The 115,343-nt window shown below is 58.0% G+C and carries 102 protein-coding genes and 1 pseudogene (1 of these 103 running past the window's edge); 57 read left to right on the top strand and 46 right to left on the bottom strand.

Annotated features, from left to right (window positions below; all coding sequences use genetic code 11):
• Nucleotides 1–90 precede the first annotated feature (90 nt).
• On the bottom strand, nucleotides 91–585 hold the full coding sequence (gene lrp, locus NWP14_RS11445; protein ID WP_000228469.1) for a leucine-responsive transcriptional regulator Lrp: 495 nt from the start codon (nucleotides 583–585) through the stop codon (nucleotides 91–93).
• Between the two features lie 531 nt (nucleotides 586–1,116).
• Between lrp and trxB the strand changes: the two genes are divergently transcribed.
• The 5 genes from trxB (at nucleotide 1,117) to infA (ending at nucleotide 7,303) form a co-directional block, all read left to right on the top strand.
• Nucleotides 1,117–2,085: a thioredoxin-disulfide reductase gene (gene trxB, locus NWP14_RS11440; RefSeq protein WP_095095615.1), complete on the top strand. Its 969-nt coding sequence runs from the start codon at nucleotides 1,117–1,119 to the stop codon at nucleotides 2,083–2,085.
• A 113-nt stretch (nucleotides 2,086–2,198) separates the two neighbouring features.
• The gene (gene cydD / locus NWP14_RS11435; protein ID WP_375215338.1) at nucleotides 2,199–3,965 is read left to right on the top strand and encodes a cysteine/glutathione ABC transporter permease/ATP-binding protein CydD; all 1,767 of its coding nucleotides are present in this window, start codon (nucleotides 2,199–2,201) and stop codon (nucleotides 3,963–3,965) included.
• On the top strand, nucleotides 3,966–5,687 hold the full coding sequence (cydC, locus tag NWP14_RS11430; protein ID WP_095095609.1) for a cysteine/glutathione ABC transporter ATP-binding protein/permease CydC: 1,722 nt from the start codon (nucleotides 3,966–3,968) through the stop codon (nucleotides 5,685–5,687).
• A gap of 180 nt (nucleotides 5,688–5,867) precedes the next feature.
• Nucleotides 5,868–6,572 (top strand): leucyl/phenylalanyl-tRNA--protein transferase, encoded by a 705-nt coding sequence (gene aat / locus NWP14_RS11425; RefSeq protein WP_375215417.1) that lies wholly within the window; start codon nucleotides 5,868–5,870, stop codon nucleotides 6,570–6,572.
• 512 nt (nucleotides 6,573–7,084) lie between these two features.
• Complete coding sequence (infA, locus tag NWP14_RS11420; protein WP_002211347.1) at nucleotides 7,085–7,303, top strand: translation initiation factor IF-1; 219 nt, start codon at nucleotides 7,085–7,087, stop codon at nucleotides 7,301–7,303.
• A gap of 136 nt (nucleotides 7,304–7,439) precedes the next feature.
• Here the strand turns inward: infA and clpA are convergent, their stop codons facing one another.
• Together clpA and clpS are read right to left on the bottom strand one after the other, a co-directional pair.
• Nucleotides 7,440–9,719: an ATP-dependent Clp protease ATP-binding subunit ClpA gene (gene clpA / locus NWP14_RS11415; protein WP_076945049.1), complete on the bottom strand. Its 2,280-nt coding sequence runs from the start codon at nucleotides 9,717–9,719 to the stop codon at nucleotides 7,440–7,442.
• Between the two features lie 30 nt (nucleotides 9,720–9,749).
• Nucleotides 9,750–10,067 (bottom strand): ATP-dependent Clp protease adapter ClpS, encoded by a 318-nt coding sequence (gene clpS, locus NWP14_RS11410; protein ID WP_095095606.1) that lies wholly within the window; start codon nucleotides 10,065–10,067, stop codon nucleotides 9,750–9,752.
• 325 nt (nucleotides 10,068–10,392) lie between these two features.
• Between clpS and cspD the strand changes: the two genes are divergently transcribed.
• A complete protein-coding gene (gene cspD / locus NWP14_RS11405) occupies nucleotides 10,393–10,614 on the top strand; it encodes a cold shock-like protein CspD (protein WP_375215337.1) in 222 nt (73 codons plus the stop codon).
• Between the two features lie 68 nt (nucleotides 10,615–10,682).
• Here the strand turns inward: cspD and macB are convergent, their stop codons facing one another.
• The 3 genes from macB to NWP14_RS11390 all read right to left on the bottom strand — a co-directional run bounded on the left by macB (nucleotide 10,683) and on the right by NWP14_RS11390 (nucleotide 15,501).
• Nucleotides 10,683–12,629 carry a macrolide ABC transporter ATP-binding protein/permease MacB gene (gene macB, locus NWP14_RS11400; protein WP_375215336.1) on the bottom strand — a complete coding sequence of 649 codons (1,947 nt, stop codon included), beginning with the start codon at nucleotides 12,627–12,629 and terminating at the stop codon, nucleotides 10,683–10,685.
• Nucleotides 12,626–13,741 (bottom strand): macrolide transporter subunit MacA, encoded by a 1,116-nt coding sequence (gene macA, locus NWP14_RS11395; protein WP_375215335.1) that lies wholly within the window; start codon nucleotides 13,739–13,741, stop codon nucleotides 12,626–12,628. Before macA ends, macB begins: the two co-directional genes overlap by 4 nt.
• A 101-nt stretch (nucleotides 13,742–13,842) precedes the next feature.
• Nucleotides 13,843–15,501, bottom strand: coding sequence for an ATP-dependent endonuclease (locus NWP14_RS11390; protein ID WP_346431817.1), 1,659 nt, complete (start codon nucleotides 15,499–15,501; stop codon nucleotides 13,843–13,845).
• 391 nt (nucleotides 15,502–15,892) lie between these two features.
• Between NWP14_RS11390 and aqpZ the strand changes: the two genes are divergently transcribed.
• From aqpZ to hcr, 4 genes are all read left to right on the top strand, one after another.
• A complete protein-coding gene (aqpZ, locus tag NWP14_RS11385; RefSeq protein ID WP_041144770.1) occupies nucleotides 15,893–16,588 on the top strand; it encodes an aquaporin Z in 696 nt (231 codons plus the stop codon).
• Between the two features lie 127 nt (nucleotides 16,589–16,715).
• Entirely contained in the window at nucleotides 16,716–17,615 is a 900-nt protein-coding gene (locus NWP14_RS11380) for a lysine exporter LysO family protein (protein WP_095095594.1), read from the top strand.
• Between the two features lie 145 nt (nucleotides 17,616–17,760).
• Nucleotides 17,761–19,413: a hydroxylamine reductase gene (gene hcp / locus NWP14_RS11375; RefSeq protein ID WP_095095591.1), complete on the top strand. Its 1,653-nt coding sequence runs from the start codon at nucleotides 17,761–17,763 to the stop codon at nucleotides 19,411–19,413.
• A gap of 11 nt (nucleotides 19,414–19,424) precedes the next feature.
• Nucleotides 19,425–20,393, top strand: coding sequence for an NADH oxidoreductase (gene hcr, locus NWP14_RS11370; RefSeq protein WP_331835688.1), 969 nt, complete (start codon nucleotides 19,425–19,427; stop codon nucleotides 20,391–20,393).
• 46 nt (nucleotides 20,394–20,439) lie between these two features.
• On the opposite strand, the gene NWP14_RS11365 is transcribed toward hcr, so the two are convergent.
• Complete coding sequence (locus NWP14_RS11365; RefSeq protein ID WP_331835689.1) at nucleotides 20,440–20,874, bottom strand: DoxX family protein; 435 nt, start codon at nucleotides 20,872–20,874, stop codon at nucleotides 20,440–20,442.
• A gap of 151 nt (nucleotides 20,875–21,025) precedes the next feature.
• On the opposite strand from NWP14_RS11365, the gene poxB reads away from it, so the two are divergent.
• From poxB to NWP14_RS11345, 4 genes are all read left to right on the top strand, one after another.
• On the top strand, nucleotides 21,026–22,744 hold the full coding sequence (poxB, locus tag NWP14_RS11360; RefSeq protein WP_375215334.1) for a ubiquinone-dependent pyruvate dehydrogenase: 1,719 nt from the start codon (nucleotides 21,026–21,028) through the stop codon (nucleotides 22,742–22,744).
• A 118-nt stretch (nucleotides 22,745–22,862) separates the two neighbouring features.
• Nucleotides 22,863–23,864, top strand: a complete 1,002-nt coding sequence (gene ltaE, locus NWP14_RS11355) for a low-specificity L-threonine aldolase (protein ID WP_095095580.1) — start codon at nucleotides 22,863–22,865, stop codon at nucleotides 23,862–23,864.
• 10 nt (nucleotides 23,865–23,874) lie between these two features.
• Nucleotides 23,875–25,308, top strand: a complete 1,434-nt coding sequence (locus tag NWP14_RS11350) for a DUF2867 domain-containing protein (protein ID WP_375215333.1) — start codon at nucleotides 23,875–23,877, stop codon at nucleotides 25,306–25,308.
• Between the two features lie 96 nt (nucleotides 25,309–25,404).
• Nucleotides 25,405–26,418 carry an NAD(P)-dependent oxidoreductase gene (locus NWP14_RS11345; protein ID WP_095095573.1) on the top strand — a complete coding sequence of 338 codons (1,014 nt, stop codon included), beginning with the start codon at nucleotides 25,405–25,407 and terminating at the stop codon, nucleotides 26,416–26,418.
• Nucleotides 26,419–26,425: 7 nt separating this feature from the next.
• Here the strand turns inward: NWP14_RS11345 and NWP14_RS11340 are convergent, their stop codons facing one another.
• Both NWP14_RS11340 and NWP14_RS11335 read right to left on the bottom strand, forming a co-directional pair.
• Nucleotides 26,426–27,256: an N-acetylmuramoyl-L-alanine amidase gene (locus NWP14_RS11340; RefSeq protein WP_375215332.1), complete on the bottom strand. Its 831-nt coding sequence runs from the start codon at nucleotides 27,254–27,256 to the stop codon at nucleotides 26,426–26,428.
• A 2-nt stretch (nucleotides 27,257–27,258) separates the two neighbouring features.
• A complete protein-coding gene (locus tag NWP14_RS11335) occupies nucleotides 27,259–27,579 on the bottom strand; it encodes a heavy metal-binding domain-containing protein (RefSeq protein ID WP_095098017.1) in 321 nt (106 codons plus the stop codon).
• 117 nt (nucleotides 27,580–27,696) lie between these two features.
• Here NWP14_RS11335 and NWP14_RS11330 point away from each other — a divergent pair, with 117 nt between their 5' ends.
• The 6 genes from NWP14_RS11330 (at nucleotide 27,697) to artJ (ending at nucleotide 32,223) form a co-directional block, all read left to right on the top strand.
• Nucleotides 27,697–28,215, top strand: a complete 519-nt coding sequence (locus NWP14_RS11330) for a lipoprotein (protein ID WP_375215331.1) — start codon at nucleotides 27,697–27,699, stop codon at nucleotides 28,213–28,215.
• A gap of 223 nt (nucleotides 28,216–28,438) precedes the next feature.
• A complete protein-coding gene (artP, locus tag NWP14_RS11325) occupies nucleotides 28,439–29,167 on the top strand; it encodes an arginine ABC transporter ATP-binding protein ArtP (protein ID WP_095095563.1) in 729 nt (242 codons plus the stop codon).
• Between the two features lie 20 nt (nucleotides 29,168–29,187).
• Entirely contained in the window at nucleotides 29,188–29,919 is a 732-nt protein-coding gene (gene artI, locus NWP14_RS11320) for an arginine ABC transporter substrate-binding protein ArtI (protein WP_095098014.1), read from the top strand.
• Nucleotides 29,920–29,925: 6 nt separating this feature from the next.
• Nucleotides 29,926–30,642 carry an arginine ABC transporter permease ArtQ gene (gene artQ, locus NWP14_RS11315; protein WP_095095560.1) on the top strand — a complete coding sequence of 239 codons (717 nt, stop codon included), beginning with the start codon at nucleotides 29,926–29,928 and terminating at the stop codon, nucleotides 30,640–30,642.
• Nucleotides 30,642–31,310 (top strand): arginine ABC transporter permease ArtM, encoded by a 669-nt coding sequence (gene artM / locus NWP14_RS11310; protein ID WP_095095557.1) that lies wholly within the window; start codon nucleotides 30,642–30,644, stop codon nucleotides 31,308–31,310. Before artQ ends, artM begins: the two co-directional genes overlap by 1 nt.
• A 181-nt stretch (nucleotides 31,311–31,491) precedes the next feature.
• Entirely contained in the window at nucleotides 31,492–32,223 is a 732-nt protein-coding gene (gene artJ, locus NWP14_RS11305) for an arginine ABC transporter substrate-binding protein ArtJ (RefSeq protein ID WP_331835693.1), read from the top strand.
• 89 nt (nucleotides 32,224–32,312) lie between these two features.
• Here artJ and NWP14_RS11300 read toward each other — a convergent pair whose 3' ends face one another.
• From NWP14_RS11300 to NWP14_RS11245, 12 genes and pseudogenes are all read right to left on the bottom strand, one after another.
• Nucleotides 32,313–33,785: an ATP-binding protein gene (locus tag NWP14_RS11300; RefSeq protein WP_331835694.1), complete on the bottom strand. Its 1,473-nt coding sequence runs from the start codon at nucleotides 33,783–33,785 to the stop codon at nucleotides 32,313–32,315.
• Nucleotides 33,782–34,498: a response regulator transcription factor gene (locus NWP14_RS11295; protein ID WP_095095548.1), complete on the bottom strand. Its 717-nt coding sequence runs from the start codon at nucleotides 34,496–34,498 to the stop codon at nucleotides 33,782–33,784. Before NWP14_RS11295 ends, NWP14_RS11300 begins: the two co-directional genes overlap by 4 nt.
• A 78-nt stretch (nucleotides 34,499–34,576) precedes the next feature.
• Entirely contained in the window at nucleotides 34,577–35,707 is a 1,131-nt protein-coding gene (gene rlmC / locus NWP14_RS11290; RefSeq protein WP_095095545.1) for a 23S rRNA (uracil(747)-C(5))-methyltransferase RlmC, read from the bottom strand.
• A 42-nt stretch (nucleotides 35,708–35,749) separates the two neighbouring features.
• Nucleotides 35,750–36,239: pseudogene (locus NWP14_RS11285) on the bottom strand (YbjO family protein).
• A gap of 60 nt (nucleotides 36,240–36,299) precedes the next feature.
• A complete protein-coding gene (potI, locus tag NWP14_RS11280) occupies nucleotides 36,300–37,145 on the bottom strand; it encodes a putrescine ABC transporter permease PotI (RefSeq protein WP_095095539.1) in 846 nt (281 codons plus the stop codon).
• Complete coding sequence (gene potH, locus NWP14_RS11275) at nucleotides 37,142–38,095, bottom strand: putrescine ABC transporter permease PotH (RefSeq protein WP_331835696.1); 954 nt, start codon at nucleotides 38,093–38,095, stop codon at nucleotides 37,142–37,144. Before potH ends, potI begins: the two co-directional genes overlap by 4 nt.
• Before the next feature lie 10 nt (nucleotides 38,096–38,105).
• Nucleotides 38,106–39,239: a putrescine ABC transporter ATP-binding subunit PotG gene (potG, locus tag NWP14_RS11270; protein WP_095095533.1), complete on the bottom strand. Its 1,134-nt coding sequence runs from the start codon at nucleotides 39,237–39,239 to the stop codon at nucleotides 38,106–38,108.
• Between the two features lie 163 nt (nucleotides 39,240–39,402).
• Nucleotides 39,403–40,515: a spermidine/putrescine ABC transporter substrate-binding protein PotF gene (gene potF / locus NWP14_RS11265; protein WP_095095530.1), complete on the bottom strand. Its 1,113-nt coding sequence runs from the start codon at nucleotides 40,513–40,515 to the stop codon at nucleotides 39,403–39,405.
• Between the two features lie 347 nt (nucleotides 40,516–40,862).
• Nucleotides 40,863–41,345 (bottom strand): YbjN domain-containing protein, encoded by a 483-nt coding sequence (locus NWP14_RS11260; protein ID WP_095095526.1) that lies wholly within the window; start codon nucleotides 41,343–41,345, stop codon nucleotides 40,863–40,865.
• Nucleotides 41,346–41,433: 88 nt separating this feature from the next.
• Entirely contained in the window at nucleotides 41,434–42,336 is a 903-nt protein-coding gene (gene rimK / locus NWP14_RS11255; protein ID WP_375215330.1) for a 30S ribosomal protein S6--L-glutamate ligase, read from the bottom strand.
• 116 nt (nucleotides 42,337–42,452) lie between these two features.
• Nucleotides 42,453–43,175, bottom strand: a complete 723-nt coding sequence (gene nfsA / locus NWP14_RS11250; RefSeq protein ID WP_375215329.1) for a nitroreductase NfsA — start codon at nucleotides 43,173–43,175, stop codon at nucleotides 42,453–42,455.
• Entirely contained in the window at nucleotides 43,159–43,449 is a 291-nt protein-coding gene (locus NWP14_RS11245) for a YbjC family protein (RefSeq protein WP_095095517.1), read from the bottom strand. Before NWP14_RS11245 ends, nfsA begins: the two co-directional genes overlap by 17 nt.
• A 205-nt stretch (nucleotides 43,450–43,654) precedes the next feature.
• Between NWP14_RS11245 and NWP14_RS11240 the strand changes: the two genes are divergently transcribed.
• A complete protein-coding gene (locus NWP14_RS11240) occupies nucleotides 43,655–43,918 on the top strand; it encodes a GrxA family glutaredoxin (protein ID WP_004859945.1) in 264 nt (87 codons plus the stop codon).
• Between the two features lie 6 nt (nucleotides 43,919–43,924).
• Here the strand turns inward: NWP14_RS11240 and ybjM are convergent, their stop codons facing one another.
• The gene (gene ybjM, locus NWP14_RS11235; RefSeq protein WP_095095515.1) at nucleotides 43,925–44,308 is read right to left on the bottom strand and encodes an inner membrane protein YbjM; all 384 of its coding nucleotides are present in this window, start codon (nucleotides 44,306–44,308) and stop codon (nucleotides 43,925–43,927) included.
• 269 nt (nucleotides 44,309–44,577) lie between these two features.
• Between ybjM and NWP14_RS11230 the strand changes: the two genes are divergently transcribed.
• Nucleotides 44,578–46,263: an aspartate:alanine antiporter gene (locus NWP14_RS11230; protein ID WP_095095512.1), complete on the top strand. Its 1,686-nt coding sequence runs from the start codon at nucleotides 44,578–44,580 to the stop codon at nucleotides 46,261–46,263.
• A 288-nt stretch (nucleotides 46,264–46,551) separates the two neighbouring features.
• On the opposite strand, the gene NWP14_RS11225 is transcribed toward NWP14_RS11230, so the two are convergent.
• Complete coding sequence (locus NWP14_RS11225) at nucleotides 46,552–47,097, bottom strand: TetR/AcrR family transcriptional regulator (RefSeq protein WP_375215328.1); 546 nt, start codon at nucleotides 47,095–47,097, stop codon at nucleotides 46,552–46,554.
• A gap of 151 nt (nucleotides 47,098–47,248) precedes the next feature.
• Between NWP14_RS11225 and NWP14_RS11220 the strand changes: the two genes are divergently transcribed.
• Together NWP14_RS11220 and NWP14_RS11215 are read left to right on the top strand one after the other, a co-directional pair.
• Entirely contained in the window at nucleotides 47,249–48,451 is a 1,203-nt protein-coding gene (locus NWP14_RS11220; RefSeq protein WP_095095484.1) for an MFS transporter, read from the top strand.
• On the top strand, nucleotides 48,451–49,263 hold the full coding sequence (locus NWP14_RS11215) for a Cof-type HAD-IIB family hydrolase (RefSeq protein WP_375215327.1): 813 nt from the start codon (nucleotides 48,451–48,453) through the stop codon (nucleotides 49,261–49,263). The genes NWP14_RS11220 and NWP14_RS11215 overlap by 1 nt, the downstream gene beginning before the upstream one ends.
• A gap of 49 nt (nucleotides 49,264–49,312) precedes the next feature.
• Here the strand turns inward: NWP14_RS11215 and NWP14_RS11210 are convergent, their stop codons facing one another.
• Nucleotides 49,313–50,548, bottom strand: a complete 1,236-nt coding sequence (locus NWP14_RS11210; RefSeq protein ID WP_095095480.1) for an MFS transporter — start codon at nucleotides 50,546–50,548, stop codon at nucleotides 49,313–49,315.
• 315 nt (nucleotides 50,549–50,863) lie between these two features.
• Between NWP14_RS11210 and ybjG the strand changes: the two genes are divergently transcribed.
• The gene (gene ybjG / locus NWP14_RS11205) at nucleotides 50,864–51,457 is read left to right on the top strand and encodes an undecaprenyl-diphosphate phosphatase (RefSeq protein WP_375215326.1); all 594 of its coding nucleotides are present in this window, start codon (nucleotides 50,864–50,866) and stop codon (nucleotides 51,455–51,457) included.
• 120 nt (nucleotides 51,458–51,577) lie between these two features.
• Nucleotides 51,578–52,336, top strand: a complete 759-nt coding sequence (deoR, locus tag NWP14_RS11200; protein WP_095095474.1) for a DNA-binding transcriptional repressor DeoR — start codon at nucleotides 51,578–51,580, stop codon at nucleotides 52,334–52,336.
• A 28-nt stretch (nucleotides 52,337–52,364) separates the two neighbouring features.
• Here the strand turns inward: deoR and dacC are convergent, their stop codons facing one another.
• Nucleotides 52,365–53,567: a serine-type D-Ala-D-Ala carboxypeptidase gene (dacC, locus tag NWP14_RS11195; protein ID WP_095095471.1), complete on the bottom strand. Its 1,203-nt coding sequence runs from the start codon at nucleotides 53,565–53,567 to the stop codon at nucleotides 52,365–52,367.
• Nucleotides 53,568–53,823: 256 nt separating this feature from the next.
• Here dacC and NWP14_RS11190 point away from each other — a divergent pair, with 256 nt between their 5' ends.
• The gene (locus NWP14_RS11190; RefSeq protein WP_375215325.1) at nucleotides 53,824–54,444 is read left to right on the top strand and encodes a glutathione S-transferase family protein; all 621 of its coding nucleotides are present in this window, start codon (nucleotides 53,824–53,826) and stop codon (nucleotides 54,442–54,444) included.
• 2 nt (nucleotides 54,445–54,446) lie between these two features.
• Here NWP14_RS11190 and NWP14_RS11185 read toward each other — a convergent pair whose 3' ends face one another.
• Together NWP14_RS11185 and bssR are read right to left on the bottom strand one after the other, a co-directional pair.
• Complete coding sequence (locus tag NWP14_RS11185; protein WP_375215324.1) at nucleotides 54,447–55,559, bottom strand: PQQ-dependent sugar dehydrogenase; 1,113 nt, start codon at nucleotides 55,557–55,559, stop codon at nucleotides 54,447–54,449.
• Nucleotides 55,560–55,661: 102 nt separating this feature from the next.
• A complete protein-coding gene (gene bssR / locus NWP14_RS11180; RefSeq protein WP_095098005.1) occupies nucleotides 55,662–56,045 on the bottom strand; it encodes a biofilm formation regulator BssR in 384 nt (127 codons plus the stop codon).
• 1,211 nt (nucleotides 56,046–57,256) lie between these two features.
• Here bssR and NWP14_RS11175 point away from each other — a divergent pair.
• Entirely contained in the window at nucleotides 57,257–57,535 is a 279-nt protein-coding gene (locus NWP14_RS11175) for a hypothetical protein (RefSeq protein WP_095095458.1), read from the top strand.
• A gap of 317 nt (nucleotides 57,536–57,852) precedes the next feature.
• On the opposite strand, the gene NWP14_RS11170 is transcribed toward NWP14_RS11175, so the two are convergent.
• Nucleotides 57,853–58,332 (bottom strand): hypothetical protein, encoded by a 480-nt coding sequence (locus tag NWP14_RS11170; RefSeq protein WP_346432109.1) that lies wholly within the window; start codon nucleotides 58,330–58,332, stop codon nucleotides 57,853–57,855.
• 305 nt (nucleotides 58,333–58,637) lie between these two features.
• Here NWP14_RS11170 and rimO point away from each other — a divergent pair, with 305 nt between their 5' ends.
• A complete protein-coding gene (gene rimO, locus NWP14_RS11165) occupies nucleotides 58,638–59,963 on the top strand; it encodes a 30S ribosomal protein S12 methylthiotransferase RimO (protein ID WP_375215323.1) in 1,326 nt (441 codons plus the stop codon).
• A gap of 87 nt (nucleotides 59,964–60,050) precedes the next feature.
• Here rimO and gsiD read toward each other — a convergent pair whose 3' ends face one another.
• The 5 genes from gsiD to iaaA all read right to left on the bottom strand — a co-directional run bounded on the left by gsiD (nucleotide 60,051) and on the right by iaaA (nucleotide 66,374).
• Nucleotides 60,051–60,962 carry a glutathione ABC transporter permease GsiD gene (gene gsiD / locus NWP14_RS11160; RefSeq protein ID WP_331835706.1) on the bottom strand — a complete coding sequence of 304 codons (912 nt, stop codon included), beginning with the start codon at nucleotides 60,960–60,962 and terminating at the stop codon, nucleotides 60,051–60,053.
• Nucleotide 60,963: 1 nt separating this feature from the next.
• Nucleotides 60,964–61,884, bottom strand: coding sequence for a glutathione ABC transporter permease GsiC (gene gsiC, locus NWP14_RS11155; protein ID WP_095095446.1), 921 nt, complete (start codon nucleotides 61,882–61,884; stop codon nucleotides 60,964–60,966).
• A gap of 99 nt (nucleotides 61,885–61,983) precedes the next feature.
• Entirely contained in the window at nucleotides 61,984–63,525 is a 1,542-nt protein-coding gene (gene gsiB, locus NWP14_RS11150; protein ID WP_346431832.1) for a glutathione ABC transporter substrate-binding protein GsiB, read from the bottom strand.
• 37 nt (nucleotides 63,526–63,562) lie between these two features.
• Nucleotides 63,563–65,419 (bottom strand): glutathione ABC transporter ATP-binding protein GsiA, encoded by a 1,857-nt coding sequence (gene gsiA, locus NWP14_RS11145; RefSeq protein ID WP_375215322.1) that lies wholly within the window; start codon nucleotides 65,417–65,419, stop codon nucleotides 63,563–63,565.
• 13 nt (nucleotides 65,420–65,432) lie between these two features.
• Nucleotides 65,433–66,374 (bottom strand): beta-aspartyl-peptidase, encoded by a 942-nt coding sequence (iaaA, locus tag NWP14_RS11140; RefSeq protein WP_095095440.1) that lies wholly within the window; start codon nucleotides 66,372–66,374, stop codon nucleotides 65,433–65,435.
• A gap of 254 nt (nucleotides 66,375–66,628) precedes the next feature.
• On the opposite strand from iaaA, the gene moeA reads away from it, so the two are divergent.
• The 6 genes from moeA (at nucleotide 66,629) to NWP14_RS11110 (ending at nucleotide 74,526) form a co-directional block, all read left to right on the top strand.
• Nucleotides 66,629–67,864, top strand: a complete 1,236-nt coding sequence (gene moeA, locus NWP14_RS11135; RefSeq protein ID WP_375215321.1) for a molybdopterin molybdotransferase MoeA — start codon at nucleotides 66,629–66,631, stop codon at nucleotides 67,862–67,864.
• Nucleotides 67,864–68,619, top strand: coding sequence for a molybdopterin-synthase adenylyltransferase MoeB (moeB, locus tag NWP14_RS11130; protein WP_375215320.1), 756 nt, complete (start codon nucleotides 67,864–67,866; stop codon nucleotides 68,617–68,619). The genes moeA and moeB overlap by 1 nt, the downstream gene beginning before the upstream one ends.
• A gap of 156 nt (nucleotides 68,620–68,775) precedes the next feature.
• Nucleotides 68,776–69,675: a glycyl-radical enzyme activating protein gene (locus NWP14_RS11125; RefSeq protein ID WP_331850527.1), complete on the top strand. Its 900-nt coding sequence runs from the start codon at nucleotides 68,776–68,778 to the stop codon at nucleotides 69,673–69,675.
• 4 nt (nucleotides 69,676–69,679) lie between these two features.
• Nucleotides 69,680–72,112: a formate C-acetyltransferase/glycerol dehydratase family glycyl radical enzyme gene (locus tag NWP14_RS11120; RefSeq protein ID WP_375215319.1), complete on the top strand. Its 2,433-nt coding sequence runs from the start codon at nucleotides 69,680–69,682 to the stop codon at nucleotides 72,110–72,112.
• A gap of 192 nt (nucleotides 72,113–72,304) precedes the next feature.
• Nucleotides 72,305–73,120, top strand: a complete 816-nt coding sequence (locus NWP14_RS11115; RefSeq protein WP_095095428.1) for a Cof-type HAD-IIB family hydrolase — start codon at nucleotides 72,305–72,307, stop codon at nucleotides 73,118–73,120.
• 140 nt (nucleotides 73,121–73,260) lie between these two features.
• The gene (locus NWP14_RS11110) at nucleotides 73,261–74,526 is read left to right on the top strand and encodes a DUF1479 domain-containing protein (RefSeq protein WP_095095425.1); all 1,266 of its coding nucleotides are present in this window, start codon (nucleotides 73,261–73,263) and stop codon (nucleotides 74,524–74,526) included.
• Here the strand turns inward: NWP14_RS11110 and NWP14_RS11105 are convergent.
• Complete coding sequence (locus NWP14_RS11105; RefSeq protein ID WP_331835713.1) at nucleotides 74,523–75,596, bottom strand: LacI family DNA-binding transcriptional regulator; 1,074 nt, start codon at nucleotides 75,594–75,596, stop codon at nucleotides 74,523–74,525. The genes NWP14_RS11110 and NWP14_RS11105 overlap by 4 nt on opposite strands.
• 301 nt (nucleotides 75,597–75,897) lie before the next feature.
• On the opposite strand from NWP14_RS11105, the gene NWP14_RS11100 reads away from it, so the two are divergent.
• Together NWP14_RS11100 and NWP14_RS11095 are read left to right on the top strand one after the other, a co-directional pair.
• Nucleotides 75,898–77,199, top strand: a complete 1,302-nt coding sequence (locus NWP14_RS11100; protein WP_095095422.1) for an MFS transporter — start codon at nucleotides 75,898–75,900, stop codon at nucleotides 77,197–77,199.
• A gap of 14 nt (nucleotides 77,200–77,213) precedes the next feature.
• On the top strand, nucleotides 77,214–79,580 hold the full coding sequence (locus NWP14_RS11095) for a TIM-barrel domain-containing protein (RefSeq protein WP_375215318.1): 2,367 nt from the start codon (nucleotides 77,214–77,216) through the stop codon (nucleotides 79,578–79,580).
• Nucleotides 79,581–79,658: 78 nt separating this feature from the next.
• On the opposite strand, the gene NWP14_RS11090 is transcribed toward NWP14_RS11095, so the two are convergent.
• Nucleotides 79,659–81,254, bottom strand: coding sequence for an ABC-F family ATPase (locus NWP14_RS11090; protein ID WP_045854579.1), 1,596 nt, complete (start codon nucleotides 81,252–81,254; stop codon nucleotides 79,659–79,661).
• A gap of 368 nt (nucleotides 81,255–81,622) precedes the next feature.
• On the opposite strand from NWP14_RS11090, the gene ldtB reads away from it, so the two are divergent.
• A complete protein-coding gene (gene ldtB / locus NWP14_RS11085) occupies nucleotides 81,623–82,543 on the top strand; it encodes a L,D-transpeptidase (protein ID WP_045855429.1) in 921 nt (306 codons plus the stop codon).
• A 63-nt stretch (nucleotides 82,544–82,606) separates the two neighbouring features.
• Here ldtB and NWP14_RS11080 read toward each other — a convergent pair whose 3' ends face one another.
• The 6 genes from NWP14_RS11080 to mntR form a co-directional block, all read right to left on the bottom strand.
• Nucleotides 82,607–83,320 carry a GntR family transcriptional regulator gene (locus tag NWP14_RS11080; protein WP_076945013.1) on the bottom strand — a complete coding sequence of 238 codons (714 nt, stop codon included), beginning with the start codon at nucleotides 83,318–83,320 and terminating at the stop codon, nucleotides 82,607–82,609.
• Nucleotides 83,321–83,332: 12 nt separating this feature from the next.
• On the bottom strand, nucleotides 83,333–84,652 hold the full coding sequence (locus tag NWP14_RS11075) for a PTS transporter subunit EIIC (RefSeq protein WP_331835715.1): 1,320 nt from the start codon (nucleotides 84,650–84,652) through the stop codon (nucleotides 83,333–83,335).
• Nucleotides 84,653–84,764: 112 nt separating this feature from the next.
• On the bottom strand, nucleotides 84,765–86,141 hold the full coding sequence (locus tag NWP14_RS11070) for a glycoside hydrolase family 1 protein (protein ID WP_095095409.1): 1,377 nt from the start codon (nucleotides 86,139–86,141) through the stop codon (nucleotides 84,765–84,767).
• A 158-nt stretch (nucleotides 86,142–86,299) separates the two neighbouring features.
• Nucleotides 86,300–87,337, bottom strand: a complete 1,038-nt coding sequence (locus tag NWP14_RS11065; RefSeq protein WP_375215317.1) for an aldo/keto reductase — start codon at nucleotides 87,335–87,337, stop codon at nucleotides 86,300–86,302.
• Nucleotides 87,338–87,444: 107 nt separating this feature from the next.
• Nucleotides 87,445–88,557 (bottom strand): anion transporter, encoded by a 1,113-nt coding sequence (locus NWP14_RS11060; RefSeq protein WP_095095403.1) that lies wholly within the window; start codon nucleotides 88,555–88,557, stop codon nucleotides 87,445–87,447.
• Nucleotides 88,554–89,027 carry a manganese-binding transcriptional regulator MntR gene (mntR, locus tag NWP14_RS11055; RefSeq protein WP_095095400.1) on the bottom strand — a complete coding sequence of 158 codons (474 nt, stop codon included), beginning with the start codon at nucleotides 89,025–89,027 and terminating at the stop codon, nucleotides 88,554–88,556. Before mntR ends, NWP14_RS11060 begins: the two co-directional genes overlap by 4 nt.
• 183 nt (nucleotides 89,028–89,210) lie before the next feature.
• Between mntR and mntS the strand changes: the two genes are divergently transcribed.
• Nucleotides 89,211–89,336 (top strand): manganase accumulation protein MntS, encoded by a 126-nt coding sequence (mntS, locus tag NWP14_RS11050; RefSeq protein WP_095095397.1) that lies wholly within the window; start codon nucleotides 89,211–89,213, stop codon nucleotides 89,334–89,336.
• Between the two features lie 268 nt (nucleotides 89,337–89,604).
• Nucleotides 89,605–91,182: a phosphoethanolamine transferase gene (locus tag NWP14_RS11045; RefSeq protein WP_095095394.1), complete on the top strand. Its 1,578-nt coding sequence runs from the start codon at nucleotides 89,605–89,607 to the stop codon at nucleotides 91,180–91,182.
• 104 nt (nucleotides 91,183–91,286) lie between these two features.
• On the opposite strand, the gene ompX is transcribed toward NWP14_RS11045, so the two are convergent.
• A complete protein-coding gene (gene ompX, locus NWP14_RS11040) occupies nucleotides 91,287–91,796 on the bottom strand; it encodes an outer membrane protein OmpX (RefSeq protein ID WP_045854570.1) in 510 nt (169 codons plus the stop codon).
• A gap of 353 nt (nucleotides 91,797–92,149) precedes the next feature.
• Here ompX and rhtA point away from each other — a divergent pair, with 353 nt between their 5' ends.
• The 6 genes from rhtA (at nucleotide 92,150) to ybiO (ending at nucleotide 98,807) form a co-directional block, all read left to right on the top strand.
• Nucleotides 92,150–93,037: a threonine/homoserine exporter RhtA gene (gene rhtA, locus NWP14_RS11035; RefSeq protein ID WP_375215316.1), complete on the top strand. Its 888-nt coding sequence runs from the start codon at nucleotides 92,150–92,152 to the stop codon at nucleotides 93,035–93,037.
• A gap of 244 nt (nucleotides 93,038–93,281) precedes the next feature.
• Nucleotides 93,282–93,785 carry a DNA starvation/stationary phase protection protein Dps gene (gene dps / locus NWP14_RS11030; protein WP_095095388.1) on the top strand — a complete coding sequence of 168 codons (504 nt, stop codon included), beginning with the start codon at nucleotides 93,282–93,284 and terminating at the stop codon, nucleotides 93,783–93,785.
• A 402-nt stretch (nucleotides 93,786–94,187) separates the two neighbouring features.
• On the top strand, nucleotides 94,188–94,934 hold the full coding sequence (glnH, locus tag NWP14_RS11025; RefSeq protein ID WP_095095384.1) for a glutamine ABC transporter substrate-binding protein GlnH: 747 nt from the start codon (nucleotides 94,188–94,190) through the stop codon (nucleotides 94,932–94,934).
• 168 nt (nucleotides 94,935–95,102) lie between these two features.
• On the top strand, nucleotides 95,103–95,762 hold the full coding sequence (glnP, locus tag NWP14_RS11020; RefSeq protein ID WP_095095381.1) for a glutamine ABC transporter permease GlnP: 660 nt from the start codon (nucleotides 95,103–95,105) through the stop codon (nucleotides 95,760–95,762).
• Entirely contained in the window at nucleotides 95,759–96,481 is a 723-nt protein-coding gene (gene glnQ, locus NWP14_RS11015) for a glutamine ABC transporter ATP-binding protein GlnQ (RefSeq protein WP_045854565.1), read from the top strand. The genes glnP and glnQ overlap by 4 nt, the downstream gene beginning before the upstream one ends.
• Nucleotides 96,482–96,590: 109 nt before the next feature.
• Nucleotides 96,591–98,807: a mechanosensitive channel protein gene (gene ybiO, locus NWP14_RS11010; protein WP_375215416.1), complete on the top strand. Its 2,217-nt coding sequence runs from the start codon at nucleotides 96,591–96,593 to the stop codon at nucleotides 98,805–98,807.
• A 58-nt stretch (nucleotides 98,808–98,865) separates the two neighbouring features.
• On the opposite strand, the gene rlmF is transcribed toward ybiO, so the two are convergent.
• A complete protein-coding gene (rlmF, locus tag NWP14_RS11005) occupies nucleotides 98,866–99,780 on the bottom strand; it encodes a 23S rRNA (adenine(1618)-N(6))-methyltransferase RlmF (protein WP_346431846.1) in 915 nt (304 codons plus the stop codon).
• A 95-nt stretch (nucleotides 99,781–99,875) separates the two neighbouring features.
• Between rlmF and NWP14_RS11000 the strand changes: the two genes are divergently transcribed.
• From NWP14_RS11000 to ybiJ, 6 genes are all read left to right on the top strand, one after another.
• Nucleotides 99,876–100,490 carry a flavin reductase family protein gene (locus tag NWP14_RS11000; RefSeq protein ID WP_375215315.1) on the top strand — a complete coding sequence of 205 codons (615 nt, stop codon included), beginning with the start codon at nucleotides 99,876–99,878 and terminating at the stop codon, nucleotides 100,488–100,490.
• Between the two features lie 167 nt (nucleotides 100,491–100,657).
• Nucleotides 100,658–100,921: a DUF1471 domain-containing protein gene (locus NWP14_RS10995; protein WP_331835721.1), complete on the top strand. Its 264-nt coding sequence runs from the start codon at nucleotides 100,658–100,660 to the stop codon at nucleotides 100,919–100,921.
• A gap of 289 nt (nucleotides 100,922–101,210) precedes the next feature.
• Entirely contained in the window at nucleotides 101,211–103,499 is a 2,289-nt protein-coding gene (locus tag NWP14_RS10990; protein WP_375215314.1) for a catecholate siderophore receptor Fiu, read from the top strand.
• A gap of 45 nt (nucleotides 103,500–103,544) precedes the next feature.
• A complete protein-coding gene (gene ybiX, locus NWP14_RS10985) occupies nucleotides 103,545–104,222 on the top strand; it encodes a PKHD-type hydroxylase YbiX (protein WP_331835723.1) in 678 nt (225 codons plus the stop codon).
• 193 nt (nucleotides 104,223–104,415) lie between these two features.
• Nucleotides 104,416–104,682, top strand: coding sequence for a DksA/TraR family C4-type zinc finger protein (locus NWP14_RS10980; protein WP_095095343.1), 267 nt, complete (start codon nucleotides 104,416–104,418; stop codon nucleotides 104,680–104,682).
• Between the two features lie 285 nt (nucleotides 104,683–104,967).
• Nucleotides 104,968–105,228, top strand: a complete 261-nt coding sequence (gene ybiJ, locus NWP14_RS10975; protein WP_095095340.1) for a DUF1471 family protein YbiJ — start codon at nucleotides 104,968–104,970, stop codon at nucleotides 105,226–105,228.
• A 250-nt stretch (nucleotides 105,229–105,478) separates the two neighbouring features.
• Here the strand turns inward: ybiJ and ybiB are convergent, their stop codons facing one another.
• The 3 genes from ybiB to rhlE all read right to left on the bottom strand — a co-directional run bounded on the left by ybiB (nucleotide 105,479) and on the right by rhlE (nucleotide 110,295).
• On the bottom strand, nucleotides 105,479–106,447 hold the full coding sequence (gene ybiB, locus NWP14_RS10970; protein WP_095095338.1) for a DNA-binding protein YbiB: 969 nt from the start codon (nucleotides 106,445–106,447) through the stop codon (nucleotides 105,479–105,481).
• Nucleotides 106,448–106,572: 125 nt separating this feature from the next.
• Nucleotides 106,573–108,717 (bottom strand): ATP-dependent DNA helicase DinG, encoded by a 2,145-nt coding sequence (gene dinG / locus NWP14_RS10965; RefSeq protein WP_346431849.1) that lies wholly within the window; start codon nucleotides 108,715–108,717, stop codon nucleotides 106,573–106,575.
• A gap of 207 nt (nucleotides 108,718–108,924) precedes the next feature.
• Entirely contained in the window at nucleotides 108,925–110,295 is a 1,371-nt protein-coding gene (rhlE, locus tag NWP14_RS10960; RefSeq protein WP_375215313.1) for an ATP-dependent RNA helicase RhlE, read from the bottom strand.
• A 258-nt stretch (nucleotides 110,296–110,553) separates the two neighbouring features.
• On the opposite strand from rhlE, the gene cecR reads away from it, so the two are divergent.
• The 5 genes from cecR to NWP14_RS10935 form a co-directional block, all read left to right on the top strand.
• Nucleotides 110,554–111,231, top strand: coding sequence for a transcriptional regulator CecR (gene cecR, locus NWP14_RS10955; RefSeq protein ID WP_375215312.1), 678 nt, complete (start codon nucleotides 110,554–110,556; stop codon nucleotides 111,229–111,231).
• Nucleotides 111,228–112,223 (top strand): secretion protein HlyD, encoded by a 996-nt coding sequence (hlyD, locus tag NWP14_RS10950; protein ID WP_375215311.1) that lies wholly within the window; start codon nucleotides 111,228–111,230, stop codon nucleotides 112,221–112,223. The genes cecR and hlyD overlap by 4 nt, the downstream gene beginning before the upstream one ends.
• Nucleotides 112,216–113,955 carry an ATP-binding cassette domain-containing protein gene (locus NWP14_RS10945; RefSeq protein ID WP_331835727.1) on the top strand — a complete coding sequence of 580 codons (1,740 nt, stop codon included), beginning with the start codon at nucleotides 112,216–112,218 and terminating at the stop codon, nucleotides 113,953–113,955. Before hlyD ends, NWP14_RS10945 begins: the two co-directional genes overlap by 8 nt.
• A 1-nt stretch (nucleotide 113,956) precedes the next feature.
• Nucleotides 113,957–115,078, top strand: a complete 1,122-nt coding sequence (locus NWP14_RS10940; RefSeq protein WP_375215415.1) for an ABC transporter permease — start codon at nucleotides 113,957–113,959, stop codon at nucleotides 115,076–115,078.
• An 82-nt stretch (nucleotides 115,079–115,160) separates the two neighbouring features.
• Nucleotides 115,161–115,343 carry the 5' end (the start) of an ABC transporter permease gene (locus NWP14_RS10935; protein WP_095095314.1) on the top strand. The gene runs 924 nt beyond the window's last position, so 183 of the gene's 1,107 nt are visible here — the first part of the coding sequence; its start codon is at nucleotides 115,161–115,163; its stop codon lies off the right edge, out of view.

The raw sequence follows: 115,343 nt of genomic DNA, 5'->3' as shown, positions 1-115,343 counted from the left end.
CGGACAACAGTGCCGGGTCACCCCGGCACTGTTGCTGTATGGATTAACAGGAGTGTAATCAAACTACGTCGATTTTGCACCTGTTCCGTGTTAGCGCGTCTTAATTACCAGACGATTGCTCTGCTTGACCTCTTCCATTACCACGTAGGTACGGGTGTCGTTAACGCCCGGCAGGCGCAGCAGGGTTTCGCCCAGTAGTTTACGATACGCTGACATATCCGGTACGCGAGTTTTCAACAGGTAGTCGAAATCGCCGGATACCAGATGACACTCTTGAATTTCTTCAAGTTTTTGCACAGCGGCGTTAAATTGCTCAAACACATCCGGCGCGCCACGATTCAGAGTAATCTCAACAAATACCAGAAGTGATGCATCCAGATAATGCGGGTTAAGCAGCGCCGTATAGCCCTGAATAAAACCCTGTCTTTCCAGTCGACGCACGCGCTCAAGGCAAGGCGTCGGAGAAAGTCCCACCCGTTTAGAAAGTTCGACGTTAGAAATACGTCCGTCTTTTTGTAACTCATTCAGAATGTTACGATCGATGCGGTCGAGATCTTTGCCAGGGCGCTTCTTGCTATCTACCATTATTATTGTCTCTCTGTATTCCTTCCCTACTCCTGTTCTGACTCTGAGCCTTCACTGCCAGAGCCCATCCTGTTCTTACCCGTACGACTTGAGTAACCCAGGGGTACGTGAGAAGCCCGTTGCCTGACGGCAGCCACCGACATCACGCATGGCGTCTGTCCACACCATGCGTAGATTTCGCTAACCCGGATAAAAATGGCATTTGCATGCATGAAAATTCGCCACACGCAAAACGCTGCTTTTCTTCTTCCATGAATGTTTTCGCAAAAGCACAGGGGATTGTCAAAGCAAAACATCGATTTTTAGTACAAGATGCCAGATATTCATTATCCCCCCCCGTTGATTCTCATGTTTTCCTCTTATAATTGTGCTGCTGACAGTAGAATTAGTTATATTCTCCGTTCGTTAAATCGCCAGTTCATCGGCGGGTGCTATTGCACATATCGTTAACAAAATCGCTATGCTCTTTTTTTACGACAACAAATTCCCTACAATCCAGCCCAATGTATGCCAATAAATTATGGGGTTCTCATGGGCACGGCCAAACACAGTAAGCTGCTAATTCTTGGTTCTGGACCTGCGGGATACACCGCTGCGGTCTATGCCGCACGTGCAAACCTGCATCCGGTGCTGATTACCGGGATGGAAAAAGGGGGTCAGCTGACCACCACCACCGAAGTGGAAAACTGGCCCGGGGATCCGAACGATCTGACCGGGCCGCTGCTGATGGAACGTATGCACGAGCATGCGGCTAAGTTCGAAACCGAAATTCTTTTCGATCACATCAGCAGCGTCGATCTGCAAAACCGTCCGTTCCGCCTGGTCGGCGACAGCGGCGAATACACCTGTGACGCACTGATCATTGCCACCGGCGCTTCCGCACGCTATCTCGGCCTGCCGTCTGAAGAAGCCTTTAAGGGCCGCGGCGTTTCCGCCTGCGCCACCTGCGACGGTTTCTTCTACCGTAACCAAAAGGTCGCGGTTATCGGCGGCGGCAACACCGCGGTTGAAGAAGCGCTGTACCTGTCCAACATCGCGGCTGAAGTACACCTGATCCACCGTCGCGACTCCTTCCGCGCTGAAAAAATTCTCATCAAGCGCCTGATGGACAAAGTGGAAAGCGGCAACATCGTGCTGCATACCCACCGTACCCTGGAAGAAGTGACCGGCGACCAGATGGGCGTGAGCGGCCTGCGCCTGCGCGATACGCAGAATGCCGATAATGTCGAATCGCTGGAGGTTGCGGGCCTGTTTGTCGCTATCGGCCACAGCCCGAACACGGCGATTTTTGAAGGTCAGCTGGAGCTGGAAAACGGCTATATCAAAGTTCAGTCCGGCATTCACGGCAACGCGACCCAGACCAGCGTTGCTGGCGTCTTCGCCGCCGGCGACGTGATGGACCACATCTACCGTCAGGCCATTACCTCTGCCGGCACCGGCTGTATGGCCGCGCTGGACGCCGAGCGCTATCTTGACGGCCTGGCTGACGCTTGCAAATAATCTTTACAAGTCAGTAACAAAGGTAAAGAAGGCGACGAAAAGTCGCCTTTATTTTTTCCGCGTTGTAACATTGCCGTGCCCAAAAACTTATAACTCCACCTGCTAAGTGCGCAATGAATAAAACCCGTCAACAAGAGTTAACCCGCTGGTTAAAAGAACAGAGCATTCTCTCCCGTCGCTGGTTGATGATTTCCCGCACGCTGGGCGTCATTAGCGGCCTGCTGATTGTCGCTCAGGCCTGGCTGCTGGCGCGGATCCTTCACCGCATGATAATGGAGAATATTCCGGCGACGGCGCTGTTGCTGCCGTTTACCGTGCTGGTGCTGATTTTCGTCCTCCGGGCGTGGGTGGTATGGCTGCGCGAGCGGGTAGGATTTTATGCCGGGCAGCATATCCGCTATGAGATCCGTCGCCAGGTGCTCGATCGTCTGCAGGAGGCCGGGCCGGCATGGATACAGGGCAAACCTGCGGGCAGCTGGGCGACGCTTATCCTCGAGCAAATCGACGATATGCACGATTACTATGCGCGCTATCTGCCGCAGATGACGCTGGCCGCGTGCGTACCGCTGCTCATCGTTATCACTATTTTCCCGATTAACTGGGCGGCAGCGCTGATTCTTCTCGGCACCGCGCCGCTGATCCCGATGTTTATGGCGCTGGTCGGCATGGGCGCCGCGGATGCAAACCGCCGCAACTTCCAGGCCCTGGCGCGGCTGAGCGGCCACTTCCTCGACCGCCTGCGCGGCATGGAAACGCTGCGAATTTTCGATCGCGGCGCCGCGGAAACCAACAATATCCGCGAGGCTTCGCAGGATTTCCGCCAGCGAACGATGGACGTCCTGCGTCTCGCCTTTCTCTCCTCCGGGGTACTGGAATTTTTCACTTCCCTCTCCATCGCGCTGGTGGCGGTCTATTTCGGTTTCTCCTACCTGGGCGAGCTTAATTTTGGTCATTACGGCGCGGGCGTCACCCTGATGGCCGGCTTTCTGACCCTGATCCTCGCGCCGGAGTTTTTCCAGCCCCTGCGCGATCTGGGCACCTTTTACCACGCGAAAGCGCAGGCTATCGGCGCGGCGGACAGCCTGAAAGCCTTTATGGAAACGCCGCTGGCGCAGGCCGAGCGCGGCGAGAAGGTGCTTAGCGATAACGAGCTGGTGAGTCTTGAAGCGCGCGATCTGCGGATCAAGTCACCGGAGGGTAAAGTGCTGGCAGGACCGCTGAACTTCACCCTCCCCGCCGGTAAGCGCGTGGTGCTGGTTGGGCAAAGCGGATCCGGCAAAAGCTCGCTGCTGAATACGCTGGCGGGTTTTCTGCCCTATGACGGGTCGCTGATGGTCAACGGCGTCGAGCTGCGCGATCTTGATAGCCAGCGCTGGCATCACATGCTGAGCTGGGTTGGACAAAACCCGCAGCTGCCTGCGGCCACGCTGCGTGAAAACGTGCTTCTGGCGTGGCCTGAGGCGACCGAAGCGCAGCTTCAGCTTGCGCTGGATAAGGCCTGGGTAAGCGAATTTATCTCGCAGCTGCCGCAGGGCATTAATACGCCCGTTGGCGATCAGGCGACCCGCGTATCGGTTGGGCAGGCGCAGCGTATCGCCGTCGCGCGCGCGCTGCTGGTTCCCTGCCGTCTGCTGCTGCTTGATGAGCCTGCAGCCAGCCTTGACGCCCACAGCGAACAGCGGGTGATGCAGGCCCTGTCAAACGCCTCTTCGCAGCAAACAACGCTGATGGTCACTCACCAGCTCGAGGGTATAGCCGGCTGGGACGCTATCTGGGTGATGCAAAACGGACAGATTGTCGAGCAGGGCGAATATTCGCAGCTTGCCGCCGCCGAAGGGCCCTTCGCGACCCTGCTGGCTCATCGTCAGGAGGAGATTTAAATGCGCGCATTATTACCTTATCTGGCGTTGTACAAGCGGCACCTGTGGCTGCTGATGCTCGGCGTGGTGCTGGCGATCGTCACCCTGCTGGCCAGTATCGGACTGCTAACGCTGTCAGGCTGGTTCCTGTCGGCATCGGCCGTCGTCGGCGTCGCTGGTATCTACAGCTTTAACTACATGCTGCCCGCCGCCGGCGTACGCGGCGCGGCGATTATTCGTACCGCCGGACGCTACTTTGAGCGGCTGGTGAGCCACGACGCGACTTTCCGCGTTCTGCAGCATCTGCGCGTTTTCACGTTCAGCAAGCTGCTGCCGCTCTCCCCTGCCGGGCTGGCGCGTTTTCGCCAGGGCGAACTGCTTAACCGCATCGTTGCCGACGTCGATACCCTGGATCATCTCTATCTGCGGGTCATTTCGCCGCTGGTAGGGGCGCTGGTGGTCATTCTGGTGGTCACCGCCGGCCTAAGTATTCTGGACGTCACGCTGGCCCTGACGCTTGGCGGTATTATGCTGCTGACCGTGCTGATACTGCCGCCGCTGTTTTATCGGGCCGGCAAACCGGCCGGCGAGTGCATAACCCAAATGCGCGGCCAGTACCGCCAGCAGCTCACGGCCTGGCTGCAGGGACAGGCGGAGCTGATGCTGTTTAACGCCAGCGATCGCTACCGCGAGCAGCTGGAGAAAACCGAACAGCGCTGGCAAGATGCCCAGCGACGTCAGGCCGAACTCACCGCGCTTTCCCAGGCGCTGATGCTGCTGATTGGCGGCGTTGCGGTGATTGCGATGCTGTGGCTGACGTCCGCCGGCGTCGGCGGCGATAGCCAGCCGGGCGCGCTGATCGCGCTCTTCGTTTTCTGCGCGCTGGCGGCGTTTGAGGCGCTGGCGCCGGTCACCGGCGCGTTCCAGCATCTCGGGCAGGTCATCGCCTCCGCGCGGCGGATTACGCAAATCACCGAGCAGCCGCCGGAAGTCTCCTTTGCGCAGAGCGCTAACCAGGCCTTCTCACGCGTGACGCTCACGCTGAATCAGGTCACCTTTAGCTATCCGCAGCAGCCCACCGCGGCGCTGGAGAATATCTCTTTACAGATTGCCGCCGGCGAGCATATCGCTATTCTCGGACGCACCGGCTGCGGAAAATCGACCCTTCTGCAGCTGCTTACCCGCGCCTGGGATCCGGCCCAGGGAGAGATTTTACTCAACGACCAGCCGCTTACGCAGCTCAACGAAACGACCCTACGCCGGGCAATGAGCGTGGTTCCTCAGCGCGTGCATCTGTTTAGCGCAACGCTGCGCGACAACCTGCTGCTGGCGGCCCCGCAGGCGAGCGATGCGCATCTGGCGAACACCCTCGAACGGGTCGGGCTGGGCAAATTGCTCGACGATAGCGGCCTCAACAGCTGGCTGGGAGAAGGCGGCCGTCAGCTTTCCGGCGGCGAGCTGCGCCGGCTGGCGATTGCCCGCGCCCTGCTTCACGACGCGCCGCTGATGCTGCTCGATGAGCCGACCGAAGGCCTGGACGCCACAACGGAAAGCCAAATCCTTGATTTATTAGCCGAAGTGATGAAAGAAAAAACCGTGCTGATGGTCACCCACCGCCTGCGCGGGCTGGCGCGTTTTAATCAGATAATTATCATGGACAACGGGAAGATTATTGAGCAAGGTAGTCACGCAGAACTGCTGGCTCAACAAGGGCGCTACTACCAGTTTAAGCAGCGCCTGTAGGCCAATCGTTATCGGGCTATCGCCGCCGGGCATCCCGAATGATTTTGTGTATATACTCAATGAGTTTCAGGCACGCGCAGCATGCGAGCCCCTGGCCGCTGGTCACGGGCGCAGATAGTACGCCGGCACCTGAAAGACAGCGAATATACTGGACAATTGCTGGTGCGTATTGAGGTTAAAATGCGTCTGGTTCAGCTCTCCCGTCAGTCCATTGCCTTCCCCGCTCCGGAAGGCGCCCTGCGTGAACCGAATGGCCTGCTGGCGCTGGGGGGCGATCTTAGCCCGGCGCGCCTGCTGATGGCCTATCAGCAGGGCATCTTTCCGTGGTTTTCGCCGGGGGACCCCATTTTATGGTGGTCTCCCGATCCCCGCGCGGTTCTGTGGCCCGGGCAGTTTCATCTCAGCCGCAGCATGAAGCGCTTCCACCAGCGCTCTCCCTATCGCGTGACGCTGAACCATGCTTTTGGCGAGGTGATTGAGGGCTGCGCCGCCAATCGCGATGAGGGCACCTGGATAACCGCCAGCATCGTCAAGGCCTACCACCAGCTGCACGAGCTGGGCCACGCGCACTCAATCGAGGTGTGGCGTGACGAGACGCTGGTTGGCGGGATGTACGGCGTGGCTCAGGGGGCGCTATTTTGCGGCGAGTCGATGTTCAGTCATGCGGAAAACGCGTCTAAAACAGCCTTGCTGGTATTCTGCCAGGCGTTTATGCGCGACGGTGGCCAGTTAATTGACTGCCAGGTGCTAAATAATCATACCGCGTCGCTGGGCGCCGTCGAAATTCCCCGCCGCGACTATCTCGATCGTCTGGCGCAATTGCGCAGCCAGCGTTTACCGGAAAGATTTTGGGTGCCGAGGGTGCTATTTACCGGCAATGTGTAAATGTTTTCAGCACATTCTTCGCCGGGATGGTATAATTGCGCGGTAGAGTAGCTTCTGCCCGTTGCCCCGCCGCCGTTTGGGAATAATAAGAGTCAGATAACGCCCATCGTTCTGTCACTCCCCCCCTTTACGTTTGCGCCTGTCGTGCGGTTTATCCGCGTGCATTCCGGGCAATGCGCCAAAACTACTTCAGTGATTTAAACCCAAACTTATTCATGATGCGCCGGGACGACAAACCAAACGCCAGGCAGCATCAATAACTATGTGACCGTGAGAACTAAGGCAGCCGGCAAGATAAAGTATATAGACTCGCAATAAGTCGGGTTGCAGGCGGGCGGCAAGTGAACGAATCCCCAGCGCTTACTGAAACAGGTAGCCGGGATCGATGAACGCAGCCAGCGTGGATGCAACGCGGAGTGTGACGGGTATAAACGTAAAACTTTACTTACTCGCTGAACTTCGGCATTATCTTGCCGGTTCAAAACTACGGTAGTGATACCCCAGAGGACTAGATGGCCAAAGAAGACAATATTGAAATGCAGGGCACCGTACTTGACACGTTGCCTAACACAATGTTCCGCGTAGAACTGGAAAACGGTCACGTGGTAACTGCGCATATTTCCGGTAAAATGCGTAAGAACTACATCCGCATTCTGACGGGCGACAAAGTGACTGTTGAGCTGACCCCGTACGACCTGAGCAAAGGCCGCATTGTCTTCCGTAGTCGCTGATAGTTTTCCGCCCTCGTGGCGTTAGATGCGAAAGGCCGGGATAATTCCCGGCCTTTTTACATCCCTTCTCCGCTAAGCGACTGCGGATATAAAAAAACCGGCCCACAGGCCGGTTTTTGACGTTTCAGAGGGAGAATTAATGCGCCGTTTCCGGTTTGTGCTTCTGCGCACTTTGGAAATCATAGGTCAGCGAACTCTTCTCTTTATCCAGCGCGACGGTGACCTGTCCGCCGTCAACTAACGAACCAAACAGCAGCTCGTTGGCCAGCGGTTTCTTCAGGTTATCCTGAATCACCCGCGCCATTGGACGCGCGCCCATCGCCCGGTCATAGCCTTTTTCTGCCAGCCAGTCTCGCGCTTCCTGACTCACTTCCAGCGACACGCCTTTCTGATCCAGCTGAACCTGCAGCTCGACGATAAACTTATCCACCACCTGATGGATCACCGTCGTTGACAGATGATCGAACCAGATAATGTTGTCGAGACGGTTACGAAACTCCGGCGTAAAGATCTTCTTGATCTCATCCATCGCATCGGGACTGTTATCCTGATGAATAAGGCCAATCGACTTACGCTCGGTTTCACGCACGCCGGCGTTGGTGGTCATCACCAGCACCACGTTGCGGAAGTCCGCCTTGCGGCCGTTGTTGTCGGTCAGCGTACCGTTGTCCATCACCTGCAGCAGCAGGTTAAAGACGTCCGGATGCGCTTTTTCAATCTCATCAAGCAGCAGCACCGCGTGCGGATGTTTAATGACCGCATCGGTCAGCAGCCCGCCCTGATCGAAACCAACGTAGCCCGGAGGCGCACCGATCAAACGGCTGACGGTGTGACGCTCCATATACTCAGACATGTCAAAGCGCAGCAGCTCGATACCCAGTGCCTTGGCCAGCTGTACGGTGACCTCGGTTTTCCCGACGCCGGTAGGCCCGGCGAACAGGAAGGAACCCACCGGCTTATGCTCGTGGCCCAGTCCGGCACGCGCCATCTTGATGGCTTCGGTTAAAGCCTCGATCGCCTTACCCTGACCAAAGACCAGCATTTTCAGCCGATCGCCAAGATTTCTAAGCGTATCGCGGTCGCTTTGGGAGACGCTCTTCTCAGGGATGCGGGCAATGCGCGCCACCACCGATTCGATATCCGCCACGTTAACCGTTTTCTTACGCTTGCTGGCCGGCATCAGCCGCGCCCGCGCGCCCGCTTCGTCGATAACATCAATCGCCTTATCCGGCAGATGACGATCGTTAATATATTTCACCGCCAGTTCGACCGCCGCACGCACCGCTTTCGCCGTATAACGCACGTCGTGGTGCGCTTCGTACTTCGGCTTCAGGCCGTTAATAATCTGCACCGTCTCTTCTACCGAAGGTTCAGTAATGTCTATCTTCTGGAAGCGCCGGGCTAACGCGCGGTCTTTTTCGAAGATATTGCTGAACTCCTGGTAGGTCGTAGACCCCATCACCCGAATCTTGCCGCTGGAGAGCAGCGGTTTAATCAGGTTGGCGGCATCGACCTGGCCGCCGGAAGCGGCGCCCGCGCCGATGATGGTGTGAATTTCATCGATGAACAGAATACTGTTGGTATCCTGCTCCAGCTGTTTCAGCAGCGCTTTGAAACGTTTTTCAAAATCACCGCGGTATTTTGTTCCTGCCAGCAGGGAGCCGATATCCAGCGAATAGATCGTGCAATCGGCCATAATTTCCGGCACGTCGCCCTGCACAATTCGCCAGGCCAGCCCTTCGGCAATCGCGGTTTTACCCACGCCGGACTCACCCACCAGCAGCGGGTTGTTCTTACGACGGCGGCACAGAACCTGAATGGCGCGCTCCAGCTCTTTTTCGCGGCCAATCAGCGGATCGATTCCGCCAACGCGAGCAAGCTGATTGAGGTTGGTGGTGAAGTTTTCCATACGATCCTCCCCGCCTGCTTGCTCTTCATTGCTGGGCTGGCTTCCGCTGTTTTCGGAAGGCTGGCTCGGCTCGTCTTTACGCGTACCGTGAGAGATGAAGTTCACCACGTCAAGACGGCTGACTTCATGTTTACGCAGCAGATAGGCCGCCTGCGACTCCTGCTCGCTAAAAATAGCGACCAAAACGTTGGCGCCGGTCACTTCGCTGCGGCCAGAGGATTGTACGTGGAAGACTGCACGCTGCAGTACGCGCTGGAAGCTCAGCGTCGGCTGAGTGTCGCGCTCTTCTTCCGTGGCGGGTAGAACAGGCGTGGTCTGTTCGATGAAGGCTTCAAGTTCCTGACGCAGCGCCACCAGGTCCACGGAACACGCTTCCAGCGCTTCGCGGGCCGAAGGGTTGCTGAGCAGCGCCAGCAGCAAGTGCTCGACGGTCATGAACTCATGACGGTGCTCGCGCGCTCTGGCGAAAGCCATGTTTAAACTGAGTTCCAGTTCTTGATTGAGCATTGGCACCTCCCCCAATTTTCATGCCTGTCTTCAGGCTTTCTCTAGCGTACACAGCAATGGATGCTCGTTCTCCTTCGCATACTGGCTCACCATCGCGACTTTGGTTTCCGCAACCTCTGCGGTAAATACACCACAAATCGCTTTACCTTGATAGTGAACCGTCAGCATCAGTTGCGTCGCACGTTCTACATCATAAGAAAAGAATTTTTGTAACACGTCAATAACAAACTCCATTGGAGTGTAGTCATCATTGAGCAATATCACTTTATACATCGATGGTGGTTTAAGCTCATCGCGCACTTCGTCTTCAAGTAGCTGATCGAAGTCCAGCCAATCTTTCTTACTCATCGTCAGTATTCATCATCGGTTGCTGTTGCCAACAGGCGGTGGCCTGTCGATGATCAAAAGTTATGCCCATCACAAATCTACAATAGATCATAGATAACTATCATCTATTACTTCCATCCGCGATGTCTGTCACATTCCCCGGCAATAGCGTTAACTGCTTCAAATTTTGACGCATTTTTCGCCTTCCCCTACCGTCAATCGCTTGACGCATTTTCGTATTTCTCTAAATTGTACTGGCGAGAGTTGGCGAGCATTTGAACAACTCGTCACTCCACTACCGGTTCATTCCATCTTACTTATAAAGAATTACGAAGGATGTCGAAGTATGGAAATGGGTACTGTTAAGTGGTTCAACAATGCCAAAGGGTTTGGTTTTATTTGCCCTGAGGGCGGAGGCGAAGACATTTTCGCCCATTACTCCACCATCCAGATGGATGGTTACAGAACGCTAAAAGCCGGACAAGCCGTTCGGTTTGATGTCCACCAGGGACCGAAAGGTAATCACGCCAGCGTGATTGTTCCTGTAGAAACGGAAGCGGCTGCATAACTCTTTCGCTTCATTGTGTACATCCTGCCAGTAAAATGCCAGTCCTTCTGACTGGCATTTTTTTGCTCCTACTCGCGAGCCAGCGCATCCACCGGATCGAGACGGGCGGCGTTTCGCGCAGGAAGCCAGCCAAACAGCACGCCGGTTAGCGTCGAACACAAAAACGCCGTCAGCAGCGCCAGCGGTGAAAAACCAATCTCCCAGCCGGGCAAAAACAGCTGCAGGATGAAGGCTATCATCAGCGATAGCGTCACCCCCAGCGCACCGCCCACCAGGCAGACTAACACCGCCTCAATCAGGAACTGCTGCAGCACGTCGCTGGCCCGCGCCCCGACCGCCATTCGGATACCAATCTCGCGGGTCCGTTCGGTTACCGATACCAGCATGATATTCATCACCCCGATGCCGCCAACCACCAGCGCGATAACCGCCACCAAAGTCAGAAACAGCTGTAGTGTATGTGTGGTCCGTTCTGCGGTTTTCAAGATGCTGTCCATATTCCAGGTGAAAACATCTTTTTTGCCATGCCGCAGTTCGAACAAACGCAGCAGCTGCTGTTCGGCGATTGAGCTATCGTATCCTTCGCGCACCCGCACGGTGATTGAGTTCAGCCACGACTGCCCCATCACTCTTCCGGCCATAGTGGTATAAGGCAACCAGACGCGGAGGATTTTGCTGCTGCCGAACATCGACTGCTTCTCATCCGCCACGCCAATCACCGTCGCGGGCATATTGCCAACCAGAATAACTTCGCCCACCACCCGCGCCTTGTGCGGAAAGAGCTGGCGTCGGGCATTGCTGTCCAGCACCACCACCTGCGCCCGGCTGCTTAGCTGCAGCTCATTAAAGGTATTGCCTTCGCTAAAGGTCATTCCGTAGACGTTGAAATACTGCGCCCCGACGCCCTCGGCGCTGGCGGCAACGTCGATATTATCGGCGCGCAGGCGCAGGCTTTTCGAAACCGCAGGCGTCGCCGAGCTTACCCAGGGCTGCTTCTGAATAGCCAGCAGGTCGTCATACTTCAGCGCCTGCTGATAGCGGGGGTCGTCATCGCCGAAATCCTTCCCGGGATAGACATCGATCGTATTGGTGCCGATGGCGCGAATGTCAGCCAGCACCATCTGCTTCGCCGCATCCCCCACCACCACAATCGACACCACCGAGGCGATGCCGATAATAATGCCGAGCATGGTGAGCAGAGTGCGCATTTTATTGGCGGTCATTGCCCGCCAGGCCATCACCAGCGCTTCACGAAAGCCGCTGCTGAACTGACGCCAGGCAGAAGATTCGGCCGCGGAGCCCTGGCGAATGACGCCGGCGCTGCCTGCCGCCTGCGCTGGCGGGTTACGCACGATCTCGCCATCGTGGATCTCAATGATGCGTTCTGCCTGCGCCGCGACCAGCGGATCGTGGGTGACGATAATCACCGTATGTCCCTGCGATTTAAGCTGGTGCAGAATCGCCATCACCTCTTCGCCGGAACGGCTATCCAGCGCGCCGGTTGGCTCATCCGCCAGAATAACTTCCCCACCGTTCATTAACGCACGGGCAATGCTGACCCGCTGCTGCTGGCCGCCGGAGAGCTGCGAAGGCTGATACTCCGCCCGGTCGCCAAGCCCCAGCCGCACCAGCAGTTCCCGCGCGCGCTCCAGGCGAGCCCGTCGTTCGGTTCCGGCGTAAACCGCCGGCACTTCGACGTTCTGTACCGCCGTCAGGTGCGACAGCAGATGGTAGCGCTGGAAGATAAAGCCAAAATGCTCTCGCCGCAGCCGCGCCAGCTCGTCGCCGTTGAGCCGCGACACGTCCGTTCCCGCCACCCGATAGGTGCCGCTGCTCGGCTTATCGAGACAGCCGAGGATGTTCATCAGGGTCGATTTACCGGAGCCGGAAGCGCCGACAATGGCTACCATCTCTCCAGCGTTGATGCTCAGCGAGACTCCCTTCAGGACATCAACGCTCCCGTCGCCGGAAAGATAGCTGCGGCGTATATCACGCAGTTCGAGCAGCGCCGTCATTTAGCCGTCCCGGGCACACTTTCCCCGACGATAACCTCATCGCCTTCGTCTAATCCCTTAACTATTGCCACATCGATATCGTTGCGCGCGCCGATAGTGACCTCGCGCTCTTTAACCTCACCGGCGCGCAGCAGCCGCACGTGATAGCGGTTTTCACCGATAGCGTCCCCCAGCGCGCTCAGCGGAATAGCGATCACGTTTTTCACTTCCGCCATCTGGATATGGACCTGGGCCGTCATCTCGAGACGCAGGATCCCCTGCGGGTTCGGGACCTCAAAGCGGGCATAGTAGAAGATAGCGTCGTTCACCTTTTCCGGCGTGGGTAAAATATCCTTCAGGGTCCCTTCGTAGCGGGTAAGCGGGTCGCCAAGCACGGTGAACCACGCCTTTTGCCCGGCGCGAAGGTGGATAACGTCCGCTTCAGAGACCTGCGCCTTCACCAGCATGGTGCTGAGATCGGCGAGGGTCAGAATATTCGGCGCCTGCTGGGCGGCAATAACCGTCTGCCCCTGCAGGGTGGTGATTTGCGTTACTTCCCCGGACATCGGGGCCAAAATTTTAGTGTAATCGAGGTTAGTTTTCGCGGTATCCAGCGTGGCCTGGTTGCGTTTGACCTGCGCCTCGATGGTGCCAATCTGCGCCTCTTTGACCGCTAAATCGGTGGCCGCGGTATCCAGATCCTGGCGCGAAACCAGCTGACGCTGCGCCAGCTGCTGCTGACGCGCTAAGGTCACGGCGGCCAGCTGACGTTCGGCGCGGGCCTGATTCAGCTGCGCGCGCAGCTCCATCAGCGTCGCTTCGACTTCTTTAATTTGGTTCTCCGCCTGCTCGGGATCGATAACCCCCAGCAGCTGATCCTTCTGTACCTTGTCGCCGATACTCACGCGCAGCGTTTTCAGCTGCCCGCTCACCTGCGCCCCAACGTCGACTTTACGTACCGCATCCAGCTTACCGGTGGCCAGCACGCTCTGCTGGAGATCGCCTTTACGCACCACCAGAGTCTGATAGTGCGGCAGCGGCGCATTCAGCACCCGCCATCCCCAGATGGCCAGAGCCAGTACGACAATGGCCAGTAGCCACCAGACTTTCCTGCGTTTTCCATTGAGCTTCATAAAAATTCCTGATGTTTTAAACCGCAGCGCAAGCCGGTGATTCTATCCGGAGATCGCGAAAACATAACCCTGAATTTGATGCATCCTTACCGTTAGCGCACTTAATCCGCCCGGCCACGCGCCAGCCACAGCACGCGGGAGAACATTTTTTTCAGCAGCGCCGGCACGGATTCAACCCCGCGCCTCCCGGCTTCCATCGCCACTTCAATCGCCAGATCCGGTTTTGATGAACGATGGATAGCTTTGGTGATCACCCGCCGCATGTTCATCGGCACGTTTGGCGGCAGCTGCGCCACCCGATGATAGACATCATTAAAGCCCTGGCGATACATAAAGTGTTCCATGTCCAGAGCCGGTAGCGTCGTCAGATGGTCGCGCTCCAGATCGCGATCGTCGTTAAGCAGGCTGCGCACCGTCGCGGCGTATTTCTTCCCCGCTTCGTCGCCATCGACCAGAACGTGCCATTGAATTCCCATCCGCCGGGCGAATTTAATCAACGGTTTTAATCCCGACTGGGCAAACTCGATGACCTTCACCCCTTCCGCATCGAAGTGATGCCCGCACTGTCTGGCCAGTTCGTTGATTACCCAGGTCTCGGTCTCCCCTTCCACCAGCAGCCAGCAGCGGGCAAACAGCGACGACGCGCGATTGAAGCGAATGTGAAAAGCGATGCGCCGGCTGTCTTCGGCATTCATTCCCCCCGGCCCAAGCCGCCAGGCCGAGACTCGCGACGATTCGCGCACCAGCCGGCAGACGTGCTCAACGGGTGTCAGCGACAGCAGCTCGCCGGAGTTGGTGGTAGTCACGCGCTGCAGCGGCAGCAGATTGAGCAGATGCCAGGCGACGGAGAGCATAATCGGGTGCAGCCGCGTTTCCGGGTCTTCAATCAGCAGCAGCGGCCGCGCGTCGCGGTCGAGCCGGACCGTGCCCTTGGCCTGCAGCAGAGTAGAAAACAGCCCCAGTAAGATTACCCGGTGGCTCCGCCCGCCCGGCTTATCAATCATCCGGTTGATGATATCCAGATAGCGCCAGCTGCGCTGCTCATCGTGCGAATGCCGACGCATCAGGCGATTACGGGACTGCGCGCTGCTCTGCTCGGCAAAATAGTGCTCAAGGAGCTGCACCATGGCCGACAGCCCCTGACGGATCTGGCCGTCGGTTAAGTTTTGCGGATGGCTCACCAGCTCGCGGGAGAGATAATCAAGCTGGCGGGCGGTGACCTCAATTTGCGGAGAGTGCGGCACGCTGTCGTTATGAATGCGCCGCATAAAGCGGGCATCGCGCAGGCGCAGGACCGGCATCAGGCGCACCAGATGGCGCACGATCTCGTCAATATCCTCCAGCTCCAGCGCTTCCCCTTTGCCGTCGATAAAGGTGCGCAGCGTCATCACGCTGCCATCATCGGCCAGCTCACCCTCCAGACGATAGAAAATTCGCTGATAGCCGTCATCACAGGGTACCCAGCTGCTGCTGAGCGGGCGAAAGCGCCGCACCCGATGGTGCCCAGGCTCGCTCTCGCGGAAGGTGAGAATGATGTGCAGATGGTGTTCGCGTCCCTGCACGTCGCCGGGCGGGAACCAGAAATCATCCCGGACAAAATGATAAAGTTCGAACTCTGGCGACAAGAGCAGCGTCAGGGCATCCAGAAGGCTGGATTTTCCCCACGCATTCTCGCCGATCAGCACGTTATTTTGCTCCAGCATCAATGATAAACGATTGATACCGCGAAAACCGACGATCTCCACGCGTTCAAGAAGCATATCCCCTCCGCTCAGTAACCACTTTCTCCTTCAGTTATCAGCAGTATAGCGACACATGCTGGAACATGACACTGCCGCAAACGCCAATATCAACAGGGGCGAATAAAAACGTTTTCTATATGGTTATTGATAAGGGTATTTGTTTAAAAAATAATTCATTCGGCGCAGTGGTTAGAACTATTATTTTTGTACTACTCTTTTCTTGCACAATGAATGGTATAAGGATTAACATCACCTTGCCCTAAATCAAATTACATCTATTTATTTAACTGGTTACAGGATGACGATCGTCCATAAAATAGCGGCGCTTTATTTTTATCTTCATCCTTTAGTTGATAAATAAAGATCGGCACGTTAACCGTGCTCATTAACATTATTATTTGAGGTGGTTATGTTTAGAAAATTAGCAGCGGAATGTTTTGGTACATTCTGGCTTGTGTTCGGTGGCTGCGGTAGCGCGGTTCTTGCAGCAGCATTCCCTGAGCTGGGAATAGGTTTTGCCGGGGTCGCTCTGGCCTTTGGTTTAACCGTATTAACGATGGCGTTTGCCGTGGGCCATATTTCCGGCGGGCACTTTAACCCGGCGGTGACCTTAGGCCTGTGGGCCGGCGGCCGTTTCCCGGCAAAAGACGTAATCGGTTATATTATCGCCCAGGTGGTTGGCGGTATTATTGCTGCCGGCGTTCTGTACGTGGTTGCCAGCGGTAAAGCGGGCTTTGACGCAGCGGCCAGCGGCTTTGCGTCTAACGGCTTTGGCGAACACTCACCGGGCGGCTACTCAATGCTTTCGGCGATTGTCATCGAAATTGTTCTGACCTGCGGTTTCCTGCTGGTTATTCACGGCGCAACGGATAAAAACGCTCCGGCGGGCTTTGCACCGATCGCCATTGGCCTGGCGCTGACCTTAATCCACCTCATCAGCATTCCGGTGACCAATACCTCCGTCAACCCGGCGCGTAGCACCGCGGTCGCTATCTTCCAGGGCGGCTGGGCGCTGCAGCAGCTGTGGCTGTTCTGGGTTATGCCGATCATCGGCGGGATCCTCGGCGGCGTGCTGTACCGCACGCTGCTGGAAAAACGCAGCTAGTCTCCCCAGGAAATCGTGCTCAGGCCCGGCTATGCCGGGCCTTTCTTTTTGGCGACGGCTTTACTCGGTTCAATGATTTGGGTAGTGTCAGTGGCGCTATTTTCATTCTGCAAGGACCAGGACGTTCATGTTTTCGGGATTATTAATCATTCTGTTGCCGTTGGTTATCGGCTATATCATTCCACTCCGTCAGCCGGTAGCCCTTAAAGTTATCACGCGGCTTTTGAGCTGGATTGTCTACGTTATCCTCTTTTTCATGGGGATTAGCCTCGCCTTCCTCGACAATTTAGCCAGCAACCTGCTTGCCATTCTTCATTATGCTGCGGTCAGCGTCGTCATTATTATGCTGTGTAATATTGCGGCATTAATGTGGCTCGAGCAGAAGATGCCGTGGCGCAGCCAGCATCGGCAGGAAAAATTACCTTCGCGCGTGGCGATGGCAATGGAATCGCTGCAGCTGTGCGGCGTCGTACTTATTGGTTTCCTGATTGGTTTAAGCGGTTTGTCATTTCTGCAGCACGCCACCGAAGCCAGCGAATATACGCTGATCTTCCTGCTGTTCCTGATTGGTATTCAGCTGCGCAATAACGGAATGACCCTGCGGCAAATAGTGCTTAATCGTCGGGGAATGATTGTTGCGGTCGTCGTCATGGTCAGCTCATTACTCGGCGGGATGATCAACGCCTTTATTCTTGACCTGCCGCTAAAGACCGGCCTGGCAATGGCTTCAGGTTTTGGCTGGTATTCGCTATCAGGGATCCTGCTGACCGAATCCTACGGGCCGGTTATTGGCAGCGCCGCGTTCTTTAACGATCTTGCCCGTGAGCTGCTGGCGATTATGCTTATTCCCGGCCTGGTTCGCCGCAGCCGCTCAACGGCATTAGGCCTCTGCGGTGCGACCTCGATGGACTTTACGCTTCCGGTATTACAGCGCTCCGGCGGCGTCGAAATCGTGCCGGCGGCTATTGTTCATGGCTTTATCCTGAGCCTGCTGGTGCCCGTGCTGATGGCCTTTTTCTCCGCTTAATACCCCCGTGGCGGTAGTCATCTACCGCCAAAATTGCGCTAAATCAATCTCCCTGTAAATTGTGCCAGAAATACCTTTAATCCCCGCGCGCTCGGGCATAACCTTAAACATGTATCTAAAATATAACTTTAAAAAAGGTGTGACCATGTTTTGTGTGCAATGTGAACAAACCATCCGTACCCCGGCGGGGAACGGCTGCTCTTACGCGCAGGGTATGTGCGGTAAAACGGCCGAAACCTCCGATCTGCAGGATCTGCTGATTGCCTCCCTGCAAGGTCTGTCCGCCTGGGCCGTTAAAGCCCGTGAATATGGCATCATTGATCATGAAATTGATAACTTTGCGCCGCGTGCTTTCTTCTCCACGCTGACCAACGTTAACTTCGACTCCCCGCGTATCGTTGGCTACGCGCGTGAAGCCATCGCGATGCGCGATGCGCTGAAGGCCCGGTGTCTGAACATTGACGCCAGCGCGGCGGTGGACAACCCGATGGCCAGCCTGCAGCTGGTTAGCGACGATTTGGGCGACCTGCAGCGCCAGGCGGCAGAATTTACCCCGAATAAAGACAAACCGGACATCGGCGAAAACATTCTCGGCCTGCGTCTGCTGTGCCTGTACGGCCTGAAAGGCGCCGCGGCCTATATGGAGCACGCTCACGTTCTGGGCCAGTACGACAACGCTATCTACGCTCAGTACCACAAAATTATGGCGTGGCTGGGCACCTGGCCTGCCGACCTGAACGCTCTGCTGGAGTGCTCAATGGAAATCGGCCAGATGAACTTTAAGGTCATGAGCATTCTGGACGCCGGTGAAACCACCAAATACGGCCACCCGACTCCGACTCAGGTCAACGTGAAATCGGTTGAAGGTAAGTGCATCCTGATCTCCGGCCACGACCTGAAAGATCTGTATAACCTGCTGGAACAAACCGAAGGAACCGGCGTTAATGTCTATACCCACGGCGAAATGCTGCCGGCGCACGGCTACCCTGAACTGCGTAAATTCAAACACCTGGTCGGTAACTACGGCAGCGGCTGGCAGAATCAGCAGGTTGAATTTGCCCGTTTCCCTGGCCCTATCGTGATGACCTCTAACTGCATCATCGATCCTACCGTTGGCGCCTATGACGATCGTATCTGGACCCGCAGCATCGTCGGCTGGCCGGGCGTGAGCCACCTGGAAGGCGAAAACTTTGCTCCGGCGATCGCTCAGGCGCAGCAGATGGCGGGCTTCCCGTATAGCGAAATTCCGCATCTGATCACCGTTGGTTTCGGCCGCCAGACCCTGCTGGGCGCTGCGGATACGCTGATCGACCTGGTCAGCCGCGAAAAACTGCGCCATATCTTCCTCGTCGGCGGCTGTGACGGCGCGCGCGGCGAGCGTAACTACTTCACCGACTTTGCCACCAGCGTTCCGGATGACTGCCTGATCCTGACCCTGGCCTGCGGTAAATATCGCTTCAATAAGCTGGACTTCGGTGATATCGAAGGCCTGCCGCGCCTGGTGGATGCCGGTCAATGCAACGATGCCTACTCGGCGATTATTCTGGCCGTCACCCTGGCTGAAAAACTGGGCTGCGGCGTGAACGACCTGCCGCTGTCGCTGGTGCTCTCCTGGTTCGAACAGAAAGCGATCGTGATCCTGCTGACCCTGCTCTCCCTCGGCGTGAAAAACATCGTCACCGGCCCAACAGCACCGGGCTTCTTCACCCCGGACCTGCTGGCTATTCTCAATGAGAAATTTGGCCTGCGCTCTGTGACTACCGTTGAACAAGACATGCAGCAACTGTTGAGCGCGTAAGGAGCGAACGAATGACTATGCCAACCAATCAGTGCCCGTGGCGGATGCAGGTACACCACATCCATCAGGAAACCCCGGACGTCTGGACGGTATCGTTGCTGTGCCACGATTACTATCCCTATCAGGCCGGGCAGTATGCACTGGTCAGCGTACGCAATTCGGCGGATACGCTGCGTGCCTACACGATCTCCTCTACGCCGGGCGTCAGCGAGTACATTACGCTGACCGTGCGCCGTATTGATGACGGTGCCGGCTCTCAGTGGTTAACCCGTGACGTCAAGCGCGGTGACTACATCTGGCTGTCCGACGCCATGGGGGATTTTACCTGTGAAGATAAACCGGCGGACCGTTTCCTGATGCTAGCCGCCGGCTGCGGCGTGACGCCGATTATGTCGATGCGTCGCTGGTTGGCGAAGTACCGTCCCGAGGCGGATGTGCAGGTTATTTTCAACGTACGTTCGCCGCAGGATGTGATTTTCGCCGAAGAGTGGCGCCAGTATGCGGTAACCCTGGTGGCGGAAAACAACGCCACCCACGGTTTTGTCGCCGGTCGCCTGACCGCCGATCTGCTGAAAAGCGTACCAGATCTGGCCTCGCGTACCGTGATGACCTGCGGGCCTGCGCCTTATATGGAAATGGTTGAGCGGGAAGTCAGCGCGCTGGGCGTGACGCGCTTCTTTAAAGAGAAGTTCTTTACTCCGGTCGCCCAGGCGGCGACCAGCGGACTTAAATTTACCAGGCTGCAGCCGGCAAAAGAGTTTTATGCGCCGGTAGGCGCCACCCTGCTGGAGGCGCTGGAAAGTAACAAGGTGCCGGTTACCGTCGCCTGCCGCGCCGGCGTCTGCGGCTGCTGCAAAACCAAAGTGGTCGCCGGCGACTATACGGTCAGCAGCACCATGACGCTGACCGGGCAGGAGATCGCCGATGGCTACGTGCTGGCCTGCTCCTGCCACCCGCAGGGCGATCTGGTTCTGGCTTAGCGAGGAACAATCCTTAACGGCAAGCCCCGCCTCGGCGGGGCTTTTTTTATTTCCACGCCGGGTCTTTTACCAGCGAGTAGCGACCGGCGCCCATAAAGGCAATCGCCAGCGCGCCAACAAAGAAATAGACCAGACTCTCAATCGCCCACGCGCCGGTTTTATCCAGCTGCCAGGTTTCTCCCATACCGACCATCAGCCACGCCACAATCATGGTAAATGCCAGCACCAGCGCCGCCGGACGGGTGAGGATCCCCAGAATCAACAGGCACGGCGCCAGCACTTCCCCCACCAGCACGCCATAGGCAATAAACTCCGGCAATCCCTTCGCCACCAGCATCCCGCCGATCCCCGCCACGCCGTCAAACAGCTTATGCAGCCCGTGGAACAGCATCAGCCCGCCCACGGCAAGTCGTAACAAGAGTTTGCCAAAATCGTCGTGATTTAGCATTTTATTAACAGCATTTAACAGAGATTTAACCATTTGAAATGATTCCTGTTTACTCTTTTAGTGGTAACAGATTATGCGGAATTTTCGCGCAATAATACCAGCTGAAAATAGGAGGGGAATGCGGGCGTAACGATGAGTTTCATCTAAGCTTGTAAGCGTTATCACATAAAGGAGATGGAGAACCATGAAACAAACCGTGGCCGCATACGTAGCGAAAACTCTTGAACAGGCCGGCGTGAAGCGCATCTGGGGCGTCACCGGCGATTCACTCAACGGATTGAGCGACAGCCTGAACCGCATGGGTACGATTGCCTGGATGCCAACGCGTCACGAAGAAGTTGCCGCGTTTGCCGCGGGCGCCGAAGCCCAGCTTACCGGTGAACTGGCGGTATGCGCAGGCTCCTGCGGCCCGGGCAACCTCCATCTGATCAACGGCCTTTTTGACTGTCACCGCAACCACGTTCCCGTTCTTGCCATTGCCGCCCATATCCCCTCCAGCGAAATCGGCAGCGGCTATTTTCAGGAAACCCATCCGCAGGAGCTGTTCCGCGAATGCAGCCACTATTGTGAGCTGGTCTCCACGCCGGAACAGATCCCGCAGGTGCTGGCCATCGCCATGCGTAAAGCGGTCCTCAACCGCGGCGTTTCGGTCGTGGTACTGCCGGGAGACGTGGCGCTGAAAGCCGCCCCGGAAGGCGCCAGCAGCCACTGGTACTCCGCCCCGCTGCCGGAGGTGACGCCACCGGCGGAAGAAATAGCTCGTCTGGCGCAGCTGCTGCGCTATTCCAGCAACATTGCCCTGATGTGCGGCAGCGGCTGTGCCGGAGCCCATGCGGAGCTGGTGGAGTTCGCCGCCAAGCTCAAGGCACCCATCGTCCACGCCCTGCGCGGCAAGGAGCACGTTGAGTACGACAACCCTTATGACGTCGGGATGACCGGGCTGATCGGCTTCTCGTCCGGCTTCCACACGATGATGAACGCCGATACCCTGGTGCTTCTCGGCACCCAGTTCCCCTACCGGCCTTTCTACCCCAGCAGCGCAAAAATCATTCAGATTGATATCAATCCCGGCAGCATCGGCGCGCACAGCAAAGTCGATATGGCGCTGATCGGCGATATCAAATCGACCTTAAAAGCGCTGCTGCCGCATCTGGAAGAGAAGACGGATCGTCGCTTCCTCGACAAAGCGCTTGAGCACTACCGCGAGGCGCGTAAAGGGCTCGACGATCTGGCTAAGCCGAGCGATAAGGCCATTCATCCCCAGTACCTGGCGCAGCAGATTAGCCGCTTCGCCGCTGACGACGCCATTTTCACCTGCGACGTCGGCACGCCAACCGTCTGGGCCGCACGCTATCTGAAAATGAACGGCAGGCGCCGGCTGATCGGCTCGTTTAACCACGGCTCAATGGCCAACGCTATGCCGCAGGCGATTGGCGCCAAGGCAACGGCGCCTGAGCGGCAGGTCGTCGCGATGTGCGGCGACGGCGGCTTCAGCATGCTGATGGGCGACTTCCTCTCGCTGGCGCAGATGAAGCTGCCGGTAAAAATCGTGATTTTTAACAACAGCGTGCTGGGATTTGTGGCGATGGAGATGAAGGCCGGAGGCTATCTGACCGACGGTACGGAGCTGCACGACACTAACTTCGCCCGCATCGCCGAAGCCTGCGGCATTAAGGGCATTCGCGTCGAAAAAGCCTCTGAGGTCGACGACGCGCTGCAAACCGCGTTTAGCACCGACGGCCCGGTGCTGGTCGACGTGGTGGTCGCTAAGGAAGAGCTGGCGATCCCGCCGCAAATTAAGCTGGATCAGGCTAAGGGTTTCAGCCTGTATATGCTGCGCGCCATCATCAGCGGACGCGGGGATGAAGTTATCGAACTGGCGAAAACCAACTGGCTCAGGTAAAACATCCTTTTAAGCCCACACATACCATCATTCATGATGCATCGAAGGCCCCGCAGAGGTGGTTCACGCGGCTAACGCGGATACAGCGTGAAGGATGAAACATTAACAAGGAAATGCCGTGATAGATCTCCGCAGTGATACCGTAACCCGCCCGGGGCGCGCCATGCTGGATGCCATGATGTCAGCCCCGGTCGGCGACGACGTTTATGGCGATGACCCGACCGTTAACGAGCTCCAGCGCTACGCCGCAGAGCTGGCCGGGAAAGAGGCGGCGCTGTTCCTACCGACCGGCACCCAGGCGAATCTGGTGGGCCTGCTGAGCCACTGCCAGCGCGGTGAAGAGTATATCGTCGGCCAGGGCGCGCATAACTATCTGTATGAAGCCGGCGGGGCGGCGGTGCTCGGCAGCATTCAGCCGCAGCCCATCGACGCGGCGGCGGATGGCACCCTGCCGCTGGATAAGGTCGCGGCAAAGATTAAGCCTGACGATATCCATTTTGCCCCCACTCGCCTGCTGAGCCTCGAAAATACCCATAACGGCAAGGTGCTGCCGCGCGAATACCTCAAAGAGGCGTGGGAGTTTACCCGCGAACGCGGCCTGGCGCTGCACGTTGACGGCGCGCGCATCTTTAATGCGGTGGTGGATTACGGCTGCGAGCTGCGCGATATCGCCCAATACTGCGACACCTTCACTATCTGCCTCTCGAAGGGGCTGGGAACCCCGGTGGGCTCGCTGCTGGTCGGCAGCCACGACTACATTCGCCGCGCCACCCGCTGGCGTAAAATGGTCGGCGGCGGCATGCGCCAGGCCGGAATTCTGGCGGCTGCGGGCCTGTACGCTTTGCAAAATAACGTCGCGCGCCTGCAGGAAGATCATGACAACGCCGCATGGATGGCCGGACAGCTGCGCGCCATCGGCGCTGACGTTACCCGCCACGATACCAACATGCTGTTCGTGCGCGTTGGCGATGAGCAGGCCCGGGCGCTGGGGGCGTTTATGCAGCAGCGCGGCGTACTGATCAACGCCTCGCCGGTTGTGCGTCTGGTCACCCACCTCGACGTCAACCGTCAGCAGCTGGCGGAAGTCGTTGGCTACTGGCAGGAATTTTTGAACCGCTAAGGAGTCAGGCGTGTCGCAACCTATTCTGGTGCTCGGCGCCAGCGGCTATATCGGCCAGCATCTGGTGCAGGCATTGAGCGATCGGGGCTATTCCGTGCTGGCGGCGGCGCGCCACGTTGAGCGGCTAAAGAAACGCAATCTCCCGGGGGTAAGCTGTCATCCCATCGACCTGACCCGGCCCCAGGGGCTCTCTGACCTGCTGGCGCAGGCGGATACCGTTTACTATCTGGTGCACGGAATGGGCGAAGGCGGTGACTTTATTCGGCACGAACGCGAGGTGGCCCAAAAAGTGCGCGACGCGCTGCGCGCTGCGCCGGTAAAGCAGCTGATATTCCTCAGCTCGCTGCAGGTACCGGCGGCGGAACAGTCTGACCATCTGCGCGCCAGGCAGGTTACCGCCGACGTTCTGCGCGAATCCGGCGTGCCGGTCACCGAGCTGCGGGCGGGTATCATCGTGGGCGCCGGCTCCGCTGCGTTCGAGGTGATGCGCGATATGGTCTACAACCTGCCGGTTTTAACCCCTCCGCGCTGGGTGCGCTCGCGCACCACGCCGATCGATCTCGAAAATCTGCTCTATTATCTGGTGCAGCTGCTCAACCACCCGGCCAGCGAACATCGCGTCTTCGAAGCCGCCGGACCGGAAGTGTTAAGCTATCAGCAGCAGTTCACCCGCTTTATGGCGGTCAGCGGCAAGCATCGCCTGCTGATCCCGATCCCTTTTCCCACCCGCTGGATTTCGGTGTGGTTCCTCAACGTGATTACTTCGGTTCCGCCCACCATCGCGAAGGCGCTGATTCAGGGGCTGAAGCACGATCTGATCGCCGACGATCGCGCGCTGCGGGCGCTGATCCCCCAGGCGCTAATCTCATTTGACGAAGCCGTGCGCCGCACGCTTAAAGAAGAGGAGCAGTTAGTTAACTCCAGCGACTGGGGCTACGACGCACAGGCCTTCGCCCGCTGGCGGCCGGAATATGGCTATTACCCTAAGCAGGCCGGCTGTACGGTCAGCACGTCCGCCAGCGCGGCGGCAATCTGGCAGGTCGTCAACCAAATCGGCGGCAAAGAGGGCTACTTCTTCGGCAACGCGTTGTGGAAGATCCGCGGCGCTATGGACCTGCTGGTGGGCCATCGTCTGGCAAAAGGCCGACCGTCGCGTGACCTCCTGCAAACCGGCGATGCGGTAGACAGCTGGAAGGTGATCATTGTCGAACCGGAAAAGCAGCTCACCTTGCTCTTCGGCATGAAGGCACCCGGCCTGGGGCGCCTGAGCTTTACCTTGAGCGATAAAGGCGATCGCCGCGAGCTTGACGTCCGGGCCTGGTGGCATCCTCACGGTATGCCCGGGCTGTTCTACTGGCTGCTGATGATCCCCGCCCATCTGTTTATCTTTCGCGGCATGGCGCGGCGCATTGCCCGGCAGGCAGAGCAAATCACAGGCAAATAGGAAGCATATACGTCATTCTGCTATCATTCTCATTGCATCGTGAGGAGAATCACGGAAAAATGCGCACGAAATTCTTTTCTGGGACAGTAGGTTGATATGAAGGTACTGGTTACCGGTGCGACCAGCGGGTTAGGCCGCAACGCGGTGGAATATCTGCGTAACAAAGGCATCAGCGTAAGAGCGACCGGGCGAAACGAAGCGATGGGCAAGCTTCTGAGCAAAATGGGCGCCGAGTTTGTACCCGCAGATTTAACCGAACTGGTTTCATCCCAGGCCAAGGTGATGCTCGCCGGTATCGATACCCTATGGCACTGTTCAAGCTTTACCTCGCCGTGGGGCACGCAGCAGGCCTTCGATTTAGCCAACGTCCGCGCCACCCGTCGCCTTGGCGAATGGGCCGTGGCCTGGGGCGTACGCAACTTCGTTCATATCTCCTCTCCTTCGCTCTATTTTGATTATCACCACCATCGCGACGTGCGGGAAGATTTCCGCCCGCACCGCTTTGCCAACGAGTTTGCCCGCAGCAAGGCGGCGAGCGAAGAGGTGATTAATCTGCTGGCACAGGCGAACCCAAATACCCGCTTTGCCATCCTGCGCCCGCAGAGTCTGTTCGGCGCCCATGACAAAGTGTTCATCCCCCGCCTTGCGCAGATGATGCAGCACTACGGCAGCGTGATGCTGCCCCGCGGCGGCAGCGCGCTGGTTGATATGACCTACTATGAAAACGCGGTGCACGCGATGTGGCTCGCCAGCCAGCCGCAGTGCGACCACCTACCTTCCGCGCGGGCGTGGAATATCACCAACGGCGAACCGCGCACCCTGCGCAGCATTGTGCAAAAGCTGATTGATGAGCTGGGAATAAAGTGCCGTATCCGCTCGGTCCCCTATCCGATGCTGGATATCATCGCCCGCAGCATGGAGCATTTTGGCAATAAGTCAGCCAAGGAGCCGGCCTTTACCCACTACGGCGTCTCCAAGCTGAACTTTGATTTTACCCTCGATATTTCCCGCGCTGAGGAAGAGCTAGGCTACCGGCCGGTGGTGACGCTGGATGAGGGGATTATCCGCACCGCCGCCTGGCTGAAAGATCACGGTAAGCTGCACCGCTAGCGTCGAATTAACCCTGGCCGTATTTCTCCAGCAGCGCCTCGGCGATGGCCTGGGTTTCAGCATCGGCGACGCCATCCCAGCGCGCCGGCCGGAAATGCATCTGAAAGGCCATAATCACCCGTTTCTGCTGCGCTGGCGTCATCTCCGGCGTCACCTGATAGCCGTAGCGGGCGAGTATATCCAGCAGCTCTGCGCTATCGACCGGCTGCCAGGTCGGGCGACCGTTAAGATAAAAGGCGACCCGGTCGCCATCCGGCCATGCGCCAATGCCCTGCTCAGCCAGCTGGCGCCAGGGGAACAGCGGCCCAGGGTCGTCCTTGCGCTGCGGGGCAATATCGGCATGGGCAACCACGTTTTGCGCCGCAATGTGGTAGCGGGCGATAATATCCTTCGCCAGGGGAATCAAGGCATTAATCTGCGCCGGACTAAACGGCGTAAAGCTTTTCACCCCCGCCTCTTTCTGCCAGCCGCGGTTCTCCAGCTCAATGCCGATTGAGGTGTCGTTAATACGCGTACTGCCGCGCCAGAAGCTAATACCCGCATGCCAGGCCAGATCCTCTTCCGGCACCAGCTGCCAGATGCGCGGCTTACCGCGGTGCAGCGGCGGCTGTTCAGGGATCAGGTAGTGGGAGCTCACCTGATTGTCGGTCAAGGTCGCCAGCGATACGTCAAAATCATCGGCGGTATAGTGAATGACCAATACCTTCACCCGCGGGTAGGCGGCCTGCGCCGGATGGCGGGTATCCAGCTGGTAGCCGTCGCGATCGATAATCCCCTTTTCCGCCGAGCAGCCCACCAGCAGCAGCGCCAGCATCGCCGAGATCGGGCCAGGGCGCATCCTCACCGGGTCTGCACCGCCGTGCCGCTGACGGTGACCATCAGCATACTGCCATCCTTGCCCACCGTCTCATAATCGATATCAATACCGACTACCGCGTTGGCGCCCAGCGCCTTTGCCTGCTCGCCCATTTCTCCGAACGCTATCTCCCGCGCCTTGCGCAGCTCTTTTTCATAGGACCCCGCGCGGCCACCGACGATATCGCGGATGCTGGCGAAGAAGTCGCGAAACACGTTCGCGCCGAGGATCGCCTCCCCCGTCACAACGCCGCAGTATTTCACGATAGGCTGCCCTTCGAGGGTTGGGGTGGTGGAAAATTGCATCATAAAGCTCCTTCTTTAGCGTTCAAGGTGTTAGCTCTGAGAGTCAAGCACATTCCCGTATCGATACGCTATGCTTGAATGGATATTTTAACGTAGTGAGCTTATAAGGAAATCATTATGCGCTACAAAATCATGGCCTTTATTATCCCCTGCGCGCTGGTACTTAGCGCCTGTACCACCGTCACGCCGGCCTATAAAGATAACGGCACCCGCAGCGGTCCCTGCATCGAAGGCGGCCCGGATGCGGTTGCGCAAAAATTTTATGATTATCAGATCCAGCACCGCAATAACGACCTGACGGCACTGCGTCCCTACCTGAGCGACGATCTGGCTAAACTGCTCAACGACGCGCGTCAGGACCCGTCACGCAGCGCTGTGCTGCAGTCCAACCCGTTCTCCAGTTCGGCCACCCCGGCTGATAGCGCGGAAGTCGCCAGCGCATCCACCATCCCGAACCGCGATGCGCGCAATATTCCGCTGCGCGTTGAGTTCAGCCAGGGCAGCCAAAGCTGGAAAGATGAAGTGCTGATGATTCAGGAAGGCCAGTGCTGGGCGGTAGATGATGTTCGCTACCTCGGGATTAACACCCATGCGCCGGCGGGTTCACTGCAACAGAGTCTCGAAAAACGCGGATAAGGGCGCTGAACCTGCTCTACTGAAACGATACCCCCGGTAAAATGTCGGTATTTCCTTAGGTAATGCCGACATTTGCTCCCGCCGCCCCCACGAACCCATATTTTGTGCTAAGTTTAGAGGTAAATGCGGGTTACATTTAACTTTTAACGCATAAATATTGCATAACTATTCTGTCAAAGGTAGTATTTGCGGCCTCAATAGCTATTCGTATCAGACAGCCCAGATGAGTATTAAACTAAACGGCATTAACTGCTTCTACGGCGCGCACCAGGCGCTGTTCGACATCACGCTGGATTGCCCGCAGGGGGAAACGCTGGTGCTGCTCGGCCCGAGCGGCGCCGGGAAAAGCTCGCTGCTTCGCGTACTCAACCTGCTGGAGATGCCGCGTTCCGGCACGCTACATATCGCCGGTAACCACTTCGACTTCACCAAAGCGCCGTCTGACAAAGCCATCCGTGAGCTGCGCCAGAACGTCGGTATGGTTTTCCAGCAGTACAATCTGTGGCCGCACCTGACCGTGCAGCAAAACCTGATTGAAGCCCCCTGCCGCGTGCTGGGTCTGAGCAAAGAGAGTGCTCTGGCCCGCGCCGAGAAGCTGCTGGAACGTTTACGCCTGAAACCCTACAGCGACCGCTATCCTCTGCACCTCTCCGGCGGTCAGCAGCAGCGCGTCGCCATTGCGCGCGCGCTGATGATGGAGCCGCAGGTGCTGCTGTTTGATGAGCCAACGGCGGCGCTCGATCCGGAAATTACCGCCCAGATCGTCAGCATTATCCGCGAGCTGGCGGGCACCGGCATTACGCAGGTCATCGTCACCCACGAAGTGGAAGTGGCGCGTAAAACGGCCAGCCGCGTGGTGTATATGGAAAATGGCCATATCGTTGAACAAGGGAATGCTGACTGCTTCGCGCATCCGCAGACCGACGCGTTTAAAAACTATCTTTCACATTGATGTTTTTCGGGGAAATGACGATGAAAAAAGTACTGATTGCCGCGCTTCTGGCCAGCATGAGCCTTTCTGCTACCGCAGCCCAGACCATCCGTTTTGCCACCGAGGCGTCCTATCCTCCGTTTGAAACGACCGACGCTAACAACAAAATCGTCGGTTTTGACGTCGATCTGGCTAACGCGCTGTGCAAAGAGATCGATGCCACCTGTACCTTTACCAACCAGGCTTTTGACAGCCTGATCCCTGGCCTGAAATTCCGTCGCTTCGACGCGGTGATGGCCGGGATGGACATTACGCCTGAGCGCGAAAAGCAGGTGCTGTTCAGCACGCCTTACTATGAAAACTCCGCGCTGTTCGTTGGCCAGCAGGGCAAATTTACCAGCATCGAACAGCTGAAGGGCAAAAAGGTCGGCGTCCAGAACGGCACCACCCACCAGAAGTTCATTAACGACAAGCATCCGGAAATCACCACCGTTCCGTACGACAGCTACCAGAATGCGAAGCTGGATCTGCAAAACGGCCGCATTGATGCCGTATTTGGCGACAACGCCGTGGTCACCGAATGGCTGAAGAGCAATCCGAAGCTGGCGGCAGTGGGCGATAAAGTGACGGATAAAGACTACTTCGGTACCGGCCTTGGCATTGCGCTTCGTCAGGGCAATACCGAGCTGCAGCAGAAATTTAACGCTGCGCTGGAAAAAGTGAAAAAAGATGGGACTTACCAGACCATCTATAGCAAATGGTTTCAGAAGTAGCCCTCAATGAACGAAATTTTTCCATTAGCAAGCGCCGCCGGGATGACCGTCGGCCTTGCCGTCTGCGCGCTCATTATCGGCCTCGCCCTGGCGATGCTTTTTGCCGTGCTGGAGTCAGTCAAATGGCGCCCGCTGGCGTGGCTGACCACCGCCGTGGTGACGATTCTGCGCGGGCTACCGGAAATTCTGGTGGTCCTGTTTATCTATTTCGGATCTTCGCAGCTGCTGCTTACGCTCTCTGACGGCTTCACCATCAATCTGGGCTTTGCGCAGATCCCGGTGCAGATGCAGATTGAAAACTTCGACGTCAGCCCGTTCCTGTGCGGCGCGGTCGCGCTGTCTCTGCTTTACGCCGCCTACGCTTCGCAAACCCTGCGCGGCGCGCTAAAAGCGGTGCCGCAGGGACAGTGGGAGTCGGGTCAGGCGCTGGGGCTGTCGAAAAGCGCGATTTTCTTCCGCCTGGTGATGCCGCAAATGTGGCGCCACGCCCTGCCGGGGCTCGGCAACCAGTGGCTGGTGCTGCTAAAAGATACCGCCCTGGTCAGCTTAATCAGCGTTAACGATCTGATGCTGCAAACCAAGAGCATTGCCACCCGCACCCAGGAGCCGTTTAACTGGTACATCATCGCGGCGGCAATCTACCTGGTTATCACTCTGCTCAGTCAGTACATCCTCAAACGTATTGACCAGCGTGCGACGCGCTTCGAACGGAGACCTGGCTGATGCTCGACTACTTACCAGAACTGCTCAAAGGGCTGCATACCAGCCTGACGCTGACGGCGGCTTCGATCGTCGTCGCGCTGATTCTGTCGCTGATCTTTACCATCATCCTGACGCTGAAAACGCCGGGGCTGGTATGGATTGTGCGGGCGTATATCACGCTCTTTACCGGTACGCCGCTGCTGGTGCAGATCTTCCTGATTTACTACGGTCCGGGGCAGTTTCCGACACTGCAGGAGTATCCTGTGCTGTGGCATCTGATTTCTGAGCCGTGGCTGTGCGCCCTGATTGCCCTGTCGCTAAACAGCGCCGCCTATACTACGCAGCTGTTTTATGGCGCGATCCGCGCCATTCCTGAGGGCCAGTGGCAGTCCTGCGGCGCGCTGGGGATGAGCAAAAAGGACACGCTGGCGATCCTGCTGCCGTATGCCTTTAAGCGCGCCCTCTCCTCCTACTCCAACGAAGTGGTGCTGGTCTTCAAGAGTACCTCGCTGGCTTATACCATCACTCTGATGGAGGTGATGGGCCACAGCCAGCTGCTGTACGGGCGGACCTACGACGTTATGGTCTTCGGCGCGGCCGGTATTGTGTACCTGATCGTCAACGGCCTGCTGACGCTGTTAATGCGTCTGGTGGAGCACAGAGCGCTGGCGTTTGAGCGCCGAAGCTAACGTTCATAAATGCATAATTAGTAAATAGCAAGACGGGTAAGGATGATGACTTACCCGTCTTTTTTTATGCCAATAAAAATACTTATACATCATTATTGAATATAAATTCATTTAATGGCATTGTAAAACCCGACCGCAAACACGGCACAACATCATAAGATTGACCGACGGGAGTTCGACGATGAAAAAGTTAGTTCTGGCTGCACTGCTTACCTCTTTCGCTTTTGGCGCCGCTGGCGCAGAAAAAATCAGCTTTGGCGTTTCCGCAACCTATCCTCCGTTTGAATCCATGGATGCTAATAATCAGATCGTTGGCTTCGATCTCGACCTGGCGAAAGCGCTGTGCAAGCAGATGCAGGCGGAGTGTACTTTTACCAACCATGCCTTCGACAGCCTGATCCCGGCGCTAAAATTTAAAAAATATGATGCGGTGATTTCCGGCATGGATATTACCCCGGAGCGCAGCAAGCAGGTGTCGTTCACCGAACCGTACTACGCCAACTCCGCGCTGGTTATCGCCAAAAAAGATGCCTTCCACTCATTTGCCGATCTGAAAGGCAAACGTATCGGGATGGAAAACGGCACCACCCATCAGAAATACCTGCAGGATAAGCATCCTGAAGTGAAAACCGTCGCCTATGACAGCTACCAGAATGCGTTTATCGACCTGAAAAATGGCCGTATTGATGGCGTATTCGGCGACACCGCGGTGGTCAACGAGTGGCTGAAAACCAACCCGCAGCTGGGCGTCGCCACGCCGAAAGTGACCGATGCGCAATACTTCGGTACCGGCCTCGGGATCGCGGTACGCCCGGATAACAAAGCGCTGCTGGAGAAGCTGAACGGCGCGCTGAAAGCAATTAAAGCAGACGGCACCTATCAGAAAATCAGCAGCCAGTGGTTCCCTGAGTAAGAGCAGGCCATTCCCGGCCTGCGCGGTAAATGCCTGAGGCGGGCGAGAGAAAACCATCGCCCGCTACGCGCAGCGCCACCGGAGGCATCTTACAGCGGCAGGGTAAAGCGGAAGCTGGCCCCTGCCGCGGCGTCCTGCAGGCGAATATCGCCGCCGTGCAGCTGCAGCATGCGGCGCACGATCATCAGCCCCAATCCCCCCGTCGATTCCCGGCGCTGGCCAGGCTCAAGCACCGAAGGACGTTCAAACAGGGTTGCCCGCAGCTCGCTGGCGACGCCAGGGCCGCTGTCCGCCACCTCGACGACAATCTGCGACGCCTGCTGGCGCGCCGTCAGGCGAATCAGCCCTCCTTCCGGCGTGTGGCGAATGGCGTTATCGAGTAAATTCGTCAGCACCCGCTCGATCATCGATAAATCGGCCACCACCGGCGGCAATCCCTCGGCCAGCGACAGCTGTAAACCGATACCGCGGGTAGCAATGGCTAAATCGAATTTCTGCGCGACGTCCTGAACCAGCTCAGCGAAGATGAACTTCTCCGGCTGCGGTTTGATGCCGCCATGTTCGAGCCGGGCCAGCTCAAACAGCTGCTGCGACAAATGGCGAACCTTATTGCCCTGGCGCAGCGCGATATTCAGATACTGCTGGCGATCCTCGGCATTAAGCCGGTCGGCCTTCAGCGTCAGCGTCTCCAGATAGCCAAGCAGCGAGGTCAGCGGAGTGCGCAGATCGTGGGAAATATTGGCGATAAACTCGCGCCGCTGGCGGTCGCTATCGGCCAGACGATCCCACTGATCGGCAATCTGCCGGGCCAACTCAATAAAGCGATTATGCAGGATCGCCACCTCATTCCCGGGATGCGGGTCGGGCGTCTGCGCCGCCAGCGCTTTGATCGCCACCATGCTGTCCGGACCGGGTATCGCCACCTGGGCGGTGAGCTGACGCACCGGCCTCGTGACCCAGTACCACGCCAGCCCTCCCGCCAGCAGGCCAAACAGCGCCACCAGCAGCAGCGTCCACAGCAGCAGGCTCCACAGCGTCTGCTGCCAGGCGGTTGCCGCCAGTTCGTTAAAGGTTTCTCCCTGCAGAATGATATAGAGATAGCCGCGCAGCTGGCCCTCGAGGCGCAGCGGCGCAACGCTAAAGACTTTCTGCTGTTCGAGGCTGCGGGGATCGTCGCCGTAAACCGGCCACGTGCCGCCAGAGAGGAACGCCTGCACCGGCGCCAGATCGATGCGCTGGCGTTTGATATGGCCCGGCGGCGCGGCATCGGCTAACAGCTCGCCGTCAGGAGAAACCAGATAGAGCTCAACGCTGGGATTAAAAATCATCAGCCGGTCGAACAGCGGCTTCAGCGCCTGGCGATCGACCTGCCCCTGCGCATCCAGCAGCGGCTCGCGGGCGACAATCTGCTGCGCCAGCCCGGCAGAAAGACGCTGCACCATCGCGTTACCGTACTGCGCGCTGATATAGAGCTGAACGAGGCACACCGCCGCCGCGCACAGCAGCAGCAGCGAGGTGAAGACCAGCGCCAGGCGCTGGCTCAGGCTGAGACGGCGCATCATTGCCCCACCTCTTTGCGCTCTACGGCAAACTTATAGCCCTTTCCCCACACGGTGAGGATAATTTCAGGCTCCGTCGGCTCGTGCTCGATTTTGCTGCGCAGGCGGTTGATATGGGTATTGACCGTATGTTCGTAGCCTTCGTGCTGGTAGCCCCAGACGCTGTCGAGCAGGGCCAGGCGCGAAAAAACCTCTCCCGGATGACGGGCGAAGTAGTACAGCAGATCGAACTCGCGCGGGGTCAAATCGACCAGTTCGCCGCGCAGTCTGACCTCGCGCGACAGCGGATCGATATTGAGGCCGTGGCAGGCGATGCGCCCGGCATCCATCAGCAGATTTAGCCCCATCGCCTCCTGGCGGCGGAACACCGCTTTGACGCGCGCAATGAGTTCCAGAACGGAGAAGGGTTTAGCCAGATAATCATCCGCCCCCATCTCCAGCCCCTGCACGCGCTGGATTTCGCTGGATCGGGCGCTGATGATGATCACCGGCAGATAGCGGGTCATCTGACGGATGCGCCGGCAGATCTCCAGGCCGTCAACGTTCGGCAGCATCAGGTCGAGGATCACCGCATCCCAGGGGCTTTTTTCCAGCAGCGCCAGGGCCTGCGCGCCGTCCGCTACGTGGACAATCTGATACCCCTCGTCCTGCAAATTCAGGCGCAACAGGGCGGCAATATCATCGTCATCTTCAACTAACAGGATTTTCTTCGCCACCGGTGTCGCTCCGCTAATATCATGCTCTTATTAACGAAGCTTACCCGATTTTGGCCAGCAGAAGAGTTCACATTTTGTTTAAACTTCGCGTACCAGCAGCGTCAGCACTTCATAGTGCGCGGTGTGGGGGAACATGTCGAACAGCTGCACCCGCTCGGTTCGATAGCCCGCCAGCTGGGCGATATCTTTGGCCATCGTGCGGGCGTTGCAGCTGGAGTAGATAATATAGGGCGGAGCCATGCGGCTTAAGTAGTCGCACAGCTCGCTGCCAATCCCGCGGCGCGGCGGGTTCACCAGCACCAGCTGCGGAATTTCGCCCTCGCCGGTGGCAAAGCGGGTGGAGTCCAGCGCCTGGAAGTGGATGTTGCTGAGGCCCAGCCCGGCGGCGGACTGCCGCGCGCAGGCAATGGCCTCCGGCGCAATCTCGATGCCGGTCAGCCGCATCTGCGGAGTGGCGCAGTGCAGGCCAAAACCGCCGACGCCGCAGAACAGGTCCCACATGTGATCCACCGGCAGCTGGCGCACCCAGTCCCGGGCGGTGGCGTACAGCCGGCTGGCTACCTCAGGATTCGTTTGAAAGAAGCTTTGCGGGCGGATCCACAGCGGTACGCCGTTAAAGCTCTCCGCCAGCGCCTGCTGCGGGGTGAGGAAAATCTCCTGCTCCCCTTCCATAATCGCCATGTGCACCGGCTGAATATTGGCGGTAATCACCTTCAGCTGCGGCAGCTGCGCCTGCAGCCACGGCAGCGCGGCGCGCAGCTGGGCGAGCTTCGTCTCAGAGCGCAGCACAAAGCGCAGCATCATGCCGCCGTCGAGCCGGCTTTCGGTGAGCAGCAGATACTTCAGCTCCCCGCGTCGGCGGGCCACCTGATAAGGGGTGAGGCCGGCGCGGGCGATAAACGGCTTCAGCAGCGCGAAGACCGGCGCAAAGCTTGCCGGGTACAGCGGACAATCGGTCAGGTCTTCAGGATTGCCATCGCGGTGCAGCATGCCGAGCAGCGGACGCTCAACGCTGCCGCTGACCACCATTTTGGCCTTATTGCGAAAGCCGGCTTCCGGACCGGAGACCGGTTCGCACCACGTCGTCACCGGGCGTTCTGCCAGCAGCGACCGCAGATCGGCCATTTTATCGGCGAGCTGTTGTTCCAACGGCAGTTCCAGCCACTGACAGGAGCGACAGCGGCCCGCGTCATAGAGTGCGCAGTGCATAAAAAGACCTTCAAAAAATCAGGGGCGGGGATTGTATCACCGTTATTGCAGTCGGAAAAACCGTCGGCACGATGCCGGGACAAACAGCAGCATCAGCACCAGCAGGTCGGGCAGTTTCTGCATCACCAGCGAACGGAAAATTTCCCGCTTCGATTCACCGGCAATGCTAAACAGTTCCGGGTAGCCGTAGCCCAGCGAGGCGGCCCACAGATAGCCGCTGACGATAATTTGCGTCAGCAGATAGATCCAGCGCGCCCGGTTACGCCCTTTCACCAATGAAAACGCGCACCAGATTTCAACAAATACCAGCAGCAGGCTTGAGAAGAAGACCAGCGTCAGGGGCCACGTCTGCACGCTGCGATGGATAAACTCACCGACCCCCCGCACGCCAAGCTGATTGAGGATCATCAGCAGGTCGAGGGCGCGGATTAAAATAATGGCGAACGCCGCCACCTGCACCAGCGCAGGGACGTTCAGGCGAGCATGAGAGGAACGAGTTTTTGTAAACAATCCCAACGGTTAAGTCTTCCATGAAAACGGCGTCGCGCAATCGCGACGCCGGCACCAGGTCTTGCTATCGATTTTAGGGGCTTCAGCCGCGTCTTGCACGCTGGATATCGCGTACTCGCTGCTTTTCTGCGCGGGCCATCAAATACCAGGCGATAAAACCAACAATCCCGACCACGCCGAGGATAAGCGTCGCCAGGGCGTTGATTTCCGGATTGACGCCCATGCGCACGCTGGAGAAAACCAGCATCGGCAGCGTGGTGGCGCCAGGGCCGGAAACAAAGCTGGCAATCACCAGATCGTCCAGCGACAGGGTGAACGCCAGCAGCCAGCCGGAAATCACCGCCGGCATGATCATCGGCAGCGTGATGATGAAAAACACCTTCAGCGGCGCGGCGCCCAGATCCATCGCCGCCTCCTCGATGGAGTGATCCAGCTCGCGCAGCCGCGACGAAATCACCACCGCGACGTAGGCGGTACAGAAGGTCACGTGCGCCAGCCAGATGGTCAGCATACCGCGATCCGACGGCCAGCCAATCGCGTGTCCCAGCGCGACGAAAAGCAGCAGCAGCGACAGGCCGGTAATGACATCCGGCATCACCAGCGGCGCGGTGATCATAAACGCAAAGCCGTTCGATCCGCGAAAGCGGCCGAAGCGCACCAGCACCACCGCGGCGATAGTCCCGAGGATCGCCGCCGCCGTTGCCGCGCAGGTGGCGATAGTCAGGCTAAGACCCACGGCGCTCATCATCGCATCGTCGTGGAACAGCACGCTATACCAGCGCGTTGACCAGCCGGCCCACACGGTCACCAGCTTCGAGCTGTTGAACGAGTAGATCACCAGCATCAGCATCGGCGCATACAGGAAGGTAAACCCAATCACGAGGATCAAAATTCGCCACGGCGAACGTACTACCGGCAAATCACTCATCCGTGTTCCCCTATCTGTTTTTGCTGATGCTTGTGGAACCACATAATTGGTACGATCAGCAGCAGCAGCATCACAATGGCCACCGCCGAAGCCACCGGCCAGTCGCGGTTGTTAAAGAACTCCTGCCACAGCACGCGGCCGATCATGATGCTGTCCGGGCCGCCGAGCAGTTCCGGAATAACAAACTCGCCCACGGCCGGAATAAAGACCAGCATCGAACCGGCGATAATCCCGCCTTTGGTCAACGGCACGATCACCTGGAAGAACGTTTTCAACGGGCGGGCGCCCAGATCCAGCGACGCTTCCACCAGCGAGTAGTCGATCCGCGTCAGCGCGGTATAAATGGGCAGCACCATAAACGGCAGGTAGGCGTAAACAATGCCGATATAGACCGCCAGGTTGGTGTGCAGAATCTCCAGCGGCTGGTCGATGACCCCCAGCCACAGCAGAAAGTTATTCAGCACGCCGTTACTTTTCAGCAGCCCCATCCACGCATATACGCGGATTAAGAACGAGGTCCACGACGGCAGGATCACCAGCAGCAGCAGGATATTGCGCGTTGACGGCTTGCTGTGCGCCACCGCCCACGCCAGCGGATAGCCCAGCAGCAGGCAGCAGAACGTTGAGATCCCGGCCACCTGCAGCGACTGCAGATAAGCCTCAAAGTAGAGCGGATCGTCGGTTAGCTGCAGGAAGTTCGCCAGATTAAGGGTGACCGTCAGCTGACCGTCGGCCCACTCCAGCAGGTCGGTATAGGGCGGTATAGCCCGCGCCATCTCTGCGAGGCTGATTTTAAAGACGATCAGGAACGGCAGCAGAAACAGCAGCGTCATCCACAGATACGGCAGCGCAATCACCAGCTTGCGGCCGTGGGCCATTTGCAGGCGCGTCAGCCACGGCGTCACGCCGCCCGGCTTTTTCGCCCCTGCCGGTGGTTCTAATATACTCATCGCCCTCTCCTTACACCGTCAGAACGACGCAGCTGTCCGCGTCCCAGCATAAACGGACTTCATCACCCCAGGTTGGCGAGCCTTTGCGATGACGATGTTCATTCTGCAGCTGGGCGCTGAGCATCTGCCCGCTTTGCAGGCGCACGTGGTAGATAGACAGATCGCCGAGGTAGGCAATGTGGATCACCTCACCGACGGCAAAGTTATAGCCATCCGCCGGCGGCTCGTCGCAGAGCATGATTTTCTCCGGACGCAGGGCGACCCAGACCGGCACGTTATCGACGATGGAAGCATCAGGGTCGACCTTGAGCGGATGCACCAGCCCCGGCGAGTTGAGCACCAGACCATCTTCCAGCCGCTCCTGCACCAGCCCTTCGAAGACGTTGACCGAGCCGATAAACTCCGCGCTGTAGCGGGTCGTCGGGTGCTCGTAGATCTCCTCCGGTTCGCCGATTTGCACGAACTTACCGCGATTCATGATCGCAATACGCCCGGCCATAGTCATCGCCTCTTCCTGATCGTGGGTCACCATCACGCAGGTCGCCCCCACGCGTTCGAGGATGTCCACCACCTCCAGCTGCATCCGGTCGCGCAGCTTTTTATCCAGCGCGCCCATCGGCTCGTCGAGCAGCAGCAGCTTCGGCCGTTTTGCCAGGCTACGGGCCAGAGCCACGCGCTGGCGCTGGCCGCCGGACAGCTGGTGCGGCTTGCGTTTCGCAAACTCCTGCATATGCACCAGCGCCAGCATCTCCTGCACCCGGCTGGTGATTTCGGCCTTCGGCAGCTTGTCCTGCTTCAGGCCAAAGGCGATGTTCTGCTCCACCGTCATATGGGGGAACAGCGCGTAGGACTGAAACATCATGTTGATCGGCCGCTGGTACGGCGGGACGCGCGACAGGTCGACGCCATCCAGCACAATCTGCCCGGCGGTAGGCTGCTCGAAGCCAGCCAGCATGCGCAGCAGCGTTGATTTCCCGCAGCCGGATGCGCCCAGCAGAGCGAAGATTTCGCCTTTATAAATAGTGAGATTGACGTCATCGACGGCGTGCTGCCCATCGAACGATTTGGTCAGGTTACGGATTTCCAGCAGCGGGGTCAGCGCCTTAGGGGTTTTCATTTGTGGGCGGGAAATTAGGTCATTCACTTAGCTGCTCTCCGGCAAAAAACTCACCACCGTATGGCCCGGTTGCCATACATCATTCTTTTCGTGCAGTCGCACCATCCTGGTGCGTTTTTTTAGCCGGGCATACTGCAATACTCCGGCTACTCGTCACCTGGTCAGGCCCGGCGAACCGGGCCATCAGATTTTATTTCCCGCTTTTTACCTTGGTCCACGCGCGGGTGCGCACGCGGTCGATTTTCGGCTCCTGAACCTTCAGGGTGAACAGCTTGGCGAACACGTCGGCCGGCGGATAAATCGCCGGATTACTGCGGATGGCTTCGCTGACCAGCGGCGTTGAGGCCTTGTTGCCGTTGGCGTAGTACACCTGATCGCTAATCTTAGCGATGACTTCAGGGCGCATCAGATAGTTAAGGAACTGATAAGCCTCATCTTTATTCTTAGCATCTGCCGGCATCGCAAAGACATCGAAGAACGCCATCGCCCCCTCTTTCGGAATAAAGTAGGAGACGTTCACGCCATTTTTCGCCTCTTTTGCCCGGTTTGCGGCCTGCCATACGTCGCCCGCCCAGCCGATCGCGACGCAGATATCGCCGTTGGCCAGGTCGTTGATGTACTGCGAGGAGTGGAAGTAGCGGATGTTCGGCCGCAGCTTGAGCAGCAGGTCGGTCGCCGGACCGGTATAGTCATCGGCCTTCATGCTGTTCGGATCTTTGCCGAGGTAGTTGAGCACGGTTGCAAAAATCTCTTCCGGCGCATCGAGGAAGGAGACGCCGCAGCTTTTCAGTTTTTCGAGGTTTTCCGGCTTCAGCACCAGATCCCAGCTATCCAGCGGCGCGTCTTTACCCAGGATGGCTTTCACTTTATCGACGTTATAGCCAATACCGGTGGTAGCCCACAGATACGGCATCGCATATTTGTTATCCGGGTCGTGCTTCGCCACCAGCTTTAAGACTTCCGGATCGAGGTTTTTCCAGTTAGGCAGCTTGCTTTTATCCAGCGGCTGGAACACGCCCGCCGCCAGCTGGCGCTCAAGGAAGCTGGCTGACGGTACCACCAGGTCAAAACCGGTGCTGCCCGCCATCAGTTTGCCTTCCAGCACTTCGTTGGAATCAAAAACGTCGTACACCACTTTAATGCCGGTCTCTTTTTCAAAATCGGCCACCGTGTCCGGGGCAATATAGTCAGACCAGTTGTAAACGTGCAGGGTTTTCTGTTCAGCGGCGAGCGAACCGGCAGAGACGGCCATCAGCGCGCCAGTCACCAAACCTGTTAACCATTTTTTACCAAAGGCGGTCATATCTCTTATTCCTTCTCAATGCCCGTTAACAACGGACTTAATATACGCAATTATCCGCATGCAAAAATCATGCATATTTTTTCATTGTCTAAGAAAAGGAGAGAGGACCTCTCCCGGAATGGTTGCCCGCAACTGGAAGCAGCGTCAGAATAACTGTAGCCAGAATAAGAGGCTATAGCCCAGGTAAAATAACGCCTTTTATCAATTTTTTATGCAATATGGGTCTATGTGATAAGCCGAAAGCGGCAGAATGGCGGTGAAAAATTCTTTAACGGCGGGTTAAAAGCAGAATAAAAGCGTGTAATACGCAGCCGCTCTGGCAGTGGCTGCGCTATTCATCGACGGGGCTAGTGAAGAAAATGGTGCTGAACCTCCTGCACCGCGAGATCCTCTTCCTCATCGGCTTTATACAGCAGCTGATTGGCCGCGGCTTCGAGGATAATCATAGAGATCTGCTCTTCGCCCAGGCGGAAGAACCAGCCGAACTGATCGACGGTAATGCCGACGCCAACGGGCAGCGCCTGACAAACCACCAGCTTGGGCAGATTATCGTCCTGGATATCGAGGAAGGCTTTGGCGGTCAGCGAGCTGGCGTTAATCGCCGAGAGATCCGCCGCGAGCGGCAGCAGCGCCGACGGCTTCACCTCCGCCAGCGCGGAAAAGAGCACCACGTTATCCACCAGATCGAGCTTGGCGTCAAAAATGCCGTCGAAGTTCTGCATGTGCGGCAGGTGCAATGCCTGGCAGGAATCACACTCAAAAAAGCTGATGCCTAATTCGTCGAGCCAGTGACGTAACGTATCAAGACCCGGAACGACCAGTGAATCCATATGACCTGTAACCTCTTGCTGTGGAAAAACGACGTCATAGCTTACGCAAAAAACGCGGCGCATACCATGAAAGTGTCATCAATGCGCGCTATCCGCCCATTTTCAGACAGAATTCCGGCGTCGCCTGCCGCTCAATCCAGGCCACCATATGCCCGGCGATATCAACGCCGGTAGTCGTTTCGATGCCCTCAAGACCCGGCGAGGCGTTAACTTCCATCACCAGCGGCCCGCGGTCGGCGCGCAGGATATCGACCCCGGCAACGTCCAGACCGAGCGTTTTCGCCGCCTTAATGGCGATCGCTCTCTCCTGCTCGCTAATCGTCGCCACCGTTGCAACGCCGCCGCGGTGCAGGTTGGAGCGGAAATCGCCCTCTTTCGCCCGCCGCTCAATCGCCGCCACGACCTCATCCCCCACCACCAGACAGCGAATATCCCGCCCTTTCGCCTCGGCGATATACTCCTGCACCAGAATATGGGCGTTCAGCACGCGGAAGGCGTCAATCACGCTCTCCGCCGCCTGACGGGTCTCTGCCAGCACCACGCCGATTCCCTGCGTGCCTTCGACCAGCTTGACCACCAGCGGCGCGCCGCCGACCATAGCGATCAGGTCGCTGGTGTCATCCGGGGAGTGGGCAATACCGGTCAGCGGCAGGTCGATCCCCTGACGCGCCAGCAGCTGCAGCGAACGCAGCTTGTCGCGCGCGCGGGTAATGGCGACAGATTCATTCAGCGGATAGCTGCCCAGCAGCTCGAACTGACGCAGCGCGGCGGTGCCGTAATAGGTAATTGCCGAGCCGATGCGCGGGATCACGGCATCGAAATGCGGCAGCTGGCGGCCTTTATAGTGAATCGATGAGGCTACCGGGCTGACGTTCATATAGCAGGAGAGCGGATCGAGGATTTCGACCTGGTGGCCGCATTTTTGCGCGGCTTCACTCAGGCGACGACATGAGTACAGCGTCCCGTCCCGGGATAATATGGCAATTTTCACCCTGCACCTCGGCAAAAAGACCCGTTCAGGCGGGCCGTTGATAGCTGACAAGTCGCAACATTAGCGCTGGCCTGGCGGAACACCCGGATGCCAGACCGGGTGCAGTTTACACGCAATCAGCGCGTTGCCCATCCCTGCTTATGCAGATAGTCGAGAATAAACGGCCGGCTTTCTTTGATGATGGTGCGGCGGATATGGTCGCTCCAGGTATCCCGGCGCGCGTTGCTGCCGCGCGACAGGTAGTACTGCGCCATCTGCTCGTCATACTGTGCCAGCACGTCGTCATCGACCGGCTGATAGCCGTTTTCATGGACCAGCATCGCCGCCGGCATGCGCGGCTTGACGTCAGGATTATCGGCCGGCCAGCCGAGGCACAGCCCAAACAGCGGCAGGACGTGCTGCGGCAGCTGCAGCAGCTCGGTCACCGCCTCAATGCTGTTGCGGATGCCGCCGATATAGACGCCGCCAAGGCCCAGCGACTCCGCGGCCACCAGCGCGTTCTGCGCCAGCATCGCGGTATCGACGGCGCCGAGCAGGAGCTGCTCCGCCAGGCCCAGCTGGGCATCCGGGCAAATTTGCAGCAGACGGTTAAAGTCGGCGCAGAATAGCCAAAACTCCGCCGCCTGCGCGACGTGCTGCTGGCCGCCGCTCATCGCCGCCAGCTGCTCGCGCAGGCGCGGGTCGGTAATACGAATAATCGAAGTACATTGTAAAAAGCTGGAGCTGGAAGCTCCCTGCGCGCTGGCAATAATCGCCGCGCGCTGTTCGTCGCTAATGGGTTCGTCGGTAAAGTGGCGAATGGAGCGGTGGCTACGCAGCAGCTCAATGGTCGGCGTCATCTCGTTTTTCTCTGTCTGACAATGAAGAAGGTGTTTTTTTGCTTTCGGTTAGCTGGGGCGCAACGATCTTCGCCATCCGCCACACCAGCGCTATCGCGGCCGGGATCATCAGCAGCACGCCGACAAAAATCATGATCAGCGCCGCGGTTGGGCTGGCAAAAGGCGCCGGCAGATGCAGGTACTGATTAAGCGAGAGCCAGGCCAGCGTCAGCAGCACGATGCCGACGATCTCTACCAGCAGAACGCTTTTGGGTAACGCAGCGGGCGATCGCATAACTCTCCTCCGGTCCGTGGGTTTCGCGCGGCGAAGCAAAAAATCGTTGCACAACAGGGTCAGTATAACGGTTCAAAAGCAAAGTCATTTATCAAACATAGCCTTAAACCATCAAAGCAAAAGGCAGAACCTTCTTTTACTCACCGGCAGAACGCGGCATCATAGGCCCCATTCGCCATCCGGCTGAGATTTAAGGAGAGAAATAATGTTTACCGTAATTTTTGGTCGTCCAGGTTGCCCATATTGCGTACGTGCCAAAGAGCTGGCAGAAAAACTGACCAACGAGCGCGACGATTTTAACTATCGCTACGTTGATATTCACGCTGAGGGCATCAGCAAAAGCGATCTGGAAAAGACCGTAGGTAAACCGGTTGAGACCGTGCCGCAGATTTTCGTCGATCAGAAGCATATCGGCGGCTGCACCGACTTTGAAGCCTGGGCCAAAGAGAACCTCGGCCTGTTTGCCTGAGCCGGTTCATTGCTCTGATGAGTTGCTGCGTCTGGTATCGAGCCAGACGCAGATAAACAAAGAGCACAGCGCGCCGAGCGCACACCAGAATACCGCGCTAAACAGCCACGCCAGCTCCTGCCAGAACGTCCGCTGAGTAACGAAAAAAATCCGCATTATCGCCAGGCAAACCGGCGCCGCCAGAATTGCGCCGACCAGCGGCTGTAGCACGCGCCGTCCCGGAGAGAGACAGCTCGCCAGCGCGCCGGGCAGCAAAAAAAGCAGCAGCCCGAGCTCAGGGTTACCGCCAGCCCGAAAGGCGCCTTTCATATGTAATAACAGCGATAAACAGACCACGATAAACAGAAAGAACCCGCAGGCGACACCCGCCCAAGCACGCTCAGCTTTCACAACATCCTCCTGATTCTGCCTCTAACCCACTTCCAATTAGCCCAGTCAGATAAAGCATTCTGGCAATCCATGCCAATAAAGGCTCCCGATGGCGTAAATACGATTGTGACTAGCCGCAGCATCCAGGAAGGATTAAACTGTCGACTATATTTTTGCCGGTTATAACGGGATGCCAGAATAGGGTTCGGGACAACGCGAACACTGAAGCAACCTTAGACCAAATAACCATTTCCTTCAACAACTTACTAGTAAATGAGAAGTTGGTTTTCGTGAATATAAACGTCGCAGATTTGTTAAACGGGAATTACATCCTGTTATTATTCGTTGTCCTTGCACTCGGTCTCTGTCTCGGGAAACTGCGTCTCGGGTCAGTACAACTTGGTAATTCCATTGGCGTTTTAGTAGTTTCCTTATTATTAGGCCAGCAGCATTTCAGTATTAACACTGATGCGCTGAATCTGGGCTTTATGTTGTTTATTTTTTGCGTCGGCGTCGAAGCCGGCCCCAACTTTTTTTCTATTTTTTTCCGCGACGGGAAAAACTATTTGATGCTCGCCCTGGTGATGGTTGGCAGCGCGATGCTGCTGGCCTTAGGGCTGGGTAAACTCTTCGGCTGGGATATCGGCCTGACCGCCGGGATGCTCGCCGGCGCAATGACCTCAACGCCGGTGCTGGTCGGCGCGGGCGATACGCTGCGCCACTTTGGTCTACCGGCCGACCAGCTGGCGCTTTCGCTCGACCATCTGAGCCTCGGCTATGCCCTGACCTATCTGGTTGGCCTGGTCAGCCTGATCGTCGGCGCGCGCTATATGCCCAAGCTGCAGCATCAGGATCTGCAAACCAGCGCCCAGCAGATTGCCCGTGAGCGCGGGCTGGATACCGACTCTAAGCGTAAGGTCTATCTGCCGGTGATCCGCGCCTACCGCGTTGGCCCGGAGCTGGTGGCCTGGGCGGACGGCAAAAATCTGCGCGAGCTGGGGATCTACCGCCAGACCGGCTGCTATATCGAACGTATTCGGCGTAACGGTATTCTGGCTAACCCGGACGGCGATGCGGTGCTGCAAAAAGGGGATGATATCGCGCTGGTAGGCTACCCGGATGCCCACGCCCGCCTTGACCCTAGCTTCCGTAACGGCAAGGAGGTCTTCGACCGCGACCTGCTGGATATGCGCATCGTCACCGAAGAGATTGTGGTCAAAAACCACAATGCGGTGGGCCGCCGTCTCGCCCAGCTAAAGCTGACCGATCACGGCTGTTTCTTAAACCGTGTGATCCGCAGCCAGATTGAAATGCCTATCGACGATAACGTGGTGCTCAACAAAGGCGACGTTCTGCAGGTCAGCGGCGACGCGCGCCGGGTAAAAACCGTGGCGGACCGCATCGGCTTTATCTCCATCCACAGCCAGGTCACCGACCTGCTCGCCTTCTGCGCCTTTTTCATCGTCGGCCTGATGATCGGCATGATCACCTTCCAGTTCAGCTCGTTCAGCTTCGGCATCGGTAACGCCGCGGGGCTGCTGTTTGCCGGGATCATGCTCGGCTTCCTGCGGGCCAACCACCCGACTTTCGGCTATATCCCGCAGGGGGCGCTGAATATGGTGAAAGAGTTCGGCCTGATGGTCTTTATGGCCGGGGTCGGCCTGAGCGCCGGCGCCGGGATTGGCCACGGCCTCGGCGCCGTCGGCGGACAGATGCTGGCGGCGGGCCTGATCGTCAGCCTGGTGCCGGTAGTGATCTGCTTCCTGTTCGGCGCCTACGTCCTGCGCATGAACCGCGCAATGCTGTTTGGCGCGATGATGGGGGCCAGAACCTGCGCGCCGGCGATGGAGATTATCAGCGACACCGCGCGCAGCAACATTCCGGCGCTGGGATATGCGGGGACCTATGCGATAGCCAACGTGCTGCTGACCCTCGCCGGGACGCTGATTGTCATCATCTGGCCGGGGCTTCAGTAAATTTTTGCGAAAAAAATGCGCATTGGCAGAACTTTTCTCACGGGCATCAGTCATAAGTAGTGCCACTGCTTTTCTTTGATGTCCCCATTTTGTGGAGCCCATCAACCCCGCCACTTAGGTTCAAGGTTGATGGGTTTTTTGTTGCCTGAAATTCCCCATCCTGAATCACTCCGCCCTCAATCGTCCGTTTACAGCGCCGACGGCGGTTTGCATCATGACGTTTATTACCCATAGTTTTGCGCTAACGGGACAGAAGCTGTCTTATCTAAAGACAGATCTTCGGCGGCGCTACGCTTCCCCGGCCAGGCGGCCAACCATCAGGCGAATGGCCTTTTTTGAGAGCGGCGCGCTGTCGGTAACGAAATGCAGCGTCATGCCTTCAATAAACGCATCCAGCCCGCGGGCGGTTTGCGGTTCAAACCACTGCTCCAGCGTCTGCTGGCTGCGCTGCATCCAGCTTTGCATCACCGCCTTTAGCGCCGGCTGGCTGCTGCAGAAGGCATACAGCTGATACATCAGCTCCATGTTCCGCGCGGTGGTCACCTGGGCGCTAAAAATCAGATCGGCGATGGCGTCACAGGCCTCATCGCGATTGCTCACTCCGGCGAAAAACTGCTGATACTGAGCGGACATCTCGGCGGTAAAAATGCAAAACGCCTCCTCAATCAGCGCATCTATACCGCTGAAATAGTAGGTCAGCGAACCCAGCGGGACTTCGGCGCAGCAGGCAATCTTACGATGCGTGACCGCATGAATACCGTGGGCGGCAATCGTGTCCAGGGTCGCGTTCAAAATGCGCTCCCGACGCTGGGGATCGTTCGGTCGACGGGCCATATTCATCTCTTTTCATTGCGCCCCATTCACAGGTCATGATGGGAATAACGATAGCCAACAATTCGCTAACCTGAAGGCTATCCGGTGTATGTACAAATGTACACAAACTTGCTAGTGTTGTCTGCATCTTCTCATTCACTGGCGTTTACGGATGACAGCGCAAAACTCCCGCAGAGCCCTCCAGCTTCGGCTATGGGCGCTATTTATGTTCTTCTTTATCCCCGGATTACTAATGGCCTCGTGGGCCACGCGCACGCCGGCAATCCGCGATCTGCTGGCGCTATCGACGGCGGAAATGGGCATCGTCCTGTTTGGCCTGTCGATTGGCTCGATGAGCGGCATTCTCTGCTCGGCGTGGCTGGTTAAACGTTTCGGCACCCGCAAGGTTATTCGTACCACCATGTCCTGCGCGGTGGTGGGCATGGCGGTGCTGAGCGTGGCGCTGTGGTTCACTTCGGCGACCCTGTTTGCCATCGGGCTGGCGATTTTCGGCGCCAGCTTCGGTTCGGCAGAAGTGGCGATTAACGTTGAAGGCGCCGCCGTCGAACGCGAAATGAATAAAACCGTGCTGCCGATGATGCACGGCTTCTACAGCTTCGGCACCCTGATCGGCGCCGGTATAGGTATGGCGGTCACCGGCTTTGGCCTGCCCGCCGCGCCGCACATTCTGCTGGCCGCGCTGGTGGCGATCGCGCCAATTGCGATAGCCATTCGCGCCATCCCTGATGGCACCGGGAAAAATGCTGCCGAGGCCGCTCAGCAGGGGGAAAAAGGCCTGCCGGTCTGGCGCGACGTTCAGCTGCTGCTGATTGGCGTCGTGGTGCTGGCAATGGCGTTCGCCGAAGGCTCCGCCAACGACTGGCTGCCGCTGCTGATGGTGGATGGTCACGGCTTTAGCCCAACCTCAGGCTCCTTAATTTACGCCGGATTCACCCTCGGGATGACCGTTGGCCGCTTTACCGGCGGCTGGTTCATTGACCGCTACAGCCGGGTGACGGTGGTTCGCGCCAGCGCGGTAATGGGCGCGCTGGGCATTGGTCTGATTATTTTTGTTGATAATCCGTGGGTCGCCGGGATCTCCGTGCTGCTCTGGGGGCTCGGCGCGTCGCTCGGTTTCCCGCTGACCATTTCGGCCGCCAGCGACACCGGGCCGGATGCGCCGAAGCGCGTCAGCGTGGTGGCGATAACCGGCTACCTCGCCTTCCTCGTCGGGCCGCCGCTGCTGGGCTTCCTCGGCGAACATTTCGGCCTGCGCAGCGCCATGATGGTGGTGCTGGGGCTGGTCATGGTGGCGGCCCTGGTCGCTAGGGCGGTGGCCAGGCCGCAGCCTGAACCTGTAATGGAGAACAGTTAATGAGCATCAAACTAATTGCGGTAGATATGGACGGTACCTTTTTAAGCGATGCCAAAACCTATAATCGCCAGCGTTTTCTCAGCCAGTATCGGCGGATGCGCGAGCAGGATATCCGCTTTGTCGTCGCCAGCGGCAACCAGTACTACCAGCTGATTTCGTTTTTCCCCGAAGTGGCCAATGAGATTGCCTTCGTCGCCGAAAACGGCGGCTGGGTGGTCAACGCCGGAGATGACGTATTTAACTGCCAGATGCCGAAAGATCACTTTCACGCGGTCATCGACTTTCTGCAAACGCAGCCGGAAATTGAAATTATCGCCTGCGGCAAGCGCAGCGCCTATACGCTCAATCGATACAACGATGAGCTAAAAGCGGTCGCGGCGAAGTATTATCATCGCCTTGAACTGGTGGATGACTTCAATAACCTCGACGATGCGATCCTGAAATTTGGCCTTAACGTGCCCGATAATCTGATCCCCGAGATGCAGCCAAAGCTGCATGCGGCGCTAGGCGGGATGGTCAACGCCGTCGCCACCGGCTACGGCAGCATCGACCTGATTATGCCTGGCGTGCACAAGGCCAACGGCCTGCGCATCCTGCAGGAACGCTGGGGGATTGAAAATCATCAGGTCGTCGCCTTTGGCGACAGCGGGAATGATATTGAAATGCTGCAACACGCCGGATTCGGTTATGCCATGGCCAACGCCGCCGCGCCGGTAAAAGCCGTCGCCGGTTACAACGCGCCGCATAACAATGAGGAAGGGGTGCTGCATATTATCGATAAGGTGCTGAATCGCGAAGCGCCGTTCGCCTGACGCTTTCCCGGGTGAGGCGCCGCGCCGCACCCGGGATTACCAGCATGATTTACTGCGGATCGTTGCCGCTACCGACGCTTTTATCGTGCAGAAAATAGATAATCATCGCCAGCCACAGCACGCCGCTTAGCAGGTTAAACAGGCTGAACATCCCGCTGCCCCCCAGCTCATAAGCGTGTTTGCTGACTTCAATCCCGACGGTGAAGATCAGCATTTGCAGCATCCCCATCGCCGCCGACACCGTCCCTTTGCTCATGTCGCTGGCAAACAGCGTCAGGCGAACCAGGCCGGCGTTAGCCAGGCCAATTCCGAAGGCATAGACGCTCAGGCCGGCGGTCATCCACAGATAGGCGTGGGTCGATACCACCGTCGCCACCGCGGAGAGCAGCAGACCAAGCATAATCGGCCAGCCGCCGAGGATAATCAGCGAGCGTACCGTGCGTCGGGAGGTCAGCCGCGCCAGCACCAGATTACCGGCAATCAGCGCGCCAAACACCGGCACCTGCAGCAGACCGTACTCATAGCTGGTCGCCTGCTCACCGCTGATAATAATGACCGGCGACTGGGCAATCCACGCCAGCAGCGGCAGGCTAACAAAACCGGTAGCCAGCGCCCCGGCGACAAAGCGCAGATTTTTCAGCACCAGGCCATAATCACGGCCCAGCTCTTTCATCGACAGCTTCTCGCCCATGCGGGTGGCGGTCTCCGGCATCGCCCGCTGCAGCCCGAAGAAGGCGACGGCCGCCAGCACGGCAAACAGCACGAACATCATTTCCCACGGCAGGATGTGGACCCAGGCCGCGCCGACCAGCGGCCCGAGCAGCGGCGCAATCAGCGCGACGTTAGCCATCAGGGCGGTGATTTTGATACACATCGCCTCATCGAATGACTCCTGAATCGCCGCGTAGCCAACCGCCCCGATAAAGCACAGGCTGATGCCCTGCAAAAAACGCAGCAGCGTGAACTGTTCGATGGATTGGGCCAGCAGCGTCGCCAGGCAGGTGACGATAAACCACACCACCCCGGTCAGCATCACCGGGCGGCGACCAATACGGTCCGACAGCGGGCCAAGCAGCCACTGTAAAAACATCCCGCCCGCAAGGTAGGCGGTCATAGAAGTCGGAACCCACTCATTACCGACCTGAAACTCGGCGACCACCGAGAGCATGCCCGGTTGGATCATATCGTTGGCGATATAAGTGGAGAATTCGTATAAAACCAGGCACAGCGGAAAAAGCAGCGCCTGCCGTCCGAGGCGTTTGCCTGAAAGCGAATAATTCTGCATGAAAGCTCTTATTTAGAAAAAATCGCGCAAAGTTTAATGAAAGTCTTGCCGGGGAGATAGTGAATTGTGAGTGACAATTAAAAATAGCACAACGTTTCCCCCGCCCGGCGCCATTTTTATTATCCCTGTCTATATTTCGTTTATATTTCAATTAGGTTACAGGCCTTATACTCATTCCAGCCGGCGCTCAAACGAAGACGCCAGCCGAAAATGCATCATAACAAGCTGATAATTAAGACAATACTGCTTTATTTCATCGCCACCGTCTCTTAAGGTGGGCGGCTTATTGTTATCGGACCCTAAGAGCCTGAAAGTATGCTGGAAAATATCAACTACGCGCTGTTCGCATCGATCAACGCCACCCCCGCCTCACCGTCGTGGGCTATTGCGCTGGCCACCCTGCTCGCCAAAGATTTGATTTTGATTGTTCCTTTACTGACGGCCGCGCTGTGGCTGTGGCGACCGAACCAGCGCCAGCTGGTATTTAAGGTGCTGCTGGCCCTGGCAATAAGCCTGACGCTGTCGTGGATCTTCGGCCTTCTCTTCCCGCACCAGCGCCCCTTCGCCGCCGACGTCGGCTATCAGTTCCTGCACCACTCGCCGAATAACTCGTTCCCAAGCAACCACGGCACCATCAGCTTTACCTTCGCGCTGGCCTTCTTATTCTGGCATCGCCTGGGCGCCGGGATCGCGCTGATGACCGCAGCGATGGCTATCACCTGGTCTCGGGTCTATCTCGGCGTTCACTGGCCGCTGGACATGCTCGGCGGCCTGCTGACAGCCATGTGCGGCTGCCTGGCCGCGCAGCTGCTGTGGCACAGCGGCGGTCGTCCGCTCTATCAATACCTGCAGCGGCTGTACCGCCTCTGTTTCTCCCTGCCGATCCGCAAAGGCTGGGTACGCGAATAGCCCGCGCCGCCTGGCTCCTCACCCGGCGCGCACTTCAGACGCGTGACTAACCCCCTTCAGGCAGGTAAAATTGCCCACTGACGCCCTGCCAATGCAGGGCGATTTCAGCTTAGAGGGATTATGGAAACACGTCGTGATGAACGCATCAGCCAGCTTATTCAGGCCCTCAAGCGCAGCGATAAGCTTCATCTAAAAGAAGCCGCAGCGCTGCTGGGCGTTTCTGAAATGACCATCCGTCGCGACCTGAACGGCCATAATGGACCCGTTGTCCTGCTGGGCGGCTACATCGTCCTGGAGCCGCGCAGCGCCACGCACTACCTGCTTAGCGACCAGAAAACTCGCCTCGTGGATGAAAAACGCCGCGCCGCCCGCCACGCTGCCGGCCTGCTTGAAGCCCACCAGATGGCCTTTTTTGACTGCGGGACCACCACGCCGTGGATCATCGACGCGATTGATAACGCCCTGCCGTTTACCGGCGTCTGCTATTCGCTGAATACCTTTCTTGCGCTGCAGGAAAAGCCCCACTGTCGGGCCATCCTCTGCGGCGGCGAGTTTCACGCCAGCAACGCGATTTTTAAACCGCTGAGCCTGCAGGATACCCTGAGCCATCTGTGCCCGGACATCGCCTTCTACTCGGCGGCGGGAATTGACTGCGAGCAGGGGGCGACCTGCTACAACCTTGAGGAACTGCCGGTTAAGCACTGGGCGATGAGCAGCGCGCGCTACCACGTGCTGGTGGTGGATCACAGTAAATTCGGTAAGGTCAGGCCGGCGAGAATGGGCGATTTATCGCGTTTTGACGTGATTGCCAGCGACGTCTGTCCGGATGACGATCTGCTGGCGCTGGCGAAGGAAAAACAGATTTCACTGCTGTACTGATCGCGCCCCGCAGGGCGCGACCGGCAGATTATGAGAACCAGCCGCCGAACCAGCCGTGCAGTTTCATCAGCACGAAGTCCATCATTCGGCTAAAGAAGCCGCCTTCGTTTACCGCTTCCATCACGATAAGCGGACGCTGCTCAATGGTTTTATCATTGAGTTTAAAGTCGATGGTCCCCACCACCTGCCCTTTGGTCAGCGGTGCCGTCAGCTGCGTATCCTTCAGGGCGTAGCTGGCTTTCAGGTTCTTCATCTGACCGCGCGGAATGGTAATCGAGCCGGCTTCACCTGCGCCTAGCTTCGCTTCGCTGCTATCGCCAAACCACACGCGCTGGGTGATAAAGGTGGCGTCCGGCTTAATGGGCGTCACGGTTTCATAGAAGCGGAAGCCCCAGGTCAGCAGCTTTTCTGACTCGTTAAAGCGAATACGGTCGGTTTTGGTGCCCAGCACTACGGCAATCAGGCGCATGTCGCCCTGCGTTGCCGAGGAGACCAGGTTATAGCCCGCTCCGGTTGTGGTCCCCGTTTTCACGCCATCGGCGTTGAGGTTGGAGCTCCACAGCAGGCGGTTACGGTTAGGCTGACGGATCTTATTGAAGGTAAACTCTTTTTCTTTATGGATAGCGTACTCTTCAGGGACGTCGTGGATCATCGCTTTGGTCAGCAGCGCCATATCGCGGGCGGTACTGAACTGACCCGGCGCATCAAGGCCGTGCACGGTCATAAAGGTGGTATTCGCCAGGCCCATTTTCTGCGCATAGCCGTTCATCAGGCTAACAAACGCATCCTGGCTTCCTGCGACATAGTCGGCAATCGCAATGCTGGCATCGTTGCCGGACTGAATGATGACGCCCTTATTGAGATCCTCAACCGACACCTGCATACCCGGTTTGAGGAACATCACCGATGAGCCGCGCAGCGCCGGGTTGCCGGTTGCCCAGGCATCGCGACCCACGGTCACCATATCGGTAGATTTAATCTTGCCCGCTTTCAGCGCCTGCCCAACGACATAGCTGGTCATAATTTTGGTCAGACTTGCCGGATCGAGTTTTTCATCGGCATTGCCTTCGCTGAGCACCTTGCCGCTGGCGTAGTCCATCAGGACCCAGGCTCGCGCATCAATCGATGGGGCATCGGGGAGTTGTTCTGCAGCCTGAACCGCAGGCGCAACGAGAACGAGAAGAGCGCAGCCTGCCGCGAGGCCGCGAAGGGAAAAAGCATCATGCGTCATAAGAGCCACCCAAGTATCCTTTCCAAACAAAATATGCCGCAGCACTCTATCGGCGCAGCAGCAGCCGGTGAGTAAAGCGTACAAATGACCTTAAAGAAACAGCGAGTTGGTAAAGTTTTTAAAGTTTACTCAATAACCTCGCGTCTTGCTGAAAACAGAGCAATTTTTTTGATCGCGATTGCCTATATATTAACTTTATTCCAACATGATGACTCACCTTGCTGCAACGACGGCTCAATAACTGACGGGAACCGATATGATTACGCTATGGGGTAGAAACAATTCAACTAACGTGAAAAAAGTACGCTGGGTGCTGGAAGAGCTGGACCTTCCCTATCAGCAGATTATGGCGGGGCTGGAGTTTGGTGTGAATCACGACGCGGAGTATCTGGCGATGAACCCGAACGGTCTGGTGCCGCTGCTGAAAGACGATGGCCTCGTGCTGTGGGAGTCGAACGCCATTATTCGCTATCTGGCGGCGCAGTACGGGCAAAACCGCCTGTGGGTTGACGATCCGGTCCAGCGGGCGCAGGGCGACAAATGGATGGACTGGGCCAACGGCTCGCTCTCTCCCGCCCACCGCCCGGTATTGATGGGGCTGGTGAGAACGCCGGAGGAGAAACGCGATCCCGCAGCGATTGCCGCCGGTATCGCCGCCTGTGAAGCGCTCTTCGCCATCCTCGACGCCGAGCTGGCGGTATTCCCGTGGCTGTCCGGCGAGTCGTTTGGCCTCGGCGATATTGCCGTTGCGCCGTTCGTCTACAACCTGATGACCATCGTAACGACCTGGCAACCGCGCCCGAACCTACAGCGCTGGTATCAGCAGATTAACGAACGCCCGGCCTGGCGCAGCGTCGTGGCGATCCCGGTCACCTGAGGCTAACTCTGCGGGCTGACCTTCAGCAGTTCGCCGTTGGATTCGTCGGTCAGGACGTACAGATAGCCATCGGGTCCGACGCGAACATCGCGGATACGCTGGCCGCGATCGCGCAGAATTCGCGCCTCTTCGCTGACGCTATTGCCCTTTACGTCGAGGACAATCAGCGACTGGTCCTTCAGCGCGCCGATAAACAGCTTGTGCCGCCACTGGGGGAAGGTTGCGGAATCGTAGAAGGCCATGCCGCTCACCGCGGGCGACGTTTTCCAGACAAACAGCGGCGCTTCGGTTCCGTCCACCGCCGCTCCCTGAGCTTCCGGGATAGGCAGACCGCTGTAATTTATGCCGTGCGTCGCCAGCGGCCAGCCGTAGTTCTTACCTCTCTGCGGGATGTTAATCTCATCCCCGCCGCGCGGGCCGTGTTCATTGAGCCACAGGGTATCGCTCCACGGATTGATCGCCATTCCCTGCGGGTTACGGATCCCGTAGGCCCAAATTTCCGGCCTTGCGTCGGCGCGGCCGACAAACGGATTATCCGCCGGAACCTCTCCCGCCTCGGTCAAACGCACCACCTTGCCCTGCAGCTTGTCCAGATCCTGGGCCGTCGCCCGCTGGTTATTCTCCCCTAAGCCGATAAACAGGTGCCCCTTACCGTCAAACGCCAGACGCCCGCCAAAGTGGTTGCCGGTGGAGAGCTTCGGCTGCTGGCGAAAGACCACCCGAAAATTCTCCAGCCGCCGACGATCCTCACTCAGGCGGCCGTATCCTGCCGCGGTTCCCGCTTTGCCATCGTCACCGGCTTCCGCGTAGCTCAGCCACACCTTCCGGGAGTGGATAAAGTCCGGCGCCAGCGCCACGTCCAGCAACCCTCCCTGCCCGCTGGCCCACACCTGAGGTACGCCGGAAATAGCCGGCGACAGCCCCTCCCCCTGGCGCCAGAGCTTCAGCTCGCCGCCGCGTAGGGTGATAAGTATCCCCTGCCGGTCGGGGAGAAACGCCAGCGCCCACGGATGTTCGAGCTTATTTTGCAAAACCTCAACGTGCACCTTCTGGGCGACGGCGGCGGCAGGTAACAGCAGAGCGGTAAGGACTATCAGGGCGACGGTCTGGCGCATGGCTCACTCCTTTTATCAGCAATGAAATAAGGGTAGCCAGCGAAGGGGATCGGCAGGGGGAGCTTTACATAACATTAAGCAGGGGGGCATGCCCCCCTGAATTCAGACGCGGGTTATTGGCGCTGATGCATTCAGTTTATGAATGTTTAGCGACAATCCTGCCAGGCAGCGTTCTAGCGTCTCTACGTTAACCGCAATATAAGACGGACAATCGTGATGCCCGCTCATCAGGCAAACCGCTGCGGAAGCAACGAATTCACCCGCAAGGCGAAGAGCTTCCCTTTCCTCCGGCGTAACAGCGTGCTGCAATCGCGGCGCGTGTTCACGCATTTCACAACAAAGCTCAAACAGGTTATCACGCAGATGCTCGTTCTCGCTGACTGACATATAGCCTTTAGCTTTGCGTAGCTGCAGATAAGCATCGAGATCAATGTTAGCATTAATCAGCTTATTCAAAAGGTTACGGTACAGTCTGTCAACGGTCATCATGGTTCCTCCTCTGTCGTCCATTACCATAATTATAATATGGTCGTTTTTTGCGCAAAGTCATGCGCGAGGTCAATAATTCCCGGTTAATTAACATCATTTACAATGTTGCGATAATGTTTAAATCTGTCGAAATGCGCCGCCTGCCGGGATGCCATCCGGCGAGCATTGACGCGCCGCTCAGCGGTTCGATAGCGCAACCGCGGCGATATAGCGCAAAACCTGGCGCGCAAAGGGAGCAAACGGCCAATATAGAGGTAAGAGAAAGGTCGCTCCCGCGACGCAATATGAACAGACGCCGGTCGCGTCGGCGGAAAATAAGAAAAGATCCGTGGGCATAATAAACCGGATATCCGCGAAGCATCTGCGGATATCAGCAGGATATTAAGGCCGCGATCCCGGCCTGCCGGTAAATATTTTACATCCGCAGCTGCTAACAACTATATAAATAGTGATTTATTTTTATTTAACATTAGCCCATCATTCGGACAAGATGCTAAATGGATAGCAAACGGAAGAGAGAAAACTATTTTTACAGTATACATACCCGGCACAACGCAGCAGAATATAGGTCCCTATAAACCATACCAGGCGTTCTTATGAAAATAATGATGATAATAATTGTGCTGTCAGCACTCATTTTTATTTTCATAAACCCTCTGAATTCAGAGCCTGTTACGCATCATGATTATTATTTTGATACATCCCACGTTAGCATTAACGACCGGCATCAGGAGCCAGAGATAAATCCTCGCGCCTTCCCACGAAACCTGTAAAGACAGCCCGTAAATGGCGGAACCACTGCCGGTAGCGTAGGGAGAATAGCGCCCGTTAAATAGCCCATAAAATAACCTGAGATCGCCTGCAATGTAAAATCAGCCGGTGACCATTAACCTGTTTATCCACTGACCATGACAGAGAATATGAAACTTAAAAATAGTAAAAAAACACATACTGGCAGCATCGTATTTACATTATTTATCGTAATGAACGTTCTGATGCTGGCCGTCAGCATCTACGTACTCTATTTTAGCTCTGCGGCCCCCTTTGCGGATCACAGAATTATCCGCGACGCGACCTTCTGGATTAGCGCATTCAAGCACATCCTCTTTCTTAGCGGCCTGTGGATTTTCTTCGATGTCATTTTTTCAGTTTACTTTTTCTTCAAAAGAAAATAACACGCCAATCTTCTACCTATTACGGAAAGCAGCATGATATTTATCCTCGTCTGGCTCATTGCTATGGGCACCAGTGAATTATTACTTTGGTCATACAGTTACCTCCATATTCTGTCACCGGTTATCTACGTCACCCTCTGCCTTATGTATTTGTATCAGCGTAAAAAAATCCGCCATTGCCCTGATTTAAGCATCAATGAGCAAAAGATCAGGGTGCTGCGGTTAGGGATTGTGTTCCTTATCGCCATGCTGATTATGCTGGCGCTCACCGTACATATTAATGTGCTGATTAGCCTGTACGGCAATCTTTAATCCCGACGTATAAAGGCAGTTCGGGCAGCGCCCAGGGCCGGTAAGTTCCCGAACTGTTGTATCGGTATTACCGGGCATGCCCGTCTTATCAGGCGATATTCTACGCTGGACAGGGATGACGCCAGATATCAACGTCCGGCGCTCACTTTCAGGATCAATATATGCTCCGCCCTTTGCTGATGCTCTGCTGTATTTTGGTACTTTGCAGCTGCTACCCTTTAGATAAAAAAGAGGACGACCTACCCGACATACGGCTGAACAGGCCGCAGTGCGCAAGCCGAAATGATATTATTACATGCGACTGGGGATAATACTGCTTAGCGGAAACTCCACTGAACACTCATAACGAAAATCGCCGGAATAATAATTCCGCCCTCAACGCCAAAATAATCCGTAAAGTTATATTGCAGGCCATGATAAACATACGGGGAGAAGCCTACCCCGGTTAACTTCTTCGCCGTCCGGTAGGCCCCCGAGTCGCCGCAGTGGCTGAACGCTTTAAAAAAGAATTCCCCGGTGTAGGCGTATACGCCTTTAAACGTCCAGCCGCTTTGGCCTGCAACCCAGTCTCTTCTCATACCCAGCGACAGGCAGCGATCGTCAAAACTATTTTTCATCGTCCCGGCTAACGCGCTATATCTGGAATCCGGCGAAAACTTTCGCTCTACTGACAGAAACTGATTATTAAAATGCTCGTTATACTGCCCATGATTTCCCGTCAGGTGGTAGACATACGAACCGGTATTTATCGAATATAAATTAAGCTCCCCGGCATACCCTGGCCCTGCGGCCATCATTGAAATACCTAATATACAACTTCGTTTTTTAAACATGGACCAACTCAGAAAACGGCAAACGGATAACCTGAAAAGAAAAGCATAACGCTAGCACAGCGCGTCTAAACCGATGCTCAATCACTTTTTATACCGCATCTTCAGCCGCCCTTCGCCGGCTATGCTTTCCCCTCTTCACTTCCTGGGAAACGGGTGGTAATAAATATCGCCCGCCCGATGGCGAAAACGGAGATACCAGTACAATTTTCCCGCCAACCTCTGTAGAATCCCTGCCCTGACCATTCCAATAATTGAACACTTTTTAAGCTATGAGCAATGTAACGCACCAGCCGAAGATCGGCTTCGTCTCCCTTGGCTGTCCGAAAAACCTTGTAGACTCAGAACGCATCCTGACCGAACTGCGCACCGAAGGGTATGACGTGGTTCCTACCTACGAAAACGCCGATATGGTTATCGTCAACACCTGCGGCTTTATCGATAGCGCCGTTCAGGAGTCGCTGGAAGCGATTGGCGAAGCCTTAAAAGAAAACGGCAAAGTGATCGTTACCGGCTGCCTGGGCGCAAAAGTCGACCAGATCCGCGAGGTTCACCCGAAAGTGCTGGAGATCACCGGCCCGCACAGCTACGAGCAGGTTCTCGAGCACGTACACCACTACACGCCGAAGCCGAAGCACAACCCGTTCCTGAGCCTGGTGCCGGAACAGGGCGTTAAGCTGACGCCGCGCCACTACGCTTACCTGAAAATTTCCGAAGGCTGTAACCACCGCTGCACGTTCTGCATCATTCCGTCCATGCGCGGCGATCTTGTGAGCCGTCCGATTGGCGAAGTGCTGTCTGAAGCTAAGCGCCTGGCCGACGCCGGGGTGAAAGAGCTGCTGGTGATTTCTCAGGATACCTCCGCCTACGGCGTCGATGTGAAGCATCGCACCGGTTTCCACAACGGCATGCCGGTGAAAACCAGCATGGTCAGCCTGTGCGAAGAGCTGGCAAAACTGGGTATCTGGGTGCGCCTGCACTACGTTTATCCATACCCGCACGTCGACGACGTGATCCCGCTGATGGCGGAAGGTAAAATCCTGCCGTATCTCGATATCCCGCTGCAGCACGCCAGCCCGCGGATCCTCAAGATGATGAAACGCCCGGGCTCCGCCGATCGCCAGCTGGCGCGCATCAAGCAGTGGCGTGAAGTCTGCCCTGACCTGACCCTGCGTTCGACCTTTATCGTCGGCTTCCCGGGAGAAACGGAAGAAGATTTCCAGATGCTGCTCGACTTCCTGAAAGAAGCCCGCCTTGACCGCGTCGGCTGCTTTAAATACAGCCCGGTCGATGGCGCTACCGCCAACGAGCTGGCGGATCAGGTTGCGGAAGAGGTGAAAGAGGAGCGCTGGAACCGCTTTATGCAGCTGCAGCAGCAGATTTCCGCCGAACGTCTGCAGGAGAAGGTCGGCCGCGAAATCATGGTACTTATCGACGAAGTTGACGAAGAAGGCGCCATTGGCCGCAGCATGGCCGACGCCCCGGAAATCGACGGCGCGGTGTATCTGAACGGCGAAACCAAAGTGAAACAGGGCGACGTGCTGCGGGTCAAAGTTGAGCATGCCGACGAGTACGACCTGTGGGGTAGCCGGATTTAATACGCTTCTTACTCCGGCTACGCGTCAGCGCCAGCCGGAGCTTTCCGGAGGCGGCGCGGCGCGCCCTCTCCGGACTCCTCTCTCACCCTACCCCTTTATCTTCGGATCCAGCGCATCGCGCAGGCCGTCGCCCAGCAGGTTAAACGCCAGCACCGTCAGGAAAATCGCAATCGCCGGGAACAGCGCCACGTGCGGCGCCATCACCATATCCGCCCGCGCTTCGTTCAGCATTGCCCCCCACTCCGGGGTCGGGGGCTGCGCGCCGAGGCCGAGGAATGAGAGGCTGGCGGCGGAGATTATCGACACCCCGATACGCATGGTGAAATAGACCACAATCGACGACACCGTGCCGGGCAGAATATGGCTGAACAGGATCGTCGCATCGCTGGCGCCGATGCTGCGCGCCGACTCGATAAAAGTCTGCTGCTTGAGGACCAGCGTATTGCCGCGCACCAGGCGAGCAAAAGCCGGAATGGAGAAGATCGCCACCGCGATGATCACGTTCGACATCCCGCTCCCCATAACCGCCACCACGGCGATCGCCAGCAGGATCCCCGGGAACGCGAACAGCACGTCGCAGATGCGCATAATTATCCGGTCCCACCAGCCTTCATAGTAACCGGCCAGCAGCCCGAGTACGGTGCCGATTGCCGCGCCGATCAGCACCGCCAGCACCCCGGCCGCCAGCGAAATCTGCGCCCCGACCAGCACCCGGCTGAAGATATCCCGGCCCAGCGAATCGACGCCGAACCAGTGCAGCATCGACGGGCCGTCGTTGAGGCGATCGTAGTCAAAGTAGTTTTCCGCATCGAACGGCGCTACCCACGGCGCCACGACGGCCACCGCGATCAGCAGCAGAACAAAAACGCCGGCGCCCATCGCCACCGGCTGACGGCGAAAGCGCCGCCAGAACTCATGCCACGGCGTACGTATCTGACCGGGTTTGATCCCCGGCATGGCGTTGATAACCGCCTGCCTTCTCCAGTTGAGCAATCGCACCTTACTTGTACCTGATAGCCGGGTTAATGGCGGCATACAGCACGTCCACCACTAAATTGATAAGAATAAATTCCAGCGAAAACAGCAGTACTTCCGCCTGAATCACCGGATAGTCGCGCATCTCGACCGAATCAACCAGCAGCCTGCCAAGCCCCGGCCAGTTGAAGACTTTCTCCACCACGATCGAGCCGCCGAGCAGGAAGCCAAACTGCAGCCCCATCATCGTCACCACCGGGATCATCGCATTGCGCAGGCCGTGCTTAAGCACCACCAGCGTCTCGCTGACCCCTTTCGCCCGCGCGGTGCGCATATAGTCCTCGTGCAGCACATCGACGAAAGATGCGCGGGTGAAGCGCGCCATCACCGCGGCTACCGCCGCGCCCAGGGTCACGGAGGGCAGAATATAGTGCCGCCAGCTATCGGCGCCCACCGTCGGCAGCCAGCCAAGTTCGACGGAGAAGACCTGCATCAGCAGCATCCCGAGGGCAAAAGCCGGAAAGGAAATACCGGTCACCGCCAGCGCCATCCCCAGCCGGTCCGGCCAGCGATTGCGCCAGACCGCGGCGGCAATCCCCGCCGCCATACCAAACACCACCGCCCAGCTCATGCTGGCAAGCGTCAGCCACAGCGTCGGCATAAAGCGGCTGGCGATTTCGCTACTCACCGGGCGACGCGACGCCATCGAGATGCCAAAATCCCCCTGCAGCACGCTGGTGATATAGTGCCAGAACTGGACGTGCAGCGGCCGATCGAGCCCCAGCTGCTCGCGGACCATCGCGACGACCTGCGCATCGGCTTCCGGTCCGGCAATCAGCCGCGCCGGGTCGCCGGGCAGCATATGTACAAACAGAAAAACCAGCACCGCCACAATCAGCAGGGTGGGAATCAGTCCCAGCAGGCGTTTAATCACATAATTAAGCATCGCCTCTCCTCACCCGAACCCTCTGCGCGAATGGCAGAGGGAGCAAGGCCCGGCGGCCTCTCCCCGCGGGGGAGAGGGTCGGGATAAAGGTAACAACCGTCACTGGGCTAAATCCGCCTGCTCAAAGCTGAATCCGGTATCCGGCTGAATATAAAAACCGCTCAGATTCTTACTGTGCGCGGAGACCAGTTTTTCCACCACCAGCGGCACCCACGGCGACTCTTTCCAGATAATGTCCTGGGCCTGTTTGTAGAGCCGCGTTTTTTCCTGCGCATCGGTCGTTTTCAGGGCATCGGTCAGGTCTTTATCCACCTGCGGATTGCCGTAGAAGGCGGTATTAAACAGGGTCGGCGGCCAGTTTTGTGAGGCGAAAAGCGGCGACAGCGCCCAGTCGGCTTCACCGGTCGAGGCCGACCAGCCGGTGTAGAACATGCGTACTCCGCTCTCTTTCTGTCCTTTACCTTCCACTTCCGCCGCGCGCTGGCCGGCATCCATCGCCGTCAGCTGCGCTTTAATGCCCACCTGAGCCAGCTGCTGCTGGGTAAACTGCAGCACCTTCTGAGCGGTGCTGTGGTTATGCGATGACCACAGCGTGGTGCTGAATCCGTTAGGGAAACCGGCCTCTTTGAGCAGCTCGCGGGCCTTAGCCGGATCGTACGGCCACGGTTTAAAGGTCTCGGCATAGGCGATAGACGGCGGCACGACGCCGGTAGCCGGGGTGGCGTACCCGGCGAAGGCGACCTTCACCAGCGCCTGGCGGTTGATGGCGTAGTTAATCGCCTCGCGCACCTTCGGGTTATCAAACGGCTTCTGCGTGACGTTCATGCTGATATAACGCTGCATGATCGACGGGCTGGCAACCAGCTCCAGCTTGTCGTTTTTCGCCAGCAGCGGCGCCTGCTCGTAGGGGATCGGGAAGGCAAACTGCGCTTCGCCGGTTTGCAGCATCGCGGCGCGGGTGTTGTTATCCACCACCGGACGCCAGGTGATGGAGTCGAGCTTCGGCAGGCCTGGCTGCCAGTAGCCGGCAAACTTCGTCACCTTCACAAAATCGGTCTGGTTCCAGGTATCGAGCTGATACGGGCCGGTACCGACAGGATGAAAACCAATCTCTTTGCCATATTTTTTCAGCGCCGCCGGAGAGATCATCGCCGTTGCCGGATGGGCAAGGATATTGATAAACGCCGAGAAAGGCTGCCTGAGGGTGATTTTTACCGTCGTCGGATCAACCGCCTCGGTGCTGGCGATATTTTTGTACAGGTTATAGCGCTTGAGATGATTATCCGGATTGCTGGCGCGGTCGAGGTTAGCCTTCACCGCTTCGGCGTTAAAATCGGTACCGTCCTGGAACTTCACCCCCGGGTGCAGCTTAATGGTGTAGACCAGGCCGTCGGGCGAAACGGTATAGCTTTCCGCGAGAACGTTTTTCAGCTTCATCTCTTTATCAAGGCCGAACAGCCCCTGATAGAACGACTTGGCAACGGCCTGGGATAAGGTGTCGTTGGCATCATAAGGGTCGAGGGTCGTGAAGTTAGAGCCGACCGCCACCACCAGATCTTTTGCGGCCAGCGCCGGCGCCGTCGCCAGCGCCGAAGCGACGCCCAGCGCCAGCAACCATTTGCGTGATACGCGTTGTGTCATGTTGTTCTCCTGAAATGCTGCGTTATTGGTGTCGTTGTTATCTTCCCAGAACGCCGGCGGCAGGTTCCCGGGCAACGAAATGCCCAGGCCCTACCTGTTGTAGCGGCGCGCTGGCTACCTCTTCCCCTCGCTTATAGATATTGCCCGGCAGCTCGTCAGAGAGCAGTACGCGCTGCGGATGACGATGCGCCGGGTCGGCCACCGGTACGGCGGCCATCAGCTTGCGGGTATAGGGATGCTGCGGGTTTTCAAACACGGCGCGACGCGGGCCAATCTCAACGATCCGCCCGCGATACATCACCGCAACGCGATGGCTGATACGTTCAACCACCGCCATATCATGGGAAATAAACAGAAATGCGATGCCCATTTCACGCTGTAAATCGAGCATCAGGTTGATAATCTGCGCGCGAATCGAGACGTCTAGCGCCGAAACCGATTCATCGGCAATCACCACCTTTGGATTCAGCGCCAGCGCCCGCGCAATGCATACGCGCTGGCGCTGGCCGCCGGAAAACTCGTGCGGGTAGCGCCAGGCGTGTTCAGGCTGCAGGCCGACGCGCTCAAGAAGCCAGGCGACGCGCTGGCGGGCCGCCTCGCCTTCCAGCAGCCCGTGTACGCGCAGCGGCTCCATAATCGAGTAGCCCACCGTTTGCCGCGGATCGAGCGAGGCATACGGGTCCTGGAAAATAAACTGAATATCGCGGCGCAGCGCCTGGAGCCTGCCGCCGGCCAGGGTATCGATACGTTCGCCGTTAAATACGATAGTCCCACTCTCGGTCGCCACCAGCCGCAGCAGCGCCCGACCGGTGGTGGATTTGCCGCAGCCGGACTCGCCGACCAGCGACAAGGTTTCTCCCGGCCAGAGGTCAAAGCTCACCTTTTCAACGGCATGCACCTCGCGGGTAATCCGGTTCAAAATGCCGCTGCGCAGCGGGAAACGCGCCACCAGGTCGCGTACCTGCAGAATCGGCTCGCCGGCGACGACGGTATCCTGTTCGCCTTCATCAGCCGCGCGTTGATTGAGCAGCGGGAAGCGGCGCGGCAGGTCGCTGCCGCGCATCGAGCCTAAGCGCGGAACGGCTGCCAGCAGCGCCTGGGTGTAAGGGTGCTCAGGCGCGCGGAAAATCTCCTCGACCGTCCCGCTCTCCACCGCTTCACCGCGGTACATCACCAGCACGCGGTCGGCGATATCGGCCACCACGCCCATATCGTGAGTAATAAAAATAACCCCCATCTCCATCTCTTTTTGCAGCACGGCAATAAGCTGAAGGATCTGCGCCTGGATAGTGACATCCAGCGCGGTGGTGGGTTCGTCGGCAATCAGCACGGCCGGGCGGCACGAAAGCGCCATCGCGATCATGACCCGCTGGCGCATCCCGCCGGAGAGCTGATGCGGATAGCGTGACAGCATGGCCTCCGCCTCCGGTATCCGCACCTGGTCGAGCATTTTTTTCGCTTCGCGCAGCGCCTCGTCATGACCCAGCCGCTGGTGAAGACGAATAGACTCGGCAATCTGTTCCCCGATGGTAAACACCGGATTCAGCGAGGTCATCGGCTCCTGGAAAATCATCGCAATATCCGCCCCGCGCACGTGGCGCATTGCCGAAGCGGACTGTTCGCCAAGCGCAATGACCTGATTATTGCGCCGACGCAGCCACAGCGCGTCGCTGCTGATCTGACTGACGGCGTCATCGAGCAGGCGCATCAGCGCCAGCGCGGTGACCGACTTACCCGAGCCCGACTCGCCCACAATGGCTAGCGTTTCGCCGCGCCGCAGGTTGAACGAAAGATGCCGCACCGCAGAAAAAGTCTGCTGCTCCTGGCTGAACGCCACGTTCAGATCGCGCACCGCCAGAACATCACTGGCGTCGATTTCTTGACTATGCGGCAACGTCCCTTCCCCCTTATTCCCGATAAATACCAATAGTGGGCGTATCGCCCGCGTAGCACCAGGCCCGATACATCCCCTCGCTGTTAAACGGCAGCACCACGTTGCCTTCTCTGTCGATAGCAATCAGCCCGCCGCTGCCGCCGAGCGCCGGAAGCTTCTCCATCACCACCCGCTCACAGGCCTCATGCAGGCTCAGGTTCGCGTACTCCATGAGCGCGGCGATATCGTAGGCCGCGAGGGTGCGGATAAACACCTCGCCGGTGCCGGTACAGGAGACCGCCACGCTGGCGTTATTGGCGTAGCAGCCGGCTCCGGGCAGCGGGCTATCGCCAACGCGCCCGGGGAGCTTATTGGTCATCCCGCCGGTGGACGTGGCGGCGGCGAGGTTGCCGGCGATATCCAGCGCTACCGCGCCGACGGTGCCCATTTTATGCCGCTCGTCCAGCGGCGCTGCGCCGTGGTCGAGGACGACCTCATCGTCTTCCTGCGCCTGCTGTAGCTGCAGACGGCGCTCGGTCGTCGAAAATAGATCGTTTTCCACCCGCGCCATACCGTGCGAGGCGGCGAACGCTTCCGCCCCTTCGCCAATCAGCAGCACGTGCGGGCTCTGTTCCAGCACCAGCCGCGCGGCCAGTACCGGGTTGCGCAGATGCTTAACGCCGGCAACCGCTCCGGCATGCAGGCTGTTGCCGTCCATCACGCAGGCGTCGAGCTCATGGGTGGCGTCCCGGGTAAACACCGAGCCGATCCCGGCGTTAAACAGCGGACACTCCTCCAGCTGGCGCACCGCCTCGGTGACCGTGTCCAGCGCGCTGGCGCCCGCCGCCAGCATTTTCTGCCCGCTATCGACAATCGCCGACAGCGCCGCCATGAACTGCCGTTCGCGCTCCGGCGTCAGCTGCGATCGGGTGATTGCCCCTGCGCCACCGTGAATTGCTATCACCGCCTTGCTCATTCCGCCATTCCTTCATGCTGCGCCGATCCGCCGCGGGTTTCGCTATTTATTCACGCCGCATCAGGTCTCAGCCCCCGCAAAGCGAGCTTAAATAATAAAGTGTATAGATATCATTATCGTGCTGACTGTCCTATACAATTTTTGAATATAGAAAGAGCGGACGGTGATGTAAAGCCTGTACCCAGGTGGCATATAGCCGCCCGCACTTTTCTGCCATAATAGGCGTTTTCGATGTTTGCCCGCAGGAGAAACCCATGGATTTTACCGCCGGACTGATGCCTCTCGACACAGCCCTGACCCAGATGCTCAACCGTATTACGCCGCTGAATACGGTGGAAACCGTGCCGCTGTTACAGGCCTTTTCGCGCGTGACCGCCCATGATCTCGTTTCGCCGCTGGACGTCCCCGGGTTTGACAACTCGGCCATGGACGGCTACGCCGTACGCCTCGCCGATCTTGCCGACGGCGCGGCGCTGCCGGTCGCCGGTAAAGCGTTCGCCGGCCAGCCGTTCCACGCTGCCTGGCCTGCGGGAACCTGCATTCGCATTATGACCGGCGCGCCGGTTCCGCAGGGCTGCGATGCGGTGGTGATGCAGGAAGAGACCGAGCAAACCGCCGACGGCGTTCGCTTCATCGCCGCGGTAAAACCCGGCCAGAATATTCGTCGTCGCGGCGAAGATATCGCTAACGGCGCGGTGGTATTCCCGGCAGGTACGCCGTTGACCGTCGCGGAGCTGCCGGTGCTGGCGTCGCTGGGCATCGCCGACGTCGAGGTAGTGCGCAAAGTTCGCGTGGCGGTATTCTCTACCGGCGACGAGCTGCAGCTGCCGGGCCAACCGCTTGGCGACGGGCAAATCTACGATACCAACCGCCTGGCGGTGCACCTGATGCTCCAGCAGCTGGGTTGCGAGGTGATCAACCTCGGCATTATTGCCGACGACCCGGCAAAACTGCGCGCGGCGTTTATCGCCGCCGACCAGCAGGCCGATGTGGTGATTAGCTCGGGCGGCGTCTCGGTCGGCGAAGCGGATTACACTAAAGAGATCCTTGAGGAGCTCGGCGAAATCGGCTTCTGGAAGCTGGCGATCAAGCCCGGTAAACCTTTTGCTTTCGGCAAGCTCAGCCACAGCTGGTTCTGCGGCCTGCCGGGCAATCCGGTTTCCGCCACCCTCACCTTCTATCAGCTGGTGCTGCCGCTGCTGGCAAAACTGAGCGGCAGCGCGGGCGGCGCGCAGCCGATGCGCCTCCGCGTGCGGGCGGCGACGCGACTGAAAAAATCCCCAGGACGCCTCGACTTCCAGCGCGGCGTGCTGCAGCGTAACCCGGACGGCGAGCTGGTGGTGACCTCCACCGGTCATCAGGGCTCACACATTTTCAGCTCATTTAGCCAGGGTAACTGCTTTATCGTGCTGGAGCGCGAGCGCGGTAACGTGGAAGCGGGCGAGTGGGTCGAAGTCGAACCCTTTAACCACCTCTTCGGAGGGCTGTGATGGACGTCGAGCTGAGCGATGAGGAGATGCTGCGCTACAACCGGCAGATAATCCTGCGCAATTTCGATTTTGACGGTCAGGAGCGGCTGAAAGGCGCCCGGGTGCTGGTGGTCGGCCTCGGTGGCCTGGGCTGCGCTGCCGCCCAGTATCTGGCGGCGGCCGGCGTCGGCGAGCTTACCCTGCTCGATTTCGATAGCGTCTCGCTCTCCAATCTACAGCGCCAGACGCTGCACAGCGATGCCGCTATCGGTCTGCCGAAGGTGGACTCCGCCCGCGATTCGCTGGCGCGGATCAACCCCCACGTACGGCTCACCCCGCTGAATGCGCTGCTGGACCAGCAGGCGCTGGCGGCGCAGATCGCCGCCCACGATCTGGTGCTCGACTGTACCGATAACGTGGCGATACGCAATCAGCTCAACGCGGGCTGTTTTCAGCATCAAACGCCGCTGGTCTCCGGCGCCGCGATCCGCATGGAGGGGCAAATCAGCGTCTTTATGTATCAGGATAACGAGCCCTGCTATCGCTGCCTGAGCCGGCTGTTCGGCGAGAATGCCCTCACCTGCGTTGAGGCTGGCGTGATGGCGCCGCTGGTCGGCGTCATTGGCTCCCTGCAGGCGATGGAGGCCATTAAAGTCTTAACTCAGTACGGCACGCCTGCCGCGGGCAAGCTGGTCATGTACGACGCCATGACCTGTCAGTTCCGCGAAATTAAGCTGATGCGCGACCCGCAGTGCGAGGTTTGCGCCAGCCGCTAGCCCTTCTCCGGCGGCGGCCGTCGCCGGAAAATTTGTGATCGACCGCGACTTTCCCCTCTTCGCCGCAGCGGCCCGCCCCGCTTGTTGATTTGCATCAATACAACTTTCATTCGAAAGTTATTTAATCTTCATATGCAAAAAAAAAGGGGGGCCTTCATGATTTTCAACATTCAGCGCTACTCAACCCATGACGGCCCTGGGATCCGCACCGTCGTATTCCTTAAAGGCTGCTCGCTGGGCTGCCGCTGGTGTCAAAACCCGGAAAGCCGCTCCCGCACGGCGGATCTGCTGTACGACGCCCGCCTGTGCCTTGCGGGCTGCGATCTGTGCCAGCAGGCCGCGCCGGATGTGATAACCCGTAAACTCGACGGCCTGATTATCCACCGCCAGAAGCTCACCGCCGAAGGCTATGAGCGGCTGCGCGACTGCTGCCCGACAACCGCCCTCAGCGTATGCGGCGAAGAAAAAGAGGTGGCGCAGATTATGGCCACGGTGCTGCGCGATAAGCCTTTTTACGATCGCAGCGGCGGCGGCGTGACCCTTTCCGGCGGCGAGCCGTTTATGAATCCCGAGCTGGCGCGGCAGCTGCTGCAGGCCAGCCGCGCGGCGGGGATTCATACCGCGGTCGAAACCTGCCTGCACGTGCCGTGGAAATACGTTGAGCCCTCGCTGCCCTATGTTGACCTGTTCCTCGCCGACCTCAAGCACGTCAACGAAGCCATTTTCAAAGAGTGGACCGACGGCAGCGCCGGCCGGGTGCTCGATAACCTGCAGCGCGTGGCGCAGGCGGGGAAGAAAATCATCATCCGCGTCCCGCTGATTCAGGGCTTCAACGCCGATGAGGCGACGATTGCCGCGATTACCGACTTTGCCGCCGACCGTCTGCAGGTTGGCGAGATCCACTTCCTGCCGTACCACACGCTGGGAATGAACAAATATCAGTTACTCAGTCAGCCCTATACCGCTCCGGACAAACCCCTTGCTGCCCCCGAGCTGCTCGCCTTCGCGCAGACCTACGCTCAGAGCAAAGGTTTAACGGCTACTCTACGAGGATAAAATGATGACCACTCTGAAACTGGATACGCTAAGCCCCCGCATTCAGGCGCATAAAACCGCGCTGGTACATATCGTTAAGCCGCCGGTCTGCACCGAACGGGCGCGGCACTATACCGCCGCTTATCAGCAGCACCTGGATAAGCCGATCCCGGTACGCCGCGCGCTGGCGCTGGCCCACCATCTGGCAGAACGCACCATCTGGATCAAACACGACGAGCTGATCGTCGGCAACCAGGCCAGCGAAGTGCGCGCGGCGCCAATTTTCCCGGAATACACCGTCAGCTGGATTGAGAAGGAGATTGACGATCTCGCCGATCGTCCCGGCGCCGGTTTCGCGGTCAGCGAAGAGAACAAGCGCATCCTGCATGACATCTGCCCGTGGTGGCGCGGTCAGACCGTGCAGGATCGCTGCTACGGGATGTTCACCGATGAACAAAAAGCGCTGCTCGCCGCCGGAATTATTAAAGCGGAAGGCAACATGACTTCCGGCGATGCTCACCTCGCGGTGAACTATCCGCTGCTGCTGGAAAAAGGCCTCGACGGCATGCGCGCTAAGGTCGCCGAACGCCGCTCGCGTATTAACCTGACCGTGCTGGAGGATCTGCACGGCGAGCAGTTCCTTAAGGCCATTGATATCGTGCTGGAGGCGGTCAGCAATCACAGCACGCGCTTTGCCGAACTGGCGCGCAGTATGGCGGCGGAAGAAACCCGCGCCTCCCGCCGCGACGAGCTGCTGACTATCGCCGAAGGCTGCGAGATCGTTGCCCACGAGCCGCCGAAAACCTTCTGGCAGGCGCTGCAGCTGTGCTACTTCATTCAGCTGATCCTGCAGATTGAATCCAACGGCCATTCGGTCTCCTTCGGCCGTATGGATCAGTACCTGTATCCTTACTACCGTCGCGACGTCGAGCTCCAGCAGTCGCTGGACCGCGAGCATGCCATCGAGCTGCTGCACAGCTGCTGGCTGAAGCTGCTGGAAGTGAACAAGATCCGCTCCGGCTCGCACTCCAAAGCATCCGCGGGCAGCCCGCTGTATCAGAACGTCACCATCGGCGGCCAGAACCTGCGCGACGGCCAGCCGCAGGATGCGGTGAACCCGCTCTCGTACGCGATCCTCGAATCCTGCGGGCGTCTGCGCTCGACTCAGCCCAACCTCAGCGTGCGCTACCACGCCGGGATGAGCAACGACTTCCTCGATGCCTGCGTGCAGGTCATTCGCTGCGGCTTCGGCATGCCGGCGTTCAATAACGATGAGATCGTTATTCCAGAGTTCATCAAGCTCGGGATTGAGCCTCAGGATGCCTACGACTACGCGGCGATTGGCTGTATCGAAACCGCCGTGGGCGGCAAATGGGGCTATCGCTGCACCGGGATGAGCTTTATCAACTTCGCCCGCGTGATGCTGGCCGCGCTGGAAGGCGGCCGCGACGCCACCAGCGGCCAGGTGTTTCTGCCGCAGGAGCACGCGCTATCGAAAGGCAACTTCGGCAGCTTCGAGCAGGTGCTGGCCGACTGGGATACCCAGATCCGCTACTACACGCGTAAGTCGATCGAAATTGAGTACGTCGTCGATACCATGCTGGAAGAGAACGTACACGATATTCTCTGCTCCGCGCTGGTGGATGACTGCATCGAGCGGGCGAAAAGCATCAAACAGGGCGGCGCGAAGTATGACTGGGTTTCCGGTCTGCAGGTCGGGATCGCCAACCTCGGCAACAGCCTGGTGGCGGTGAAAAAGCTGGTCTTCGAGCAGGGCGCCATCGGCCAGCAGCAGCTGGCGAGAGCCCTCGCGGAGGACTTCGCAGGGCTGACCCACGAGCAGCTGCGCCAGCGATTAATCAACGGCGCACCGAAGTACGGCAACGATGAGGACAGCGTCGACGCCCTGCTGGCCCGCGCCTATCAAACCTATATCGACGAGCTGAAGCATTACCATAATCCGCGCTACGGCCGCGGCCCGATTGGCGGGAACTACTACGCCGGGACCTCGTCTATTTCCGCCAACGTGCCGTTTGGCGCCCAGACGATGGCTACCCCGGATGGACGCAAAGCCCACTCTCCGCTGGCCGAAGGGGCAAGCCCGGCTTCCGGGACCGACCACCTCGGGCCAACCGCGGTGATTAGCTCGGTCGGTAAGCTCCCCACCGGGGCGATTCTCGGCGGCGTGCTGCTGAATCAGAAGCTCAACCCGGCGACGCTGGAGAACGAGTCCGATAAGCAGAAGCTGATGGTGCTGCTGCGCACCTTCTTCGAGGTGCACAAAGGCTGGCATATCCAGTACAACATCGTCTCGCGCGAAACGCTGCTGGACGCGAAGAAACACCCTGACCAGTATCGTGATTTAGTGGTTCGCGTCGCCGGCTACTCGGCGTTCTTTACCGCCCTGTCGCCGGATGCCCAGGACGATATTATCGCCCGCACCGAGCATACGCTGTAGAGCGGACCCCGCATCACACAACACCCGGCTGGCGCTACGCCTGGCCGGGCTACCCGCCGGTTTTACCCTATGGATTTTGCGCGGCAGGAAGCCGCAAAGACGGCGGGTAGCCTTTCATTCGAAATAAATTTGTGCTTTGGGTCACATTGTAATTAGAATGTTACTGGTCGCAGTTAAGCCAGGAGCATAGGTATGACCATTAAAGTTATCGTCACTGATATGGACGGAACTTTTCTCAATGACGCCAAGCAGTATGACCGCTCGCGTTTTCTCGCGCAGTTCGCGCAGCTCAATAAGCAGGGTATTGAATTCGTTGTCGCCAGCGGCAATCAGTACTACCAGCTGATCTCCTTTTTCCCGGAAATTCGCGAGCAGATCTCCTTCGTCGCCGAGAACGGCGCGCTGGTGTACGAGCACGGCCGGCAGCTGTTTCACGGCGAGCTGACCCGCCATGAGTCGCAGATTGTGATCGGCGAGCTGCTCAAAGACCCGCAGCTCAACTTCGTCGCCTGCGGCCTTGAAAGCGCCTACGTCAGCGACCGCGCGCCCGACAGCTTCGTCGCGCTGATGTCAAAGCACTATCATCGTCTGCAGCGCATCGCCAGTTACCATGATATCGACGACACGCTGTTTAAGTTCTCGCTTAACCTGCCGGACAGCGATATCCCGCAGCTTATTGATAAGCTGCACGTCTCGCTGGACGGCATCATGAAGCCGGTGACCAGCGGCTTTGGCTTCGTCGATTTAATTATCCCCGGCCTGCATAAAGCTAACGGTATCAGCCGCCTGCTGAAACGCTGGCACATCTCGCCGCAGGAGTGCGTGGCGATTGGCGACAGCGGCAACGACGCCGAAATGCTGAAGCTGGTGAAGTACTCTTTCGCTATGGGCAACGCCGCCGATAGCATCAAGGCCATCTCCCGCTTTGCGACCGATGACAATAACCACCACGGCGCGCTGAATGTGATTCAGGCCGTTGTGGACCACGCCGCCCCCTTCAACGAATAGCCTGCCGCCGGGGCCTCCTGCCCCGGTTTTTTCCATTTTGTGCACCTCATCCAATTTTTAAACTTGCATTAACTTAAATTTAACTTAAATTAACGTTTGTAAGATTTAATACTTTCGAATGAAAGCAAAGTGAGGCTATCATGACGGTTATCCATACCAGCGAAACGCTCCCCGCCGACCACAAAGCGGCGATTCGACAAATAAAACAGGATCTGCGCGCGCAAATTGGCGATGTGCAGGCCGTGTTCGATCGGCTGACGGCGCGGATTAGCGCACGTCTGGACGAAATTGACGCCATCAAGGCGCGCGGGGAAGAGGTCTGGCCGATTATCCCGTTCAGCGATATTGCGCAGGGCAAAGTGAGCGATGCCCAGCGCGAGGCCATCAGACGCCGCGGCTGCGCGGTGATCAAAGGTCACTTCTCACGCGAGCGGGCGCTGGCGTGGGATAACTCGATGCTGGAATACCTCGATCTCAACCGCTTCGACGACGTTTACAAAGGCCCCGGCGATACCTTCTTCGGCTCGCTCGACGCCTCGCGTCCGGAGATTTACCCGATTTACTGGTCGCAGGCGCAGATGCAGGCGCGGCAGAGCGACGAGATGGCCGCGGTGCAGTCGTTCCTTAACCGCCTGTGGACCTTCAGCCATGACGGCAAGCAGTGGTTCGACCCGGACGTCAGCGTTATCTATCCTGACCGCATCCGCCGCCGCCCGCCGGGCACCACCTCGAAGGGGCTGGGGGCGCACACCGATTCAGGCGCCCTCGAGCGCTGGCTGCTGCCCGCCTATCAGCAGGTATTCGCCAACGTCTTTAACGGCAATATTGACGCTTACGACCCGTGGGATGCGGCGCACCGGACCGAAGTGGAAGAGTACACCGTCGACAACACCACCAAATGCTCGGTATTCCGCACCTTCCAGGGCTGGACGGCGCTCTCCGATATGATCCCGGATCAGGGCCTGCTGCACGTGGTGCCGATTCCGGAGGCGATGGCCTACGTTCTGCTGCGTCCGCTGCTCGACGACGTCCCTGACGATGAGCTGTGCGGCGTGGCGCCGGGTAAAGTGTTGCCGATTTCCGAGAAATGGCACCCGCTGCTGATCAAAGCGCTAAGCGCGATCCCGGCCATCAGCGCCGGCGATTCGGTGTGGTGGCACTGCGACGTGATCCACTCGGTGGCGCCGGTCGAAAACCAGCAGGGCTGGGGCAACGTGATGTATATCCCCGCCGCCCCGCTGTGCGAGAAGAATCTCGCCTACGCGCACAAGGTTAAAATCGCGCTAGAGAAAGGCGCATCGCCGGGCGATTTCCCGCGCGAAGACTACGAAACCGACTGGCAGGCGCGCTTTACCCTCGACGATCTCAACGTTCACGGCAAACGCGCGCTGGGTATCGACGTTTAATCGTCGTACAGCCCCTGTTGCTCAACGGCGGTGCGGCGGCTGCCGGGCCGTATCCGCCGTACCGAATCCCGAACCACCAGCGTCCCGTTTAGCAGCAGCGAACCGCGCGGGGCGTGGGGACGGATCAGCCGCTGCTGCAGGAGCTGCACCGCCTCAGTGCCGAGCTCATCGCGCGGGACGTGGACGGCGGTAAGCGGCACATCCTGGATAGCCGCGAGGTTAAACCCGTCGATGCTCATGACCGAGATGTCCTGAGGAACCCGCAGGCCGCGCTTTTGCAAGGCGTTCACGGTCCCCACCACCATATAATCTCCGCCAACCAGGAAGGCCGTCGGCAGCGGCTTACCCGCCTGAGCATCGAGCCACTCTCCTACCTGCTCCTCCGTCTCCCTGGCGCTGAAGTTCGCCACGCCGATCAGATCTCGCCCGTCGAGGAAACGTAGGTTACGCGCCCGCCAGGCCTCCTTGATGCCCACCAGCCGCAGCTCCATGGTGTAGCGCCGCAGACACATCACGTTCATGACCGCCCGATGCCCCATCTCAAACAGATAGCGCGCGGCAAACTGGCCAATCAGCCGGTGATCCGGGGCGATCGACGTCAGGCGCATGCCCTCATCCCGGCAGTTGATCAGCACGCAGGGTTTGGCGAAATCGGCGGCCAGATCGTGAATATGCGGATCGTCAATGCCCAGCAGAATGGCCGCCTCGGTCTCCGCCTCGTTCATGCGGGCCAAAAACAGGTTGGCATCGCTGTCGTTCTCTTCCAGCGCGCAGGTTCGCAGGCGGACCTCATGCGGCGCCAGCGCATTATTAATGCTCTGAATGACCCGGTAGTAATAGATATCGGAGCGCTCATCAAACGCCCGGGAAGGGGCGAAAACCACCAGGCTGTTCAGCAGCATGCGTCCGGCGGCGAGCCCCTCCATCACCCCCATTTCGCGGGCGCACTGCAGGACCCGCTGGCGCGCCTTTTCGCTGGTGTTCGCTTTGCCCGCCAGCACCCGGGAAACGGTACTCGCCGACATCCCCGTGCGGGCCGCGATTTCGGCAATTCTCAGCTTTTTATCCATTTTGTGATCCAGCTCCATCTTGCAAATGAAAGAATTTTCATGGCGCTAAAAAGCAGTTTATCAAGCCAGATTCGCTATCTGTCGTGAGCTTTTCCTCATCTCATGAAAAAAGTTGCATAAATAAGACTATTGGCCGCTCATTTTCTATCTTAACCTGAATTGGTCCGATAACTTCCATACTAGTTATACGGAAAACCAGATAAATAAAACAATAATATTCATAGCGTTAATAAAACAGGTATGACAACTCAGGGACTGAGCATCGGTCATTTCCCCCTACAAAATTCTTGTGGAGAGTTCTATGAGCCAAGGCCTCAACAACGATATGGCGGTCAGTAAATCGCGCCGCGTAGTCAAAAACCTACGCTGGTGGATGCTGACCCTGTTCTTACTCGGCGTCACCGTTAACTACATTACCCGCAACTCCTTAGGCATTATCGCCCCCGAGCTGAAGGTGACGCTGGGCATAACCACCGAGCAGTATTCATGGATCGTCGGCGCTTTTCAGCTGGCCTACACCCTCTTCCAGCCACTCTGCGGCTGGCTTATTGACGTTATTGGCCTGAAGCTCGGCTTTATGATCTGCGCCACCCTGTGGGCCGTGGCCTGTATCGCCCACGCCGGTGCCGGCAGCTGGCTGCATCTGGCGATCCTGCGTTTTTTCATGGGCGGAGCAGAAGCCGCCGCAACCCCGGCCAACGCCAAAACCATCGGCGAATGGTTTCCAAAATCTGAACGCCCAATTGCCGCCGGCTGGGCCGGCGTCGGCTTCTCCGTCGGCGCGATGCTGGCGCCGCCGATCATCTATTTTGCCCACGCCTCTTTCGGCTGGCAGGGCGCGTTTATGTTCACCGGGGTGCTGGCGCTGCTGTGGGTGATCCTGTGGTGGGTGTTTTACAACAATCCGGAGAAGCATCCGAATCTGAGCAAGACCGAGCTGGAGTTCATTCGTCAGGACAACGAGCCGCCGGCGGTGAAGCTGCCGTTCTTTACCGCGCTGAAAACCGTGTCGAAAAATAAGCGTTTCTACGGTATTGCGATCCCGGCCTTTATGGCGGAGCCCGCCTGGGCGGTCCTGAGCTTTTGGGTGCCGCTGTACCTCGCCAAAGAGCACGGCATGGACCTGAAGCAAATTGCCATGTTCGCCTGGCTGCCGTTCCTCGCCGCCGATCTCGGCAGCGTGGTCAGCGGCTATCTGACCAAACTGTACACCCGCTGGTTCGGCTGTTCACGGGTTAATTCCGTGGTAGCAAGCTCGCTGACCGGCGCTTTCCTGATGATTTCTCTGGCCCTCGTCGCCATTACCCGCGACCCCTACATCACCATCATCCTGATCTCCATCGGCGGCTTCGGCCACCAGATTATCTCCTGCATGCTGAGCGCGCTGGTGGTGGAGTCGTTCGATAAGGGCCAGATGGCGACCGTCAACGGCATGCGCGGCTCCGCGGCCTGGATCGCCAGCTTCCTGTTCTCCCTATTAATCGGGGTGACCGCCGACAAGATTGGCTTCAACCCGCTATTCGTCGCCATGGGCTTCTTTGACCTGATTGGCGCAGTTTTCCTGGTGGCTTTTATTGCTGAACGTCGCGCCAAGCGCGCCTGAGAGTGGATGTAAAAATGAAAACGTTGAAACACTGGAAATTGCAACAGCAGCTGGCCCACCACGTAGAGCTGGCGGTCGACGGGCAGCACACCCTGTGCCTGTACGTACTGGAAGAAAACCTGTTCCGCGTCCTGCTTAAGCGCAGAGGGGAGCTGGCGCTGGATCGTACCTGGAGCATCGCTCCGCAGCAGGACGTTCCCTGGGAGGGACGCAGCCGCGACGACGTCAGCGGCTTTACCCTTCCCGCCTGGACCCTGGAGCAGCAGCAGGAGACCCTGACGGTCGCCACCGAACGGCTGCGCGTCACCGTCCACCAGCCGCTGTGGCTGGAGTGGAGCTACCGCGACGATGCCGGAGAATGGCAGCCGCTGGTCAACGACCGTCCGACCAGCGCCTATCTGGTCAACGCCCACGGCGACGGCGTCGCGCACTACCAGAGCCGGCGTAAAGATGAACGCTTCTACGGTCTTGGCGAGAAGGCGGGCAACCTGCTGCGCAACGGGAATCGCTACGAGATGCGCAACCTGGATGCGATGGGCTATAACGCCGTCAGCACCGATCCGCTGTATAAGCACATCCCCTTCACCATCACCCAGCGCGGCGATATTAGCTACGGCCTGTTCTACGATAACCTCAGCAGCTGCTGGCTGGATCTGGGCAACGAAATCGACAACTATCACACCGCCTATCGCCGCTGGCAGGCCGAGGCGGGAGATATTGATTACTACATGTTTACCGGCAAACGCGTGCTGGACGTCACCAAAGCCTTTGTCCGCCTGACCGGAAAAACGCTGTTCGGGCCGAAGTGGAGCCTGGGCTACAGCGGCTCGACGATGCACTACACCGATGCGCCGGATGCGCAAAACCAGCTGATGAACTTTATCCGCCTCTGCGATGAGCACGCCATTCCGTGCGACTCGTTCCAGCTCTCCTCCGGCTATACCTCGATCGGCGGTAAGCGCTACGTCTTTAACTGGAATTACGACAAGGTTCCGCAGCCGAAGGCGATGAGCCAGCGCTTCCACGACGCGGGCATCAAGCTGGCGGCCAATATTAAGCCCTGCCTGCTGCAGGATCATCCGCGCTATGGCGAGGTGGCGGAGCGCGGCCTGTTTATTCAGGACTCCGAAAGCGAGGCCCCGGAGCGCTCCAGCTTCTGGGATGACGAAGGGTCGCACCTAGACTTCACCAACCCGCAAACCGTCGCCTGGTGGCAGGAGGGGGTCACCACTCAGCTGCTGGAGATGGGGATCGATTCGACGTGGAACGACAATAACGAATTTGAAGTCTGGGACGGCGAGGCGCGCTGCCACGGTTTTGGCCAGGAGATTGCCATCAAGCATATCCGTCCGGTGATGCCGCTGCTGATGATGCGCGCGTCGCTGGAGGCCCAGCAGCGCTTTGCCCCGGAGAAACGCCCGTACCTGATCTCGCGCTCCGGCTGCGCCGGGATGCAGCGCTACGTGCAAACCTGGAGCGGCGATAACCGCACCAGCTGGGATACCCTGCGCTACAACACCCGCATGGGGCTGGGGATGAGCCTCTCCGGTCTGTATAACGTCGGTCACGACGTCGGCGGCTTCTCCGGCGATAAGCCGGATGCCGAACTGTTCGTCCGCTGGGTGCAGAACGGGGTGATGCATCCGCGCTTCACGATCCACTCATGGAACGACGATCGGACGGTTAACGAGGCGTGGATGTATCCGGCGGTCCTGCCGGCGATTCGCGGCGCGATTGAGCTGCGTTATCGCCTGCTGCCCTACCTCTACACCCTACTGTGGCAGGCGCACGCTGACGATGAGCCGATGCTGCGCCCGACCTTCCTCGATCACCAGCATGACCCGCAGACCTTCGAGGAGTGCGACGATTTCCTGCTCGGCCGCGATCTCCTCGTCGCCAGCGTCGTGGAGCCAGGCCAGCGCCATCGCCGGGTGTGGCTGCCGGAAAATGAGTCCGGCTGGTACGACTTTTATAGCGGGGAGTGGTTCGCCGGCGGCCAGTGGGTCACGCTCGATGCGCCGCTGGAAAAACTGCCGCTGATGGTGCGCGCCGGGGCGGGTCTGCCGGTCAGCGAAAGGATCGTCCACGTCGACGCCAAAAAAGACGATAGCCGCGAGCTGAAGCTGTTTCCGCTGAAGGGAGCAGGCTCGACAAGCGGTCTGCTGTTTGAAGACGACGGCGAGAGCTGGGGCTATCGGCAGGGCAACGCGCTGTGGCTGGGGTGGGAAATGACCTGCAGCGCCAGCGCCATCAGCCTGCAGGTGAACGCGCGCGGCCGCTACCGCCCGGCGTGGAAGGCGCTGAAGATAACGCTACCCGCCGGTGAAAAGCGCCGGCTGTCGGTGAATGGCAAAGACGTCGACGAGTGGCTGCTGGACTAAGGGCAAGAAAAAACCCCGGTCGCGCGAGGCTGACCGGGGCTTCTGTTTCACTCCCGGCTGCGCCGGGGCGGCAGACGGTTAGCCGTCGATGCCTTTGCTGCGCAGATAATCTTCGTAATTACCGCTAAAGTCGACGACGCGCTCCGGCGTAATTTCAATCACCCGGGTGGCCAGCGAGCTGACGAACTCGCGGTCGTGGGAGACGAAAATCAGGGTGCCCTGATACATCTCCAGCGCCATGTTGAGCGATTCGATAGATTCCATATCCAGGTGGTTGGTCGGTTCGTCCATCACCAGAATGTTTGGTTTTTGCATCATCAGCTTGCCGAACAGCATGCGGCCTTTTTCGCCACCGGACAGCACTTTTGCCGGCTTTTTGATATCGTCCTGGCTGAACAGCAGACGGCCGAGGAAGCTGCGCACAACCTGCTCATCGTCACCATCCTGCTTCCACTGGCTCATCCAGTCGAACACGCTCAGATCGTTATCGAAGTCTTCGGCGTGATCCTGCGCGTAGTAGCCAATCTGCGCATTCTCAGACCATTTAACGGTACCGTTATCCGGCGTCAGTTCACCAACCAGGGTTTTCAGCATGGTGGTTTTACCCACGCCGTTGGCACCCAGAATGGCAATCTTCTCGCCCACTTCCAGCAGCAGATTGAATTTTTTAAACAGCGGGCCGTTATCAAAACCTTTCGCCAGCTCTTCAACAGCCAGCGCGTTACGGAACAGCTTCTTGTCCTGCTCGAAGCGAATGAACGGGTTCTGACGGCTGGAGGCCTTCACTTCGTCGAGCTTGATTTTATCAATCTGACGCGCGCGTGAGGTCGCCTGACGTGATTTAGAGGCGTTGGCGCTAAAGCGGCTGACGAAGGATTGCAGGTCGGCAATCTGCGCTTTTTTCTTGGCGTTATCAGACAGCAGACGCTCGCGAGCCTGGGTGGCCGCGGTCATGTATTCGTCGTAGTTACCGGCGTAGACGCGCAGTTCACCGTAGTCGAGATCCGCCATGTGGGTACACACCATGTTAAGGAAATGACGGTCGTGCGAAATGATGATCATGGTGCTGTCACGTTCGTTGAGCGTCTGCTCCAGCCAGCGAATGGTATCGATGTCGAGGTTGTTCGTCGGTTCGTCGAGCAGCAGGATATCCGGGTTGGAGAACAGCGCCTGGGCTAACAGTACGCGCAGCTTCCAGCCGGGAGCGACTTCGCTCATCGGGCCGTAATGCTGTTCAACCGGGATGCCGACGCCGAGCAGCAGCTCGCCGGCGCGGGCTTCGGCGGAGTAGCCGTCCATCTCGCCGTAGGTCACTTCCAGATCCGCCACCTTATAGCCGTCGGCTTCGCTCATTTCCGCCAGAGAATAGATGCGATCGCGCTCCTGCTTCACTTCCCACAGCTCGCCGTGGCCCATGATGACCGTATCCAGCACGGTGAACTCTTCGAACGCAAACTGATCCTGACGCAGCTTACCGATACGCTCGTTCGGATCGAGGGAGACGTTGCCCAGCGTTGGCTCCAGGTCGTTGCCGAGGATCTTCATAAAGGTAGATTTACCGCTACCGTTGGCGCCAATCAGGCCGTAACGGTTGCCGCCGCCAAATTTGACGGAAATGTTTTCGAACAGCGGCTTACTGCCAAACTGCATGGTGACGTTGCTGGATACTAGCACGGGGTTATCCTGAAAAAAGAGAATGAGAAGTGTGACACATCGGACATTATGCCAGCAAAACCATCTCTTTTCACGGTCTGCGGTGAATTCCCTTACCGCCGGCGCAGCGAATGGCGCCTTTTGACCTCAGCCGGCGGCGTCCGGCAGGCTGCGGCTGCGGCCGGCGGCGCCAGGTATGCCGTGCGATCGCCCCTCCGACGACGCAGCCTGAGCAGCCGAAGGACGACAGTTGAAACAACCGGCAAAAAAGTGTGATTTCGTACACATCTCATTTCCCTGTTGGCGGGAATGCACATATAATGCGCTCCCATCTACTCCCTGAAAAATCAAACAAAGGCCTGTGTGGCTTTAACATCGCACACGACATGATGAATATGAAATTATCGACACTCCTTGCGGCAGCCTTCGCCATCGTGGGCTTTTGCAATACCGCATCCGCGGTAACCTATCCCCTGCCGACTGACGGTAGCCGACTGATTGGCCAGAACCAGGTTGTTACGGTTCCGGACGACAACAAACAGCCGCTGGAATATTTCGCCGCCAAATATCAGATGGGTCTGTCCAACATGCTGGAAGCGAACCCGGGCGTGGATACCTATCTGCCGAAAGGCGGCACCGTGCTGAATATCCCGCAGCAGCTGATTCTGCCGGACACCGTGCATGAAGGTATCGTCATCAACAGCGCGGAAATGCGTCTTTACTACTACCCGAAAGGCACTAACACCGTGATCGTGCTGCCGATTGGTATCGGCCAGCTCGGCAAAGATACGCCGATCAACTGGGTGACCAAGGTTGAGCGCAAGAAAGCCGGCCCGACCTGGACGCCGACGGCGAAAATGCACGCCGAATACATCGCAGCCGGTAACCCGCTGCCGGCCGTGGTGCCGGCCGGCCCTGATAACCCGATGGGCCTGTACGCGCTGTATATCGGTCGTCTGTACGCGATCCACGGTACCAACGCCAACTTCGGTATCGGCCTGCGCGTAAGCCACGGCTGCGTCCGTCTGCGTAACGACGATATCAAATTCCTGTTTGAGAATGTGCCGGTCGGCACCCGCGTCGAATTTATCGATGAGCCGGTGAAAGCCACCAGCGAGCCGGACGGCAGCCGTTACGTTGAAGTCCATAACCCGCTGTCGACCACTGAAGCCCAGTTCCAGGGCGGTGAAATCGTCCCGATTACGCTGAACAAATCCGTACAGGCCGTTACCGGCCAGTCCGACGTCGATCAGAGCGTGGTTGAGCAGGCGGTGCAGAACCGTTCCGGTATGCCGGTTCGTCTGAACTGATCCTGAGCGCCATGCACAAAAAAGGGCGAGGTGAAAACCTCGCCCTTTTCTTTTCGCCTGACGTCAGCCGTTGTTAACGATAACGATGCCGCCGTGATCGTAGCGGTAGTGACAGTGGGCGTACTCCAGCGGCGTACCGTCCTCCAGGTAGATAACCTGCTCAACTTCCAGCACCGGATCGCCGGCTTCGCATACCAGGTGCTGCTGTTCGAGCTCGCCGGGCTTAATGGCGCGCACCACGCGGTACGACCCCATTATCTTCAGCCCGAGCGTTTCGACATACTGGAATACGGAGCTTTCGAGGTGGCTTTTATTCAGGCCAGGGACCAGATTCACCGGCATCACCGTGGCGTCCAGCGACATCGGCTCGTCATTGAGCAGCCGCAGGCGCACGAAGTCATAAACCGGCGAATCGGCATTAATCAGCAGCGAAGTCTGCTCCTTTTCGCTGGGAAAGCGCAGCTCGAAGCGCACCACCTTGCTGCTGACCGCCCCCAGATGGGCCCAGGTTTTGGTGGCGCCAAAATAGTCGCTTCCCGGAAGATCCCACTGCGAAAGCTGGAGAAAGTTTTTACGTACGAAGGTGCCCTGCCCTTTGCGGGTATAAATCAATCCTTCAACGATCAGCTGGCGCATCGCCTGCTGGATGGTCATCCTGCTGGTGTTAAACTCCGCCGCCAGCGCAAACTGGTCGGGTAATGGCATGCTGGCGGGGTACTGCTGGCTGATAATCCGCTTTTTAATTTCCCGCGCGATCAAAAGATACTTCGCCGCCATCGCCCTTCCTTATTATTCATTTATCCCATTGTTTTTTAACGCCACTCTCTCAGATATTTTGAGGAATGGCAGGTAGAAGAATACACCAAAGGTGATGATTATCAACTGCACCACCACCGCCCGCCAGTCCCCCGCCGTCGCCAGCCAGGCGCTGAGCACCGGCGGCGTGGTCCACGGGATCATCACCACGCAGCGCGACATAAGCCCGAGCGTGGTGCACAGCCAGGCGAAAAAGATGCCGATGGCGGGCAGCAGCACAAACGGGATCATCAGCGGCACGTTGAAAACGATCGGCAGGCCGAAAATCACCGGTTCGTTGATATTGAACAGCCCCGGGGTAATAGCCAGGCGCGCCACCTGCTTCGAGGCCTGCTGACGCGAGAAGAGAAAGATGGCGATCAGCAGAGAGATGGTGCTGCCGGTACCGCCCACCATGCCGAAGGTCGGCACGAAAATATTGTTAATAATATGCGGAATCGGCTGGCCGCTGGCGTAGGCCAGCATATTCTCATTGGTATTAATCAGCAGGAACGGCTCCAGCACCACGCTGTTCACGACCGACTGGTGTATACCCAGCGTAAACAGGAAGTTGCCGAAGCTGTAGATAAAAATAGTCCCCGGCAGGCTGGTATTAATCAATCGCAGCGGCTGCTGGATAAGCGTGGTGATCAGATGGATAAGATCGGTGTGCAGCAGGTTATTCAGCAGGGCGGCCAGCGCCGCAAACATCGACAGCGTCAGGATAGCCGGGATGAGCGACGAAAACGATTGGCCCACCGCCGGCGGCACGTTCTCTCCAAGGTTGATGGTCAGGCGCTTAATTCCGGCGATGCGCATAAAGATTTCTGTCGCCACCAGGCCGATGAGCACGCCGGCGAAAATGCCGGTAGAGCCGATGTTGGCGAAGGTCAGTACCGACGTCAGGCTGACCGTCGTCTTCCCGCCAACCGGCACCAGATCCACCTGCATCGGCATCATAATAATAAAGCTGCAAATAGCGATGACGACGGTCGAAACCGGGTTAGCGAAGTTTTTGTTACGCGCCAGCGACCACGCGATCATCGGCGCAATCAGCAGCGCGGCGATATTCAACGTCCCGTTGATAATAGCATCGCCCCATACCTTAAAGCGCACCAGCGTGTCGCCCTCCAGTATCCAGGGAAACACCACGTTGTTCACCAGTACCGCCAGCCCTGCCAGAATGAAAATCGGCATCACCCCGGCAAACGCATCGCGCAGCGAACGCAGGTGTACCTGGTTGGCGATACGCGCGGAAAACTCAACAAAGCGATCGGTCAAAGACTGCATACTGGACGTTGTATTATCAGACATTTTGCAGAATCCTCTTCATCACTTACCCGTATTCCCCGCCAGGCTTCAGGTTGCAGGCAGCGCGCCCGCGGCCTGAAATCTGACGGCGATAACCCGGTGCGGCCCGCGCGAACTACATCTCTTCACCGTTGCTGTGGATCGCTCGTTTCAGCCATGCATAGCTTTTCTTCGGCACGCGGTTAAGGTCTTTAAGATCGTGGTTTTCGCGGTTGACGTACACCACCCCGTAGCGTTTACGCATATCGCCCTGCGAGCTGAGAATATCGATCAGCCCCCAGCCGAGATAGCCGATCACCTTCGCGCCGTCCTCAAAAATCGCCTCTTTCATGGCGTTGATATGGTCGCGGTGATAGGCGATACGATAATCGTCGGCAATCATGTTTTCGCCATCCCAGGACTCAATCACCCCGATACCGTTTTCAATCGGGAATACCGGCAGGCGCCAGTCGTTGTAGTAGCGGGTGATGATGGTGCGAAAGCCGAGCGGATCGATTTGCCAGTTCCATTCCGTAGACTTCAGGTACGGGTTGTCCTTATCGCCGAACTGCATGTAGTAGTTCACCTCGGTGCCTTCCGGGATCGGATCGCTGCTGAGCGTGCGGCTGGCATAGTAGCTAAAGGCCATATAGTCATTTTTATTCTGCGCAATCAGGGCTAAATCCTCTGCGCGATAGATATCCTCGAAGCCTTCACGGGCGACCACGGCCATCACCTCGGGGCTGTAGCCCTGGCCGGCATAGACGCGCAGCAGGTTCTGGTTGAGAAACTCATCATGCTGCTGAGCGCAGAAAATATCGCGCGGCTGGCAGGTCGCCGGGTAGATAAGCTGATGCGCCAGCATCCCCCCCATCAGCCTGCCGGGCTGGGTTTCATGCAGGTAAGCGGTCAGATGGACGTGCGCCATCATGGTGTAATGCTGGATCTCGTACAGCTCGCGGAGCGTTTCATCGCCATGCATATAGCCCGCAATGCGGAACGCAATCGGCATGTGGAAAATATTCTGCTCATTGAAGGTCAGCCAGTACTTCACCTTGTCGCCGTAGCAGTCGATCATTTTCTTGCCGTAGCGCACAAACGCCTCCATCACGCGGCGATCGATAAAGCCGTTATACTCATTCGCCAGCGCCAGCGGCATGTCAAAATGGTACAGGCAAATCATCGGCTCAATGCCGCGGGCAATCAGAGCGTCGATAAAGCGGTGATAGAAGGCGATACCTTCTTCGTTGAACTCGCCATCGCCGGTCGGGCAAATGCGGCTCCACGAAATCTGGAAGCGGTAGCAGTTCATCCCTAGATCCTGCATTAAATCAAAGTCTTCCTCATAGCGATGGTAGGAGTCGGTCGCCACCTTCCAGTCAGAGGCAAACTCTGAGGGCTCGCGAATGTCGTATACCGACATCCCCTTTCCGCCTTCATTCCACGCACCTTCCGTCTGCATGCTGGAAACCGAGTTGCCCCATAAAAAATCCTTTGCCAGTGTCTTCATCATTCACTCCGCTACTATGACTAGTCATTAAAAATTCATGACTAGTCATATAGAATGAAATGATAAATCACGCAAAGGAGTTGTGTCGTTTTTGTGAGCGATTTCGAAAAGAGAGGATAGAAAGCGGCGGGACAGCGCCCGCCGTTGAGGATCGGACAGGATTAATCGTTAAGCTGATTGCGGCGATATTCGCCCTGGCGCTCGAGCATCCAGCCGGGATATTCGCGCGGCAGCGCGCTCACCGCATCAAGCCGCCTGAGATCCTCTTCGCCGAGCTGGATCTGGGTTGCGGCAATATTATCCGCCAGCTGCTCCGCGCGTTTGGCGCCGATAATCACGCTGGTCACCGCCTGCTGATGGAGCAGCCACGCGAGCGCGACCTGCGCGACCGTCGCGCCTTTAGCGTCGGCCACCTCGCGCATCGCGTCCACGCAATCAAACGCGCGATCCTTATTCACCGGCGGGAAATCAAATTCCAGCCGACGGCCGCCCGCTTCCCCCTGACCGTCGCGGGTGTATTTGCCGCTCAGCAATCCGCCCGCCAGCGGGCTCCAGACCATCAGCCCCAGCCCTTCGCTCTGCATCATCGGCACCAGCTCACGCTCCAGGTCGCGCCCGGCGATGGTGTAGTAAGCCTGCAAAGAGGCAAAGCGGGCCAGCCCAAGGCGTTCGGCGATCCCCAGCGCCTTGACGATTTGCCAGGCCGCCCAGTTCGAAATGCCGATATAGCGGACGTGCCCCTGGCGAACCAGGGTATCCAGGGCGTAGAGGGTCTCTTCCACGGGCGTTGCCGGATCGAAGCCGTGCAGCTGGTAGAGATCGATATGATCGAGCTGCAGGCGTCGCAGGCTCTCTTTGACGCTGCTGAGAATGTGGTAGCGGGAGCTGCCGCGGGAGTTAACGCCGGCGGTGCCGGTTTCACCAAACACTTTGGTGGCAACCACTACGTTTTCGCGCGGGATCTTGAGATTTTTTAGCGCCTGGCCGGTTATCTCTTCCGAACGCCCTTCCGAATAGACGTTAGCGGTGTCGATAAAGTTGATGCCGGCATCCAGGGCGCTGCCCACCAGCTGCTCGGCTTCCGCCTGGCGCAGCTGGCCAATTTTTCCCCACATCCCCTCTTCGCCGCCAAAGGTCATGGTGCCCAGGCACAGTTCAGAGACAAACAGACCGGTATTTCCGAGTTTTTTATAACGCATCGGACTCTCCTCATCAGGATAATTAACGTCAGCGCTATAGTTATACCCCCCGCAGCACGAGCGCGAATGGGGGGATCCTGTCCGTTTCTTGCCCAATCCTCTAAATATCAGAACCCGTAGCGCAGCATGGCGTAACCCAGCAGCGCCGCCCACAGCAGCATCGGCAGAGAGTAAAGATGAAAGCGCCACCAGATCCGCCGATCCGCCGCCATGCGCAGGGCAATCAGGTTGGCCAGCGAGCCGGGAAGCAGGCCAAAGCCGCCGACGTTAACCGCCCAGGCCAGCAGCGTTGACGGGGGGACGTAGTTGAGCAGCAGAATGGTTGCCGGGACGTTGCTGATGAACTGCGACAGGCCGATCGCCGTCAGCCACAGGCCGCCGGGGGAGAGCTGGCCGACGCCGCTCAGCAGCTGATGCAGCGCCGGCAGCTGGATCAGCAGGTGAACATCAATAAACATCACCATAAAGACCAGCAGCAAAGACCAGTCAACGTTGATAATCACCGCGCGCGCCAGCAGCAAGAAGCCGATGACGATCAGCGCGAGCCCCCAAAGCTCCTGCTTCATCTCTAACGCCGTGAGGAAAATCAGATAAAACGCCAGGCAGCTCCAGACCAGCTTCGGCCGCCAGGAGGGCGCCCGTTCGCCGCTTTGATAAGTGAGGCGTACGGCGGAAAAACAGCACCAGCACAGCGCCAGCAACGTTATCATCATCGCCGCCGCCAGCGGCAGCATCTGGCCAATAAACGCCGGGAAACTGAGGCCTGAACGCCCCCAAAGCAGAATATTTTGCGGATTGCCGATCGGCGTCAGCAGCGAGCCGGCGTTGACCGCCAGCGCTTCGAAAATGATCAGCCGGTTAACCGGAATGGCGCACCATTTTTTTAACGTCAGGGTTAACGGAACGACGATAAAAAGCGCCACATCGTTGGTTAAGAAGGTGGAAAGCAGCGCCGCGGCCAGCACCATAAAGATGGCCAGCTGCCGTTCGGTCACAAACCGCCGCGCCATTTTGCGGCCCAGCACGTCAAAATAGCCGCTCAGTTCGACCCCTTTGGTCAGCAGCATCAGCCCGCTTAGGGTAATAATCGTCTGCCAGTCGATAGCCTGAGGCCAGCTGGCAGGGGCAAAGGGCACAAAAATGCTTAATACGCCGGCAATAATCAGCAGTAAATGCAAAAAGCGGTCACCCGCCAGCGACTGAACAAGGGGCAGGTTCATTTTCCCTGCTGCCCGTATTTGAGCGTAAACTGGCTAAAGGCCTCCAGCGTCTCCTGGCTCACGTGATGCTCCATCCCTTCGGCATCGCGACGGGCTATCTCCGGGCTGACGCCGATAACCAGCAGGAAGTTTTCCACAATCTGATGACGTTCGCGGCTCTCGTGCGCCAGCTTCTCGCCTTCCGGCGTTAAAAAGACGCCGCGCCACGGGATCTGCTCAATCAATCCGACGCTGGCCAGGCGCTTGAGCATTTTAGCGACCGTCGGCTGCGAGACGCCCAGGCGCGCGGCCATATCGACCTGCCGCGCTTCACCCACCTCGCGGATCAGGTCGGAAATCAGCTCAACGTAGTCGTCAATCAGCTCGCGACGATGCGCCTCACGCACCTGACGAAATCCCTCAACGTGCTCTTCAACATTCACTAGCTGCGTCACTTTTTTTGTTATTTGTTTGCCTGCGCGACGGTTCATTGTGCTTCCTCAAATACGTGTGACGCAGCAAGCGTCATCTCAAAGAGGGCCATTGTAAATGATTGGGCCCGTAGCACAAAAAATTAACTTTTTAGCCATAGCTATAAAATATAGCCTGTGCTATATCTGTATGTAATGCAAACATCCTTCAAGGAGTGAAGGGCGAAATCACAGGAGGTTACGATGAACGAACTCAAGAGGTGCTTACAGGTGTTTACCCACTCCCCATTTAAAGTACGCTTAATGCTACTCGGCATGCTGTGCGATCTGCTTAACGGCAAAAAAGAGCAGGACAAACCGGGCAACTAACGCGGCGTCGCGGTACGCCGCTTCATTTTTCGGTCATAATTCCTCGTCATACTGGCCCGTTTGCCCTCCTTTCCCGGACTTTTTTCAAGTTTTGTAAGCTTTCTCCCAAAACAATCTGTTATGGCTAGTTGACCTTAGCATTTGCAAGCCCTATCTTTTGTCAGCCCTGCCACTACTGCGGCTCGCAGAGACCCTCTTCCGGCACTGTCCAGCAGGTTTTACCCCTTGATGCCAGGGGATGCACATGGCGTCTTTTTGATTGTTAACTATGAATCTCACCCTGAAAGAAACGCTGGTCGCTCGTGGACTGGTCCTGAACCCGTGGACCGGATTCTACTTTTTACAGTCCCTGCTGATTAACCTGGCCCTTGGCTATGATTTTAGCCTGCTCTATGCCGTTGCCTTTACATGCGTGCTACATCTGCTGTGGCGCAGCTTCCCGCGCGCGCAGAAAGTGGTGGTCGGCGGCTACTCGCTGCTTGCCGCGCTCTATTATCCGTTTGGTCAGGCATACGGCGCGCCCAATTTCAATACCCTGCTGGCGCTGCACGCCACCAACGTTGAAGAATCCACCGAAATTTTGACCATCTTCCCGTGGTACAGCTATCTGCTGGCGGTGTTTATTTTCGCGCTGGGCGTGATTGCCGTGCGTCGCAAGCCGGAAGAACCGAGGCGCTGGAGCAAAATGGAGAGCCTGGGCCTGCTGTTCAGCATCGGCATTTTCTTCCTGCAGCCGGTGCAGAATCTGGCGTGGGGCGGCGTCTTCAAAGTGATTGATACCGGCTATCCGGCCCTGCGCTTCGTCAAAGACGTGGTGGTCAATAACAATGAGGTGCTGGATGAGCAGGCGCGCATGGCGCAGCTGGCGAATATGAAAGATAGCTGGCACGTCGTGGCGGTGAAGCCCAAATATCATCTTTACGTGGTGGTTATTGGTGAAAGCGCGCGCCGCGACGCGCTCGGCGCCTTCGGCGGCCACTGGGACAACACCCCTTTCGCCAGTTCGGTGAACGGCTATCTGTTCAATGACTACATTGCGGCCAGCGGTTCAACGCAAAAGTCGCTGGGCCTGACGCTTAACCGGGTGGTCGACGGCAAGCCGCAGTACCAGGACAACTTCGTCACGCTGGCCAACCGTGCGGGCTTCCAGACCTGGTGGTTCTCGAATCAGGGGCAAATCGGCGAGTACGATACGGCGATTGCCAGTATTGCCAAACGCGCCGACGAAGTGCAGTTCCTCAAAAACGGCGATTTTGAGGCCAATAAAAATACCCAGGATGAGCAGTTGCTGAAGCTAACCGAGCAGGTCCTTTCGACCCAGCGGACTCAGCCGCAGCTGATCGTCCTGCATTTGATGGGCTCGCACCCGCAGGCCTGTGACCGCACCAAAGGAAAATATACCGTCTTTGTGCAATCAAAAGAGACCTCCTGCTATCTCTACAGCATGACGCAAACCGATGCGCTGCTGGGCAAACTCTATAGCCAGCTGCAGAACTCCGGCGATAGCTTCTCGATGACCTATTTCTCCGATCACGGCCTCGCCTTTAAAGAGCGCGGCAAAGCGGTTCAGTATCTGGCGCACGACGATAAGTTCCAGCAAAACTTCCAGGTACCGTTCATGGTGCTGTCCAGCGATGATAAAGCGCACAAGGTTATCAAAGCGCGCCGCTCGGCCAACGATTTCCTCAGCTTCTTCTCACAGTGGACCGGGATCAGCGCCGAGGAAATAAAGCCGCGCTATCGCTTTATCTCTGAGCAAAAGGCCGGGCCGGTTTTCATCACCAACTTCCAGCTGCAGAAAGTGGACTATACCCATCTGGGCAGCGACCTGTTCACCACCCAGTAGGCCACCTCATTCGCCATCGGGAAGCTGATGGCGACGGGTTTTGCCGAATGACAGGCAAAAAAAATCCGCCCCTGTGAGGCGGATTTTTTATATCACCGAAGTGATTAGAAGCGGTAACCAACGCCCGCGATCCAGGTACCAACGTCAACGTTACGAATGCGAGACTGCTCGTAAGAGAAGTCCAGAGCAACGTTTTCGATCGGGTTGAACTGCAGACCAGCGCCGTAGGAGAAACCGTAGTCGCTCATGTCAGCTTTGTTCGGGTAGCTGTTGTCCTGGAATTTACCGTAGCCAACGCCCACGACGCCGTAGATGCTTGCCCAGTCGTTGAGACGGTAAGCCGGACCAGCGGTGATGCCGTAGTACTGGCCTTTTTCGTATACGCCAGATTCGGTACGATCTTTTTCAGTGTAAGTGAAGGAACCGATAACACCCAGCGGGCTATTGTCTTGCTCGTAACGGTACTTCAGGTTGAAACCGCCTGCTTTATTCGCTTCGCCCTGCATGTCGCTCTGAGCATAACCACCGGTAACGGTAGAAGTTGCAGCGAAAGCGGTACCTACGGATGCAGCCAGTACAACAGCTAGTGCTGAAAAACGTGCAATTTTATTCATAACCACCTCAAATGTGTTTCTAATAAGTCCTAAGTCTTAAATATATCAAAAACTTTCGGGAAACTCTTTTCACTTTACAGTGTCTAACATACTTTTTCATGTAACCAAAAGTTTCCACAAAACTATAACAAACTGGAAAACAACCGGTTTTAACGAATACCATCATATTAATGCGCGCCGATCGCCGGACAAGCATCCAGATTATTCCTAATCGCCAGATGAGTATTTCAGCGCCTCTCTCCCAATTGTACTCCCCTCTGCGGGGATTTTTTCAACAATAGCTCAACTGCCGTTGGCTAATTCATTTACACTGGATCCTTTACCGCGTTTGACAAATTTTGACAGGAGAAAGGATGCCCGGCTCGTCCCGTAAGGTCCCGGCATGGTTGCCGACAGCAGTTATTTTAATCGCCATGATCTCTATTCAGAGCGGGGCATCGCTGGCGAAATCACTCTTCCCGTTAGTCGGCGCGCCCGGCGTGACAGCCCTGCGCCTGGCGCTAGGCACCTTGATTCTGGTGGTCATTTTCAAACCCTGGCGGCTGCGCTTTGCCCCCGAACAGCGCCTGCCGCTGCTCTTCTACGGCCTCTCGCTGGGGGCGATGAACTATCTGTTTTATTTATCCATTCAGCGCATACCGCTGGGCATTGCGGTAGCCCTGGAGTTTACCGGCCCGCTGGCGGTGGCCCTGTTTGGCTCGCGGCGTCCGCTCGACTTTGTATGGGTGGTGCTTGCGGTGCTGGGGCTATGGTATCTCCTGCCGCTGGGGCAAGACGTGTCGCAGGTGGATCTCACCGGCGCGCTGCTGGCGCTGGGCGCCGGGGCCTGCTGGGCGGTCTACATTCTCACCGGCCAGCGCGCGGGCGAAGAGCACGGCCCGGCAACGGTGGCGATGGGCTCGCTGATTGCCGCGGTGATTTTTGTGCCGCTGGGTATGCTGCAGGCAACGGATACGCTGTTCCAGTGGTCGCTGCTGCCGCTGGGGCTGGGGATCGCCGTGCTCTCCACCGCGCTGCCCTATTCGCTGGAAATGATCGCCCTCACCCGCATGCCGACGAAAACATTTGGCACTCTGATGAGCATGGAGCCCGCCCTTGCCGCGCTGTCGGGAATGGTGTTCCTTGGCGAGACGCTGACCTTCACGCAGACGCTGGCGCTGGGGGCAATAATTCTCGCCTCGATGGGGTCGACGCTGACGATGCGGCGGGAAACGAAGCTGAAAAAAGTGGATGTTGGCTAAATTGTCAGACAGTTCTGCATCGCCGTCGCGCCGTGCAGAACTGGTCTAAAACGCCTACAAGCATTTGATTTAAATTACCTTATAAATTATCAACAAGCCTGCGCTATCAAACCGATAGAGACTACCGACACCGCCTTCTGCTGATCCGTTGCTATACTTGTCCCCATGAGTTACCGGGGACAAGCGCTCCATATAATTCGAATTTGATGTATGACGAGTATAAATATCAAGAGGATATGAAACTATGAGTACCGCAAAACTGGTTAAAACTAAAGCGTCTAACCTGCTCTATACCCGCAACGATGTGACCGACAGCGAGAAGAAAGCCACCGTAGAGCTGCTCAATCGTCAGGTTATCCAGTTCATCGACCTGTCGCTGATTACCAAACAGGCTCACTGGAATATGCGCGGTGCCAACTTTATTGCCGTCCATGAAATGCTGGACGGCTTCCGCACGGCGCTGACCGAACACCTCGATACGATGGCCGAACGTGCCGTACAGCTCGGCGGCGTTGCGCTGGGCACCACTCAGGTTATCAACAGCAAAACTCCGCTGAAAAGCTATCCGCTGGACATCCATAGCGTCCAGGACCACCTGAAAGAGCTGGCCGACCGCTACGCGATTGTCGCCAACGACGTGCGCAAAGCGATTAGTGAGGCAAAAGACGAAGATACTGCCGATATCTTCACCGCCGCTTCTCGCGATCTGGATAAATTCCTGTGGTTTATCGAATCTAATATCGAATAATCGGCAAACCGACTGCCGTCAGCCCCGCTGGCGGCACTGCCTCTTTCCCCTCGCCTTTCCCGCTTTTTTCTCACCCACGCTTATATGCACCACTTTAGTGCACCACAATGTACAAAATGCGTACTAAAGTAAATCAAATGTAATAATCACCTCACACAATCGTTACAGCGAGATTGTTTTCCCATCGGTGTTTGCGTTAAAAATGCTCTTGTTATTCGGCATATTTATGACGCACCAAAATGACGCCCCGGCGTGGTGCAAACTCCATTTGCCAGACCCGAAAGCGTGCAACAGGATCGACTCTGGTTGTTATAAAACAACAAGTTGTAAAACTGGCACGATTTTTTCATAGGGTTACTCGTTCTCGCAGGGGATCGTCCCGTGGATAAAAAAGGAAATGCTATGAAGTCTGTATTAAAAGTTTCACTGGCTGCACTGACCCTGGCTTTTGCGGTTTCTTCCCAGGCCGCTGAAAAACAACTGATTGTTGCGACCGATACGGCGTTTGTTCCGTTTGAATTTAAGCAAGGCGATAAGTACGTTGGCTTCGATGTCGACCTGTGGGCCGCCATCGCCAAAGAGCTGAAACTGGACTATACCCTGAAGCCAATGGATTTCAGCGGCATCATCCCGGCGCTGCAAACTAAAAACATCGACCTCGCGCTGGCGGGTATTACCATTACTGAAGAGCGTAAAAAAGCGATCGAATTCTCCGATGGCTACTATAAAAGCGGCCTGCTGGTGATGGTGAAAGCGAACAACAACGATATCAAAGACGTGAAGGATCTGAACGGTAAAGTGGTCGCGGTTAAAGGCGGCACCGGCTCCGTTGACTACGCCAAGGCCAACATCAAAACCAAAGACCTGCGCCAGTTCCCGAACATTGATAACGCCTATATGGAGCTGGGTACCGGCCGCGCCGATGCCGTGCTGCACGATACGCCAAACATCCTGTACTTCATCAAAACCGCCGGCCACGGCCAGTTCAAAGCGGTAGGTGAATCGCTGGAAGCGCAGAACTACGGTATCGCGTTCCCGAAAGGCAGCGACGAACTGCGTGAAAAAGTGAACGGCGCGCTGAAAACCCTGCGTGAAAACGGCACTTACAACGAAATTTATAAAAAATGGTTCGGTACTGAGCCAAAATAATAATCAGAGCCCGTATCCGCACGGATATATCTCTTACAGGCCTGCTGAGGTCTGGTAGCCCGGCAGCGGCGCTTGCGCCCTCTGCCGGGAATCACCTCGCAGCAGGCCTGAGTCATTTTTTCTCAGAGGGCCATCCTCTGTTTTTCGACACGGTAACAGGAACGAATTATGCAGTTTGACTGGAGTGCCATCTGGCCCGCCATTCCGATTTTGCTGGAAGGCGCCAAAATGACGCTGTGGATCTCGGTCCTCGGCCTGGCTGGCGGTCTGATAATCGGCCTCGTCGCCGGTTTCGCCCGCTGCTTTGGCGGCTGGATAGCGAACCACATCGCGCTGGTCTTTATTGAAATTATTCGCGGCACCCCAATCGTGGTGCAGGTCATGTTTATCTACTTCGCCCTGCCGATGGCGTTTAATGATTTACGCATCGATCCGTTCTCCGCCGCGGTGGTGACGATCATGATCAACTCCGGCGCCTACATCGCGGAAATTACCCGCGGCGCGGTGCTCTCTATCCACAAGGGCTTTCGCGAAGCCGGCCTGGCGCTCGGCCTGTCCCGAGGCGAAACGATTCGCCACGTGATCCTGCCGCTGGCGCTGCGCCGTATGCTGCCGCCGCTGGGCAACCAGTGGATCATCAGCATCAAAGACACCTCGCTCTTTATCGTCATCGGCGTTGCCGAACTGACCCGCCAGGGACAGGAGATTATTGCCGGTAACTTCCGCGCGCTGGAGATCTGGAGCGCCGTTGCCGTTATTTATCTGATTATCACCCTGGTTCTGAGCTTTATTCTGCGCCGTCTTGAAAGAAGGATGAAAATCCTGTGATTGAATTTAAAAACGTTTCCAAGCACTTTGGCCCAACCAAGGTGCTGCATGATATCGATCTGAAGATTAACAAAGGTGAAGTCGTGGTGATTATCGGGCCTTCCGGCTCAGGTAAATCAACCCTGCTGCGCTGCATCAACAAGCTGGAAGAGATAACCAGCGGCGAGCTGATTGTCGACGGCCTGAAGGTCAACGATCCGAAGGTAGACGATCGCCTGATCCGCCAGGAAGCCGGCATGGTGTTCCAGCAGTTCTATCTGTTCCCGCACCTGACGGCGCTGGAGAACGTGATGTTCGGGCCGCTGCGCGTGCGCGGGGCGAAGAAAGAGGCGGCCGAGAAGCTGGCGAAAGATCTGCTGGAAAAAGTGGGGCTGGCTGAACGCGCGCACCACTATCCTTCAGAGCTCTCCGGCGGCCAGCAGCAGCGTGTGGCCATCGCCCGCGCGCTGGCGGTGAAGCCGAAAATGATGCTGTTCGATGAGCCAACCTCCGCGCTGGACCCGGAGCTGCGCCATGAAGTGCTGAAGGTAATGCAGGACCTGGCAGAGGAAGGGATGACGATGGTTATCGTTACCCACGAAATCGGCTTCGCCGAAAAAGTGGCCTCCCGCCTGATCTTCATTGATAAAGGTCGTATTGCGGAAGATGGCGATCCGCAGGTTCTGGTTAAGAACCCGCCGAGCCCGCGCCTGCGCGAATTCCTGCAGCACGTTGCCTGATAGCCCAAGGCTCCCCCGGCGCGGGGAGCCGCTTTCCAGATTCATCCCACCCCCTCCCTCCTGACATCGTCTTCTATACTTACTGGTTTGAGACGCAATGGAGGTGCTCGTGCCGTGGATCCTGTTACTGCTTGCCGCGCTATTTACCGCCCCGCTTTCCGCCGCAGGCCTGGCCGGCGTCCCAACCGCTACCCCGCAGCAGTCCGGCAGCAATGAACCCGACCTTGAGAAGAAAAAGGCCGCCTACGCGGCGCTGGCCGATGTGCTGGATAACGACGCCGCCCGTCAGGAGCTAATCGACCAGCTGCGCACCGCCGCCGCCACGCCGCCGCCGGCCAGCGCGCCAACGCTCACGCCGCCGAAAGAGGAAGATCAGCCGACGGTGCTGGAAAACGTTACCCACATCAGCCGTGAATACGGCGAGCGCTTCTCGTCGCGTTTCTCGCAGCTGTGGCGCAATATCACCGGCGCGCCGCATAAGCCTTTCCATGCCGATACCTTTCGCCACGCCGCGAGCACCTTCCTGCTGCTGGCGGCGCTGGTCTTTACCTTCTGGTGGCTGGTGCGGCTGGCCGCGCTGCCGCTGTATCGCAAAATGGGCCAATGGGGACGGCATAAAAACCACGATCGCAGCAACTGGCTGCAGCTGCCGGCCACGATTGCCGGCGCCTTTATTTTCGATCTGATCCTGCTGGCGCTCACGCTGTTCGTTGGCCAGCTCCTCAGCGACAGGCTGAACGGAGGCAACCGCACCATCGCCTTCCAGCAAAGCCTGTTTCTGAACGCCTTCGCGCTGATCGAGTTCTTCAAAGCCATTCTGCGGCTGATCTTCTGCCCACGAGTGGCGGAGCTGCGGCCGTTTAACCTCAGCGACGACAGTGCGAAATACTGGAACCTACGCCTGAGCGCGCTCAGCAGCCTGATTGGCTACGGCCTGATCGTCGCCGTGCCGATTATCTCCAACCAGGTCAACGTCCAGGTCGGCGCGCTGGCCAACGTGACTATTATGCTGTGCATCACCCTGTGGGCGCTGTATCTGATTTTTCATAACAAGCACGTGATTACCGAAGGGCTGATTCATCTGGCGGATCGCTCGCTGGCCTTCTTCAGCCTGTTTATCCGCGCCTTCGCGCTGGTGTGGCACTGGCTGGCCTGCGCCTATTTCATCGTGCTGTTTTTCTTCTCGCTTTTCGACCCCGGCAACAGCCTGAAGTTTATGATGGGCGCCACGGTGCGCAGCCTGGCGCTCGTCGGCGCCGCGGCGCTGATCTCCGGCATTCTGTCGCGCTGGATAGCCAAAACCATCACCCTGTCGCCGCAAACCCAGCGCAGCTACCCTGAGCTGCAAAAACGGCTCAACGGCTGGATCTCCGTGGCGCTGAAGGTGGCGCGCATTCTAGTGGTCGCCGTCGCCATTATGCTGCTGCTCAGCGCCTGGGGGCTGTTCGACTTCTGGAACTGGATGCATAACGGCGCCGGGCAGAAGGCGGTGGATGTCATGATCCGCATCGCGCTCATCCTGTTCTTTTCCGCCATCGGCTGGACGCTGCTCGCCAGCCTGATAGAAAACCGCCTCGCCTCGGATATTCACGGCCGTCCGCTGCCGGGCGCCCGGGCGAGAACGCTGCTGACGCTGTTTCGCAACGCGCTGGCGGTGATCATCAGTACCATCACCGTGATGATCCTGCTCTCCGAAGTGGGGGTGAATATCGCCCCGCTGCTGGCGGGCGCGGGGGCGCTGGGGCTGGCTATCTCTTTCGGCGCGCAAACGCTGGTGAAAGATATTATCACCGGCATTTTTATCCAGTTTGAAAACGGGATGAACACCGGCGATCTGGTGACGATCGGGCCGTTAACCGGCACGGTGGAACGGATGTCGATCCGCTCGGTCGGGGTGCGCCAGGATACCGGCGCCTACCATATTATTCCGTGGTCTTCGATCACCACTTTCGCCAACTTCGTGCGCGGAATAGGCTCGGTGGTGGCTAACTATGATGTCGATCGTCAGGAGGATCTGGATAAGGCCAACCAGGCGCTGAAGGATGCGGTTGCGGACGTAATGGCCCAGGAGGAGGTCCGCGGGCTGGTGATTGGCGAGCCGTCGTTTGCCGGGCTTGTCGGTCTGAGCAATACCGCCTTTACCCTACGGGTGACGTTTACCACGCTGCCGCTGAAGCAGTGGACGGTACGTTTTGCGCTGGATACGCAGGTCAAAAGGCATTTCGACCTTGCCGGCGTGCGCGCCCCGGTGCAAACCTACCAGGTGCTGCCGATGACGCCCTCCGTCGCCGCCGGGCCGCCGGCCCCCGCGGAGCCAACGCTATAGCGCCCCGGCGGCACGGAGCAGACCGGGGCGCGAAGAAGAAGCGCGGCCGCCGAACGGCTTAAAACGCGCGTCGGCGCTTTGCTTCATCCATAAAGGTCCAGGCGATAAAGCGGCTCTGCTTCTGCCCCTGCGCCATCTCTTTTTTCACCACCTTCACCGCGCCGACTTCGGTCAGGGCACGATACAGCGGCGGCAGATTATCGCCGCGAGAAACCAGCGACGTAAACCATTTCACCTGACGGCCAAACTGCTGGCTCTCCTGGATCATCCGGGTGATGAAGGCCACCTCTCCGCCTTCACACCACAGCTCCTGCTGCTGGCCGCCGAAGTTCATCACGCTATCGGCGCCCAGGCCCAGGTTACGCCGTTTGCGCTCGCCGCCCGCCTGCGCGCTGGCGGCGGAATCGTGGAACGGCGGGTTGCATAGCGTCGCGTCAAAGCATTCGTTTTTATGAATCACGCCGGCAAAAATCGCCGTGGCGTCTTTTTGACGACGCAGGCGAATCTGGCGGCTCATTCCCGGGTTGCCGGCAATAATGGCCTGGGCGCTGGAGAGCGCTTCCTGGCTGATTTCACTGCCGGTAAAGCGCCAGCCATACTCATGCACGCCGATCAGCGGGTAGATACAGTTTGCGCCGGTGCCCACATCGAGAATGCTCGCATTCTCAGGAATAGTGCCGGTATCCAGCGCCAGCAGATCGGCGAGGTGGTGGATATAATCCGCCCTTCCCGGCACCGGCGGACACAGGAAGCCATCCGGAATATCCCAGTGTTTCACCGCGTAAAAGTGCGCCAGCAGCGCCTTATTCAGCGCCTTCACCGCGAGCGGGTTGGCAAAGTCAACGGTCTGCTCGCCCAGCGGATTCAGGGTGATAAAGCCCTGTAGCTCGGGGTGAGCCAGGCATAGCGCGGGCAAATCATAGCGTTGATGATGACGGTTACGCGGGTGTAACCCCGGTTTCTGGGCTTTCATGGCAATCTCCTTTGAACAGCCGCGTAAGATACCCGTTGACGGCGGCGCGGTAAATAAGGGAGTCTGGATATCTCCTCTTCCGTTACGGGTATTCTATGTATTTCTATCAACCTTCACAGGGACACGGTCTGCCGCACGACCCGCTTAACGCTATTATCGGGCCGCGTCCTATCGGCTGGATCGCCTCGCTGGATGCGGCAGGACAGCGCAATCTCGCGCCCTACAGTTTCTTTAACTGCTTCAACTACCGGCCACCGATTATCGGCTTTGCCAGCAGCGGTTGGAAGGATAGCGTACAGAATATTGTCGAAACTAAGGAATTTGTCTGGAACCTGGCAACCCGTCCGCTGGCCGAAGCCATGAACGAGACCTCTGCCACCCTCCCGCGCCACGAAGATGAATTCATCCGCGCCGGGCTGACCGCCGCCGCCAGCCGGATCGTCGCCGCCCCGCGGGTAGCGGAAAGCCCGGTGAACTTTGAGTGTCGGCTCTCGCAGTGCGTCCGCTTAACGGCCGCCGATGGCACCCCCGTCGACAGCTGGCTGGTACTTGGCGAAGTTGTTGCGGTCCATATCGACGAGTCGCTGCTGGAAGAGGGGGTCTATCAGACCGCCAAAGCCCAGCCGATCCTGCGTGCCGGTGGCCCGAGCGCCTACTACGGTATTGATGAAAGCCAGCGTTTTGATCTGATCCGCCCCGACGCCCGCTAGCGCCATCTCCGCGCTGGCTCGCCGTTCGTTCGCCACGACGTTATTCGCGCGGGCGAGCGGCGTTTGCGCAAAAAAATCGTTGTTTAGCTTCAATTTTTTATCCTGAATACTCTCCGGCAAAGGCCTAAACTTAGAGTATGTCCCATGCCGTTAATGAGGATATGCTCATGAGAAAATCTCTGCTGCTATTCGCGACTATCGCGCTTGCCGCCGCCTCTTTTACCGCGCAGGCCGCAGCTCCCCTCTCCGCTCCCGCCGACCCCGGCCCGCTGCGGCCTTCAGGCACCGTCTCCGCCTCTGGCGCCAGCAATCTCGACGATCTGCAGGCACAGCTGGCGCAAAAAGCGCATCAGCAGGGGGCGATAGCCTGGCGTATCAACTCTGCCGGCGGCACAAACAGGATGTCGGGGACCGCCATCATCTATAAATAGCGCGCCGGCCGCTCGGGTCGGAAGCGGAGTTCCAACCGCCTTCGCCCACGTTCGCGCCGTTCTCTGCTGACAAAATCGGTTTATGTAGAAAAAATGCAGCTAATGTAAATAAATGTATTTATTTTTTTATAAATGAGTGATAGAAAATCTGCCGTTGTTTGATAATGCTTATCACAATCATTATCAAAAGCATTGTTGTTGTAACAAACACCTGCAGTGGTCGGGGGCACGGCATCGCTTTGCCTGCGGTCTTAATGGCTCAAATTAAAACTATAAGTTGCTCATTGAAATGGATAAAAAACATAATTTACCGTTCAGCAGTTTTGGCTCGCTGACGATCTTTACCGGCCTGTGTCTGAGCCTGTCGCCGACAGGCCAGGTGCTGGCAGCGGATGGCACTGAAAAAAATGGCGGCGAAACGCTGGTGGTAGAGGCGCAGGCGCCCTCGCTGTATGCCCCAACCCAATCCGCCGATCCCAAGTTTTCCCGACCGCTGGTCGATACGACCCGTACGGTAACGGTGGTTTCCGAACAGGTGATGAAAGATCAGGGCGTCACCAACCTTACCGATGCGTTGAAAAACGTGCCGGGCGTCGGGGCCTTTTATGCCGGTGAAAACGGCAGCTCATCTACCGGTGACTCCATCTATATGCGCGGTGCCGATACGTCAAACAGCATCTATATTGATGGCGTTCGCGATATCGGCAGCGTGACCCGCGACACCTTTAACACCGAACAGGTCGAAGTCATCAAGGGCCCATCGGGTTCTGACTACGGCCGCAGCGCGCCAACCGGCTCCATCAATATGATCAGCAAGCAGCCGCGCCTGGACTCCGGCATTGACGCCTCCGCCAGCGTCGGCAGCGCCTGGTTCCGCCGCGGCACGTTCGATATCAACCAGACGGTCGGCGAAACCAGCGCGGTGCGCCTGAACCTGATGGGCGAGAAAACCCATGATGCCGGCCGCGACAACGTTAAAAATGAGCGCTACGGGGTTGCGCCATCGGCCGCCTTCGGCCTCGGCACGGAGAACCGCCTGTATCTCAACTATCTCCACGTAACCCAGCACAACACTCCGGACGGCGGTATTCCTACCATCGGCCTGCCGGGATACTCCGCACCGAGCGCAGGTACCGCGGCCCTGAATCACTCCGGTAAAGTCGCGACCAGCAACTTCTACGGTACCGATTCGGATTACGACGATTCCACGACCGACACGGTGACCATGCGCTTCGAGCACGATCTGAGCGATACCACGACCATCCGCAACACCACCCGCTGGTCGCGCGTGAAGCAGGATTATTTACTCACCGCGGTGATGGGCGGCGCAACAAACATCACCCAGCCGAACCCGAACGATGTCGGCACCTGGAGCTGGTCACGCCTGGCTAACACCAAGGACGTCAGCAATAAAATTCTGACCAACCAGACCAACCTGACCTCAAAGTTCTATACCGGATCGATCGGTCATGACATCAGCGCCGGTTTCGAGCTGACCCGCGAAACTCAAACTAACTACGGGGTTTATCCCATCACGCCTCCGGCGGTGAATATCTACCACCCGAACAGCGCGATCTCCATCGGCGGCCTGGATCGGAGCGGCGCCAACGCCAACGGACAGACCGACACCTTCGGGGTCTATGCCTTTGATACCCTGCAGATTACCCGTGACTTTGAGATCAACGGCGGCATTCGTCTGGATAACTACCAGACTAAATACGACAGTGCTAGCCTGTGCGGCGGTAGCGGTCGTGGCGCGATTGCCTGTCCGGACGGCGTGGCGAAAAACTCGCCGGTGACCACCGTTGATACTTCAACCAGCGGCAACCTGGTTAACTGGAAGGCCGGCGCGCTGTATCATCTGACCGATAACGGCAACGTCTACGTCAACTACGCCATTTCTCAGCAGCCTCCGGGCGGCAGCAACTTCGCGCTGGCGCAGAGCGGAACGGGGAATAGCGCCAACCGCACCGATTTCCAGCCGCAGAAAGCGAAAACCAGCGAAGTGGGCACCAAGTGGGAGCTGATGGATAAGCGCCTGCTGCTGACGGCGGCCCTGTTCCGTACCGATATTGAAAACGAAGTCGAGCAAAACGACGACGGCACCTACTCCCAGTACGGCAAAAAGCGCGTCGAAGGCTACGAGCTGTCGCTGGCCGGTAACATCACCCCGGACTGGCAGGTCATCGGCGGATATACCCAGCAGCACGCCAGCATCAGAGAAGGCAAGAACGTCGCCCAGGACGGCACCAGCGCGCTGCCGTACACGCCTGAACACGCCTTTACCGTCTGGAGCCAGTACCAGGCCACCGATGCTCTTGCCCTTGGCGCCGGCGCGCGCTATATCGGCAGTATGCACCGCGGCAGCGATGGCGCCGTCGGCACGCCGTCCTACACCGAAGGCTACTGGGTGGCAGATGCGAAGGTCGGCTATCGCATTAACCGTAACCTCGATCTGCAGCTGAACGTCTATAACCTGTTTGATACCAACTATGTCGCCTCAATCAACAAGAGCGGCTACCGCTATCATCCGGGCGAACCGCGTACGTTCCTGCTGACCGCCAATATGCACTTCTAATCCGCAGCGGGGCGCTTGCGCCCCGTCTGTTCAGGAGAAATAACCATGATGTACCATATTCCCGCCGTCCTCAGCCCACAGGAAGTTGACTATTTTACCGGGCGGCTGCAGCAGGCCGAGTGGGTTGACGGACGCGCAACCACCGGCGATCAGGGCGCCCAGGTAAAAAATAATCAGCAGGTAGACACCCGCAGCGCGCTTTACGACGAACTGCAGGGCAAGGTGCTGGCGGCGCTCAACCGTAGCTCGCTGTTTTTCGCCGCCGCGCTGCCAAAAACCCTCTCCAGCCCTCTGTTCAACCGCTATCAGCAGAGCGAAACCTACGGTTTTCACGTTGACGGCGCGGTGCGCAGCCAGGCCCAGGGCGGCTGGATGCGCACCGACCTTTCCGCCACCCTGTTTCTTAGCGCCCCGGACGACTATACCGGCGGCGAGCTGGTCATCAACGATACCTACGGCCAGCATGCGGTTAAACTCCCGGCGGGCGATCTGGTGCTCTACCCTTCAAGCAGCCTGCACTGCGTGACCCCGGTGACTCAGGGCGCGCGCGTCGCCTCCTTCCTGTGGGTCCAGTCGATGATCCGCGATGATAAACGGCGCGCGATGCTGTTCGAACTGGACGGCACTATCCAGGCGCTGAAGAGCCGCCACGGCGAGAGTGAAGAGGTCTTATCGCTGCTCAATCTGTACCATAACCTGCTGCGGGAATGGTCGGAGATCTAAGCCTTGTCTGGCCCTTTTTTGCCCCCATCTTATCTATACTCTTCTTAATTTCCGGCGGCCGTCGCGCTGATAAAGCGCGCTCACGCCGCGCCGCTTTCCACGATCCACGAGAACGCGGCTCCCGCCGCCTGGCGGCAGTTCGAACGTTTTAGACACTCGGTTAATTGATACAGCATCAGATGGGGGATATATCATGGCATCAGGCTGGGCAAATGATGACGCGGTACAGCAGCAGATCGACAGCACAATTGACGATGCGGTGGCGCGGGCGCGAAGCGAGCTACCGGCCGGCGAGAGCCACAAATTTTGTGATGAATGCGGAGAGCCCATTCCGGAGGCCCGGCGCAAGGCGATCCCTGGGGTCAGGTTCTGCGTGAAATGCCAGCAGGATAAAGACTTACATAACAATACATTTTCAGGATATAATCGGCGTGGCTCCAAGGATAGCCAGCTACGTTGACCTTCCTTTACCGTTCATTACCACAGATCGCGTTATCTTTTCGCGCACGTTTTTTGGCGAATAAAGTAGCAAAATGTGCCCTGAAAGCCCGCAGAACCCCGCTGCAGAATCCGGCGCCCCGTTTCTTATAAATAATTTATTAATAATCAATAAATTAATAATCATTCAAAAAATTCGATGGAGACTGTTAATTTCCTTCGATTTTATATCTCGCAAAAAAACGTGATACTTATCACATCGACGGAACATCGTCACCTTAACAGAACAACCTGCGAGAGATTAACTATGAAAACCATCAAATATGCTGCCGCTGCTATCGCCCTGTCCGCTCTGTCCTTTGGCGCTTTCGCCGCTCAGTCGGTAACCCCGTCTCAGGCAGAAAGCATGAATAAAATCGGCGTCGTTTCTGCGGAAGGCGCAACGACTCTGGATGGCCTGGAAGCCAAACTGGCTGCTAAAGCGGATGCCGCTGGCGCGACTGGTTACAGCATCACCTCCGCTAACACCAACAACAAAGTTAGCGGTACCGCGGTTATCTATAAATAATCGCCGCCCGACCCTGTAATGCCACTGTATTACCCCTGAAATACCCTTTAATACCCTTGTTTTGCCCGTCCGTGCCACCGGACGGGCTTTTTTTTGGGGTTCTCGCAGGGTCGAGTGATGCATTCAGGCGGTGGTTTTGCGAAGCCTTATCGCGCGATTAACTTCTGTACATGCTCGGGTAGGCGGAATGTTCCGTTCACTATTACCCCGCGCTCCTTGATGATTCCCTCTGCGAGTAAGCCTCCGCGCGCTACCAGCGTTCTGCAACCTTAGCCAGCCCCTGCTCCAGGGACGCAGCCTCTCCGGTCGCCAGCAGGCAGCATGCCAGCTGGATCCGCAGCGGCAGCGGCAGCGGCTCGATCCCGGCCACGCAGCGCTCAATCCAGCGCGCGGTCACCGCAGGATCTTTTGATTCCGGCAGCGCTACCGGCTGCGTCGGCGCATCATTCTGCCGCTCGTACAGCGCCCGCGTTCCGCTCTCGTCAATCAGGCTAATTTGCGGACAGCGCTGAGGGTTGGCATAGACTTCGCCTTCAGTACCGTGCATCAGCAGCGCACGACCGCCGGTTTCGCTAAAGAATTTTGCCACCTTGCCGATGTATTCCGGATGCGACACGCTCGACAACCGCAGCGCCGCATTTTCAGCAAACGGCGTCGCCAGCTTAGCCAGCGTATGCGCGCTGTTGCGCACGCCCATCCGCCAGCGCAGAGCCAGCTGCTTCTCCAGCGGTGGACACAGGACGCCAACGGGGACGTAGACCGGTTCGTGGCCATCCAGACGCGCCTGGGCCTGACCGCCGTGTTGCGTAACCGGGATCCCCATCAGCGCAAAAATCGTCTCCGTCAGCACCCGGGTTGGATCGTGGCTGACACCGTGCACCAGCACCGGGAAGCCGAGCTTATGCAGCAGGACGGCAAGCAGCGGCGTCAGGTTGGCCTGCTTACGCGCGCCGTTGTAGCTCGGGATCACAATCGGCATCGGCCGCGCTACCGGCGGCGTCAGGCGCAGAGTTTGCTGCTGCATCGCTTCATAGAAGCCCTTCATCTCAGCTTCGCCTTCACCCTTAATACGCAGGGCAATCAGGATCGCGCCGAGCTCAAGCTCCGCAACCTCACCGCTTAGCATCCGTGCGTACAGCGCGCGGGCGGTCTCCACATCCAGGTCGCGGGCGTGATTTTTCCCCCGTCCGACTTCTTTAATGATCTTGGTGTAATCCATCGAAGATTCCTCTTATCCGCCCTGCTTCACGCGATACACAGATTGCCGCCGTATTATTCCGGCAACCCGTCACCGACGGCGTGAAGGAAGACGAGTCGTGCTGCTCACATTGCCGACCTGCGCCGCTAACGACGTCTGCGACGCGTCTGTTTTGTTTTACTTTTTACTATAACCTCCGGGACGGCAGGCTGCTCTATCGGAAACACGGGTAATGCATTCAGTAAACGCTTGCCGTAATTTTTGGTCAACAAACGCTTATCGTAAATCACCACCTCCCCCCAGCAGCTGTGGCTACGGATCAGACGGCCTACCTGCTGAATCAGGTTGAAAGAGGCGCTTGGCAGGCTTTGCACTTCGAAGGGGTAGCGGTTCAGGCTTTTAAGCCACTCGCCTTCGGTGATCACCACCGGGCTGTCTATCGGCGGGAAGGCAATTTTGTGAATATGGACCTGGCTGAGCAGCTCGCCCTTGAGGTCCAGCCCCTCGGCAAACGACTGCAGCCCGACCAGCACGCTACGCTCGCCGCTCTCCACCTTTTTACGATGCAGCTCCACCAGCCGATAGCGGGGCTTATCGCCCTGAACCAGCAGCATCAGGCGCAGATCGGTGACGTGCTCGAGAAAACGCTGCATCGCCCGCCCGCTGGCAAACAGCACCAGCATCCCGAGGTGCTTTTTGCTCTCTACGTGCTCACGAAAGCAGGCCGCCATTTCGGCAATATGCTGCTCTTCGTTGTCGATGACCGGCTCATAGTGCATCTGCGGGATGATAATTTTTCCCTGCTCAACGTGGTTGAAGGGAGAATCCAGGGCGACGAAGCGATCGCCGGCCTTCTCCTTGAGGCCGCTCATCTCCTGCAGGCGAGAAAAGCTGTTCAGCGAACGCAGGGTGGCGGAGGTGACGACAATATGCGGCACGCTGCGCCACAACAGCCTTTCCAGCTGTTCACTGACGCGAATCCCGACGCAGTGGAACCAGATGTGCGCCTGGCCGTCGCGCAGAACGCGGGAGGCCCATTTAGTGACCGGCGCGCCGGATGACTGCGCCAGCGACGCCAGTCGCCACAGCTTGCTCTGGCTTTCAAACATGCCCAGCGCGCGGTTCATTTGCAGCAGCACCCGGTGCAGGCGAACCACGTCATGGCTGCCGGTTTTTTCGCTGAGATCGTTAAGAAACAGCTCCGCCAGGCCGCGCAGCGTCTCGGTCAGTTTGGCCAGCCGCTGGCAGATATCCATCACCTCCTGCGGCAGCTCCCCCATCGGGAAACGGTGTTCGGCTTCCTGAGCGGCGGGCATATACAGATTCAAAATATTATTCAGCGAAGAGATAAGCTCGGACAGCTCCTCGCAGTGGGCATTCAGGCGCTCGGGGTTCGCCAGCGGCGGCGTCGTTTTGGGGCGAAACTGCTCCATGCAGGTCGCCACCAGGCGGGTGAAAAGATCGAGCTGTAGCCGATACCAGGGGGCGGTAATTTCGGCGCTCATCTCCAGCGCATCCCGGGCGACGTCGGGCAGGTGGTGGCCCTCATCGAGCACCAGCAGCAGATTTTTCGGCTCCGGCAGCACCGCTTCGCTCTCCATCGCCGCCATCACCAGCGCGTGGTTTGCCACCACCACTTCGGCCTCCTGAATCTCACGCCGGGCGACGAAGAACGGACATTCGCGATAGTAGTGGCAGTTGCGGTTCAGGCAGCTTGCCTTATCGGTGCTCAGACGGCCCCACAGCGCGTCATCGATGGCCTTGTCGCTATGATCGCGCAGGCCGTCCCATTTATAGCTATCAAGATCGGTCTTCAGAGTGGCGCACAGCTTCTGCTCCGCCTGATTATTCGGCGTGAGATCGTCGTCAAGAAACGCCAGCAGGTCCTGCTGCGTTGGCTCTGTGCTGGCCATCGCGTTGAGGTTACGCGGGCAAACGTAGCGCCCGCGGCCAAAGGCGGCGGTGAAGCGCAGGTCGGGAATAATTTTACGCAGCAGCGGCAGGTCTTTGCTGAAGATCTGGTCCTGCAGCGCAACGTTGGCGGTGCTGACCACCAGCGTTTTTTGCTCTTCGCGGGCGATGGCGATACCGGGGATCAGGTACGACAGGGTTTTCCCGACGCCGGTCGGCGCCTCAATCGCCAGGTGCCTTCCCTCTTCCCCGGCGAGCGTTTTCGCCACGTCAGCAATCATCTGCCGCTGCGGAGTACGGGGAATAAAGTCAGGAATCTGTTCCTGGAGCGCCTTATACCAGGCGGCGATTTGCGTTTTTAGCGCAGTGGTCAAAGCCATGAGAAAACCTGAATACTGTATAAACAGCCACTATTGTGACACTTTTTGCCTGGCTGGAGGAATTTCTTTCTGAGCAAACGGGGATCGTGCTCGAGGTTTAGCATCAGGCGGGAGAGTTCCGGGCAGGAAAACCCGCCCGGAGAGGCAAACCGATACCCTCGGGCAGCGCCGGGCTGCCGCAGGGATAGCAGGTTTGCGGAAGTGCTGTTACTCAGCGGCCGCCGGCTTGCGGGAGCGACGACGCTGCGGTTTGCCGTCCTGAGTACGCGCTTTCGGCGCGTCACCGTCGCTGCGGCGCGGTGAAGACTGCTGACCACGACCCTGGCTCTGACCGCTGCGCCCCTGACTCTGGCCGCCGCGTCCCTGGCCCTGACCGCGACCGCCGCCACCGCCGCTGCGCTGCTGGCGACCGTTCTGAATCGGCTCCGCTCTGATGGACGGATCCGGCTCATAGCCGGCAACGCTAATGCGTGGGATCTCTTTTTTCAGCAGACGCTCGATGTCGTGCAGCAGCTTATGCTCATCAACGCAGACCAGCGACAGCGCTTCGCCGGTAGCGGCGGCGCGGCCGGTACGGCCAATACGGTGGACATAATCTTCCGGCACGTTCGGCAGCTCGTAGTTCACCACGTGCGGCAGCTCTTCAATATCAAGGCCGCGCGCGGCAATGTCGGTCGCCACCAGCACGCGAATGCCGCCGGATTTAAAATCAGCTAATGCGCGGGTACGCGCGCCCTGGCTTTTGTTGCCGTGGATAGCGGCGCTGCGAATGCCGTCTTTGTTCAGCTGTTCCGCCAGGTGGTTGGCGCCATGCTTGGTACGGGTAAAGACCAGCACCTGCTGCCAGTTGCCTTCGCCGATCATCTGCGACAGCAGTTCGCGCTTGCGCTTCTTATCGACAAAATGCACGTACTGGCTTACCTGCTCGGAAGCCGTGTTGCGACGGGCGACTTCGATTTCCAGCGGGTTATGCAGCAGCTTTTCCGCCAGCGATTTAATCTCGTCGGAGAAGGTTGCCGAGAACAGCAGGTTCTGGCGCTTCGCCGGCAGCTTCGACAGCACGCGGCGAATATCATGGATAAAGCCCATATCCAGCATGCGGTCGGCTTCATCCAGCACCAGCACTTCGACCTTATCCAGGCTGACGGCATTCTGGTGTTCCAGATCCAGCAGGCGACCCGGCGTTGCCACCAGGATATCGACGCCGCTGCGCAGTTTCATCATCTGCGGGTTAATGCTCACGCCACCGAAAACCACCAGCGAGCGAACGTTCAGATACTTGCTGTAATCACGGACGTTTTCGCCAATCTGGGCAGCCAGCTCACGCGTTGGGGTAAGGATCAGCGCGCGCACCGGGCGACGGCCCTTAGCGTGCGGTTCTTGCTGGATCAGATGCTGAAGCAGCGGCAGGGTGAAGCCCGCCGTTTTGCCGGTGCCGGTCTGGGCGCTGGCCATCAGATCGCGCCCCTGCAACACCGCAGGGATCGCCTGCTGCTGAATGGGGGTTGGCTCAACATAACCCTGTTCGGCGACAGCACGCAGGATTTCAGGATTCAGGCCAAGGGAATCAAAAGACATAACAACTCCAAACCGCCCCGGCCTTTTACAGGCGTAGTTTTCAGGGAGATTATTGCGAAAGAGATGGCAAAAACCACAATGCCATGAAGGGGCGCAGTCTAGCAGGTTTTGTGACGTATCGCATAAAATATCCCCTCGGGGTTTTTCTGCGAAATCAAGATACTCTCTTCGACGATAAATAGAGTATTCACTATTCTGGACAGTTCCGCGAATTGGTCATATTCTTAATCAATCGATTGATTAATTTTTTCAGGTGCGATGAATACCACTCCCGCAACCAGCAAAGGCGAACAGGCAAAAAGCCAGTTGATTACCGCGGCTATCGCCCAGTTTGGCGAATATGGCCTGCATGCCACCACCCGCGATATTGCCGCCCTGGCCGGGCAAAACATCGCCGCTATCCCCTACTACTTCGGCTCAAAAGACGATCTCTATCTCGCCTGCGCGCAGTGGATAGCCGATTTTATTGGCCATAATTTCCGCCCTCACGCCGAAGCGGCGGAGATGCTGCTTGCCGAACCGCTCCCGGATAAAGAGGCCCTGCGGACGCTGATCCTGCGCGCCTGCCGCAATATGATCCTGCTGCTGACCCAGGATGACACGGTAAACCTGAGCAAATTTATCTCCCGGGAGCAACTGTCGCCTACCCCGGCGTACCAGTTAATCCATGACCAGGTTATCGCTCCGCTGCACTGCTACCTGACGCGCTTAATCGCCGCCTTTACCGGGCTTGAGGCGGACGACACGCGGATGGTCCTGCATACCCACGCGCTGCTGGGGGAGATCCTCGCCTTTCGCCTCGGGCGAGAGACCATTTTGCTGCGCACCGGATGGGCGCAGTTTGATACCGAAAAAACCGAGCAAATTTATCAGGTTATTACCTGCCATATCGATTTCGTCCTGCAAGGGTTATCGCAAAGGAGTTTGGGATCATGAAAAAACCGGTCATCGTCGTCCTGGTGGTGCTGCTGCTGATCGTTGCTACAGGCGGCGGCTGGTGGTGGTATCAAAGCAGCCAGCCGAAGGGGCTGACCCTATATGGCAACGTCGATATTCGTACCGTAAATATGAGCTTTCGCGTCGGCGGGCGGCTGGCCTCGCTAAGCGTGGATGAGGGCGATGCTATCAAGGCCGGGCAAACGCTGGGCCAGCTCGACCGCGCCCCTTACGAAAACGCGCTGCAGCAGGCGCAGGCCAACGTCTCAACCGCGCAGGCGCAGTATGACCTGATGATGGCCGGCTACCGGGCGGAAGAGATTGCCCAGGCCGCGGCGGCGGTCAACCAGGCGCAGGCCGCCTATGAATACGCGCAGAACTTCTACCAGCGCCAGCTGGGGCTGCGCAAAAGCAGCGCCATATCCGTCAACGATCTCGACAACGCGCGATCCGCCCGCGACCAGGCCCAGGCTACGCTGAAATCGGCGCAGGATAAGCTGCGCCAGTATCGCGCGGGTAACCGTCCGCAGGAGATCGCCCAGGCCAAAGCCAACCTTGAACAGGCGCAGGCCGCCTTAGCGCAGGCGAAGCTCGATCTGCACGATACCACGCTGGCCGCGCCTTCCGACGGCACGCTGATGACCCGCGCCGTTGAGCCGGGCAGCATGCTCAGCGCCGGAGCTACCGTAATGACGCTGTCGTTAACCCGCCCGGTGTGGGTTCGCGCCTACATTGATGAAAAAAACCTCGGCAACGCGCAGCCCGGACGCGAAGTGCTGCTGTATACCGATAGCCGTCCCAATCAGCCCTATCGCGGCAGGATTGGCTTCGTCTCGCCCACGGCTGAATTTACGCCGAAGACCGTAGAAACGCCGGACCTGCGAACCGACCTGGTCTACCGCCTGCGTATCGTGGTAACCGATGCCGACGACGCGCTGCGCCAGGGGATGCCGGTAACCGTCGCCTTCAGCAGCGGAAACGGACATGAGTGAGGACCTCATCACGCTTGACGGGCTGACCCGCAGCTTCGCCGGCATGACGCGGCCCGCCGTCGCCCCGATCAGCTGCACCGTTCGCTCCGGCTACGTTACCGGGCTGGTAGGCCCCGACGGCGCGGGGAAAACCACCCTGATGCGCATGCTTGCCGGGCTGCTCAAAGCGGATAGCGGCAGCGCCAGGGTGATCGGCTTTGATCCGATTGCCGACGATAGCGCCCTGCACGCGGTGCTCGGCTATATGCCGCAAAAGTTCGGCCTGTATGAAGACCTGACGGTCATGGAGAATCTGACGCTGTATGCCGATCTGCGCAGCGTGACCGGCGAAACGCGGCAAAAAATTTTCGACCGCCTGCTCGAGTTTACCTCCCTCGGCCCTTTCACCGACCGGCTGGCCGGAAAGCTCTCCGGCGGGATGAAGCAGAAGCTGGGGCTGGCCTGTACGTTAGTGGGCGAGCCGAAGGTGCTGCTGCTCGACGAACCGGGCGTCGGCGTTGATCCCATCTCGCGCCGCGAGCTGTGGCAAATGGTCCACGAGCTGGCGGGGGACGGAATGCTGATCCTCTGGAGCACATCGTACCTTGATGAAGCGGAGCAGTGCCGCGAGGTGCTGCTGATGAACGAAGGCCAGCTGCTGTATCAGGGAGAACCCCGTTCCCTGACCCAAACGATGGCCGGACGCAGCTTTTTGGTCTCCAGCCGCGAAGAGAACAACCGCCGCCTCCTGCAGCGGGCGTTGAAGCTGCCGCAAATCAGCGACGGCGTGATTCAGGGCAAATCGGTGCGTCTGATCCTCAAGAAGGAGTCCAGCATTGATGAGGTGCGCAATCACGCCAGCCTGCCACCGCTGGAGATCGCCGAAACCGCGCCGCGCTTTGAGGATGCGTTTATCGACCTGCTGGGCGGCGCCGGCACCGCGGAATCGCCGCTGGGGGCGATTATTCACAGCGTTGAAGGCTCCCATGATGAAACGGTGATCGAAGCGCAAACCTTAACCAAAAAATTCGGCGATTTCGCCGCCACCGACCACGTTGATTTCAAGGTTAAGCGCGGGGAAATTTTCGGCCTCCTCGGCCCTAACGGCGCGGGCAAATCGACCACCTTTAAAATGATGTGCGGCCTGCTGGTGCCAACCTCCGGTAAAGCGCTGGTGCTGGGCATGGATCTGAAGCTCAGCTCCGGCAAGGCGCGCCAGCATCTCGGCTATATGGCGCAGAAGTTCTCGCTGTACGGCAACCTGAGCGTGGAGCAAAATCTGCGCTTCTTCTCCGGCGTTTACGGCCTGCGCGGCCGGGTACAGAACGAAAAAATCGAGCGCATGAGCGAAGCCTTCGGCCTGAAGGAGATCGCCAACCACGCCGCCGACGAGCTGCCGCTGGGCTACAAGCAGCGGCTGGCCCTGGCCTGCTCGCTGATGCACGAACCGGATATCCTGTTTCTCGATGAGCCCACCTCCGGCGTCGACCCCCTTACCCGCCGCGAATTCTGGCTGCATATCAATAGCATGGTGGATAAAGGGGTGACGGTGATGGTCACCACCCACTTTATGGACGAGGCCGAATACTGCGACCGGATCGGGCTGGTCTATCGCGGCAAGCTTATCGCCAGCGGCACGCCGGATGCGCTAAAAGCGCTGGCGGCCAACGATGAGCAGCCGGATCCCACTATGGAGCAGGCGTTTATCACCCTGATTCACGACTGGGATAAGGAGAATAGCAGTGAGCGCTAAAATGCTGTCATGGCGGCGCGTGCGCGCCCTGTGCGTCAAAGAGACGCGGCAGATCGTGCGCGATCCCAGCAGCTGGCTGATTGCGGTGGTGATCCCGCTGATGCTGCTGTTTATCTTTGGCTACGGCATCAACCTCGACTCCAGCAGGCTGCGGGTCGGCGTGCTGCTGGAGCAGCAGAGCGATGAGGCGCTGGATTTCGTCCATACCATGACCGGCTCGCGCTATATCGACGCCACCATCAGCGATAACCGCCAGCAGCTGATTCAGCTCATGCAGGCCGGGCGGATCCGCGCGCTGGTGACCATTCCGGTGGATTTTGACCAGAAGATGGCTCGCCCCGGCGACGATGCCCCCATTCAGCTAATCACCGACGGCAGCGAGCCCAATACCGCCAACTTCGCCCAGGGCTATATCGAAGGTATCTGGCAGATCTGGCAGCAGCAGCGGGCGGAGGATCGCGGTGAAACCTTTGAACCGCTGATCGATGTGCAAACCCGCTACTGGTTTAACCCGGCGGCGATCAGCCAGCATTTTATTATTCCCGGCGCGATCACCATCATTATGACGGTGATTGGGGCGATTCTCACCTCGCTGGTTATCGCCCGCGAGTGGGAGCGAGGCACTATGGAGGCGCTGCTCTCCACCGAAATTACCCGCGTCGAACTGCTGCTGTGTAAGCTGATCCCCTACTATTTTCTCGGCATGCTGGCGATGCTGCTGTGCATGCTGGTGGCGGTGTTTATTCTCAATGTGCCCTACCGCGGCTCGCTGTTAATTCTGTTTTTCATCACCAGCCTGTTTTTGCTCAGCACCCTGGGGATGGGGCTGCTCATTTCGACCATTACCCGCAACCAGTTTAACGCCGCCCAGGTGGCGCTCAACGCCGCCTTTCTACCATCGATTATGCTGTCCGGATTTATTTTCCAGATAGACAGCATGCCCGCGATCATCCGCGCGGTGACCTACGTCATCCCGGCGCGCTATTTTGTCAGCACCCTGCAAAGCCTGTTCCTGGCGGGCAATATTCCGGTGGTGCTGCTGGTAAACGTGATGTTTCTGATCGTCTCGGCGGCGATGTTTATCGGCCTGACGTGGCTGAAAACCAAACGGCGCTTAGATTAGGGCATTAGCCATTCCCTGCTGCGAGGCGGTTGCGGGGCACCCAGCGGTCTCTATCCGGGGCAGCGTAAAGAGAGAACTGAAGATGTTTCATCGCTTATGGACGTTGATTCGCAAAGAACTACAATCGCTGCTGCGCGAGCCGCAGACGCGGGCGATTTTGATTATGCCGGTGCTGATTCAGGTGCTGCTGTTCCCCTTCGCCGCGACGCTGGAGGTGACCAATGCCACCATTGCTATCTATAACGAAGATAATGGCAGGCACGCG

The organism is Klebsiella sp. C349492 (assembly GCF_042055345.1).
GTDB classification, from domain to species: domain Bacteria; phylum Pseudomonadota; class Gammaproteobacteria; order Enterobacterales; family Enterobacteriaceae; genus Klebsiella; species Klebsiella scottii.
This window is presented reverse-complemented; position numbering and strand designations above follow the sequence as displayed.

Excerpts from the sequence above, each read along its gene's own strand:
- lrp (WP_000228469.1), bottom strand. The coding sequence starts at position 585 with ATGGTAGATAGCAAGAAGCGCCCTGGCAAAGATCTCGACCGCATCGAT.
- trxB (WP_095095615.1), top strand. The coding sequence starts at position 1,117 with ATGGGCACGGCCAAACACAGTAAGCTGCTAATTCTTGGTTCTGGACCT.
- cydD (WP_375215338.1), top strand. The coding sequence starts at position 2,199 with ATGAATAAAACCCGTCAACAAGAGTTAACCCGCTGGTTAAAAGAACAG.
- cydC (WP_095095609.1), top strand. The coding sequence starts at position 3,966 with ATGCGCGCATTATTACCTTATCTGGCGTTGTACAAGCGGCACCTGTGG.
- aat (WP_375215417.1), top strand. The coding sequence starts at position 5,868 with ATGCGTCTGGTTCAGCTCTCCCGTCAGTCCATTGCCTTCCCCGCTCCG.
- infA (WP_002211347.1), top strand. The coding sequence starts at position 7,085 with ATGGCCAAAGAAGACAATATTGAAATGCAGGGCACCGTACTTGACACG.
- clpA (WP_076945049.1), bottom strand. The coding sequence starts at position 9,719 with ATGCTCAATCAAGAACTGGAACTCAGTTTAAACATGGCTTTCGCCAGA.
- clpS (WP_095095606.1), bottom strand. The coding sequence starts at position 10,067 with ATGAGTAAGAAAGATTGGCTGGACTTCGATCAGCTACTTGAAGACGAA.
- cspD (WP_375215337.1), top strand. The coding sequence starts at position 10,393 with ATGGAAATGGGTACTGTTAAGTGGTTCAACAATGCCAAAGGGTTTGGT.
- macB (WP_375215336.1), bottom strand. The coding sequence starts at position 12,629 with ATGACGGCGCTGCTCGAACTGCGTGATATACGCCGCAGCTATCTTTCC.
- macA (WP_375215335.1), bottom strand. The coding sequence starts at position 13,741 with ATGAAGCTCAATGGAAAACGCAGGAAAGTCTGGTGGCTACTGGCCATT.
- NWP14_RS11390 (WP_346431817.1), bottom strand. The coding sequence starts at position 15,501 with ATGCTTCTTGAACGCGTGGAGATCGTCGGTTTTCGCGGTATCAATCGT.
- aqpZ (WP_041144770.1), top strand. The coding sequence starts at position 15,893 with ATGTTTAGAAAATTAGCAGCGGAATGTTTTGGTACATTCTGGCTTGTG.
- NWP14_RS11380 (WP_095095594.1), top strand. The coding sequence starts at position 16,716 with ATGTTTTCGGGATTATTAATCATTCTGTTGCCGTTGGTTATCGGCTAT.
- hcp (WP_095095591.1), top strand. The coding sequence starts at position 17,761 with ATGTTTTGTGTGCAATGTGAACAAACCATCCGTACCCCGGCGGGGAAC.
- hcr (WP_331835688.1), top strand. The coding sequence starts at position 19,425 with ATGACTATGCCAACCAATCAGTGCCCGTGGCGGATGCAGGTACACCAC.
- NWP14_RS11365 (WP_331835689.1), bottom strand. The coding sequence starts at position 20,874 with ATGGTTAAATCTCTGTTAAATGCTGTTAATAAAATGCTAAATCACGAC.
- poxB (WP_375215334.1), top strand. The coding sequence starts at position 21,026 with ATGAAACAAACCGTGGCCGCATACGTAGCGAAAACTCTTGAACAGGCC.
- NWP14_RS11345 (WP_095095573.1), top strand. The coding sequence starts at position 25,405 with ATGAAGGTACTGGTTACCGGTGCGACCAGCGGGTTAGGCCGCAACGCG.
- NWP14_RS11340 (WP_375215332.1), bottom strand. The coding sequence starts at position 27,256 with ATGCGCCCTGGCCCGATCTCGGCGATGCTGGCGCTGCTGCTGGTGGGC.
- NWP14_RS11335 (WP_095098017.1), bottom strand. The coding sequence starts at position 27,579 with ATGCAATTTTCCACCACCCCAACCCTCGAAGGGCAGCCTATCGTGAAA.
- NWP14_RS11330 (WP_375215331.1), top strand. The coding sequence starts at position 27,697 with ATGCGCTACAAAATCATGGCCTTTATTATCCCCTGCGCGCTGGTACTT.
- artP (WP_095095563.1), top strand. The coding sequence starts at position 28,439 with ATGAGTATTAAACTAAACGGCATTAACTGCTTCTACGGCGCGCACCAG.
- artI (WP_095098014.1), top strand. The coding sequence starts at position 29,188 with ATGAAAAAAGTACTGATTGCCGCGCTTCTGGCCAGCATGAGCCTTTCT.
- artQ (WP_095095560.1), top strand. The coding sequence starts at position 29,926 with ATGAACGAAATTTTTCCATTAGCAAGCGCCGCCGGGATGACCGTCGGC.
- artM (WP_095095557.1), top strand. The coding sequence starts at position 30,642 with ATGCTCGACTACTTACCAGAACTGCTCAAAGGGCTGCATACCAGCCTG.
- artJ (WP_331835693.1), top strand. The coding sequence starts at position 31,492 with ATGAAAAAGTTAGTTCTGGCTGCACTGCTTACCTCTTTCGCTTTTGGC.
- NWP14_RS11300 (WP_331835694.1), bottom strand. The coding sequence starts at position 33,785 with ATGATGCGCCGTCTCAGCCTGAGCCAGCGCCTGGCGCTGGTCTTCACC.
- rlmC (WP_095095545.1), bottom strand. The coding sequence starts at position 35,707 with ATGCACTGCGCACTCTATGACGCGGGCCGCTGTCGCTCCTGTCAGTGG.
- potI (WP_095095539.1), bottom strand. The coding sequence starts at position 37,145 with ATGAGTGATTTGCCGGTAGTACGTTCGCCGTGGCGAATTTTGATCCTC.
- potH (WP_331835696.1), bottom strand. The coding sequence starts at position 38,095 with ATGAGTATATTAGAACCACCGGCAGGGGCGAAAAAGCCGGGCGGCGTG.
- potF (WP_095095530.1), bottom strand. The coding sequence starts at position 40,515 with ATGACCGCCTTTGGTAAAAAATGGTTAACAGGTTTGGTGACTGGCGCG.
- NWP14_RS11260 (WP_095095526.1), bottom strand. The coding sequence starts at position 41,345 with ATGGATTCACTGGTCGTTCCGGGTCTTGATACGTTACGTCACTGGCTC.
- nfsA (WP_375215329.1), bottom strand. The coding sequence starts at position 43,175 with ATGACGCCGACCATTGAGCTGCTGCGTAGCCACCGCTCCATTCGCCAC.
- NWP14_RS11245 (WP_095095517.1), bottom strand. The coding sequence starts at position 43,449 with ATGCGATCGCCCGCTGCGTTACCCAAAAGCGTTCTGCTGGTAGAGATC.
- NWP14_RS11240 (WP_004859945.1), top strand. The coding sequence starts at position 43,655 with ATGTTTACCGTAATTTTTGGTCGTCCAGGTTGCCCATATTGCGTACGT.
- NWP14_RS11225 (WP_375215328.1), bottom strand. The coding sequence starts at position 47,097 with ATGGCCCGTCGACCGAACGATCCCCAGCGTCGGGAGCGCATTTTGAAC.
- NWP14_RS11220 (WP_095095484.1), top strand. The coding sequence starts at position 47,249 with ATGACAGCGCAAAACTCCCGCAGAGCCCTCCAGCTTCGGCTATGGGCG.
- NWP14_RS11215 (WP_375215327.1), top strand. The coding sequence starts at position 48,451 with ATGAGCATCAAACTAATTGCGGTAGATATGGACGGTACCTTTTTAAGC.
- NWP14_RS11210 (WP_095095480.1), bottom strand. The coding sequence starts at position 50,548 with ATGCAGAATTATTCGCTTTCAGGCAAACGCCTCGGACGGCAGGCGCTG.
- ybjG (WP_375215326.1), top strand. The coding sequence starts at position 50,864 with ATGCTGGAAAATATCAACTACGCGCTGTTCGCATCGATCAACGCCACC.
- deoR (WP_095095474.1), top strand. The coding sequence starts at position 51,578 with ATGGAAACACGTCGTGATGAACGCATCAGCCAGCTTATTCAGGCCCTC.
- dacC (WP_095095471.1), bottom strand. The coding sequence starts at position 53,567 with ATGACGCATGATGCTTTTTCCCTTCGCGGCCTCGCGGCAGGCTGCGCT.
- NWP14_RS11190 (WP_375215325.1), top strand. The coding sequence starts at position 53,824 with ATGATTACGCTATGGGGTAGAAACAATTCAACTAACGTGAAAAAAGTA.
- NWP14_RS11185 (WP_375215324.1), bottom strand. The coding sequence starts at position 55,559 with ATGCGCCAGACCGTCGCCCTGATAGTCCTTACCGCTCTGCTGTTACCT.
- bssR (WP_095098005.1), bottom strand. The coding sequence starts at position 56,045 with ATGACCGTTGACAGACTGTACCGTAACCTTTTGAATAAGCTGATTAAT.
- NWP14_RS11175 (WP_095095458.1), top strand. The coding sequence starts at position 57,257 with ATGATATTTATCCTCGTCTGGCTCATTGCTATGGGCACCAGTGAATTA.
- NWP14_RS11170 (WP_346432109.1), bottom strand. The coding sequence starts at position 58,332 with ATGATGGCCGCAGGGCCAGGGTATGCCGGGGAGCTTAATTTATATTCG.
- rimO (WP_375215323.1), top strand. The coding sequence starts at position 58,638 with ATGAGCAATGTAACGCACCAGCCGAAGATCGGCTTCGTCTCCCTTGGC.
- gsiC (WP_095095446.1), bottom strand. The coding sequence starts at position 61,884 with ATGCTTAATTATGTGATTAAACGCCTGCTGGGACTGATTCCCACCCTG.
- gsiB (WP_346431832.1), bottom strand. The coding sequence starts at position 63,525 with ATGACACAACGCGTATCACGCAAATGGTTGCTGGCGCTGGGCGTCGCT.
- iaaA (WP_095095440.1), bottom strand. The coding sequence starts at position 66,374 with ATGAGCAAGGCGGTGATAGCAATTCACGGTGGCGCAGGGGCAATCACC.
- moeA (WP_375215321.1), top strand. The coding sequence starts at position 66,629 with ATGGATTTTACCGCCGGACTGATGCCTCTCGACACAGCCCTGACCCAG.
- moeB (WP_375215320.1), top strand. The coding sequence starts at position 67,864 with ATGGACGTCGAGCTGAGCGATGAGGAGATGCTGCGCTACAACCGGCAG.
- NWP14_RS11125 (WP_331850527.1), top strand. The coding sequence starts at position 68,776 with ATGATTTTCAACATTCAGCGCTACTCAACCCATGACGGCCCTGGGATC.
- NWP14_RS11120 (WP_375215319.1), top strand. The coding sequence starts at position 69,680 with ATGACCACTCTGAAACTGGATACGCTAAGCCCCCGCATTCAGGCGCAT.
- NWP14_RS11115 (WP_095095428.1), top strand. The coding sequence starts at position 72,305 with ATGACCATTAAAGTTATCGTCACTGATATGGACGGAACTTTTCTCAAT.
- NWP14_RS11110 (WP_095095425.1), top strand. The coding sequence starts at position 73,261 with ATGACGGTTATCCATACCAGCGAAACGCTCCCCGCCGACCACAAAGCG.
- NWP14_RS11105 (WP_331835713.1), bottom strand. The coding sequence starts at position 75,596 with ATGGATAAAAAGCTGAGAATTGCCGAAATCGCGGCCCGCACGGGGATG.
- NWP14_RS11100 (WP_095095422.1), top strand. The coding sequence starts at position 75,898 with ATGAGCCAAGGCCTCAACAACGATATGGCGGTCAGTAAATCGCGCCGC.
- NWP14_RS11095 (WP_375215318.1), top strand. The coding sequence starts at position 77,214 with ATGAAAACGTTGAAACACTGGAAATTGCAACAGCAGCTGGCCCACCAC.
- ldtB (WP_045855429.1), top strand. The coding sequence starts at position 81,623 with ATGAATATGAAATTATCGACACTCCTTGCGGCAGCCTTCGCCATCGTG.
- NWP14_RS11080 (WP_076945013.1), bottom strand. The coding sequence starts at position 83,320 with ATGGCGGCGAAGTATCTTTTGATCGCGCGGGAAATTAAAAAGCGGATT.
- NWP14_RS11075 (WP_331835715.1), bottom strand. The coding sequence starts at position 84,652 with ATGTCTGATAATACAACGTCCAGTATGCAGTCTTTGACCGATCGCTTT.
- NWP14_RS11070 (WP_095095409.1), bottom strand. The coding sequence starts at position 86,141 with ATGATGAAGACACTGGCAAAGGATTTTTTATGGGGCAACTCGGTTTCC.
- NWP14_RS11065 (WP_375215317.1), bottom strand. The coding sequence starts at position 87,337 with ATGCGTTATAAAAAACTCGGAAATACCGGTCTGTTTGTCTCTGAACTG.
- NWP14_RS11060 (WP_095095403.1), bottom strand. The coding sequence starts at position 88,557 with ATGAACCTGCCCCTTGTTCAGTCGCTGGCGGGTGACCGCTTTTTGCAT.
- mntR (WP_095095400.1), bottom strand. The coding sequence starts at position 89,027 with ATGAACCGTCGCGCAGGCAAACAAATAACAAAAAAAGTGACGCAGCTA.
- mntS (WP_095095397.1), top strand. The coding sequence starts at position 89,211 with ATGAACGAACTCAAGAGGTGCTTACAGGTGTTTACCCACTCCCCATTT.
- NWP14_RS11045 (WP_095095394.1), top strand. The coding sequence starts at position 89,605 with ATGAATCTCACCCTGAAAGAAACGCTGGTCGCTCGTGGACTGGTCCTG.
- ompX (WP_045854570.1), bottom strand. The coding sequence starts at position 91,796 with ATGAATAAAATTGCACGTTTTTCAGCACTAGCTGTTGTACTGGCTGCA.
- rhtA (WP_375215316.1), top strand. The coding sequence starts at position 92,150 with ATGCCCGGCTCGTCCCGTAAGGTCCCGGCATGGTTGCCGACAGCAGTT.
- dps (WP_095095388.1), top strand. The coding sequence starts at position 93,282 with ATGAGTACCGCAAAACTGGTTAAAACTAAAGCGTCTAACCTGCTCTAT.
- glnH (WP_095095384.1), top strand. The coding sequence starts at position 94,188 with ATGAAGTCTGTATTAAAAGTTTCACTGGCTGCACTGACCCTGGCTTTT.
- glnP (WP_095095381.1), top strand. The coding sequence starts at position 95,103 with ATGCAGTTTGACTGGAGTGCCATCTGGCCCGCCATTCCGATTTTGCTG.
- rlmF (WP_346431846.1), bottom strand. The coding sequence starts at position 99,780 with ATGAAAGCCCAGAAACCGGGGTTACACCCGCGTAACCGTCATCATCAA.
- NWP14_RS11000 (WP_375215315.1), top strand. The coding sequence starts at position 99,876 with ATGTATTTCTATCAACCTTCACAGGGACACGGTCTGCCGCACGACCCG.
- NWP14_RS10995 (WP_331835721.1), top strand. The coding sequence starts at position 100,658 with ATGAGAAAATCTCTGCTGCTATTCGCGACTATCGCGCTTGCCGCCGCC.
- NWP14_RS10990 (WP_375215314.1), top strand. The coding sequence starts at position 101,211 with ATGGATAAAAAACATAATTTACCGTTCAGCAGTTTTGGCTCGCTGACG.
- ybiX (WP_331835723.1), top strand. The coding sequence starts at position 103,545 with ATGATGTACCATATTCCCGCCGTCCTCAGCCCACAGGAAGTTGACTAT.
- NWP14_RS10980 (WP_095095343.1), top strand. The coding sequence starts at position 104,416 with ATGGCATCAGGCTGGGCAAATGATGACGCGGTACAGCAGCAGATCGAC.
- ybiJ (WP_095095340.1), top strand. The coding sequence starts at position 104,968 with ATGAAAACCATCAAATATGCTGCCGCTGCTATCGCCCTGTCCGCTCTG.
- ybiB (WP_095095338.1), bottom strand. The coding sequence starts at position 106,447 with ATGGATTACACCAAGATCATTAAAGAAGTCGGACGGGGGAAAAATCAC.
- dinG (WP_346431849.1), bottom strand. The coding sequence starts at position 108,717 with ATGGCTTTGACCACTGCGCTAAAAACGCAAATCGCCGCCTGGTATAAG.
- rhlE (WP_375215313.1), bottom strand. The coding sequence starts at position 110,295 with ATGTCTTTTGATTCCCTTGGCCTGAATCCTGAAATCCTGCGTGCTGTC.
- cecR (WP_375215312.1), top strand. The coding sequence starts at position 110,554 with ATGAATACCACTCCCGCAACCAGCAAAGGCGAACAGGCAAAAAGCCAG.
- hlyD (WP_375215311.1), top strand. The coding sequence starts at position 111,228 with ATGAAAAAACCGGTCATCGTCGTCCTGGTGGTGCTGCTGCTGATCGTT.
- NWP14_RS10945 (WP_331835727.1), top strand. The coding sequence starts at position 112,216 with ATGAGTGAGGACCTCATCACGCTTGACGGGCTGACCCGCAGCTTCGCC.
- NWP14_RS10940 (WP_375215415.1), top strand. The coding sequence starts at position 113,957 with ATGCTGTCATGGCGGCGCGTGCGCGCCCTGTGCGTCAAAGAGACGCGG.